The organism is Acidocella aminolytica 101 = DSM 11237, from assembly GCF_900129125.1.
In the GTDB taxonomy this organism is placed as follows: Bacteria; Pseudomonadota; Alphaproteobacteria; order Acetobacterales; family Acetobacteraceae; genus Acidocella; species Acidocella aminolytica.
Map to the genome: position 1 here is coordinate 1 of NZ_FQVJ01000014.1, position 85024 is coordinate 85024.

Here is an 85024-nt window from a genome sequence, read left to right on the forward strand (position 1 = left end):
AGTCGAGCGGCCACGCTTGGCAAGGTTTTGAAACAATCTCTCCCAAACGCCGCGCTCGGCCCAGCGCACAAACCGGTTATAAATCGTCGTCGGAGGGCCATATTCTGGCGGGCAATCGCACCAGCGGCAACCGCTTTTCAGCACATGCAGGATGCCGCTCAGTACTTTCCGGTCATCAACACGCGCTTTGCCGCGCACATCAGTTGGCAAAAGTGGCTCAATCTTCGCCCATTGCTCGTCAGACAACCAAAATAAATTCCGTCGCATGTGCCCTCCCGAATCGGGGACAGCGAATCATCAGACCAAGGAAATAGCAATAGAGTTATTGGGTTTTGACCCTAGAAATATCCAAAAACCTGCATGGTGATGACGCTCGACTGATCGATCTTTTCGCTCAGATTATTGCAGACTGTAGCTATCGCTGTGGCAAATTAATGCCGGATGTCCCATTATTTTGGCAACCGCATATTCTGTTTTCTTGCATTGCAGATTCTTCTAGTCTTGCTGAGTCGATGGACTCGCCTCAGTCCGTAGACGACTTTATCCATGTAGTAACTTCAGTGGAAGTGGATACAAAACGCCCGGGACAGTTTTGCTTGCATGTGGATGTACGCGCTGTATTCGCCGGGCTTAACGCAGCCAAAGATGGAGCTTTCGAAGTTAGATGTTTAATAGAAACAATTAAAAAATGTCAAGCCGTGTGTGGCTTAGAGTTGCCTGAAGATTTTGGACAGCGGCTGTCCCACTTCGCAGTAGAACCTGCTCGTTATCACTTAAGAATTACCCCCCAGAACGTAGATGTTCCTTTATATGTGGATCCGATTATTCCCTCTCCTACCGATTATAAGCTTGCACGCAAACAACTGGCCGCGGAAATCATGGCGCTTGGCTTAACTCCAGGGGAATATGATCTATCAGATGCTAAGGCCAGAATCGATCCAGCCAGCGCCAGCCTACGCCTTCATATAGAGAAGAGACTTGCATCTCTGAACAGGCACCAGCTTCTGCAGACATTCATAGAGCAACATGATGCACTGCTGGTTGCCGAGAGAATGAAAATCCAGCGAGTCCATCAGAGCCTTGCACACGCAGTGGAATACGACCGCTTAAATGCTGTTGAAAGTGCGCGCAAAGAGTTTGGTACTATGGCTCGCCACTATAGATACCTTCTGGAGAAAACTATCAGCTCATCAGCGACTAGTAATGGCGAAGTCACGGAGGGCATCGTGCGTGAGCTGGTGGGTTTGGTTGATTGGTACATGGTACTGACCGGAGCCAGCGACACTCTTCATAACGGCGTCGATGTGGGAGGCGTTAAGATAGACGAATCGTATATTCCAGAGATTTTCTATTCGGAAGGTTACGACAATCGGGAGGAGGCATTTTTACGGGAATATGCAAAGTCGAGGCTGGGGCTCGGTGCAAACGATGAGGATGCTGTAAAGGGTGAATCGAAAGACTTGCTGTCCTCAGAGAGACTCAAGAGCGCTTTCATGATTGATTTGGGTTTTGACCTACAGAACATGCTTACCGCTCTTGTAGTTTTGTCACAAGCTCAGCGCCACGGTTTTGGCGATGAACTTGCGCTGTCTTATGCTGCACCTCCAGGTCGTATCGCACAGGGACTAGCTGATAGCATTGAAGGACTTGACCTCGCCGAGGCTACAAAAATCACGGCATTTCTTACAATTACGGAAGCAGGCGTTCGTAGACTGTCGGGACGGGATGTGGACGAGGCTGATGTTCCTTACTGGGAGCACAACAAGCGAATCCATCGATATGCCATCAGGCCGCTGGTGCTCGATGGAACGGATTTACGGTGGGGAGCCGAGATGGCCAGTCGAGCAATGTACAACTGGATGTCAGCTGTACAAGACGGCTATCTCCCGGCGGACTTTGGATGGCCTAATGTTGAGCCGGTCATTCGTGAGGTTAAGGAGAGTATCGAAAAGAGGTTGGAGGTTCGCACTGAGGAGATATTTCGTCGGCATACTAAATTTGTCCTGCGAGGCATCGACTTCTTCAAACGGTTCCGAAGCGAGGGATTTGAAGACGTGGGTGATTTTGACGTCTTCGCGTACTGGCCAGATACCAACCTGCTCGTGACAGTTGAGTGCAAATACAACCAACCACCGTTTACGGTGAAAGATGGCCGCCGGCTCCGTGATAGGATATTTGGCAAGGCTGAGAACGATAGGGCTGGTCAGTTCAGCCGTATCCTACGCCGCAGGCAGTTTCTTGAACAGAACCGTTCAAAGTTGCTCAAACTGCTGACGTGGCCGCAATCGGAGACCGTCTCGTTCAGAAATTTCGAGCTCTACGTGAGTCGTGACGTGTACTATTGGATGGTTCATCCGCCTTACCCTGTCCCAACACAGTTTGTTCGAATCGACACCTTGGACACTTGGATCAAGACTGAACTGATCCCCCCCTGCCTCAATGACTGAGTATATCAGGAACACCACTTTAGCGGCTGCTTTCGGAAAAGTGCCCGGTCCCCTGGAGCGGCGATAATGGGCGCATACCGTCCGTCTTAGAGCCTGAACGAAAAAGATAGTTGAGCGATTTCAGTTGGCTGTGATTCTGTTGGTTTGCCACAACTGACGGAATCACGATGACTTGGACTGAAACCGCCCGTGCGCGATACTGCCGGGATGAGCTGCGCTATTCAAGCGACCTTACTGATGCCGAATGGGCGTTGATTGCCCCTTTCATGCCTGCGCCGGCGCCACGGGGACGGCCGCGCTCTGTCGCTCTGCGCGTGATTGTTGAAGCGATTCTCTATATGTTGTCGACTGGCTGCCAATGGCGGCAACTGCCCAGGGAGTTTGCGCCCTTCACAACGGTGCAGGCATATTTTTACCGTTTCAGCCGTGACGGCACGCTGTCGCGCATCAATCATGCCCTGGTCATGATGGCACGGGAACTGGCTGGACGCTCGGCATCGCCAACCGCGGGCGTGATCGATAGCCAGTCGGTGAAAACGACCGAGGCGGGCGGGCCGCGCGGGTTCGATGCGGGTAAGAAGATCAAGGGGCGTAAGCGGCATATCGTCACTGACACGCTCGGGAACCTGGTCGGGCTTGTTATCCATCCCGCCGATGTTCAAGACCGCGATGGCGCGCCCGGCGTGCTCAAATCCATCCGCAAGAAATATCCCTCGCTGCGGCATGTCTTCGCCGATGGCGGCTATGCCGGGCCTAAGCTGCAAGGACGTCTCGAAAAGATCGGGAAATGGACCATCCAAATCGTAAAGCGCTCCGACACCGCAGAAGGATTTGAACTCCTGCCACGCCGATGGGTTGTCGAGAGGACCTTTGCTTGGCTCGGCAGATGCCGCCGCCTCGCCAAAGATTTCGACGCAACAATCGCCAGTGCTACCGCATGGCTCCTACTCGCACACATCCGTAGGCTCACAAGAAAAATCACACACCAAAGTTAGAAAGGCTGGCATTCAGAGTCAGGCTCTTATATTTTTATTTTAGACGGCCAGGATGGGCGTCGTCCGCCGCTTTGGTGAAGAAAATGAGATTAGCCGCCAACTTCAGGCACAGGCCGTACCGGCAGGTGACGACCCTATCCGGCCATAGGGACGCCGCGACGAGAATCCCAATACCGGTCATTCGCTGGCGTCGGCCTGCAACGGCTCTGCCCCCATGACGGACATTTAGCCATAAATGATGTGATCTCGGAGCCGGACATTCTGTGCTACCTGCTGGTGGCGCCCTTGGCCTATCTCGGGCGCCAACCGCTGGTGACGCAGCTGGCGCCTTTCTAGCAATCTCCCGCCCTGGATGGCGGAGAGGCGCCCCGGTTGACTAGAGGGGGAAGAACAGGCGCAGTGAAACGCTCGTTCCGTCCGCGCCGGAATCCGACGCCGTGAGCGTACGGGTAAAATACCCTGTCGCCGTAAGAGGCCCGAAATCATACGCCAGCAACGCACCCATTGCGATCTCGTGTGGCGCACCGAAAGTAGGATGGCCGGGGCCATAGAAGTTGCCGGTGTTGCTGTCCGACGTGAACTGCGTGTCGTAGAACCCAACGGCTCCAGCTTCCCATTTGCCAAAATGCTTGGCCGCAGTGAGGTCAAGGAAGAGCTGGTCGCCAGACGTGTAGTCCGTAGCGTTGTTCTTGGTGTTGAAGTCGTAGAGCGCGTGCGCCGTCAGGTTATAGCCATTGCCCAAATAGCTGATCGACGTCTCGGGCTGGATGGTCCAGAAATTGTTCCCGACATTGACCAAAGACGTCTTGCTGTACTGTCCCACCGGCGGAAAAAAGCCGAACGCCGTGGTGATGAATAAATTCGGAGCCGGAGACCAGGACAGGTTGATCGGCGTGATGCCGGGATTGGCGAAAGCGGCTTTAGTGAAGGTTCCCTTAGGGTTGGGCGGCGGCAGGTTGGACACGGAGGTATTCACCATCGGGAAGACAACGAAGCCCATTTCCGTCACGCCATGGAAATTCCCCGGCAGACTCCAGATAAAACGGGGCGCCGTCACGACGGCCGTGACCTTCGCGCCATTGACAGCGCTCATGAATGGGTCGGTATTCTGTACTTCCGTGATCCCCGAAGTGTCCTCCAGCCAGAAGCCGGGGGGCGGATTAGCACCCGCCGGTATACCCAGCGAGGAGCCGGGGGCGTAGGCATATGGAGCGCCCGGCTCGCGTGCCGCGGCGGTGCCAGTTGCGGCCAGCATCGCGGCGCCGAGCAGAAGGCCAAGGCGCAGGGGGTGGGATGTGTTGGTGCTCGCGTGCATGATTTCCTCGGGCGTCTAATGTTTATTTCGAAACTTTTTGTGCTGCGCTGGGAAAGCCGGGGCTAGCGTGTCCCTGCCTTCGCGCCGACTGACGGCGCCGAAGGGGCGCGGTGCCTAAGCACCGGCGCGAAGATGTAGGGGGTTCGCGTAGACCGTCCGGCAGGCGGGGCGACGGGACCGCCCAGCCTTGATCTTTAAATCTCTGGTGCCTGCGGTTGCGGCACCGAAACACCGGCTTCGCGCGTTGTGTCCTTAAGCCGGGCCGGGGCGGTCTCGCGCAGGAAGAGGCTGTTGGAGAAGGCTGCCAGGACACCCGCAAGCGCGAGATACGGGATGTACTGGATGCCATAGTGCTGAGCCACAAAGCCGCCGATGATGGGCACGCCGCCGCCGCCGAAGATCTCGCCGATGCAGACCACGACGCCTGGCGCCGTCGCCATCAGTGCGGGCGGCACAGACTCCGCGCTGATAGGCCCGACGGTAAGCGCTACCAGCGAGTAAGTGAAGAACTGCATAACGAACATCAGCCCGAACAGCAGGTCTGGCGACGCGCCGGTCTGGATGAAGAGATAAAGCGATAGCGCCGCGCACAGGCTAGAGATCAGCATCACCGGTTTGCGGCCCAGGCGGTCGGAGAGCGGAGCCAGCACCAGCGCTCCGGCGGCGCCGCCAAAACCGATCGACGAGAGCACAAAGCCCATCGACGGCACGCTCAGGTGCAGATAGTCCACAAGATAGCTGGGCAACATCGCACCCAGGGTGATCTGGCAGGTCAGCAGGACGATCATGGCCATGATGTTGAGGATGATGTTCCTGTACTGGAACACGTCGGTCCATTTGTGGGCACTAGGGTCATGCACCACGGTGTGTTCCACATGAGCGAGTTCCGCAGGCGACTTCAGCACTCGGAACAGCATATACGCGACAGTGAAGCCGAACGGCGTGACCAGGACAAAAATCCAGCGCCAATCCATCACGTGCAGCAGGTTCGTCACCAGCAGCGGCGCCAGCGCCTGGCCGAAAAGCGGCAGCATCATCTGCTCGATGCCGATATTCTGGCCCTGGCGGCTGGGCTTGGACGCCTCCATGGTCGCGGCGATGCTCGGCGCCGTATAGGCGCCGTCGGCAAAGCCCATCACCGCCCGCAGCAGCAGCATCGTGATGAGGCTGGTGGCTAGGCCACTGATGCCAACCAGCACCGAGAAGACCGTGACCGTGATGAGCACCACCCGCCGGCGCCCGAACAGATCGGAAAGCCGACCGGCGAACAGGGCGGCGATACCCCAGGCTATCGACAAAACGCCCGCAATTTCACCGAGATTTTGGTAGGTGAAGTGGAGATCCTTCATGATTGCAGGAAACATCGGAAAGATCATGAAACGGTCGAGACCGACAAGACCAAAGGCAAGTGATAGCAAGATCACAGCCTTTACTTCGTATGCCGTGTCCCATGGCTGCGTTTTAGCGGACATTATGGTTCCCCAAGTTTTCTTTTCGCCTCTGGCGGCGTGTTTTTACCGGCCATGACGTTTTGTTTCTGGACGTTGAAGCGGATGCCTGTATTGCCAACATTTCATCTTCAAACCGGAGCCGAACACACTACCGGTCTGGCGCGCCAACCAAAACTTGGAACCGTCCACAAGGTGGACATCACCCGAGCCTTATCAATCGCTTGCTTCGGCCAGTTTCTGTTCGATGAGCGTCTTCGTCTCCCGCATCGGCTCCAGGCAGCGGGCAACGCCTTCCTCGGCGCTGACGGCGCGCGCCATCCAGATTACGCTGATGCAGCCCAGGAGCCGTCCGGCGATAAGAATGGGCAGGGAGAGCGAGCCGGTATGCGGCCAGATCTCGCCGCCTTGGCGCAGGCCGTAGCCACGCCGGCGCGTCGCCGCGATGAGACGGTTCACCTGGACCTCATTGCGGGCCAAAACGTCGTGGGGGTCCGACGATTTCGCGAGCATGGCGAGCAGCGCCTCGCGCTCCTGGGCTGGTGCGAAAGAGATGTAGGCGAGGCCAGAGGCGCAGGCGAGGAGCGGCAACTCACACCCGACCATGTTGCGGTCGATGGATAACGGAGCGACCCGGTGGGTGGTGTCATGAATCACCATCTTCATTCCCTCCAGCGTGGAGACATCGCAGGGCCAGGAAATGCGCCGGGTCAGGTCTGTCAGCGCCGGTCCGGCGATGGCTGTAATCCACTGCTCATCCTCAAACCCCTCGGCGAGTCCGCGCACCCGCAGGCGCAGGTGGAAATGCTCGTCGGCGGTGCGGCGGCCCACATAGCCCTCGTCCAGCAGGGTTTGTAGCAGCCGGTACACGGTGGCGCGTGGCACACCGGTTTCCCGCGCCAGGGTGAGGGCAGTGGCGCTGCCAAGGCGGTTGAGGGCGGCCAGCACGGCCAGGCCACGGTTAAAGGAGCGGATGGGCTTTGATTTCATCTCGTGCGTCCGCGCAGTGGACATTTTGAAAATCGACTTTGCCGTGCCTACGGCGCAGCGGCAAGGTCCCCGGCAACAACGATACGTTTTGCTGGAGAGAAAGTTCAATGACGGGCACTATGACGGGCCAGGATTATCCGCAGGAAGCCGACATTGTGATCGTGGGCTGTGGGCCGGTGGGCGCCATGCTGGCCAACCTGCTGGGTATGCAAGGCATAACCACGCTGGTCCTCGATCGCGAAGCCGCGATCTACAACCTGCCTCGCGCCATACAGTTTGACGACGAGGTGATGCGCCTTTTGCAGACAGCCGGACTCGCCGAGGAGATGGCGCCACTGGTGCGGGTGGTGCCGGGGATGCGCTTTGTCGATGACACGGGCCGCCTGCTGCTCGACTGGTCGCGCCCGGTGGAATGCGGCCGTCAGGGTTGGAGCGAGAGTTACCGCTTCCATCAGCCGGAACTGGAGCAGGTGCTGCGCGACGGGCTGTCCCGCTTCCCAGGTGTCTCGCTCCGCCTGCGCAGCTCCGTGTTCGCCATCGACCAGGAGCCTGACGCCGCCGTGGTCCGCTGCGAGGACCTTACGACCGGGCGGCTGCATCGTTGCCGGGCGCGCTACGTGGTCGGCTGCGACGGCGCGGGCTCGCTGGTGCGGCGGCTGATCGGCGAGAACATGGATGATCTCGGCTTCAACGAGCGCTGGCTCGTGGTTGACGTGCTGCTCAAGCGCCCGCGCCCGGATCTCGGCGACCACAGCGTGCAGCATTGCAGCAAGCAGCGTCCGGCGACCTATGTCCGCGGCATCGGCGAGCGCCGGCGCTGGGAGATCACCGTGCTACCGGGCGACGACGAGGCGCGCATCGTCCAGCCCGGCTTCGTGCGGGAGCTGCTCTCGCGTTGGGTGTCGCCCGAGGAGATCGACATCGAGCGTTCCGCGCTCTACACGTTCCGCTCCGCCGTCGCGACAAAGTGGCGCAGCGGACGGCTGCTGATTGCTGGCGATGCGGCGCATCTGACGCCGCCATTCCTGGGCCAGGGCATGTGCGCGGGAATGCGCGATGTCGGCAATCTTGCCTGGAAGCTGGGCCGGGTCCTGCGCGGCCTCAACGATGACAGCCTGCTCGACACCTACCAGAGCGAGCGTGCCCCGCATGTCCGTGAGTATATCGAGTTGGCGGTCCGGCTGGGCGGTCTGATCAATACCAAAGCCATGGCGGATGCCGTGCCGCGCAGCGTCCTGGACGGCGCCGAGGTCGCGCAGATGCGCTCGATCAAGCCGCGCCTCGGGCCCGGCATCGCCAATGGCTGGAACGGCCACTCCGGCGAGATCGCGCCGCAGCCGCTCCTGTATGGGGGCCAGCGCCTCGACGACGCTGTAGGGTACCGCTACGCCGCCGTGATGGAGCCGAGCTTCGCTGCACAGCTCCCCCGCGAAACCTGGGTCCGCCTGGAGGCCCGCGACGCCACCATTGTCACCGGTGACGGAGAAATCGGCGCTTGGCTGCGCGATGCGGGGGCTCCTGCGGTGCTGGTGCGTCCCGACCGCTACGTGCTGGGTGCCGCACATTCAAACCAGGAGCTGGCGGCCCTAGCGGCGCTTATCTGACACCCCCGAAAACCAAAGGAATATTCACGTGCAACTCATCTCATTCATCAAGGCCGACTGCCTCAGCTATGGTGCCGTGAAGGACGACGGCGTTGTCGATCTCGTGCGTCGTTTTGGCGATCGCTGGCCGACTTTGCGCGCTCTGCTCGCCGCGGGCGCGCTGGCCGAGGCAGAGCGTGCCGTGCACGACTCTCCTGCCGATTTTACGCTCGAGGGGCTGGAGCTGGCGCCGGTGATCCCCGACCCCGATAAAATCATCTGCGTTGGGCTTAACTACCGCGACCATGTCGCCGAGACCGGCCGCACCGTTACCCCCAACCCGGCGCTGTTCGCCCGCTTTGCTGGCAGCCAGATTGGCCACCTGCAGCCACTGATCAAGCCCACCGTCTCCGACATGCTGGACTATGAGGGCGAACTGGCCGTCGTCATCGGCAAAGAAGGCCGCCACATCCCGGCCGAGCAGGCACTTGAGTACGTGGCGGGCTATTCCTGCTACAATGACGGCAGCGTGCGCGACTGGCAACTCCACACCAGCCAGTATCTCGCTGGCAAGACATTCGCGGGCACCGGCGCCTTCGGCCCCTGGCTCGTCACCGCCGACGAGATTCCCGACCCCGCGGCGCTGACGCTGGAAACCCGGCTGAACGGCGAGGTGGTGCAGCACAGCGAGACGCGCCTGATGATCACTCCGGTGCCGCAGCTCATCGCTTACATCTCCACCGTCCTGCCGCTGCTGCCCGGCGATGTCATCGTCTCAGGCACGCCCGGTGGCGTGGGGATGAAGCGCACGCCGCCGCTTTACATGCGTGTGGGCGATGTGGTCGAGGTGGAGGTCAGCGGTATCGGCGTGCTGCGCAACACAGTCGTGGCGGAGTAGGACGATGGAACAGCACTCCGAATTTACGGCGCTCGGCTATCTGGGCATAGGCTCGGCGCGGCTCGATGACTGGAGCTCCTACGCCACGCGGCTGCTGGGGATGCAAATGGCGGATCGCGGCGGCACGATGCGCGCCTTCCGCATGGATGACCGCAAGCAGCGCCTAGTGGTGACCGGGGAGGCAAGCGAAGGGCTCGCCTTTTTGGGCTGGGAGGTGACGGACGCGGCAGCACTGGAACGGCTGGCGGCACGGCTTGACGCAAGCGGCGTGGCGGTGCGCCGCGCTCCGCACGCCCTGGCCGATGAGCGTCTTGTCGCCGATCTCATCCTGTTCGACGACCCGGCGGGGAACCGGCTGGAAGCCTTCCACGGCGCTGCCGTGGCGGACGAGCCGCTCCGTCCGGGCCGGCCCATTTCGGGCTTCCGCACCGGGCCGCTCGGTATGGGGCATGCCGTGCTCCACACCGAGAACACCGAAGCGCTGCTGCCCTTCTACCGCGACCTGCTGGGGTTTCGCGTCAGCGACTACGGCCTGACGCCCTATCCGCTCTACTTCTTCCACATCAACGGCCGCCACCACAGCTTCGCCATGGTCGGTTCGGGCCGGCGGGGCATGCACCATTTCATGGTGGAGTACTGCCAGCTCGACGATGTCGGCCAGGGCTACGACCTCGCGCAGCTTGAGGAAAACCGCCTCGCCTACACGCTGGGGCGGCACACCAACGACTACATGACCTCCTTCTACACCCACACGCCCTCGGGCTTTTTCGTGGAGACGGGCTGGGGCGGGCGTATCGTGGACCCGGCCACCTGGCAGTCGCATGAAACTTTCGATGGCCCCAGCCTGTGGGGGCATGAGCGCCTCTACTTGGAAGAGGCGCCGCGCGCCCGCCTGCGTGAGATGCGTCTGTCCGCCGCGGCGCGCGGCATACGTGCACCGGTAGTCCTGCCAGACTGCCCCTGGGCGCAGGAGATTCTCGCCGCCGGCTGAACCGAAGGCGGGAACTATAAAAAAATCAGGAGAGTGTATCCGTGACAACAATAAAAACTCTGCCGCTGGTCCAAGACGGCATTATCATCACTGCCGCTGGCGGGCCGGACGTGCTCCACGCCACCCGTTTGCCCGTGCCGGTCCCCGGCCCCGGCGAGGTTCTCGTAAGGGTCGCGGCAGCCGGCGTGAACCGGCACGACTGTAACCAGCGCCGTATGGGCCCCAGCTACGACCCCAACCCCGTCCCCGGCCTGGAGGTCTCGGGCATCATTGTGGCGCTGGGCGAGGGTGTGCCGCAAACACGGCTGGGAGAGCGCGTGGCCGCTCTCGTCCAAGGCGGCGGCTATGCGCAATACGCCCTCGGCCCGGCGGAATTGGCCCTGCCGGTGCCCGAAGGGCTGACCCTCACCGAGGCGGCGGCGCTTCCTGAAGCGCTGTTCACGGCCTGGTTCAATTTCTTCGACGTGCTGCGCCTGCGCCCGGGCGAACGTGTGCTCATCCATGGTGGCACCAGCGGGGTCGCCTCCCTGGCCATTCCCGCGCTCACCGCCTGCGGCTACGAGGTTTTCGCGACCTGCGGGAACGCGCGCAAATGCGAAGCGGCCATCGGCTTCGGTGCCCGTGCCGCCTTCGATTATCACGCCTCGGACCTCGCGGCACGGGTGAAGGGTGCCACTGGCGGGCATGGCGTGGACGTCATCCTCGACGTCTCGGCCGGGGCGCATCTTGCCAAAGACCTTGAGATGCTCGCGCCTGATGGGCGCATCGGCCATCTCTCGGCAGGCGGCGGCAAGCTGCTGGAAGTGCCGCTGCGCACGCTCATGGCCAAGTGCCTCTCCATCACCGGCTCGCTGCTGCGCCCGCTGCCGCTCACGCGCAAGCGGGTGGTCGCCGAGCAGGTGCGCCGCGAGGTCTGGCCGCTGCTGGGGACGCAGGTGCGCCCGGTGATCGCCGCGACCTTCCCGCTCCTGGACGCAGCAGCCGCCCACGCCGCGATCGAGCAAGGCGAGCACGTGGGTAAGATCTTGCTCACCGTGGACGCCGGACAATGAACAAGCTCTACTCCTCGCTCGAGGCCGCGCTGGACGGCGTGCTGTTCGACGGCATGACGATCTTGTCCGGTGGTTTCGGCCTTTCCGGCAATCCGGAAAGTCTCCGCCTATTTTCTATCAAAATGTTTGTTGATCCGTTCAATTTCAAAGATGAAATCCATCAAGGGGCTTTCAAGGCGTAAAAGCCACATCGAAAACATCAGGAACGCTGATAGGACGGCGAATAAAATCAGGATCAAGGTGATACATCTGCCCAGCCAACCATGAATATGGCCGACCTCCGCATAAATCAGCCATGTGCTGACTAAAGGCACGAACAGAAGTGTTAGGTATTTTGCTTTATGGTGGGATGGTTTCGCTTTCGGGACTTTAACCATGGCTGCCTGCTGGCCTGAGGTTTCCGCCACTCAAGTCGACGAAATCTTCTTCGTTTAATTGATGGAATTGCCGGAATGTATGCAAATACGTTTCCGCCGCTACAATTGCATCATGAGTGTTCTTGAACTCTTGCGGCTTTCCGCCTTCCTGAAGCAACCCCCAAGCATTTCCAGAAGAATTCTCATAGACAAGCGGAACTAAGACGACCCATGGCTTACCGCGTTTGGAACGACAGACTTCCGCTTCGCCGATACGAACAAAGCAGTTTGCATCGCGTTTTTGCCAAGGAAACTGGATGTTTTGCTTTGTGCTTTTTGAGGTTTTCAATTGGTATTCGTGCCTTTATGCGTGGACCGAAAAAAGTCCGCACACCACCAGCCGCACAAAAGATTGTGCGGGGCCTTGCTCTACGATGTAAGAGTGGGGGCGTGCTTCAGCTCATCCCGGCCGTTGGAACCGAGGTTTAAGGGGCAAAAATTACCCGCGGTTGTCCTGATGAAGCGATGCTATAATGGGGTTGGCGACATTTTGACCTCCGAGCGGCTCGTCGGCGGTACGCCCCCGCGACATGCTCTTCAACCCTGATCGGGGAGTTCGAAAACCGAGCTTAACCGGTCCCATGGACCTTTAGTTCGAGGAACCTGGACATACGTCCATGGCTCCCCGACCAACTGGTCAAAGGAATTCGGTACCATATCGGCTGATACCAAACCGTTAAGCTAGAGGTTTCGACGCCCCAGCTCTGCGCGTACAGAGCCGGAACCAATATAGCATGCTTAATTTAACTTAAAAGAGGCACAACGAATTCAGTCGAACGCCATCATTTCAAGAAGCCAGCTTTGAATTCGATACATTTGAAATGTCTCCATCCGCCGAGCACCGCCTTGCTGAACGCGATGTGATGGGCTGTTCTCGCGTGCGTTAAGCCGCGATGCAAACCACGAGGATAGCCACGTGTCGATGCAGCGCATGGAGATCGTGACGGGGAGCGGCATGTGTCGCCGCCGGTCGCTGTCCGCTGTCCGCTGTCCGCTGTCCGCCGGAGGATGTCGGCGGACCGTGGGGATGTGAAGAATTCCTCAAGGCAATCGCGGACCCGTCCACGAACGTTACCAGGAAACGGTGGAATGGCGGGGCGAGGAGGGCTTCGATCCGACCGCCATCGACATCGCCTCGATCGAAGCGAGGCTCAGAGAGCTCGGCCGACGCTGGGCACCAAGATCCAAGGCGAAGTCTCGACGGAAGACCGGGTAGCCACCTATTCCGGCCGCGTGAACAGTGCCCGAAACATCTCCTCCGACCGCTTCAGACCTTCGTCCGTCAGGACCAGCGACTTGGCCTTGTTCACCGGGTCGGCGATCAGCCCCTTCTCATAAAGACGATCCGTCACATTCCAATCGAAGCTCTTCCACGCGCATCGCTCGTTGTGCAGCGTCAGCCACAGCAGCGCCAGAACGGCATCGTCGATCTTGTCGGTGTCAATCTCCATGCCACCACTTTAGCACAGACAATCATGCCTGCCTCGGCGCTCGGCGGAGGCTTACTTTGAAATGTTATTTTGGTTGGATTTATCGGAGCTAGAACGGTTGTTGAGGCTTGAAGCCGACTTCTCCTGCTAAGCCAAAGTTGATGCCAGCATTCTTAAGCGCGGCCTCTATGGCCTTCAGATTACTAACATTCAACGGCGGGGTTTCGGTGGGCCCCATGGATTCCGCTTTAACAATAGTCATTCGAGATACGCCTGCTAGGTTAGCAAGTTCCTCGGCAGTAATTCCAAGATATCCCCGCGCCGCTCTGATTTGACCACTTGTAATCATAGAATCACCATTCGGCACGTATCTACTGACTAGCGACAAAAAAATCTACGCATAAAGAAAATTATACTTTTTGATAAAATAAATTATCATTTTGATTGTAATTGGTCGAGGAGCTGTGTATTGTGTTTTTGGGGATGCGCTTTTGCCCCACCTCCACTGAAAACCAACGGCTGGGGAGTGTGCGCTAACACACTGTCCCAGCCTGGCCCAACGCATAAAGGAAAGACACTATGCATCAGGTTAAGCCAATTATGCCGCAACGCTGCGGCGCCGACCAGTCGACGCCCGCTTCCTCTTGTCCCCGGACGCCTGTCCGGCCCGAGGCCAACCCAACCCAGCGATATCCTTTTGCCGACCGCCCCAACGGTGACCCAGCACGCGCAATTATGACAGGCCAAGCGGGCGTCAATCTCGTGCTATCATGCTTGCTGGGCTGGGGTGTGGCGACACACCCGGCCATGGAGGGGCTTCCCTACGACCTCATCGTCGACGTACCCGACCTCGATTTGCTGCGCATCCAGGTCAAGACAATGAGCTATCCGCGCAATGATTTGTGGTCATTTACGATGAAACGGGGCTTTTACCGGTCGAGGAAGGGCATGTTCGCCTATGGCAAAGGCGATTTCGACATCGCCGCCTTTGTATGCCTATCGCTGAAAAAGCTGTTTTTCGTGGCGGCACCTATCTCCCGTATCTCCGTGCCCACCGGGGCGGTGCTGCATAAAGATTCAGAGACCGCTACGTTCCACCGCGCCATCCAGACCATCCAGAAGCGCCGCTTGGCCGATAATCTGGCCTGGCTGGCGTCAATGACACCCGCCCCCACGCCCCCCGCGCCTGCAGCGGCCTCCATACAACCGGTTCCCGGTCGCACCCGTCTGTCCGCTCAATCATTGCTGCTCGTGCACTAATCAGGGGAAATTTCATGTCAAAACATATGCAGATGCCGCGCGCTTCGCGCGCGGCCGGGATGGATGCTGTCTTGCCGCTTGAGGACGAGCTTTTCGAGGATGCGCCAGAGTTTGCGAAGCCCGCTTTGCCGCCCGAATGTGAGGCGCTTCTGGGCTGGCAGATGACGCAATCTGCCCTGAAGCCGTTCAACTTTCGCTTGCCGCTCGGATTCTACGTCGTGCTGGTCCATGACCAGAGCTGGGTCTCGGTTGTGGCTGAGATGCTGCGCACGGTCTATGTTTACGGCCCGTATTGCCGACCTGACCAAGTCGACGCACCGCCTATCCAGAGGCCCAACATCCAGCTCCTGGGAGCGCGTACGCCCATCACGACTGTTAAAATCCCTCGCGCCGACGACGCCAATAATACCACGAGCCGGGTTTCCATTGAGGCCCGCATCGCCAAGTTTCTGGGCGAGGGAACGTCCGCGTGCTTTGTGACCAGCGACTTGTCGGAATTGCCAACTCCCCTGCAGGCCATGGCTGACCGTGTTATCGAGGTTCCCGCACCCTCCCGGCGCTTTCTGAGGGCGATGCTGCGTAAAATTGCGCCGCCTCACGGGAGGCTGGATTATCGGGGACTAGACTGCGCTGGCCTTACACCCACCATGCTTTCGCTGGCCTACCGCAACGGCACCAGCGCCCAAGGCTATCTCCAGCGCCTGCACCGCCTCTTAGCAACTGGCCAGCCGCAGCCATTGGCGCGTCAAAGCAAACCCATCACCCCTCTCTCTGCCCTGCATGGTGTCGATGACGCCAAAAGCTGGGCCAATGAACTCAAAGCCGATCTGGGTTTGTATCGCGCCGCAAAACTGACATGGGATGACGTGCCAAGCAGCGCTTTGTTCAACGGCCCGAGCGGCACCGGCAAAACCAGTTTGGCCCAGGCCATTGCCGAGGACTGCCAGCTGAATTTCATCGGGACCAGCTATTCCGATTGGCAAAGCGCCGGCAGCGGGCATTTGGGTGATGTCATTCGTACCCTGCGGGCCGCATTTGCAGAGGCCCGCGCGCGCAGGCCGTCCGTCCTGTTCATCGACGAGCTAGATAGCATCGGCACACGCAAGGCTGGAAGCGCGCAGCGCGAAGAATGGTGGCGGGTTATTATCAATGCGCTTCTCGAAGAGATGGATGGCCGCGCGGATAATGAAGGCGTTGTACTCCTGGCCGCCTCCAATCACCCGGAGGCCATCGACCCGGCCATCCTGCGCTCAGGACGGCTGGACCGGCACATCGCTGTGGCGTTGCCAACGGCCTCTGCACTTGCCGCCATTTATCATGACCAACTGGCTACCAGCCCCCATGACGGCACCCTAGATTTTGCCCAGCTGGGTGACTTTAGCGCGGGGCTAACGGGGGCTGACGTCAAGAAACATTGCGCTGACGCCCGCCGTCGTGCCCGGCTCGCAAAGCGCCCGTTGACGCAGGCCGACGTTATTCAAGTCATCACAGGCGAAGAAAGTTCAGCGAGCCCGGATGATTTATGGCGCATTGCTGTGCATGAGTGCGGGCACGCCATTGCCGCTTATAATTCACCAGCCCTTGAGGTCGGCATGCTGTCGATTTTACGGCGCGGGGATATTGCCGGCAGCGCGACGTTCAAGCTGCGCAGCTCCCATGTGACGGCGGACTCCCTGCATGCCTATCTCATTGCCATGCTGGCGGGGCGGGCTGCGGAGGAGGTTTTGCTTGGCCAGGTCAGCTCCGGTGCCGGTGGGCCGGAGGGGAGCGACCTCAGCCGGGCGACGCGTCTGGCAGCAGAGGCAGAATTTTCACTCGGGCTCGGCGAGGACCGTCTGGCATGGCTCGATCTGTCGCAGCCTGGCCGCCTGACTTCGCTTCTGACAACGCGCCCCGATGTAGAACGTCTAATCGCCACGCGCATCCGCGATGCATACGCCGCTGCCAAGGCGCTTATCGAAGCCCAACAGCAAACGATCCTCAGATTGGCACAATGCCTGCTCAAGGCCCGCGTCATGAGCAGCGCCGACATCCAGCGATTTGTTGGCGAGGTCAGGTGCAGTTCCGTTATCAAATTGCCCTTAGCAACAATGCCCCGTCAGACAATACATTAACAACCAAGCACTCGGCATCCGGGGGAAGGCTGTGACGACGGCCTTCCCTCATCTACATATCAGCCAACATATCCCCCCTACATGCTCGGCCCTGGCAGTTCATCGCTGGCTGGAGTGGCAGTGGAGCTATCAATGACCGGCGCAGGCGCATAAGCGTTCAGTTCGGCTGAAGTCTTTAACCCGCCTCGGCCCTGAGACCCTACCTCGCCGGGATAGTTTTCTTTACGTGCAAACTCTGCATAAGGCGGCACTCTGACCTGACTTTCACCTGTATTTGGGAGCTTACTTGTTTCAGGCACCAGCTTGCGCGCGAACTCACGATTAAGCTTCGGTCTAGCAATCGCTACTGCTGGTGTCAGAACATCCAGCGCATTACGCGGCCGGGTGACGCGCTCCATCGACTTGCCGACAATGGTCGCAATAGCCGTATCGCTGCGCATATCTTCAGCTTGCACCGGGTCTTCCATTGCATGTTTGCTCACATTCAGCACGCTATCCTCAAAACGTGGGACGCTACTTTTGTCGATAAAGACTTCCAGGCTTTCCCGGTGACGTGTCATTGCCACCAAGGCAGAACGCCGGTCTTCTTTCGAAGCAAACCATAACGTACGTTCCCAGGTCGCGCCCTGCGCGGCATGAGCCGTTACCGCATAGGCGTGCTGCATGACAATTGGCTTGCCTTTAACACCACTATTCATCAACGCGTCTGCGCTACAACTGACTTCGCGTCCATCTTCAAGGTAAAGCGTCAAATATCGGCTCTCATGGTCAATATTTTCAACAACAATGCGGCTGGCGTTGCGCAGCACGATTCCGCCAACATGTGCCTCCGCCCCCAAAATCAGCTTATCACCAACGGCCAATTTCAACTCCACCGGCTTTGAACCTTTTTTCCGACCTCGCGGAAATGCTTTGATGGTCAAATCCGGGCCATGCACAAGGCCAATACCACGCGCCACTTGCCGAAAGACTGCGTTCAGTGCCGTTACCTGGTCGTTTGTTGCCGCTAGCCCAACCGCGTCCCCATGTGCGCGCTTATAAGCTTCCACCATTTGGCCCAAGACAGCGTCTCTGTCGTCACCAACCCTGATGTCCCCACGTGTCGCATACTCATGCAACGCGTCGGCGATTTCGCCGTCCTGTGCCTTCATGCTGGCCTTGCGCTGCCAATCATGCCGCTGCCTTCGGATATAGCGGATTTGCTGGCTGCCTATGGCATCACTCAATAGCGCCAACGGATCTCCGCGCGACACAGAAGCTATCTGATTGGAATCACCTTGCAGCACCAGTTTTGCACCAGCAGCATTTACTCTCTGCAGCAACTCAAGCATCTGAGCTGTACTGCTCATGCCGGCTTCATCCATTAAGATGACGTCGCTGGCTTGCAACGCGAGTTTACCTTTGCGCAAATCAGATAGAAGCTTATCAAGCGCTAGACATAGGCCGTCATGGTTCAATTCACGCTTCAGAGTTTCAGCGGCAGTCCAACTTGGTGCCACCAATATCAAACACCGCTTGTCACAGGCGCATGCGGTCTGTAGCCCACTCGCCGACGTTGTCTTGCCGACCCCAGGACCGCCTTCCACAACAGCGACACCGTTCGCCGCCAATGCGTGGAGGATGGCAGTGCGCTGTTCATCGCTGAACTTATCATTCGACAAAGCTGCCGCTAGCGCCGGCTGGCTGAAGCCGACACTCAAATCGTTTTGTCTGCGCTTGGCGACGGCTATGACCTCCTGCTCTTGGTCAATAACGGCCTGCGTCGTCATGAGACCATCGTACTTGAGGTAAATGATTTCTTCACTCTGCATAACACGTTGAAGCTCGATGCTCACCTCTGTGGCCGTGCATTTTCCTACGGCAAGGGAGAGAGCCTCGGCTTCAATCTCGGTTTCCTTAAAAATGGACTGGTTCAGGAGAAGATTGGCAATTGCTTGTTGAACAACGTCAACACCGTTCGCCTTACTTTCTTGTGCCGTTCGACTGACAGGCGTCCTATCAAGTTGGCACCACAAATCGTTCTGCTGAACGCCAATCTCTAACGCTTCTTTCTGCCAAAGCTCATCCAGCAATCGAAAGCTAGGCAAATCATCCTTACTGCCACGCGTCTTCAGCGCGAGTGCATCTATTGCCTTCAAATGACCTGCTGTGTGAGGCAAGCCGGTCTTTTTTGCGGCCTTTAAAATCTGCTTACGCCGCTTTGACCATCTATCCGCCAATTCCGCCGGCTGTCCCTTGAGTATAAAATTGTGGTCCCGGTCAGACTCTACTGCCACGCCACATAGCTCTAACCGCTCCGCAAGCTTCAAACGGAACAAAGCCCCCATGGCTTTGTGCACTTCGCAAAGCTTTTCATTGTTGATAGCCCTGATTGAGCCGTCTGCACGTTGTCCTATATTCAACAGCGCCGCATGGATATGTGCCTGAGGGTCACCTTCGCGGCTGGTCCTGTGGCGATAGAGGGCTGCCACCAAGCCACTCATAGACTCGCGCTTTTTACCGCCTTTCCCTGTGCGGGCTTCAAGCAAGCCACGTCCGAGTATCTCGCCCAATGCTTCCCGAACGGACGCCATCAGCATCTTGTCTAGCCTCGCCCGTTGCGGTGCATCACTGACCGTCCATAAAGCCGTCCAGGGCTTTGGCGCGCTGAACGTCAGGTCGCATCCGGCGCGGTGTTTATCGCCTCGGCCAGTGACAATCCTCCTGCCAGTAACCGGATGTCGTCCCTGGGCCATGCGTTTCACGGCGATAGCTTCCGCCGTGCTGCCGTCCTCTAAAATCCAGCTCCCCGGACACCAGATTTGGCCGGGTGGCTCCTCGTTCGAATCAGTGTAATAGGCTAATGTCTGGCCTGCTTTCTGCGTGCTGTCTGTCAAATATTCGATGGACGAGAGCGGTGTAACCTTCAACATACTTTATAATCTCTTTTGCGCTTTAAATTGTTTGGAAATGCTTTGCGCTCAGAGAGTCGCACTCTTACCCGCCAGCCTGACGCATCACTTCCAAATGCAACGCTAAAGAATCATATTCAAAGAACACAAGAAAATTTTGACAGCCTACAATAATAATTCACCAACCAAAGCTTTTCATGTCGACCAAAAAAATGAACCCGCAGGGTGCGTTCGGTGTGCCAAAAGAATGAACTGTTTGAGGCAAGCGCACCTCAAACAGGCGGGAAGGTAGCTCTGCTCAAATGAGGAAGGTTCATCTAGCTGACGATATACGAACATCATTATGATTTAGAATGACGTTGGCGGGACTAAGATAAACCATATCCGGAGATAAATCCAAGCTATTTATTTTAATATTTTCTGTCGATTTTTCTGGCTTTGAGAATCTCACTTCAGGCTTTGTGAGGAGGTAGTCAGAGAGGACACATAACGATGAATGACGAAGATTTTGCGACTAAACTTGACGCTGCTTTTGCGAGCCTTCTGGCAAAGCCACGGGAGCCTCGAGGTCGGCGCGCTATTCTTGCCGCGCAGATTGAGAAAATCAGAGAAGCTATTGCACGCGGTTACACGGTTAGTGAGATTCTTGACGAACTGCGGGCCCATGGCGTGCATATTTCCCGCGCTCTTCTTCGTCAGGTCATGGCGGAGGCTGACAACGCAAAGCAAGGCAAGAAGCCACGAAAGCAACAGGTGGGCGTGCCCTCGTCACAAGAAATGCCAAAGCTAGTCAACGTACCTGCAGGGCAAGTTTTTCCTGGTGAGCCTGAGCATGAAGAGGTGCCCCTGAATTTCGTCCTTACCAACGGCGAAGATTAGTTCGATTGGCGAGCGAGCACGGAAGATGGCCAACAATTTTCAAACAAGTCAAAGGCAACACTTTAGCCTTGCGGAAGCCCCAGTACAAAGCGGCGAGCCGAACTTGGCCATCTTACAATGTGCAAGTCGCCACTCAACTGTAGTCGTCATTCAGGCCCGAATTAAAGCGATGGAGGGCGCAAAATGAGACGCCCTCAACCGTCTACTCAATTTGACTGTTTCATGGTGTCAAAAACCTTGAAGGGCCAGGATGAATGGCAAATATTAGACGGCTTGCCTCCCGACATCCCTGTCAGCCAATCCGAAATTGAAGTGATACAAAGGTACTGCCGTGACGCCCTTGAAACCATCTTCCGCTCAGCTCCTCATGCCAGCGATACGCGCAGCCCTATACCTGCGCGTATCGACAGGAAGGCAGGCAGAAAATGACCTCTCGATACCCGACCAGCGGCGCCAAACAGAGGCATATTGCCTTGCCAAAGGGTGGGTGGTCTCGGAAGCGTTTATCGAGCCTGGCGCATCGGCAACAGATGATAAACGACCAGAATTTCAAAGGCTCATGGAGGCTGTCTCCGCGAAGCCAAAGAGATTTGAAGTCGTGGTCGTCCACTCGTTTTCTCGGTTTTTTAGAGACCATTTTGAACTAGAGTTTAACGTCCGACGTTTGCAGAAGCTGGGCGTTCGTTTGGTCTCAATCACACAGGAATTAGATGATAGCCCTTCATCAAATATGATGCGGCAAATCTTGGCGATGTTCGACGAATATCAATCCAAAGAGAACGCCAAGCATACACTAAGGGCAATGCGGGAAAATGCCCGGCAAGGATTCTGGAACGGCTCCCGCGCGCCATTTGGTTATCGCGCAGTGGAGGCGGAGAAGAGAGGGCAAAAGGTCAAGAAGCGGCTCGATATTGACCCTGTCCAGGCTGAAGCTGTGAGGTTGATTTTTGACCTATACTTAGACGGCGACGGCCAATCAGGCGGCCTTGGCCTCAAAGCCCTCGTAAACAGATTAAATTCGCAAGGCATGCGGACCCAATCAGGGGCAAAGTTCTCCTGCAAATTCGTCCACGAAGTTTTGACCCGGCCGGCCTATACCGGGAATCACAGGTTTGACGTGACTGAAGCCAAGACTGGGCGCAAAAAACCTGACGAAGAGATGATTGCGGTAAAGATTCCAGCCATTATCACAGCCAGCCGCTTTGCGGCCGTGCAGGATAAGTTAAGGCTTAATGCTCCCCGCGTGACAGCCCCTCGGATTGTGAATAGCCCGTGCCTGCTGACCAGCATGGCTGTCTGCGCAACATGCGGCGGCGGCATGACGCTGCGGACCGGAAAAAATGGCCGATATAGATACTACACCTGCGCCTCGCAGGCTCGCAAAGGTAAGACCGCCTGCAAGGGGCGGTCAATTCGCATGGACCTGCTCGACACACTGGTAATGCAGCACTTGGCCGAGCGTCTTCTGACAAAGGAGCGCTTAGGGGAGGTTTTGGGATCGCTGCTGGCGCAGTACGCGGCCAATCAGAACAGCGATGCTGCGCGCGCTGAAAGCCTTCGTACCGCTGCACGGGAGGCTGAACAGAAGCTTCATCGCATGTACGCCGCCATCGAAGACGGCATTATCGAGCTCTCCGACCCAACCCTTAAAGCGCGCCTCGACGCACTTAAGGCGCGGCGCGATGAGACAAAACGGCTTTCTGAGATGGCAGACGCCCCGGCTGGGATTGCGCCGCACATTACGGAAGAGATGATCGACAATTTCGCGCGCGGTTTGCAGGGAAGGTTACTAGACGGGCCCGTTGCCATGAGAAAGGCATATGCCCAAGCGATTGTAGATCGCATCGAGGTAGACGACCGAGAAATCCGAATTTTTGGCCGTAAGGATAAGCTGCTCAGCCAACTGATGTCCGAAAAGCCAAAACTACGTTCAAAAGTTCTCAGTTTTGGACGGCAATGGCGTCCCCAAGGGGATTCGAACCCCTGTTACCGCCGTGAAAGAGACGTTTATAAGACTGTCTCTGTCTAATCTAGTCAATTTATACTGTTGGTTTATATAGTATTTTATTCGTCCGTGTTTGTTCTTGTATAATGAGGTGTAACAATATATATTAGACATATATTTGACATTTGAGGTGATTAGATGGCCCGCACTGTTCGCGATGCCAGACTTGAAAGCCGGAACGCCCGAAGCACCCTGAAACCATCGGGCAAGCCTTACTATCGGTCTATCGATGAGGGATTGCACCTAGGCTATCGCAAAGGCGTCCGCGGAGGAGGCAAGTGGGTTATGCGCCGCTATTTGGGCGACCAGAATTATGCTGTTGAGGTTATCGGCACATCTGACGACAACCTGGACGCGGATGGCGAAGAAGTCCTCACCTTCTCCCAGGCCCAAAATAAAGCACGGGGATTGTTTATCCAAGCGCGTCGCCGCGCTGCTGGACTGCCTGAAGACGCAGGCCCTTATACAGTCCAAAAGGCCGTTGAAGAATATCTGGTCTGGTTGGAACAAAGCCGGAAGTCGGCCAAGGATTCTCGGTCACGCGCCGAAGCGCTAATTTATCCAATCTTGGGAAGCGTGGAGTGCGCGAAGTTGACGAATGTGCAGATCCGCAACTGGCGAGATGGCGTGGCCAAGGCTCCCCCCCGCCTGCGTACCCAAAAAGGGAAAGAGCAGAAATTCAAGGAGGTTGATCTTGATGACCCTGAAGAAATCCGGCGCCGCCAAGCATCTACTAACCGCGTCCTGACAATCCTGAAGGCGGCTCTCAATCATGCGTGGAGGGAACACAAAATTGCTTCCGATGACGCTTGGCGCCGGGTTCAGCCGTTTAAAGAGGCTGACGCGGCTCGCGTGCGTTATCTGACGCTTGCCGAGGCTAAGAGACTGATAAATGCCGCACAAGGTAGCTTCCGCCCGCTGGTTCAGCTGGCGTTGCTCACAGGTTGCCGCTTTGGGGAGTTGGCTGCACTGAGGGTTGCGGACTTTAACCCTGACTCCGGAACACTGCACATTCGGACCAGCAAAAGCGGCAAAGGGCGGCACGTTGTACTGACCGAAGAAGGGGTAGCGCTGTCTAAAGCGCTAACCCTGGGCAAAGCCTCTACTGACCTGCTCCTTACCCGTGACGGCGGGGAGCCTTGGAAGAAATCAACACAGACGCGCCCGATGGATGAAGCGTGCAAGGCCGCGAAGATCGCACCGGCTATCGGCTTTCACATACTCAGGCACACCTATGCTAGCCTAAGCATCATGAACGGCGCCCCCCTATTGGTGGTGGCCCGCAACCTCGGACACGCTGACACGCGGATGGTTGAGAAGCATTATGGTCACTTGAGTGCAACCTACATGGCCGAGGCAGTGCGGGCTGCGGCGCCACGGTTTGGGATGGAGCGAGGCAATAACATCACACGAATTGAGGACGTGGCATGAGCCGGGCAAGCGGTACGATGGTAGATGATAAGATTAGTTGTGAAGAGTTTACGGCTGAAATAATCCACACGATCTTGGAATCGGGAGTAATGAAGTCAGGGAATATCCCGAAGCAAGGCGATCCGGCATGTGAAGCGCTTGCAGGACTATGCAATCACTACCGTAAGGAGGTATTGTTTACGAACGAACCTTGGCAAGCTAAGAAGCAGAAAAAAAATAAGATTACAAAATCAATACAATCACTTCTCGCATTACTGCCTGAATATCGTGAAAGTTATAAGAGCAGGGTGTCGGAGGCTGAGTTGTGGGTGCGAGAAAGTACAGACGACGCAACCCGTGAGATTCTGAAGAATCTTTTCAAGAGAGCAGATATTGAGAGGCAAGTATTTGAGAGCCTGTTGAGTTCTTTATCCCAGGCAATCGATATGGATATTCCCAGGCTGGAGGATGAACGAATAGCTAATGGAGATGGGAAGCGGACAAATTGGGACGAACCTCTATACCTCGTGTTCAAGGGCCGCGTTCCCTCCGCATCAGACCGGGATGCGTTCCGCTTCATAGCTGCTGTCAATAATAGAATTCGTGGGATTTGTGCTCCAATCGAAGAAAGCAAGATAGAATCTATACGCCAAAACCTAATGACACGGGGAACGCTTAGGCTTGAATTCCGGCCGTCCGGTGACTTTTAGGGTATGTAGATAACACAATCATCTGTTTCTACTATGTAGAAACGCCACTCAGCCAAATTTACAAATTCAATTCAGAATCTCATTCGGCAATATAACCTCCATAGACAAACGCAAACAAAGGTGATCTATGCGAGACGTTGTATTTACCGTTGATGAGTTCTGCAAAAACAACAAGATTTGCCGAGCTACTTATTATAATCTCAAAAATCGTGGCATGGGACCGGCTGAGCTTAGGCTTGGCCGCGCCGTGCGTATTACTCAAGACGCGGAAGCCGCTTGGCATCGCAAGATGCAGGCAACGGTCGAGGAAGTGCGCACTTAAAAGGAGCAGCCGCCCAGTTTCCCGAGCGGCTGCGAGTAACGGCAAAACACTACCAACACTGACAAAAGGTAGATTGCCCGCTCAATGCCGCATTTCAAGAATTTCTGAAAGAAAATTGAATGCAGCAAACGCTTCCGAAGAATACAGACCTTGTCCTAAAGTACCGCCCCTTGGCTGCCAAATTAGCTCGGAAATCCTATGTCGATTATGAAGATCTCGCTTACTTTGATCTTCTAGACCTTCAACAGGTAGCTTTGATTGGGTCATTCAAAGCTGCCAATAAATATGATCCAAAAAAAGCTAGCTTTGGAACCTATTCTCGATTTTGGATTAAGGCTGAGCTTGAACAGTTTGTAAGAGAAAATATTTCAACTGTTAAAACCCCCAAAGGGGTGAAAGGGGTTGCCGACGAAGGATTGAATCAACCATCCCTTCAAAAAGATGGGGAGAGTGCGGAAAACGCCCTGCAAGATACACTCATCTCTGATCCAGAGGATGATCCTAAGTCTGTCGTCTTGTGTGGCATGGAGCGTGCTCAGCTTTCCTTTGAACAGGATGCAATCGCCCGCTGGATGCTTCGGGAAGCTGAGAAAGCTCTCAAACCAAGAGAAGCCGAAGTTTACCGCTACCGTCGTATCAAGGGCGAGACACTGAACGCTATCTCCTCGCGGCTTGAAGTCAGCTTGGAGCGCGTCCGGCAGATTGAGGTGAAGGCACAAGAAAAAATCGATGCAGCTTTGAAGGCACTCAATCAAGCGTTGGAGGATGGCTCACTCATTATCCCTTGGGGGGAAATCAATAAGCAGTTCAACAACGCCTATCGGACATGCGGTAACGCCCGCAAAAAGCTTACTCCCCAAAATGGTTGGCGCCCAGTACTTACGGATATCCATAAGGAAATCTTGAAGACGCGCTGGCTTTTGGAACCATACAAGCCTGGACACAGCGCTGCATTGCCCGGCCAATCCCGAAAGACCCACAACCGGGAAAGCTTAGAAAGCCTTGCTCAGCGGCTTCCGTTGCCTTCCAGCCGCTTCACAGATCCGGTTGACCATGTCCGGCAGCTTGAAATTGAAGCACTGCGCTATGTCGCGGGTGGCTGGGGTGCGCCTGCATATGACCCAGCTGACAATGCCACCCGGCGCGCAGGTTGGGGTTGTGCTGGGCGTGGCTTGTCATCAACCGTTGCCGATGAAGGCGCTTTGGAGGCTCGCAGGATGGCCACCCGAGCTGCTGAGGCGAAGAAAGCCGCTGAGCGTTTGGCAGCACGGCAGCGCGCCCGCGCGGCTAGGCTGACGTGGGCAACATGATCCTTTCACTCCCTTCACTCTATCCACTCTTAAAAGGCTTGGTTGCTGAACGCTCCAAGCCTTTCGTTTTTAAGGAACACTAATGCAACTCGACCAGAACGGTCTGACTCCCTCCAAACCTGAAAACGTATCTCATCCAGACCTGATGCCAGCATTTAATATTGACTTCCTCGCCTCATCCTCTCGCTGGGTGGCGTGGCGCAACCAAGAGCGCAACGGTAAAATCACGAAAGTGCCTTATGCTGCGGTTAATCGTATGGCCAAGGCGAATGATCCGGCAACATGGCTTCTCCACGACCAGGCGGAATCTTTGGCTGCTCAGATTGTCGGTCCATTGGGTGGCGGCATTGGCATTCAGCTTGGGGAGCATGAGGGCATTGCCCTGGGTGGCATTGATCTTGATAGTTGCCGGGATGAAGGCGGCATCATTGCCGAATGGGCGCAGGACATTATCGAGCGCTTTGCCTCATACACAGAAGTCAGCCCGTCCGGCACGGGGGTGAAAATCTTTTTCCGCTATGACGGTGCGGATCTTCCGCAGATTCAGCACGTCATGGGCAGTGCATCGGGGAAGGCATGGAAGCGCCCCGGCAAAGAGCATCCGCCAGCCATCGAACTGCATCTCTGCACCCGCTACTTTGCGGTGACGGGCGATAAGCTGCCAGACGTACCGACGGAACTGGTGCATATTGAGCGTGAGGCAATCGAAAGCCTGATTCTCAACACCGGTCCCGCGTTCTGCCGCGACAAGAAGCCCTGTAAGACGGACGGCAACGCACGGCAAAAAATTATCCTTCCTGGGCATCGGGGCAGCAGCGATAAGAGCCGCAGCGCGATTGCTTTCAGCATTGGCGTCAGGATCAAACGGACCGGTGGCAGCCGCGAAGATCTTAAAGAGGCTTTGCGGACCCACAGCACGGATACGGCGAACTGGCTTTATGAAAAGGGCTTGCCGGATGGTGAGCGGGAATTGTCCCGCATCTGGGAACGCGCCGGGCTGATGCCGGATGGCCAAGAAATGCCGTCATGGTTTCCGCAGCTTCAGAAGAACGAAAAATCGGAGCCGCTGGGCAATCTTGCAAATGCCATGATTGCGTTACGCCATGATGAGCAGCTTCAAGACACGCTTGGGTATGACGAGATGCAGCGCACGGTCTTTCTGATGCGGCCTGAGCGGCGCCCGGTGACGGACGTGGATGTAAGCGGCGTACAGGAATATCTCCAACTGAAGGGGCTGCGTAGCATCTCAAAAGACACCATGCACCAAGCGATTGACGCCTATGCACATGAACTGAAGTTTCACCCGGTTCAGGATTATCTCAACAGCTTAAAGTGGGATGGCGAACCACGCTTGGCGGGATGGCTTAACGCCTATCTCGGGGTTGAGCAGAACGCCTACGCCAGCGGGATTGGCACAATGTTTATGATCTCGATGGTTGCCCGCGTGTTTCAGCCGGGCTGCAAGTGCGATTACATGCTGGTGCTGGAAGGCGCCCAGGGCGCGCGAAAATCCACGGCTTGCGCTATTCTGGGCGGCACTTGGTTCTCCGATAATCTCCCAGACGTGCGGAACGGGGGGAAAGATGTAGCGATGCATCTTAACGGCAAATGGCTAATCGAGGTGGCGGAAATGTCAGCCCTTGATAAAGCTGAAGCCGCAGCCCTCAAGGCATTCATCACGCGCCCAGTAGAACGCTACCGCCCTACCTATGGGCGCAAGGAAGTAATCGAGCAGCGCCAATGCGTGTTCATTGGTACAACCAATAAGACCGCATATCTCCGCGATGAGACGGGTGGGCGGCGCTTCTGGCCGGTTAAGGTTGGCATCATCGATACGGATGCACTCACCCGCGACCGCGACCAATTGTTTGCCGAAGCAGCGGCACGTTACCAGCGTGGTGAAAAATGGTGGCCGGATGGATCATTTGAGACTGAGCATATCAAACCGCAGCAGGAAGCGCGCTATGAAGCCGACGCCTGGGAGCATGAAATTGCCCGCTATCTGGTGACGCAAAGCAAGGTGACTGTTGGACAAGTAGCAAAAGAAGCGCTGCACATCGAAACGCCAAAACTAGGCACTTCAGAACAGCGCCGGATCGCCGCAGCTTTGGAACGCTTGGGTTGGAAACGCGGGAACAGGACAGAAGCAGGGCGCTGGTGGATTCCTGGCGAAAGTGCGTCATGAAAGTGCGTCATGCCGTTTTTAATCCTCGATAAACTGAGATGGAAAACGACAAACATAAATGCACTGATGCCCCTCAACCATGACGCACCATGACGCAAAATCCCCTATGTAGCGGTTTGGCGAATAGGGGATATTGTTCAGGAGTATATATAAGGGGATGTGTCAGATGCGTCATGTGCGTCATGATTCAGCCGAGAACTCCACGAGCGCATGTCTAGCTAAGGGTTTTGAGAGAGGCTGATGAACGCTCAAAAACCTCCGAGTTTTTAGATAATAAATACATCCAACCTTTGATATGGAGAAAATCATTTTAAAGCAGCCTGAATAGCGAAACGTGATAGCAAAGAATTTCCGCGTCAGTTACATAAATTCCAAATTTTTAGACTGGTATATTTTCACAGAGTTATGGATTTTCTGGATTGTTCGCGCACTTCAGTTTGGAAACCTTTCCCCTTATTGTTTTGAGTGGAAAAACGATGAAACCGCCCATACAAGGCGGAAACAAACAACAATAGAAGACATTAGAGTGTTGTTATTTAATGCTTCTATTGAATTTAAGTCCCGTTCTATCCAATATATGACCTATAACTACTGCTGAGATACCCCCAAAACATGCCCAAGATAGGCCCCCATTCATCTGCTGTTGCCCTGGCAAAGCTGGATGGAAGGACAAAGGAAGCACGGCGTCTGAAAGAGATACGAACGGAACTCTGCGAGCATCTCGGAGGCACCCCATCCTCTACCCAGACCATCCTGATTGACCGCGTGGCCATCCTTCTCCTTCGCCTGGAGATCATGGACGCAAAGGCCCTGGACGGCACGCCGATGACTGACCATGACCAGCGCGCCTATTTGGCCTGGGCTAACGCTCTGAGCCGGATGCTGCGGCATCTAGGACTGAAGGGCCAAGCAGGGAAGCCACCAACCCTGGCGGACGTCTTGAAGGCCACAAAAGGCACATAGGCGCGATGCCCTCTATTCACCCGGCTCGAAAGCGGCGGGTGTTCCTCGGATTAGACGGTGAGTGCCGAGGCGCCAACAAAAACCCCGTCAGCCCGCGCAGCCCGACCTTTACGGCTGGCGGCGGGCACCCCCTCCCACAACAGGAAAACGCTATGCCTGAACATGAAATAGACCCGATTGAGGTTGTCGAAGTCGTCCTTCGGAATGCCAAATTCGGCAATGATAACGTGGACAAGGTTATCAAGTTTCTGAAGGCCAACCGGCCCGAAACAGAAGCCCAGATGGCCGCAGATCGCGCGATCTTGCAAGAGCAGCAAGAGAAGTTTGTCGAGCGCTTCCCGAACAGCAAACGCCTGGGGGGCACCCTTTAATGGGCAAATCCTCCAAAAAGCTGACCCTTGAGGAGTGTGAAGAACGCGGACGGCAGATCGCACTCCGCAAAATGGCGAAGGACGCCGCACTTGAAGAGGCCGCGTCTGCCAAGCCGGAGATGGCGTTTGATGTTTGGCCGCCCCTCGTAACTCAGAAAGCCCGCAAGGCGGCTTCAACAAAGAAGGACTAACCAATTGGTTGAACAATCCCCTTTAGACCGGGCTTGCGCCATTTTGCGCGAAACCAAAATGCCGGAAAGCAACATTGCCAAGGTCCGCAACCATCTTGCGCGGCTGCTGGAGCAAGGCGCCAGTGAAGGCGAGAAAGGCGAAATGGCCCAGGATGGCGCCAACGTTTATCATAGCCGGTTCCCCGAAGCGGCGAGGTTGGGCAAGTAATGGCGCTTATCCGCAAACAGAAGCCCGAAGCCACACCAGCCCGGCAGGCATTGGCAACCGCGCTGGCTGAATACCGCGAATTGCTGGGCCAAATCGAGGCCCAGAACAACGCCGAAGCCGCCGCGCAACGGCAGATCGAGACCTACCGCAACGCCATGTATGAGGCGCAGGGTAGGCTTGACCAGGCGCAAGAGGACGCAGCCGAATATATGCTGGCCCAGGCGACAGGCCGCGCCATGGAGCGGCCTGTAACAGCCCCCCAGGCCCGTGCAGATCTGGAAGCCGCCAAGAGCAACATGGAAGCGGCAAAGGCGGCAGAAGCCGAACTGAAGCGCCAGGGTGCGCACCTTCCGCAATCCCTGCAATGGCGCAAGGAAAAGCTGACCAAGGCTGCGGCGGCAGTTGTCGCGGACCTTCCCGAACCCGTCCGGCTAGTGGAGCGCTTCCAGCAGTTGCAGCGCGAAATTCTGGAAACCGGCCACGCGATTATGTGGCTTAGCAGCGTTGGCGCCTTGGATATGGGCCGGGTTGAGGTGCAAGGCGAATATGGCAAAATGCTGGAATTTTCCGCAGCCGAGAAGGCGATTAACGCACTGACGCAGACGCCGGGGCAATGGAAAGTGGAGCAGACAGACCGGGGCGCGGACTTTGAACGGCTGGCTATCTTTTACGACGCGCTCCAACGCGACCCTGACGCTGTGTTCCAGGGCTGAGCGATGCCGGAAGCGAACATTCTTGAAGCAATGGACCATCCGCAGATCTTCGCGCCCCACTTCAAAGGGGACACGTGGGGCTTCTGGCGCATGGTCCTGGCCGCGTTGTTTGCCTTGCCGATGGATGACAAGACTCTGGCGTTGTACCGGCAGCATACAGGCCGTACAGCGCCGCCTGAGGCCCCCTTCACAGAGATGGCGCTGGTTATCGGGCGGCGTGGCGGCAAGAGCCAAATCCTGGCTCTGATTGCCGTCTATCTGGCCTGCTTCCGGGATTACGAACCTTATCTGTCACCGGGCGAGGTTGCCACCATTGCGATCATCGCAGCCGACCGCAACCAAGCACGCACGATTTTTCGTTACGTCAAAGGCTTGCTTTCGTCAGTGCCGGTTCTCGCTCCAATGGTCGAGGATGAAACCAAGGAAACGCTAACGCTCAACAACCGCGTGCAGATTGAGATTGCTACGGCCAGCTTCAGGGTGACGCGCGGCTATACCTTCGCGGCGGTGCTGGCGGATGAGACGGCTTTCTGGCGCGATGAATCTTCAGCCAACCCGGACACGGAGATCTTTCGTGCCCTGCGCCCTGGGCTGGCGACCATCCCCAATTCGCTGCTGCTGAATGCTTCCAGCCCCTATCGCCGCGCTGGAATTCTCTGGAAAGCCTACCAGCGCAACTATGGCAAAGATGGCGCGCGCGTGCTGGTGGTGAAGGCGTCCACGTCAGAAGCCAATCCCAAAATCAATCCCGCCATTATTGCCGAGGCGTACGAGGAAGATCCCGAAAGCGCCGCGTGTGAGTATGGCGGCGAATTCCGCACTGACATTGCGGACTTTATCTCTCGCAGCGTGCTGGAAGCCTGCATTGAAACCGGCTGCCATGAGCGCCCCCGCGTGGCCGCCGCAGGGCGCTATGTGGCCTTTATCGATGCGGCTGGTGGGTCTGGCACAGACAGCATGACCATGGCCATCGCGCATGAGGATAAGACACTGGGGCCTGTGCTGGACGTACTCCGCGAACGCAAGCCGCCTTTCAGCCCGGAAAGTGTGGTGATGGAGTTTGCCGCTACACTGAAATCATACGGGATCTATAAAGCAGAATCTGACAAATGGGGCGGCGATTGGGTTGGTGAAGCCTTCCGCAAGCAGGGCATCACGGTCACCCCCAGCGCTGCGCCGAAGTCGGAAATCTACCGCGAGTTGCTGCCCCTGCTGAACGCGCACAAGTGTAGCCTGCTCGATCATCCCAGGCTGGTGCAGCAGCTTTGCGGCCTGGAACGCCGGACAGCACGCGGGGGCCGCGACAGCATCGATCATGCTCCCAACGCGCACGATGACGTGGCCAACGCCGCAGCGGGCGCCTTGGTACTGGTAAGCAAAGCGCCTGCGATGATGGTTTTCACCAAAGCATTTTTGGATAGGATATGATGACATTAAAGGGTTCGTTTGAGAGGAGCCGTTCATAATGGACGGCTCCAACCATCCAGCCGCCCCGGAAAAACCCGCTGGCGTAAATGCCGCACACCGGGAAACGGCAATCTGCATCGAGATCAGGCCCCCGCTTTTACGCTCCCCTCATTCTGGTGGACCGCTAGTGGACCGGGCGCGGTGCGAGATCGACGGTGTACTCTATCAGGCCGAGAGCAAAAACGGGGCTATCTGTGAATTGTGCCGGGTGCTGGTTGCTGCTGGTGTATCGGATGCCCCGTGGCAGGCTTTCAGGGGCGGCAAGCTGGCTATGACCGGGCCGTCTATTCACCGCATGGCGCAGCGTATGGTCTCCGAGGGGGACAAACACGGCCCGCGCTGGGAGAGGTGGAGGCCCTACCCGGAGCGATGCCTTAAACCCCCGCGCGCGTGTTTACGGGGCAGACTAAGCGCAGCTTTGAGCGTTCGGAACATGTGGCTGAATGGATGCGGCTGACGGGAACCAAGGCGCAAGTTACGCCAGTGAAAAGTCGTCGAGAAGATGGGTAAGGCGAACCAGGGGGGCGATGCCATTGGCTACAGTTGTTGCTTATTCGATGGGGGTTTCGATGAATCCTTCAGGATAACCACGCCCCATGACTTCAAAAGTCGCATCACCTTGGGAATGGATATGCAAAATCGCCTCGGGCTTAAGAGGGCGCGTGACGCAGAAGTCGAAGCCACGTTCTTCCGACTTGCAGCCGATAAATCCAGCAAACGTCGACAGGATATTACTAGCCGCTGAATAGATCGAATTTGTTGCATCGAGCGGCGCACGAATTTCAATAATTCGCGCTTTTCCGATAGTTTGCAGCAGAGATTTTATTTCAGTATCTTTCTGCCAGAAGTAAATGCCTTCACCGCCCCAGTTGTTAAGCAAAAGTTCGACTAGGCAGCTTTGGGTCGAAATTGGATTCGAGGTCATCCAAAATTGACCAGATCGAATGTCACCTTGCTCGTGAAAGGGGCTGGACTCGAATATCCTTTGAGCATTTTGCGCTAGGATTATGCCCGCTGAAACTTGTGCTGAAAGTCTCTTTTTGATTCCCTCTAAGCTGGATAGAATGAGTCCCTCGCGCTGCATCGCCTGCACTTCTTCATCGGTCATGCGCGTGTAATGCCATGCCCGGATTGAGCGCTCAGCCATGAAGGGCATGAGGCTTTCCTTTAACGCTTGATATGGCTTTGAATAAGGATTCGATGGAGGATAGACTTGGTGATTTGACGCCTCTCGTTCAAGAAACAGTCTATGATCGGTTTCTAGATATTGTTGAATTAGTCCCGTAGCGGCCCATAAGAGCTCAAGCAAATCATCATCGAATGTTTCGACATTCCAAACGTCGATAAATGTCATGTACCTTTCAACCTCACCCCAGCCTCGCCTCAGTTCTCAGGAATGAACCCCATCCAGCGAATTCTAGGCACGCTTGATTAAAAGAAGGCCGATTATTCTTCCCAAACTCGAGATTGCTCATTCCCCCAACCTTCTTTTTGCGATTTACTTAGGCCGGGATTTTTTTTCAATTTGAAAAAAACACGATCAGGTACGTCAGCAGGACGCCAACCCAAGATGATTCCAGCAAACCATGATGTTTTGTCCTGGTATTCGTGGAGATGAAGTTCAGCTCCAATCGCTTTCTCTGCAATGTCTGGCGTAATATGCCAACGTCCGCTTTCAAATACTCCGCCCCCGATGTGTGTTAAATTGCCTGATTGTTGGCCAGACTTTGCTATCACATGCAGGCGGATGAGGCGGGATTTTTTCACTTGGCTTCGCGCGCCTTCTCCAGCCCCAGCTCAATCAGCCGACGGATTGCTTCTGCATCGCGTTTCACCCGGTGCTCGAACTGATAATTCTCAATCCTCTTCCAGAGGCCTGTGGGCAGCGAGACACTTTTCCTGATAATCGGATCGGGCGATTCTTCGGACATATCATCACAATAGAAGTTTTGCACCAATGGTGCAAATGGTGCTTGATCGCTTGTGCGCAGCGGCGCAATGGTGCGTTTGCACCACTCGACTGGACGTGGAAGGTGGATGCTCCCCGCCTAACCCTGAACATGGAGAGAGAGTTTCCCATGTCCAAAACTGTAGACAGCCCTACCATACCAACCCCGCGCCGCCGCAACCTGCTTGCGATGGCGCCGCTTGCCGCGATGGCCGCAACCATGCCCGACAGACCGCGCAAACGCCATTACGCCTGCCTTGTATAAAGCCCATAGCCTTTCCCGCGCCTTGGATTTTATGGCGCGCATCTGTTGAGGCGGTGAATAACGCGGCTTATGACGCCATCATTGCCGCTTTCGACAATGCCGAAGCCCTTTGTGGAGATTTAAGGAAGGCAGCAGCATGAGCGAAGCAACCAAATACCCAGAAGGATGAGGCGGAATGACCATCCCTACCTCCACCATAGAAGGTGACGGGCAGGATCACACTCGACAAAAATTTCAGTTACACCGCCCGTCTTTTCACGACCGGATTCGCAACTCCCCTCTGTTTCTGGGTGCTTGAGACGCCACCAAGCTTGCCTGACGACGAGGTCTTTTCCATATGGCTCTGGCTTATTGGGGCGCTGAATTGACAAATAGCTACCGATAGCAGGCACTTTAGGTAAATCGAATTTCAAGCTATAATTGGGCTTAAGACAACCAACTTCTCTATCAACAATGACTTGAGGCATGTCACATTCTTCCGAAATAGAAACATTATCAAGCAGTTCAGGGTCGTACCAAAAGACAATTTGATGAACCAAAAAGATTTTTTTAATGCTCTTTTCGGTGCGGCCCCTGAGGATACGCGCGAACTTATCCCAAGGAATGTCGATTTAGAGTTTTCATTATCCTTGGTCACAGAAGTTGAGCGACGCTCACCATTATCTCTAGCTGTCAAAATCATTCTTCATTCATTATGGATAGAACGAGGACACTTCATTCGCAGCTGTCTGAATGACGATGATATGCTTGCTGATTTCTTGTGGCGGTCTCTTCCCTTGTATTCTGGAGGGGGGCGAGAGTTATACCGGGGAGAAGCCGTTAAAAGGTGGATTCAAGGCCGTGTGGGGTTCTGCTGGACGGATAAACTGGAAATCGCGGAAATGTTCGCCAAAGGTTATAACGCCTTAGAACCGGATGGAGGTGTTGTCCTAAAAACTTTTTGTCCCAAAGAGGCAATAATCTCTGAGCCTAACAATCACAGCAGATGGCTGGGGGAGAATGAGTATACTGTCGATTCACGACGCTGCCATACTATCGAAGAAATATGTCGTTATCCGGCTGTTAAAGGCAACACAGTCTAAGGATAAATAAGGCGGTATATTATCCAAATATTGGACAACCAAGAAATCAAACTAATTTAAGTGCCTGATTTTATTGGCGTCCCCAAGGGGATTCGAACCCCTGTTACCGCCGTGAAAGGGCGATGTCCTAGGCCTCTAGACGATGGGGACTAAAGGTGGGCCGCTCCTTAAGCTACTGTGGCTTTGATGACAAGCGGGGGGAGGCAGGTTTTTTTGCCCGCTCGTAGCGGCCTTTCTGGCAGGCGGCGGAGCAATATTTCACATTTTCCCAGTTTTTGGCCCATTTTCGCCGCCAGGCGAAAGGGCGGCCACAGGCCGGACAAATTTTTTCCGGCCTTTTGGTGGTCATGGGCTGGCCAGCGCCACGCGGGTTTGCCCGGTGGCGGGGTTCAGCAGTAGCAGCCTGTCGCCTGTGGGGCCGCTGACCCATATCGCTACATCCCCTCCGGCTGAGGCGATGCCGGAAATATGCTCGCCCGGTGCCAGCTTGGCCGCTGCCACGCTGGCGGGCGGCAGGGCGGGGGGTACGGCACCGGGGGCAGGTGCAGCGGCTTCATGCGGGGGCGTTGGCGGCGCATTGAAACTGGCATAGAGACGGTGAATGACCGTGCCGACAACCACAGTGGTCCCGACAATGATCAATACCCCTAAGACGCCCACCAGTACCTTCAAGCCTCGTAAATTCTGTGGTTGATCCTGCATATCACTCCATCCTGGCGGCGCCCGATTCGTCCGGTCACCGGCTTGATTCCTACCTCGCGGGGCGCATCGGCACCATCTCACGCTCGCGCGTCAAGGCCCTAATCCTCGAAGGCGCATGCGAACGCGACGGTCAGGTGACCACCGACCCGTCTGAAACTGTGCAGCCCGGCGCAACCTATCGCCTGATGCAACCCCCCGCGGCCCCAGCCTTGCCCCAGGCGCAAGACCTGCCGCTCGACATTCTGTACGAGGATTCCGTCTTGCTGGTATTGAACAAGCCGGCCGGCATGGTGGTGCATCCCGCCCCCGGCAATCCGGATGGCACGCTCGTCAACGCATTAATCGCCCATTGCGGCGACAGCCTGACCGGCATTGGCGGCGAGCGTCGCCCGGGAATCGTGCACAGGCTCGATAAGGACACCTCAGGCGTCATGGTGGTGGCTAAGACTGAGCTGGCGCTCACCCGCCTCTCTGCCGCCTTCGCCGCGCGGGATCTTGAGCGTGAATATAAGGCACTGTGCTGGGGGCTGCTGAATCCTGCCGCCGGGCGGATCGACGGCGATATCGGCCGCGATCCAAGGGACCGGAAACGCATGGCGGTGGTCACCCGTAACGGCAAGCCAGCGGCCACCAATTACCGCGTGTTGCGCCAAGTCGGGTTGGCGGCGGCGCTCATCGCCTGCCGGCTGGAAACCGGGCGCACGCACCAAATCCGGGTCCACATGGCGCATATAGGCTACCCGCTTATCGGGGATCCGGTTTATCTCCGCCGCCGTCCGGCCGCCGCAAAACTGTTGCCGCAGCCTGCCCGCGACCTCGCATTGGACTTCCCGCGCCAAGCCCTACACGCTGAGACGCTGGGCTTCGCGCATCCTCTGTCCGGCGCCCCCTTGCGTTTCCAGGCCCCAACCCCGGACGATTTTAATGATCTGGTGGGCGCATTGCTCTCATGCACTTAAATCAGGACCAAGACAGTCGTTTTTGTTGACTAGTACGGACGAACGTACATAAACTCCTCTCTAAGAGCTACTTGGTGACCGGGAGTCTTCGCCGCAACCTTTCTGGCTTTTTATCCTCCCTTAAGGGCAGGATGAAAAACAGATGTTAAGGTCGATTTCGTTCTAAGGGTAGCGAACCTGTCCCTTTGTGCGGTGCTGGGTAAGCCAGGCTGCAGCTTCCGGGGCAAACAAAGAGTAAGAGGAGTATCCGTATGGCCTCCACTGTTAGCAATTCGATGTCCGACGTCAGCTTGACCCGGTACATGCAAGAAATCCGCCGGTATCCCATGTTGACCCAGGCGGAGGAAGAGAAGCTTGCCCGCGCTTGGCGCGATAATGGCGACCAGTCAGCCGCGCACAAGCTTGTCAATTCCCATCTGCGCCTCGTGGCGAAAATCGCCATGGGTTACCGCGGCTATGGTCTGCCAGTCTCGGAACTTATTTCCGAGGGCAATGTCGGCATGATGCAGGCTGTCCGCCGTTTCGATCCAGACCGTGGCTTCCGTCTTTCCACATACGCAATGTGGTGGATCCGTGCCGCGATCCAAGAATATATTCTGCATAGCTGGTCCCTTGTGAAAATGGGCACCACAGCCGCGCAGAAAAAGCTGTTCTTCAACCTCCGCCGCCTCAAAGGTCAGATGCAGGCGATTGATGATGGCGATCTACACCCCGAGCAGGTGACCAAGATCGCCAAACTGCTGGATGTGCCGGAACAGGACGTGGTGCAGATGAACCGCCGCCTCTCCTCGCCGGACAATTCCCTCAACGCCCCCATCAAGATGGACGGCGAAGGGGAGTGGCAAGACTGGCTGGTCGATGATTCTGAGAGCCAGGAAGTCGAGATGGCTGAGCGTGAGGAGCTGACAGGCCGCAAGGCCTTGTTGGCCAACGCGCTCAAGACCCTCTCCGAGCGTGAGCGTCATATCCTCACCGAGCGCCGCCTGCAGGACAACCCGACCACGCTGGAAGATCTCTCCCAGCACTACAACATCTCGCGCGAGCGTGTACGCCAGATCGAGGTGCGCGCGTTCGAGAAGCTGCAAAAATCCATGAAGACCCAGGTGGCCGAGCAGCGTCAGGCGGCCAGCGCCAACGCGGCGTCCCTGCTGCTCAACTAACCCGCCTTCCAGCGGCAACAAAAAACCGGGGCCAAAAGCCCCGGTTTTTTATGCTTAATCATCGCGGTGGACTTTTTCCATCCGCTCATGGCGCTCCTGTGCCTCGATGGAGAGTGTGGCGATCGGCCGTGCTTCCAGCCGCTTCAGCCCAATCGGCTCGCCGGTTTCCTCGCAATAGCCGTAGGTGCCGGTCTCAATCCGCTCCAGCGCTTGGTCGATCTTGCCGATCAGCTTGCGTGCCCGGTCCCGTGTGCGCAGTTCCAACGCCCGGTCGGTTTCCACGCTGGCGCGGTCGGTAATATCGGCCTCTAGGATTCCCCCTTCGCCTAAGGAGGCCAGGGTGCCATTGGCCTCTTTCACCAGATCGCCACGCCAACGCAGCAATTTCTGGCGAAAATACTCCGCCTGCATCGGATTCATAAACTCTTCGTCGTCCGATGGACGGTAATCCGGTGGCAAAGAAATCAGCATGCCGTCAGATCCTTAAATCTGTCGGGCGAGTCCTGTTACCCGCCCCCTTACTCTAGTCGTGCGGGCTTATAGCGATGCCCCGGGAACAAGCCAAGGCCGGGCGGCCGACTAGATTGGCGTATTTACACCGTTTTTTTACTTTGCTTCCGGCGGGCGTTAGGTGGAAAATGAAGTGTTGCAGCGCTGATTTGCCCATTCCTGGACCGAATCAAGCCACAGATGCGCCTTAATGCTGCGGCTGAATGAGTACCATGAACATCGAACCCCGCTTTGTTTCCGAAGCGTCCCCCATTGCCGCCTCCGCGCCGCTTATCTCGGTGGTGGTGCCGGTTCATAACGAGGCGCCAAATCTGGAGCCTCTGATCACCGCCATCAGCACGGCGCTGGCCGGGTTTGATCATGAAATCGTCTATGTTGACGATGGAAGTGCCGATAACACGCCGCAAGTCCTGGCCGGGCTGGCGCACACCCTGCCCACTCTGGTCCGGGTGCGGCACAAGCAAAGCTGCGGGCAGAGCGGTGCAGTCATCACCGGGGTCAAAACCGCGCGTGGCACCTATATCGCCACGCTGGATGGCGATGGCCAGAACGACCCGGCAGACATCCCCTCGATGCTGGAAGCCATGTATGCCGCCGAAGCCAAAGGTCTGCGCCCGGTGCTCATCGCCGGGCATCGTGTCAACCGTCAGGACACCAACGCGAAGCGCTACGGCTCCCGCATCGCCAATAAGGTCCGCGCCTGGGCGCTGAAGGATGCCACGCCGGACACGGGCTGCGGCCTCAAGCTGTTCCGGCGCGAAGCGTTTCTGGACCTGCCGCATTTCGACCATATCCACCGCTTTCTGCCCGCTTTGTTCATCCGTGCGGGCGGGCAGGTGGTCTCCGTGCCGGTGCGCCACCACGCCCGCGCCCATGGCGCCTCGCATTACAATAACTGGCAGCGCCTGAAGGTCGGCTTGGTAGACCTTGCCGGTGTCGCTTGGCTCCAGCGCCGCTGGAAGGTGCCGCATATCGAGGGACGGGAATGAACAAAGCCGCGCCGCGCGCTGTTGCCAACCCCGCCGCCAAGGCGCTGAAACCGGCGCTTATGGCGGGTGGATTGATCGCCATCGCGGCCGCCTTGCCGCTGCTGGGCCATGGCGCGGCGCAGGCGACGCTGGCCGCCGCCTTATCCGACGGCAGTTTGCGCGGGCAAAGCGTTTTTCTCCTGCTCGCCACCGTTCTCGTCGCCATCGGCCTCCCGCGGCAGATTCCGGCCTTTGTCGCGGGCTATGCGTTTGGCCCCTGGTACGGCACCGCCATCGCTCTGGTGGCGCAAATTTTGGCATGCAGCCTGGACTTCATTTGGGCCCGTGCCATCGCACAGGGGTACTGCCGCCATAAATTCGGCGCCCGGCTGGCCTGGGTGGACCGCGTTTTGGCGCGTCACCCCTTCACGTCCACGCTGATGCTGCGGCTTATGCCCATCGGCAATAATCTGCTGCTTAATCTGGCGGCGGGGCTGACATCGGTGCGGATGCTGCCCTTCCTGGGCGCGTCCGCCATTGGATTTATTCCGCAAACGCTGGTTTTTGCCCTGCTGGGCAAGGGCAGCGCGCCGGACCATCTGCATCTGTTGCTGCTCGGCGGCGCCACCTTCCTGGCGTCGGCCTTGTTGGGTTTGTTGTTGCTCCGCTGGAACCGCCCCGCCATATAGGCGGCATGCAAGGCGCCTCTCCGCATCCTGGCCTCAGTTTCCGCGCATTTGTCGCCACTGTCGCGGTGATTCAAACCATTGTTGCCCTGGCCATCGACATGATGGTGCCCGCCCTGGGCGATATTGCCGCCGCCCTGCATCTGGGCGACGGCAATGCGCGGCAATGGGTCATTGCCAGCTTTGTCATTAGCTTCGGTGTCAGCCAGTTGCTTTACGGGCTGGTGGCAGACCGGTTCGGGCGCAAGCCACTGCTTGTCCTGTGCCTGCTGCTGTACGTGCTGGGCAGCTTTTCCGCCGCCCTGGCGTCCGGCTTCCCGGCGCTGTTGACTGCCCGCGCCCTGCAAGGCTTCGGCGCCGCCGGGGCGCAGGTGCTGGTAACGGCAGTCATCCGCGACTGCTATGCCGGGCGGCTGATGGCCAAGGTGAACTCGCTCTCCTTCATGGTGTTTCTCTCCGCCCCTATCATCGCCCCCTGGTTGGGGCAGGAACTTCTGAGCATCGCGCCCTGGCAAGCCATCTTCATCGCGCTGGGGGGGTATGCCTGTCTGACCGCGCTCTGGGTCCTCTGGCGCCTGCCGGAGACCATGCACCCGCAAGACCGCCGCCCCTTGGTATGGCAAGCCTTCAGCGTTGCCGCCGGGCAAACGCTACGCAACCGCACCGCCCTGGGCTACACGCTTGCGGCCATGCTGCTGCTGGGGGCGTGGCTGGGCTTCATCAACTCCGCCCAGCAGGTCTTTGCGGAGGTGTTCGACGCGCCCAAGCTGTTTCCGCTGGTCTTTGCCATCTGCTCGGTCAGCATGGCCATTGCCGCGCTCACCAACGCTCGGCTTGTGGAACGCTTCGGTATGCGTCGCCTTTCCCATGCTGCCTTGGTCGGGTTCATTTTGGTGTCCTGCGGCCAGGCTTTCAGCACCTTTACAGGGCAAGGGACGCTGCTGCATTTCGCTGTGCTGCAAACCGCTATGATGTTCAGCTTCGGCCTTCTGGCCGGAAATTTCTCCGCTATTTCCATGGAGCCCCTGGGCCATATCGCCGGCACCGCCGCTGCCGTGCAGGGTTTCATCATCATGTTCGGCTCCGCGCTTATAGGCATTTTCATTGGCCTGCGCTTCAACGGCACGCTACACCCGCTGACGCTGGGGTTTTGCGTCAGCGGGGGACTGGGGCTCGTGGTGGTTACCCTCGCCGAGCGCGGCCGCCTGTTCCACCCCCATGGCGCCGGATATTGAACCCGCCATGCGGATGCAGCACCTTGTTGAGCACGCTGATAAACGCCAGCTGATGCCGCCCGCGGTTTTCCATCAACCGGTACGTGCCCAGCTTGGCGAAATCCATGAGCACGAACCAGACCAGATCATACAGCCAGATCAGCCCGATCTGCCCCCAACTGATGGGCGTCATCAGCCAGCCAAAGCCCACGAACATCACACCGACAATCTGTGTGGCAATAATCGCTGAGAATAGCTGCCATGACGGATAAGGCCGAGCCCAGAACGGGTGCCGCGTGCGGGTGGAAAACAGCAGCAAATGCCCGCCGACGATAAACCGCAGGAACATCATCGTCTGCCCCTCTGTCACGGAGGCATGCAGCCAGTCCCGCGCGAGCAGATACAGCCCGAAACTCTGCGCCAGCGCTAGCACCCCCAGCACAGAGGAAATCGCAAGCAACCGGTTCATTTCCCACCGCACTGGCTTGCTGGGCAGTTCCGCATTGTCCCAGGCGATGGTCATGATCGGAATATCATCCAGCAGCGCCAGCAGAATGATCATGATGGTGGTCAGCGGGTAGAGATTCCAAATCAGCATCGTCGCCACCACGAACACCATGATGCTCAGCGTCATGGCGATCCTGTAGATGGTGTAGCTCATCATCCGCTCGAAAATCCGCCGTGCTTCCTCCACCGCGCTGATAATCACGGAGAGCCCCGGGGCGGTGAGAATCAAGCTGGCGGCACTGCGCGCGGCATCCGTGGCGCCGGAGACAGCAATGCCCACCTCGGCCTGTTTCAAAGCCGGGGCGTCATTCACCCCATCCCCGGTCATGGCGACGATATGTCCTTCATCCTGCAAGGCTTTAACGATGGCGTATTTATGCTCGGGAAAAACCTCCGCGAACCCGTCGGCCTGCTCCACCAGCCCGCCCAGCTCCGCGCCATCCTTCAACACCGTTGAGGCGGGGAGGATATTAGTGCCCAGCCCCAACTGCCCGGAAATTTCCCGCGCGATGGCGGTATTGTCACCGGTCACCATCTTCACTTCGATCCCATGCGCCCGCGCGGCCTCAATGGTCTCGCGTGAATCCACGCGCGGCGGGTCAAACAGCGGTAAAATGCCTAGAAACCGCCAGTTCGCGCCCTCATCCGCGCGCGCCACGCCCAGCGTGCGGTAGCCCTTCGCGGCTTCTTCCTCAACAATCTTTGCCGCCTGCGCCTGCTGCGCGTTATCCAGCGCACACAGCGCCATAATCACCTGCGGCGCGCCCTTGGTGACACGGAACTCCTTTCCATCCCACGCCACGGTTGCCTCGGTGCGCTTATGCGTCGGGTCAAAGGGCGTGAAGGCACGTTGCTCATAACGTCCCAGCGCGTCTTTATCCCGTACGCCCTCCAGCACCGCGAGGTCGATGGCGTCATCATGGTTCTCGCGCTTGCAGGCCAGGGCCGCCGCTAGCGTCACCTCATCCGCGGGCTCATTACCCAAGGTCAGCGGCGTGCCCAGTGTCAGCTTGTTCTGCGTCAGCGTGCCGGTCTTGTCCGAGCACAGCACGGTAATGCCCGCCATTTCCTCAATTGACTCCAACCGCGAGACAATGGCCTTCATGCGGGAGAGCGCCAGCGCTCCCAGCGCCATGGTCACGGACAACACGGCCGGCAGCGCCACGGGAATAGACGCCACCACCACAATCAGCACGAAGGACAGCAAGGTCAGCACCGGCAACCCGCGCTCCAGCTCCACCCCTATCAGCAGCGCCGAAAGCCCCACCGCGCAGATAATCAGCAGGTTGCCGATGTGCAGTACCGCCTTTTGGAAATGCGACACCGCCCCGGCGCTTTGCACCAGCTTGGCGGTCCGGCCGAAAAACGTATTGCCGCCGGTGGCATAAATGGCGGCGACCATCTCGCCCTCTTTCACCACCGTGCTGGAATATGCCACCCCGCCCGGCTTGCGCGTCACCGGCAAGGACTCACCCGTGAGTGCCGATTGGTCGATCGAAAGATAACCCCCCTCCAGCAGCTTCACATCGGCGGGCACCACATCGCCTAGCCGCAGCCTTACGATGTCGCCGGGCACGAGGTCGGCGGCGTCAATCTCCGTCCAGTTGCCGCCGCGCTTCACGCGAGCCTTCAGGGCCAGCTGGCGTTTCAGCGCATCTAGCGCATCCGCCGCCGACGCCTCCTGCCAAAAGCCGATCCCGCCATTGATCAGCAGCATCGCGACAATCACCGCAAAACTCCGCCAATCCTCATTCACGGCGGAAAGCACGCCCGCCGCCTCAATCATCCACGGGATCGGTCCCCAGAAATAGCCCAGCATCCGCTGCCAGGCTGAAACATGTGTCTCAGCCAGCGCGTTCGGCCCGGTTTGCGCCAAACGTTTCGCGGCTTCCTCGGCGCTCAGCCCGTCCGCGCTCACCTGCAAGCGTGCCAGCGTCTCCTCCGGGCTCAGATTTTCAAATTCATTCTGGGGTTTGCCGGGTGGGGCCTTGCCCTTTTTCACGCCCGGCTGATCCGTCTCAGTGCCCATGCCTGTTCCCCTTTCTTCGCACTGTCATGACGCCCGCCAAGCCTGCAAGGCGCGTTGCCATGCGGCCTTAGCTGCCGCTTAGCCGCCGCTTAGACGCGCTTGCCTGAAACAAAGCCTATGGATGAGCAGCCAAGTGACAGTCATGAAGATTGCTCCCCACCCAGCGGACAGTCAGTTCCGATGAGCGCATGAAACCCTCCATGCGCGGACGAGCCCCTTAGTAGGCGGCATTGCGGCGAAGCGTCTTGATGAAGATCAAGAGCGGGGAAAATTAAAAGGTAACGGTTTGTATTTCCGGTGTTTGCTCAGGCGTGGCCAATCGCCAGAAACCGGATCAGGAACAAGCTGATCACCCCCAGCACCAGCAGCGAGATCGACACTGCCAGCGTCACACGCGGCCCGGCCGAGGCTACGGAACGCACATCCACCCCCAACCCCAGCGCAGCCATGGAAACGCTGGTCAACAACGCCGAGGTCAGCTTGATCGGCCCCAGCAAGATCAGCGGTACCAGCCCAAAGCCGCGCGCCGTCAGCAAGGCCAGAAAGCCGACAATAAACCAGGGCAGAAGTTGTTTTAGCGGCGGCAGGCCGCGCGTCTGCCCAGCGCTGCGAGCGGAGCCAACCGCTAGCGCCGCCACCACGGGCCCAAGCATCAGCACGCGCACCAGCTTCACCACCGTGCCCACTTGGTTGGCCAGCGCGCCAATGGGCAAAGTCGCGGCCATTACCTGCGGCACCGCGTAAACGGTTAGCCCGGCCAGCACGCCATATTGGGTCAGGTCCAGATGCAACACCGGCGCCAGTAGCGGCAGCAGCAGAACCACTGCAACACCCAGTACCGCCGTAAACGCGATGGACGAGGCAATGTCGTGCGCTTCCGCGCCAATCACCGGCGCCACGGCGGCAATGGCGGAGTTGCCGCAGATGGAATTGCCGCACGCCACCAGCAGCGCCAGCTTGCCATGCAGTTTCAGCACCCGGCAAATGGTGTAGCTGGCGATAATTGACAGCACCACCGCCGCCACAATTCCCACTAGCAGCCGCCCGCCCAGCGCCATCACCGTACTAGCGCTCACCGTGGCGCCCAGCAGCATCACCGCGATTTCCAGCAGCGTCTTGGCCGAAAAAGAAATACCAGCCCGCCACGCTGGGCCGGGCACCCAGAAGGTTCTGACAATCAGCCCCAGCAAAATCGCCAGCACCAGCGCCTCCAGCCAGACCGCGCCAAACGCCGCCTGCTCAACGCGCTGCAGCCCCTCCGCCAAAGCGGTCAACGCGATACACAGCCCAAACCCTGGAAAAATATTCTTTATTGAAAGCATTGCGGCCAAATAATTATCTATTTTCATTAAAAAAATCAGAAATTTCCGTTCAAACCGTTCTGGTTTTCTGTTTAATAACGCTGAACCGTGCGCTGGCCCTGATGATTGCATGACCCTTGACCAACTCCGTATCTTCATCGCCGTCGCGGCGCGCGAGCATGTGAAACAAGCGGCTTCAGTGCTGCATCTTAGCCCCTCCGCGGTCAGCGCCGCCATTCAGGCGCTGGAAGCACGCCATGGCGTACCGTTGTTTGAGCGTGTGGGCCGGGGCATCCGGCTGACCCAGGCCGGGCATTTATTTCTGGCCCAGGCCCAAACCGTGCTGGCACAGGCCGATGCCGCCGAAGCATTGCTGGAGGAACTAGCGGGTGGCACGCGCGGGCGTCTGGTTTTGGGTGCCAGCCAGACCATCGCCAGCTATTGGCTGCCCCGGCATTTGGCGTCGTTCAGGCTGGCCAACCCTGAAATTGAGCTTGAGCTGAGCATCGGCAACAGCGCTACCGTCGCGGAGGCCGTGCGCCAGGGACGCGCGGAGCTGGGGTTTATCGAAGGCGAGGTGCAAGAACCGGACCTGCTGCGCACCCAGGTCGCCCGCGATGCAATGGTGCTGTTGGTCGCCCCCGGTCATGGCTGGGGGCGCAAGGTCAACCAGGCGGAGATCACCGCGACCCCCTGGGTGCTGCGTGAACCCGGCTCCGGCACCCGCGCGGTTTTTGAAACCGCAATGGCGGCCCGTGACATCGACCCCGCCAGCCTGAACCTAGCGCTGGAACTCCCTTCTAACGAGGCCGTGCGCGGCGCGGTGGAGGCAGGGTTGGGGGCAACTATCCTCTCCAGCTCCGTGGCTGCGCCAAGTCTGGAGGCCGGGCTGCTGCGGCAAGTAGAATTTCCCCTGCCGGACCGTAGTTTCTACCTTCTGCGCGCGGCAAAAACCCGTTCCAGCCCAGCGGCCCGAGCCTTCATGGCGCGGCTGGGCGTCAGCGTGGCTCAGTAATTGAACTGGTAGCTGAGCCCAACGCTGCTGCTGTCTTGGCCGGTGCTGTCCGTGCCGGTGGAGCTTTGTAGCTTCAACCCTTTATAAAGATTGATCTCCACATTGGCTTTTGTGCCTGCACCGCTGGTGGACTGGCTGGCTCCCACATACACGCCCGGCGCCACATATCGCCCCGCTTCAACAGACGGCGCGCCCGAGCCCGAGCTTCCCAGGGAAAGTTGGTCCAGACCCAATGCGTTGCGTACCGAATCCAGTGGCGAGAACCCACCGCCCACACCCGAAATCTGCGCCAGTGCCGCCGCCAGAGAGGCCGCCTGGAACGGCGACAGGCTGGCCGCGCTCTGCGCGAACAAAAGCTGGGCAAGAATTTCATCAGACGGCAAGGGCGGTGAGCTGGTCAGGGTGATCTTGGGCTTGGAGGCCGTGCCGCCAATAATCAGCGTGGCGGTGCCGTTATCGCTGGTGTTGGTGGTGGCCTCCAGATCCAGCGCCGGAATAAACCCGCCGCCATTAAACGCGATACTGCCCGAGGTGAATTGCAGCGTTTTCCCCGCCAGGGAGAAATTGCCGCGAATCAGCTTAAATCCGCCCGAAGGCTGCGGGTTGGCCGCCGTGCCGCCAAGCTTCAGGTCACCACCTAGCTCGGCAAACAGCCCATCACCACGGATAAAGATCTGGTTCTGCGCCTGCACGTCCAGCGCCAGATGAATCGGCGGTGCAGGGGGGGCAGCGGCCTTGGGGGCCGTGGGCGCAGTGCTGGCATCATGGATCGGCAGATTGGCGACCGAGGCAGGCAGCGATTTTGGAATATTGATATTCGCCTTCAGAATATGAATCGACCCGCCCAGCGTTGAAGCGCTTTTCAGCCCGCCTCTCAGCGTCAGTGCGGCGTTCAGGGTCTCGGTCAGCAGGTCAGAGGCAATCGGCGTGGCATGGTCCGCGTTCAGGGCCAGATTCACCGGCAGGGTCGGATTGCCGAGATTGATGGTGCCATGGCCGGTAATCTTGCCTTGTCCCGCCGTGGCGGAGAGGCTTTGCAGCGTGATCAGCTTGTCAGCGGCGGCGATATTCGCGCTGATATCCGTCAGATTTAGGCCAGAGGCGATGTTCTGCACCATGCCCTTGGCCAGTTTCATAGAGCCATCGGCGCGTGGCGCCTTGGGCGTGCCGGCGACACGCATATTGGTCGTCACCACCCCCCGCACCAGATTGCCGCTAGCCGTCAGCAGAGGGTCCAGCAGCTTCAGATTCAGGTGCCCGGCCAGGGTCAGGTCCATCGGCCCTGTCATATTGAGTGGTGCGGTGCCGTTCAGGGTCAGGTTCACATTTGGCCCGGCCTTCACCGACAGATTCAGCCCGGTGCTACGCCCCTTCAGTTGCGCCGTGGCGTTGATATTGGCGGGCGGCAGAGAAGCAGCGGGGCCGCTCTCATCCTTCAGTTTTTGCGCTCTAAGCGTAATCCGCCCGGTGGGGGCCTGCGGCGTTCCGGCAAGCTGCATGTCGGTGGTGACAAGACCGCTCAGCTTCGTGTTCATCTTGGCCAGAACCGGGTTGAGTACGGGCAGATTTACCCGCCCGCTCACCGCCAGCTTCATTGGCCCGGTCATGGTCAGAGGGGCGGTGCCTCGCGCTCTAAGATCCAGATCTTGCCCAGCGAGGGCGGCGAGATTCACATCCACGCTGTTGCCGTGCAGCTTCGCGGTGCCGGAGAGGTTGGCGGCGGGCAGGCCTTCGGTGCTTTTGCTGATATAACGCAGCCCCGTGGCGTTGAGCGTCACTGTTCCGCCCGGAGCTTTTGGCGTTCCGGTCACGTCGGCGGTGAGATTCACAATTCCCGCCGCATCCAGGCTGGGCTCGAACAGCTTAGCCAGCGCCAGATCCAAATTCCTCACCGTCGCCTTGACCTTCATCTCGGGCGAGAGCGTGCCATCCAGCGCGATGCTGGCCTTATCTAGAGCTAGATCCAGATGCCGCACGGTAATGTCCGGCTTGGTGACAATGTCCGCCGGGCCGCGCAGCCGGGCGTTCAGCCCGTGCCACACAGCATCCAGCCTGGTGACATGCGCACTCCGTGCCGGAGCATCGACCACCCCGGCCAGTTTCAGGCGGGCGGGGTAGGAGATGAGCCGCGCGATCGTCGCATCCGCCTGCACCGCCAGCGCGTCCAGCTTGCCTTCGGCGCTCACCGTGCCGTTCACCGCGCCAACGGAGGGTGTGGCCACAACATCCTTCGCCCACACATCCAGCTTCAGCGCTTGGTCATCCTGGTAAGCAAAATCCGCCTTCGCCGCGCCGCGCATCCTGGTGCCGGTAAACACATCGAAATCCGCCAGCGCCCCCAGCGTCAGGCTGGCCGTGCCGGTGGGCAGCTTGGCTCCGGCGGCCAAATTCAAATCCGCCACTGCGTCCAGGGACTTCCAAGTTGCCTTGGTCAGCGTCACACTGGCCGCGCCGGTTTTGTCAAGGCTGAACGCGGCATCCAGCATCAGTGGCGCTCCGGCCAGCGTGCCGGTGCCAGTGAGCGTGCCGTGCGGCGTGGCCGGCAGATGCGTGGCGTGCAGCGTGACCTTGAACGCGCCGGAGGGTACGTCCGGCACCGTGACATTACCGGTGAGGTCAGCATCCGCCGTAAAATCCTGCGGGTTGCCAGCTACGTGGCTGTGCAGTTGCACGGCCCCGGTAAGGCGCGGCGCCAGTGTGGCAAGGCTGTCCAGCTTAGCGTCGGTAATCAGGTCAATACGTTTTTCATCCAGCGTGCCATGGCCGTTCAGGCTGAATTGCGGGCCATCCAGCGCCACTTGGCCCAGCGTTACCTTCTTGCCTTGTAGGCTGGCGAGAATAGACAAATCCGTGCGCCCGGACAGTAGCTTGTCCAGCCCGGCGGGGGCCTGGGTCAACTCCACATGGCCTTTCAGCGCCAAGGTCGCGCCGTCTTTCTTGCCGGTCTGCTTCACCACCAGATGCAGCCGGGTCTCCCCGATGAGCGATTGCTTGGCGAGGTTACCGAACGGCGCCAAAGCAGGCACCGTCAATGTTACATCCGCGAATGGATGATTAGGGTCCAGCCCCAACCTCCCGGCCATGTTCAGCTTCGCCGCGCCCAGCGCCAGCGCGGCATTCAGGTTGGCGGCGTCACGCGGGCCGCTCAGCGCCACCTTCATGGTCAGCGGCAGCCGGACATCCGGCCCCGAGAAATGGCCGATCAACCCGTCCGGCGGCTCGTTCACATATAGCTTCATCGCCACGTTTCGCGGGTCCAGCGTGGCGGAGAGCAGATAATCCGCCTTGCCATCCGGCGTGGTGGCGTCCAGCGTGATGTTCCCATGCTGGGCGTCGCGCAGATGGGTGGAACCGATGACATGCAGTGCCACCGCCTCGCCCGCGAGGGAGGGCGCAATTCGCAGCGTGCCGATCTCCAGCTTGTCGAGATTCAGCCGCCAGGCGGGCAGACTGCTCTTGCCGCTGCTCTTGCTTTTGCCCGCCGGGTAGGCCGGGCTTCGCGTCATGTCGATGCTCTGGGCGGTGAGCGCCAGCACGGACACATTGCCCCTCAGAAGCGCCAGCGGCGACCATTTCAGCTCAACCTGCCGGCCGGAGAGCCAAGCCCCCTTGGGGTCCATCACCTCAAAACGGGCCAGCTTGATATCCGCCGGAAAATGCCCGCCTAGGCCGCTAAGATGGATATAATCCGCGCCGTATTTATTAATCTCGCGCAACGCGAATTGGCGTCCGGCCTCGCTATTCAGCGCCACCACCAGCCCGGCCGCCAGCACCAGCAGCAAAACCAGCAGCGCCAGAAGCCCAAGGAGAATCCGTTTCAGCCAGCGCATGGGATCAGAACGCCTCCCCCAGCCCGATATAAAGCGCGAACGCGCTGCTGCCCGCCGTGCGCTTCATCGGAAACGCGATATCCGCGCGGATTGGGCCGATTGAGGTGTAATACCGCGCGCCAAGCCCCATACCAACCCGCACGGTGCCCTTAAACGGCGCGGAACCCGCACTCACTTGCCCGGCATCAATAAACGGCACGATGCCGATGCTCTTGGTGATATGCTGGCGGAATTCGAAATTTATGGCATCCATCGCCAGCCCGCCTTCTGGTTTGTCATCCGGGAAAAGCGGCCCGATAGTCTGGTAGGAATAACCGCGCACCGTGCCCGAGCCGCCCGCGTAAAAGCGCTGGTCCGGTGGTACGCCAAACTGGCTAGTGCCCTGAATACTGCCCACCACCCCATGCATGGCCACAACTCCCCAAGCCTTGCGTTCCACCGGCCAGTACACGGAGCCGGTGCCCAGCAGAATCACGAACGGGCTGTGAGTGTTGCCCACCACCGGGTAGGTGGGGGTGGCGGTGAAGGTGAGCGTATGGCCGCGCGTGGGCTCCAGTACGCTGTTAGAGGTGTCCCAGGTGAAATTAATGGGAAATTGCGCCAGTACATAGGTACGCGTCACGCCTTCCTGGTACACGCGCTCATTGATGAAGCTGGGGCCGTAGCTGATGCTGGTATTGGCGGTGATTGGCCGTGAGAGCGAGGCGCCCAGCAAGATCCCGGTGCGGTTATAAGCAGTGAGGGATTCCTTCAGCCCCTCGACGGAGAGGGTGAGCGTCTGCCTGCGTACATAATAATCCGGCTTGGTAAACACGCCTTTGAGGTCATAGCCCGGGGCGGTGGTGCCGGTGCCGCCCAGCCCGTTGGCGGTGGCCGAGAGCGTGAAGGTCTCCGCCCGGCCGAACACATTGCGGTCCTTCCAACTCGTCCCGATGGAAAAGCCGGTATCCGTGGCATAAGCGCCGGAGAGCGAGACGGTATGCCGCTTCATTTCCGCGACATGAAAGGTAATCGGCACCTGTCCATCGGTCGCCTTCTCCGCAGGTACCGGCGTCACGGAGGAGAAAACGCCCAGCCCCAGCAACGATGTCCGCGCATTCTGTAACGCGGTGTCGGAGTAAGGTTGCCCGGCATGCAGTCTGATATGTCGGCGCAGGAAGTCAGGCTTGGTGCGTTTCAAGCCGGAGAAGCTGACTTGGCCGATATCCACGCGCGGGCCGGGTGTCACACTATAGCTCACATTCAGCGTGTGCTGGTTTTGGTTGGCCACGGCATAAGGTGGGCTGACCTTGGCGAAGGCATAGCCCGCATTGCGAAGGTCCTTGGTCAGCCTGCCCTGGGCGGCGAGCACAGGTGCCGCATCCGCTGTCTGCCCGGCATGAATCCCCGGCCGCGCCTTGAAGCCCGTGGGCAGGCCGGTGATATCAACCTTCCCTAGCGTGAAAAGCGGCCCTTTATCGGTTTTGACCTCGATTTTCGCTTGGCCCGCATCCGGCAGCTTGTTGAGATGCGCAAGCAGCGCCGGGTCATCCAGCGTCATGCCGTCGATGGTAATGTGGGTCTGTCCGGCATCATAACCCAGCGAATGTAGCACAGTGATAAACTGCTTCTCATCCGCCCGCGCCCGGCCGATCAAAGCGAACGGGGCAGGGGGCAGCTTGGTTTGCAGCGAGACCAGCGTGGAGGTTTGCTTCAACAGCCCGTCGAGCTGCGTATTGCCGGAGGGCGCGAACATAACATTGTAGTGTACCGGGTCCGCCCCTTGCGCGGCATTACCGCCGAGGGTCAGGCACAGGCACAGAAGAGGTTTGGTCCACCGGCGCATAGTCGTGATGTGGCAGGGTTTTGCGCCGGTTTCCACCCTGTTAAGGCTTAACCGCTTGTAATGTCATGGAGAAAAACGGCTCAACGCCCGTTACGGTGCGGCTTTTCGGCCTCCGGCGCGGGGAAGCCCAGATAATTCAGCCCCGCCAGCATATGTTTCGGCAGCGGCGCTTCCACGGTAAGGCTTCCGCCTTCCGGGTGCGGAAAAATCAGGCGCCGCGCGTGTAGATGCAGCTGGTCCGCGAAATGCTCGGAGAAAATGCCGCCATACACCTCATCCCCCAATATCGGCGTACCCAGGGCCAGACAATGCGCGCGCAACTGGTGCATCCGCCCGGTATGCGGGTTCAACTCCACCAGGGAGAATTTCTTGCCCGCCTTATCCAGCACTCGATAATCCGTAATCGCCTTCTGCGCCTCCTTATCCTTGCGCGAGGCCGGTTCGGACCGTGAAGTCTGGCCGAGATCAATCCGCTTCAGTGGCAGATCAATCCGCCCCTCAAGCTGTTCCGGCAGCCCGGCCAGCAGCGCCCAGTAGGTTTTCGCCACATCCCGTCCCCGGAACGCGGCGGACAGCTTGCTCGCCACCCGGCCTGAACGCGCGATCACCAAAATCCCGGACGTATCCCGGTCCAGCCGGTGCACCAGCTTCGGGCGTTCAGGATGGTCGCCTTGCAGCGCGTCCAGCATCCCGTCCACATGCACCGCAATGCCCGAGCCGCCCTGCACCGGCAGCCCGGCGGGTTTGTTCAGTACAATCACCGACTCGTCGCTATAGAGCACCATGCGCTCCAGCTCCTTGGTGCGGGCCTCGTCCATTTTCACCACCTGGCGCTGCTTCGGCGCCTCGGCGGGCGGCGCGATCTCGGGCACGCTCAACACATCGCCTTGCGTCAAACGGGCATTGGCTTCGGCGCGGTTGCCGTTCAGGCGGATCTTGCCGGTACGCAGCAGTTTCTGCAGCACGCCCTGGGTGAGGCCGGGCACTTCGCGGCGCAGAAATCGGTCCAGCCGCATATCCGCCCCGGCTTCGGGTACTTGAATCTCAGTCATTGCCTCTCTTCGCGCAATTTTGCCCAATAAGCGAGGCGCTTGAGGATCTCGCGTTCAAAACCGCGCTCGACGGGCCGGTAAAAATCTGGCCGTCCCATGCCCTCGGGAAAATAATTGTCACCGGAGAACCCTTCCTCGGTGTCGTGATCGTACTGATAATCCTTCCCGTAGCCGAGATTTTTCATCAGCTTGGTCGGCGCGTTCAGGATATTCATGGGCGGCATCAGGCTGCCGGTTTCCTTCGCTGCCCGGTTGGCAGCGCCGATGGCCTTGTAAACCGCGTTGGATTTCGGCGCCGTGGCCAGATACACCACCGCTTGCGCGATACACACCTCTCCCTCCGGCGAGCCCAGCCGTTCATAAGCTTCCCACGCGGCCAGCGCCTGGGGCAGGGCTTGCGGGTCCGCGAGGCCGATATCCTCCGCCGCGAAGCGCGTCACCCGCCGCGCGATATAGCGCGGGTCCTCCCCGCCCGCGAACATCCGCGCCAACCAGTACAACGCCGCATCCGGGTCCGAGCCGCGCATGGATTTATGTAAGGCGGAGATCAGATTATAATGCTCCTCCCGGTCCCGGTCATACAAAGCCGCTCGGCGGGAGAGCAACTGCCCCAGCGCGGCCTCATCCAGCCTTGGCTCAGGCGGCAGGGCAAAAAGCTGCTCTGCCATGTTTAGCAAGGCCCGCCCATCGCCATCCGCCATGGCGCGCAGGCTGGCCCGCGCGCCTTCGGTCAGCGGCAGTTTCTCTCCGGTCTCGTCCTCCGCCCGGCTAAGCAACTGCTCCATCGCCGTATCGTCCAGCCGCCTCAGCACAAACACCTGGGCGCGCGAGAGTAGTGCGCCGTTCAGCGCGAAGCTGGGATTCTCAGTGGTTGCGCCAATCAGTGTGATCGTCCCCGCCTCCACCACCGGCAAAAACGCATCCTGTTGGGCGCGGTTGAAGCGGTGGATCTCATCCACGAATAAAAGCGTGGCCTTGCCCGCTCGGTGCAGGCGGGTGGCCTCGTCAAACACTTTCTTAAGGTCAGCTACGCCGGAGAACACCGCCGAAATCTGTTTGAATTGCAGCCCCGCCGCATCCGCCAACAACCTCGCGATGGTGGTTTTGCCCACCCCCGGCGGCCCCCACAAAATCAGTGAAGCCAGGGAGCCGCGCTTGAGCATCCCCGTCAGGCTGCCTTCCGGCCCCAGCAGATGGTCCTGGCCCACCACCTCGTTCAACGCTTTTGGCCGCAGCCTTTCAGCCAGTGGTTGCGGTCCAGCCGGGCGGCTGGGGGTGGGCGCGGAAGCAGCGGGGCCAAACAGATCATCATCCTGCATGGCGGATATTTAATCGCAACCATGCGTGCCCGCCATGGCGCGGCATCCGATTAAGATTGAAGCCTTGCCGCCTCTGCCCTAGATTTCCAGCATGGCAAAAGAAAACGGCCCGGTGCTCGACATGACACCCGATGGGCAATTCGTCGAGCCGTCCAAACCCTCTTTGACGCAGATATTGCTGCGTCTCGTGGCATTCGGCCTCGCGCTCTGCGTGGGCGCGGTAATGATCTGGACGGCTTTCATCATCATCCCCATCCTGCTCGTTCTGGGTTTCGCGGGGTATTTGTTCATGCGCGGCCGGGGCGCTGGCTGGCGGTCGTTCTGACATGAAAAAAGCCGGATAACTTCCGGCTTTGCTCGGGTGGCGGGGCAGGGTCAGGTCAAGACCGGCTCCAGATCCACCCCCACCGTCAGAATATGCCGCCCGCCGCCCAAAATCACACCGCGCAACGGCGAGACATCGGTAAAATCCCGACCCCAGGCTAGGGTTACGTGCTCGTCCGTCGCCATTAGATTATTGGTGGGGTCAAAATCCACCCATCCGATATCAGGTCCCGCCCAAGCGCTGACCCAGGCATGGCTCTGGTCCGCTCCGCGCCGTTTTTCTTGCCCCGGAGGCGGCAGCGTGCGCAGATAGCCGGACACATAGCGCCCCGGCAGCCCCAAAGCGCGCAGACAGGCCAGCATGAAATGCGCATAATCCTGGCAGACGCCGGTGCGTGTGTGCAGAATATGCAGCGCTGTGGTGAAATTATTGGTGACGCCCGGCCTATAGCTCATCTCGGTAAAGATGCGCTGGTTCAGCTCCAGCAACGCCTCCAATATATACCGTCCCGGCCGGAAGGTCACCGCCGCATAATCCGCAACGCCGCCCCCAGGGGCCGCCAGCTTGCTGGGCAGGCAGAACTCGACCACCTCCGGCTCCTGCTGGGCCCAGGCGGCAATGGCTTCCCAGCGAGGTGTCTGGCTGGCATGCGGCGGCAGCGGCTGATTCACCTCCACTGTGGCGCTCAGCGTCACGCTGAACTGCTTATGCGCCCCGGTGAGCGAGACGCTGGTGGTGCGGTTGCCGAAATGGTCGATCTCATCGCGCCGGTTATCTGGGCCGGGGGCGATATCAAGCTGCGCCTCCCGCACAATCTGGCCGGGCCGTTCGCGCGGGAGCAGATGCATGAAATGCGTGCCGATCACTACCGGTTCGGTGTAATCATAGGTCGTGGCGTGGTTCAGGCGATAAAGCGTCATGTTATGGTGAATGTTGGCGGATTATTGCGCCGCTTCCAAGAGCTCGTCCTCTTCCAGCGCGTGGGCTGCGGGCAGCAGGGTGAAGAAACGCCGCTGCACATGGTCTGAGAGCGTGCGAAGCCGCGCGCCGGCGTTGCTGAGCGTCGCGCGCAAGGCGATGCCGTTGCCCGCCAGATTGACGATATCCTGCAATAGTTGTTTGGCGGTCTCCGCATCGTCATCGGCTCCCAACCGCTCCAGGCAGGCGCGCAAGGCGTGGCACTGATACGCCAGGGAGCGTGGGTTGGACATATCCGCCAGCAACATCGCCAAAACCGGGCCAGGCGCCATGATGCCCGCATGGCGCAGCCCGTAACTCAGCACTGAATCCGCCAGCTCAATCCCCAGCGCCATGCCCGGCTCCAGCCGTTCCACCGGACCGTCCAGCAAAATCGCCAGCGTTTCGGCCAGCGCGTCGCCACGCTCCAGCCGCCGCCCCATTTCCAGGAACAGCCAGCCGCCATCGCGGGACATATTCTCCGCCGCGATCCCCGCAAAGGTCGCGGTGAAGCTCAGCAGGGTCGACAGCGCGGCCTCCTCGTTGGGCAGCGCCTCCGTGGCCTGCTGCAAGGCAAAGCGCACGGTGGCGAGCATGGAGGGCGAAAGCCGCTCGGCGGAAGCATCCACCAGCCGCGCGACCTCCTTCAACAGCCCGGCAATCGGCTTGCGCCGCGCCAATGTCTGCCGCAGCAGCCGCCCGGAAATCGCAGTGCCCGCAATATCCGCCGGCAACAGCCCGGCCTGGGCCAGGCAGCGGGAGATCAGTGCCCGCTCCGCCAAGTCGCGCGGCAGGGAAGTGCCGGATTCCAGGCGCGGAATCGCCAGCAGCAGCAGCCGCACGGCGGCCTCCAGTCGTTCCACGGAGCGTCCGAGCCAGAACAGATTATCCGCCAGCCGCGAGGGCAGGTGCGCCGCAGCCAGGAACTTCACTTTCTCGGGCGGTTCAGCGGGTTGGGCGCCGGAGATCATGCGCGGCTCCTCGCTATCCAGTACCCAAAGATCCTTGGTGCCTAGCCCGGCGGGCGCGCCTGCGGCGTTCAGCGGCAGGCCCAGACCGCCGGGCAGCACCTGCCAGTCCTGCCCGTCATGCCAGGCGAACAGCCGCAGAAAATGCGGAGCCTTGATGCTGGTGCCATCCGGTCCCAGAAACGGCGCTGTGGAGGCCAGTTCCAGACTATGCTCATCTGCCCGCTGCAACCACGGCGGCTCGCCCAGCAGCGGCTCGAACAGCTCCTGCAGATACGGCAGCAGCGCCTCTGACTCGACCAGCTTGCTGCCGGGCGCGTTCAGGATGGAGAGCACCCCGGCGCGAATGGCCCCGAACGAGCCGGGAATCCCCGCCCCTGGCCGTCCGCCTTGTTCTAGCGGATCAAGGTCGATGCCTGACACCCCCCGGATAATCGTGGACACATGCAAAAGCCCGCTCAGCGTTTTAATATGCAGCGCGCCGTTGCGGGCCGCGAGATCGGCATGTTCGATCATCAACACACCTAGCGCGCGGGCGAGCAGCGTGTCGTCAAAACCGTCGAACTTGTCCACCGTGCCATCGGACAGCAAGGCAACCAGCCCGCCCTCGGCCTCGCGCTGGAGGTGGTCGATCAGCATTTCCCGCGCCGGGCGGATTGAGCGCAGATCCCCCATCCTGAACAATTCCGGCAGGGTGCCGTTGGTTAGCCGCCGCAAGGTCAGCGCGTGGCCCAGCCCGGGAATCACGCCGGTATGGTCACGCATCAGCAAAAACCGCCCGTCCGGCGCGCGGATCACATCCGCCGCGTAAAGCCCCAAGCGCGGCGCGGGCAGCGGGGCAAGGGTGTGCAGCGGGCGCAGAAAATAGGGGTCGCCATAAACCAGCGCCGGCGGCAACTGGCCCCGATGCAGCAGGGTTTGTGGGCCGTACACATCCTCGAGCACCTGCGACAGCAGGTTGGCGCGCTGGCGTACAGCGTCTTCCAGCACGGCGAAATCCTCGGCGGTGAGCAGCGCGGGCAAGGGGTCGTAAAGCCGTGTAAGCTGCGACCCAAGCGGTGCCGCCAGACGCATTTGCCGGTTCAGCGCCGCCGTCCTGCGGCCCAACTCGTCATTCCCAATCTCCCGGATGGCGGACAAAATCTGGGCCCAAGGGGCCTTGGTCCGGCCCTGGCGGTCCAGCGTTTCATCAAGCGGTGCGATCGGCTGCATTTCGGCAGATTTAACAGAGAGGCAGGCAAGTGCCTACCTGCACCGGATACGGACAGATTTCTTGGTCCGCCGTTTGCATAGGTTTGTTTCGGACATGACGAATCATCAGGAGGAATATCTTGCGGAGATGGAAGTTTTGCGGTCAGACTGACCGTGCACCATGACGTATCGGCGCCAAATTCTGGGTGACGCATGCTGAAATGCTGGGCAAAAGCGGCCTGGGTGGTGTTTCTCGTGCCAGGGCATGGTCAGGCCCTGACAAATTTATTCAAGAGTTTCAAAATTTTCTGCTCCCTCTTTACTCGCGTGCGCGCGCAGGAGGCACTGGCTTGAACGAAATTTTCCATAATCTGTGGCCCGAATACGATTCCGGCCGCTTCTTTTGCGAACTGACCGCCCCCCGCCCTGATGTTGGCCCTGTGCCGCAATGGTTGGCCGAACGGCTGCAAACCATTGGGCTGGAGGCACTGCGGAGCCGCGCCTCCGCCGCGGAAACGGATTTGATCGATCTCGGCGTGACCTTTACGGTCTATTCAGACGCCACGGCGATCGACCGTATCCTGCCCTTTGATTGTATCCCGCGCATCTTAACAGCCTCTGAATGGGATCTGCTGGAGCGCGCCTGCATCCAGCGCGTGCAGACGCTGAATCTGTTTCTGGGCGATATCTACGGCAAGGGCCAAGTGGTGAAAGACGGGATTATTCCCGCCGAGCTCGTCTATGGCAATTCCAATTACCGCCCGGAAATGAAGGATTTTCCGGTGCCCCACGGAACTTATTTGCATGTTTGCGGCATCGATATCATCCGCGATGAAAAAGGTGACTTCCGGGTTCTGGAGGATAATGCCCGCACGCCCTCCGGCGTTTCCTACGTCATCGAAAACCGGCATCTGATGCTGCGGACCTTCCCGGACCTGATGGCTGGCATTAAGCTCAAGCCCGTGGATGATTACGGTCGCCGCCTGCGCGCGGCCATGGCGGAGGTTGCCCCCGGCGACCATGCAGACCCGCAGGTGGTTCTGCTCTCACCGGGCATCTACAATTCCGCTTATTTCGAGCATGTGTTCCTGGCGCGTGAGATGGGCGTGCCATTAGTGGTTGGCGCTGACTTGGTGGTGGAAAAAGACCGCGTGTTCATGCGTACCACCTCCGGGCTGAAACCGGTCCACACCATCTATCGTCGTTTGAATGATGACTTCCTGGACCCTGAGGTATTCCGGCCTGACTCCATGCTGGGCGTGCCGGGTTTGATTCGTGCCTGGAAAAAAGGCAATGTCGCTATTGCCAACGCAGTGGGCACCGGCGTAGCGGATGACAAGGCGGTCTATGCCTACATGCCCCGGATCATCAAATATTATTTGGGCGAAGAACCGCTGATCCAGAACGTGGACACCCATATCTGCCGCGAGGAAGAGGGGTTGAACTACACGCTGGCGAATCTCGACAAGCTGGTCACCAAGCCGGTGGGTGAAAGCGGCGGGTATGGTATCACTATCGGCCCGCGCGCCTCCAAGGAGGAACTAGAGACTGTCCGTGAGACCATTAAGGCCAACCCTGATAACTGGATCAGCCAGCCAATGATCGGCCTCTCCGTCGGGCCAACCTTGGCGGAAGACGGCATCGGCCCGCGCCATCTGGACCTGCGACCTTTTATTATCACGGGCCGTGATAGCTGGGTTCTGCCCGGCGGGTTATCACGAGTCGCAATGAAGAAGGGCTCGCTTATTGTGAATTCCAGCCAGGGCGGCGGGTCGAAGGACACCTGGGTACTGGCCGAACGCTATGGCCAAGGAGGCAAGTCATGAATCATATGCGTGACCCCGGCTTGCTAGCCCGCGATGCCGAAGGGCTGTTCTGGATGGCGCGCTATCTGGAACGCGTCGAGAATATAGCCAGGCTGATCGACGTGACCCAGAGCTTCGAAAGCCCCGGCTTTGAAACGGAAGCCTGGTACGGGCTGATTCGTATCAACGCGGACGAGGCGAATTTCCGTGAGCGCGGCTTCTCGGCCGATGCGGTGCATGTGAAGCGATTTTATCTTCTGGATAAAGGCAACAGCACGTCCATCCCCGCGTGCCTGGAAGGGGCACGGACCAATGCCCGCACGCTGCGCCCGTTGATGAGCACGGAGATGTGGAGACAAATCAATATGTTCCATCGCTTTGTCTCGCGCATTACGCCGGAGAATCTGGAAGGGGACGCGCTCTCGCGCCTCTGCACCAAGATAAAGGAGGGCGTGCAGGCCCATACCGGCATTACCCAGGGTACTCTGCACCGCGACCAGGGGTGGTATTTTTACGAGTTGGGCCGCTATATCGAACGTGCGGACCAGACCACCCGTATGCTGGACATTAAATACACCGCCCTGTTGCCGCGCGGCAAAGAGGAAAAGCGCGTGGCGGAGCTGACCCAATGGAATGCGATTTTGCGTGCCGCGGCGGGGTATCATGCGTTCAAGCGTCAGGCGCGGGCGCAGTTCGCACCGGAGGATGTGGTGCATTTTCTGCTTCGCGATCCGTCCAGCCCGCGTTCGGCCTTGCTGTGTATCCGCCGGATTGAGTCACATTTGGATGATCTGCGGCGCTATTACGGGCTGTCTACCGTGGCGGAAGCGCTGGAGCTTTCGGAGATGTTGCGTGAACTGATCTTGGAAAAGCCGCTTGGCCATATTCTCGCCACCGGGCTGCATGAATATCTGGATCTCATTCAAATCCACCTGCATGAGCTGGCGGGAGCGGTTGGTCGTGTCTTCTTCCGGGATTGGCGACCAGCCCCCATCTCAGCCCAGAAGCAGGTCCAGACCCAGGTTAGTGCTTGAGCTCTTCGACTTGTTCTGAACCGGATAAAGCGGTCCGCCCGGCTGGTGTTTCAGGCTGGGGCTGGCCGCTTTTTGTGTTTGTGCTGGCCTTGCTGCCCCGGCTGTTTGAGTTGGGACGTCAGCCTTTATGGCTGGATGAAGTGCTTACTCTCAACCGAGCCTCTTTGGCGCCGGGGGCGTTGGCGCTGAACTCTTTTCAGAACCACCACATGCCGGGCTTTTTTCTGTTGCTTTCGCCACTCACCGGACTGGGGGAGCCGCAATTCTGGCTGCGTGTGCCCTCAGCCATTTTTGGCGCCGTCGCGGTGATGCTGGTGTTCATGATCGCGGCGCGGCTGGCGGGCTGGCTGGCTGGCGGGCTGGCGGCGCTGGTTTTGGGGCTTTCACCCGCCGTGCTGGGCTTCGCGCAGGAAGCGCGCTCTTACACGCTGGTGATGACGCTGATTCTGGTGGCGCTGTATGGCGTGACCCGACTGGCGCAGGATTTGCGCGCGGCGGGGCAAGGGTTCCGGGCCGCCAAGGCCGGGTGGTTGTGCTTTGTGCTGGGCACGGCTGCGGCGCTGGATGTGCTGGGCGATGCCGTGCCCTGGTGGCTGGCCGCGAATCTGATTTTTTTCTTCCTGCTGCCCTTCACTCCGGCGCGGTGGCGGCTTGTGCGCAATGTGCTGCTGGCGGATCTGGCGGTACTTTTGCTGACTGCGCCGCTTTATGCGCTGCTGCTGCATTATCAGGCGGAGAGCGTGGCCCACAGCCTGGGCTGGATTCCAAAGCTGGATGCAAAGCGGGTCTGGTATAATTTTGGCGCAGTATATCTGATGCATGTACCGGACTGGGTGTCGTTCCGGTTTCTGACGCGTCATGCGGTGCCGGGGGTGGTCTGGCTGGTTGACGCACTGCTGCTGGCGGCGTTGGCGGCCGCAGTCTGGCGGTTGCGGCGGCGGGTGACGCTCCTGATAGTGCTGGGCATTGCGTTCCTGCTTTTGCCGTGCCTGTTCTTGCTGCTCTCGCTTTGGCATCCTGTGCTGCTGCCGCGCTATCTCCTATGGAGCGCGGCGCCGATGGCGGTGCTGGTGGGTATTGGCGGCGCGGCGCTGCTGGAAGCACGCCCCGTGGCCGTGCGCGGGCTGGCGGTGGTGGCGGTGGCCGGGCTGTTGCTGGTGAATCTGCTTCCTTATTATAAAGACGAGGCGAAGCCGCGCTGGGATCTGGCGGCGCAAATTCTGGCTCGGGAGTTCAGCCCCGGTGACATGATTTTATTCTCGGATGGTGGGGCGGTGCCGATTTTGAAGGTCTATCTGCCCAAGGCGGCGCGAGAGACCGTGTTGAGCCACCCTTATGGCGGCCTGCACCATGCCGAAGCGGCGCTGAACCAGGGGCGGCGCGTGTGGGTGGTGTATGGTCATGCCGGGCAGAATACCGGCACGGCACGCCAGTTTTTCGCCAAGATGCAGACGCTGGGCGTGCCCAGCAAGGTACAGGCGGCGGGGCGGCGGATTGCGATTGTGCTTTATGCACCGGGCCAGCATCTCGCCAGCTGTACGGAGCTGGCGGAGCAGGACGGGATTTGCGGCTGAACCGGCCATAAAAAACGCCGCCAGGCGGAGCTTGGCGGCGTTTGCAGCGAGAGACGGGCCTTATTTCTCGACGAAGGCTTTTTCAATTACGTACTGGCCCGGCTGGGAGTGGCTGCCTTCATCAAAGCCGCGGGCTTCCAGCATAGTCTGCAGTTCGGACAGCATTTCAGGGCTGCCGCACAGCATCACGCGATAATCCTCGGTATTGAGGGCGGGCAGGCTGAGATCAGCCTCCAGCTTGCCTTGTTCCAGCAACGCGGTGATGCGTCCGTTATGCTTGAACGGCTCGCGCGTCACCGTAGGGTAGTAGAGCAGTTTTTCCTGCGCCAACTCGCCAAAGAACTCGTCCTGCATCAGGTTTTCGACAACCTTCTCGCCGTAAGACAGTTCGTTGATGAAGCGGCAGCCATGCACGAGAATGATTTTCTCGTACCGCTCATAGGCATCCGGGTCTTTGATGACGCTCACGAACGGTGCCAGGCCGGTGCCGGTGGAGAGCATGAGCAGATATTTGCCCGGCTTGAGGCTGTCTTGCACCAGCGTGCCGGTGGGCTTGCCGCCGACGATGATTTCGTCGCCCGGCTGCAGCTTTTGCAGATGCTGAGTAAGCGGGCCGTTGGGCACCTTTATGGAGAAGAACTCCAGTTGGTCCTCATGATTGGCGCTGCACAGTGAATAAGCACGCAATAGCGGCCGGCCGTTGATAGGGAGGCCGATCATCACGAACTGCCCGTTAATAAAGCGCAGGCCAGGGTTCCGCGTGGTGGTGAAGCTGAACAGCCTGTCAGTCCAGTGCCGGACGGTTTTCACCGTCTCGGTGTACATTGTCGCCAAGGTATCTTGCTCCGCACAAAAAATCTCGGCGTCTTTATACGCTCTTGCGGGGAATGTTAACCTCTATTTCGGCAAAGCAGGCCCCTAAAACGCAAAAATCTCCTCCAAAAAGGATGATCAGAGGGCTGCGACGCCTTTTTCATCGGTACGGATGCGGATGGCTTCATCCACGGTGGAGACAAAAATCTTGCCATCGCCGATGCGCCCGGTGCGGGCCGCGTTCATGATGGCTTCCACCGCGCGGTCCACCAACGCGTCGTCGCAAATGACCTCGACTTTCATTTTTGGAAGAAAATCAACCACATACTCAGCGCCGCGATAGGTCTCGGAATGGCCCTTCTGGCGGCCGAATCCCTTGGCCTCGGTGACGGTGATGCCTTGCAGTCCCACTTCGCCCAGCGCGGTTTTCACCTCGTCGAGTTTGAAGGGTTTGATGATGGCTTCGATCTTCTTCATCTGCTGCAACGCCCGTGCGGGCGTTCTCCTGACCGGGGGGTGAAAGAGTGGGATAATGACCTTCACCATCCTGTCATGCGTTGTGGCGGCGCACAATGGCAGGGGTGCGGAAAGCCCCGCGCGCCTTGGCGCGGCGGGCAGTTTGGGGTAGGCGTTTATATGGGCAAAGCCGGAGACAACATGACCCCTGCGACGCTGCTGACGGGTGAGACCTGCTCTATATCACGGGACGGGTTGACCGAGGCACCGGAATTCGCCGTTTTCCGTGAGATTCTGCCGGATATTTCGCCGCCGCACCCGGCTTTGGCGCCGCTATGGCTGCGCCATGAAGCCGAGGCCGCGTGGCTGGTGGCGCATGGTGTAGCGCCGGATCTGGCCATGGCCGCTGCCGCGCGCGCCGCTGCGCAGTTTTTTACGGCTGAGATGGAGGATTTGCCCGAGGCCTCCCGCGCGTTGCTGCCGGACTGGCTGATGCCGATGGCGGCGGAGGTTTCACCCGGCCCGCTGCTGTTGGCAGCGTGGTTTGGGCTGGAGGCCGAGGCTGCTGAACGGCTGCATGAAAGCTGGGCCATGCTGGGTACCGCCGAGGCGCTGATGGAAACCGGCGGCGATATCCGCCTTGCACGTGACCCGAAAACGGCGCTGAACGGCTATGGGTGCAGCCACCGCCCGCGCCCCTGGGCGATTACGTTTGCATCGTCCACCGCGTCCTCGTCCTCGGAACGCGGCTATATCGCGGCGGATAAGGCCCGGCTGGCCGCGACGGCTGCTTTGCTGCGCGGCAAGGCCGCCCGCCAGGTGCAGGCTGGCTGCGTGGGGGCGGTACGGCGCGGCATTGCCAAATCCTTCGGGCTGCGGGCCGGGGAAGAGGTGGTGCTGGCGGCCTCGGGCACGGATACCGAGCTGCTGGCGCTGGCGCTGACCCATCTGGCCGGGACGGACAAGCCGGTTCTGAACATTCTCATCGCCCCGGAGGAAACCGGGCGCGGCGTACCGATGGCCGCACAGGGGCTGCATTTCGCCGTGGATACCGCGCTGGGCCATGACGTGACCTTCGAGGCGCCGATTGAAGGCTTCCGGCCGGATACGGCGCTGGCCAATATCGCATTGCGCGCGCCCTCCGGTGCGGTGCGGGCCGAGGCGGAGGTGGAAGCCGAGATTGAGGCCGCGCTGGCCGGGGCGCTGGCGGATGGCAGGCGGGTGATCCTGCATGGGCTGGATCTCTCCAAGACCGGGCTACTGGCGCCGTCTCCCGCGTTTCTGGCCCTGCTGCGCGCAGCGTATGGCGATGCGTTCGATATTGTGCTGGATGCCTGCCAAACGCGGCTTTCTCCTGGTTCCGTGCGGGCTTATCTGGACCTTGGGGCGACCGTGCTGGTCACGGGGTCGAAATTCTTTACCGGGCCGCCCTTTGCGGGGGCGGCGTTGTTGCCGGTGAAGGTGGCGGCACGGCTGCAAACGGGCAAGCTGCCCGCCGGGCTGGCGGCTTATTTCAACCAGGCGGAGTTTCCGCCGGGCGCACCCGCGGCGCTAGCACTGCCGGAAGGCGGGAATTACGGGCTGGCGTTGCGCTGGCACGCGGCCCTGGCAGAAATGAGGGCGTTGCTGCGCGTGCCACCCGCGCGCCGGGCGGTGATTTTGCGGGATTTCGCGGCGGCGGTAGTGCGCGGTATTGCCTCAACGCCGGGGCTTACTTTGCTGCCGTCCCCGGTGATCAGCCGTACGGCGGAAGATGAGTTGTGGGAGCGGCTGCCCAGCATCTTCACTTTCTCCTTGCGGGCCCCGCACGCCCCGGAACGCTGCCTGACCCCCGCCGAGGCGCGGCAGGTGTATGTCTGGCTGAATACGGACCTTTCCTCCTGGCTGCCAGAACAGGCGTCGATTGCCGCGCGGATTTGCCATATTGGCCAGCCGGTACCTTTGACGCAACCGCAAGGTGTGGGGCAGTTGGGGGCGTTGCGGGTCTCCGCCGGGGCGCGTTTAATTTCGGGCGAGCCCTCGCACCGCGCGCTGCGCCCGCCCGCGCGTCTGGCCCGTGAGTTCGCGGATGTGAGTGTGGTGTTCACAAAAATTGGGCTGATTTTGGCGAACTGGGCGGTGCTGGTGGCGGCGAATCCAAGCCCCGCTTATCGGCCGCACGGTTTGCGGGACGCCATGAAGGGCTGAGGCCGTTTGGCCTCTTGCCGCTTGCGCTTGGACATGGTGCAGTTTGACCATGGTAAAATTGGATAAAATTTACACTAGAGGCGGTGATCACGGTGAAACTTCGCTGGGGGATGGGACGCGGGTGCCTAAATCCTCGGCAAGAATCGTGGCGATGGGTGATGTTGACGAGTTGAATGCCGTCATCGGCCTCGTGCGGTTGGAGGTTGAAGGCACCATTGATACGATTCTAGAACGGGTTCAGAATGATCTATTCGATCTCGGCGCGGATCTTTGCACGCCGATCACCGAGGACGCGAAACCCGCGCTACGGATTGTGCAAGGGCAGATCAACTGGCTGGAAGCCCGGATTGATGCGGTGACGGCAGAGTTGGCGCCTCTGACCTCCTTTATTCTGCCCGCGGGCAGCCCGGCGGCGGCGCGGTTACATTTTTCCCGTACCGTGGCGCGGCGGGCGGAACGCGCGGTGGTGCATCTGCTGGAAGAACCCGAGGAAGCGGTGAACCGGCTGGTTCTGCTTTATCTCAACCGTTTGTCTGACTTGTTGTTTGTACTGGCGCGCGCGGCGAATGGCATGGGCGGGGCGGATGTGCTCTGGGTGCCCGCGGGCGGACGGGATGGCTGACCCGGCGGCGCTGGGCTGGCAAATCGACTCGGAATTCGCCGCCGATGGGGCGGAAGGCGCCGCGCGGAATTTCTATGCGCTTTACGAGGGCGAGAGTTTTGGCGCGCCCGACCGTGGGGCCTTGGCGATGATCGCCCGCGCCCATGCGGAGCAGCGCAGCGTGCAGGCCGGGTTGCGGGATGCGGTGCAGATTGCCGTCCATTCCTTCGCGGAAGGGTATTTTGGCGCGCGCCGCACATTCTCGCCACACAAGGCGGCGGTAACGGCGTTGAGTTCCCTTAACCGCTGGCTGGCGGGGCAAAGGCAGGGAGAGGCGGGGTGGCATTTGGCGCCGGTTTCGCTCTCCGCGCTGCTGCTGCGGGACCGCCAGGTTGGGCTGGTGCAGGTGGGAGCCTGCCAGATGATCCGGCTGCGCGGCGGGGGGTTGTCGCCGCTTTTATCACCGCATCTGCGTCCGTTGGAGGCCGTGCCCTTTATGCCCACCCGGGCGCTGGGGCTGGAAGCAGAATTGGCACTGGATATAAGCGCCGATGAGGCCGAGCCAGGGGATGTGTATCTGCTGATTGCCGGGCTGGCGGTGACGGAAGGCGTATATGCGGCGCTGGCACCGCTTTCGCCCCGTGCGGCGGAGCCGGGGTTGGCAGGGTTGGTGCTGGCAGCGCTGGCGTCGCTGCCCGGCCTCGGCAAGGCGGTGATGGTGCTGCGCGTGCAGGCCGTGCCCGAAACTGGGGTTGAGGAGACGATTCAGGCCGCACTGGCGGCGCTGCCGATTCGTCCGCCGCCGCGCGAGGGCGATGTGTGGGATGAGTTCCGCATTGGCGAGATATTATTCCGGGGGCGCTATACTATGCTGCGCGCGGCGCGGGATTTGCGGACCGGGCAGGATGTGGCGTTGAAAATTCCGCTGCCCTCAATGTTGCAGGACGAGGTGTTTGCCGCCGGCTTCATGCGTGAGGCGTGGATCGGCGCCTCCGTGCGCAGCCAGAGCGTCGTGCATTACATCGATATTCCCGCCGAGCGGCGCAACTCGCTTTATCTCGTGATGCCGCTTTACCATGGCGAGACGCTGGAAAAACGCTTGAACCGCGCGCCCTCCATGAGCCTGCCGGAGGGGATGGGCATTGCCCTCCGGCTGTGTGAGGCGGTGCAGGACTTGGCGGCGATTGAAATTGTGCACCGGGATTTGAAGCCGGATAATGTGATGCTGCTGGAAACCGGCGAGGTGCGGCTGTTGGATTTGGGGCTGGCTTTTTTGCCGGGTATTGATGCCGTGAGCGCGGCACGGCCGGGCGGGACCATTAGGTACATGGCGCCGGAACTGCTGAAAGGCGTGCCCGCCAGCGCTCGGACGGAGGTTTATGCGCTGGCTGTGACGATTTACCGTATGTTCTCCGGTGGTGCGTTTCCTTATGGCCAGCATGAGAAGTGCCCCTTGCAGAGGTTGCGGCCAGATTTGCCAGCCTGGCTTGGTGAGGCGTTGGGCAAGGGGCTAGCCGCCCGGCCCGAGGACCGGTTTGCCGATGCTGGCGAGCTGGCCAGGGCCTTGCAGATTGGCCTAGCCGAAGGACGGGATGCGCCGCCCATGCGCAAGAGCTTCGTCCTTAGCCGCTTGCAGATTTGGCAAGGGCTGACGCTGCTGTTTGCGGCGCTGTTTTTTCTCATGCTGCTGCGGACGATGATATGATTCGCGTGCTGTATATGAGCGATCTGCATATTGAGATGGAGCGTAAGCGGCGCGGGCTGATGGATGTGTTGTTGCGCCGCCCCGCCCCGCAAGCGCGCCCGGCCCTGAAAAATGTGCCGCCTCCGGATTTGATTGTACTAGCAGGAGATATTCATAACGGCTTGCTCAGCGTGGCTTATGCGGACAGTCTGGCCAAGCGGTTTGGCGTGCCGGTGGTACTGGTGGCTGGGAACCACGAATATTACTTCCATAATCTCTCGCAGATGCGGCCTTATCTGGCCAAGGCGGCGGCGGCCACGCAGGGGCGGGTGTGGTTTCTGGACAATGCGCACGTGGTTCTTGAAATTAAGAGGCATCGTCTGCATGTCTTGGGAAGTACGTTATGGACGGACTTCAATCTGCATCGGAATCCGAAACAGGCCAGTGCCTTTGCGGCGGAGCAGATGAATGATTACCGGCTCATCAACCACGGGACGCGGCGGCTGAGCCCAGCCTTAACCATGGAGCAGCATTTTGCCGCCCGCGCCTGGCTGCATACCAGCCTTGCTCGTCTGCTGACAGATGAGCCGGGCGTGCCCCGGCTGATTGTGACGCATCATGCGCCGGGCGCGGCGTTTTTGGGGACCCGTCAAGGCGGGGTCGGTCCGGCTTATGCGTCTGATTTGTTGCCGGAGTTTGAGCCTTATGCGCCGTCTTTTTGGATTCACGGCCATACGCATCACCGGCATGAAACATTCTCACACGGTTTTTGGGTTGTGTCCGCCCCGCGCGGCTATGGGCGTCAGCGGAGCGAGGGGGAAGAGCCGTATCAGCCAGGGATTTTAGAGATTTAAGGGCGGGTGGGAACAGAGGGTTTGACAGGAAAATAATTCTTGTGCATCACTCTGTTTAACTATCAGGAAAACTTGTTGCCCGCGATGAGATACTCTTTTCTCTCTGTCTTTACCCAGGCGCTGCGTGGTCATACGGGCTGGAAACCAGCTTGGCGCAAGGCAGAGCCGGCACCTTCCTACGATGTGGTGATTATTGGTGGCGGCGGCGGCGGGCTGGCCACTGCTTACTATCTCGCCAAAAACCACCCGGAGGTGGGGCGCATAGCCGTGGTTGAGAAAGGCTGGCTGGGGGGGGGCAATATTGGGCGCAACACCACCATCATCCGGTCTAACTACCTGCTGCCGGGCAATGAACCGTTCTACGAATTTTCCATGAAGCTGTGGGAAGGACTAGAGCGGGAGCTTAATTACAACGCGATGGTAAGCCAGCGCGGCATCTATAATCTTTATCATTCGGATGCACAGCGTGATGCGTTTGCAAGGCGCGGAAATGCCATGCTGTTGCATGGCGCGGATGCGCAGCTTTTGGACAAGGCACAGTTGCGGCGGGAAGTTCCGTACCTGAATTATGATAATGCACGCTTTCCCGTGCAGGGGGCGCTGGTGCAGCGGCGTGCGGGCACGGCGCGGCATGATGCGGTGGCCTGGGGTTATGCACGGGGCGCGGATCTGCGCGGTGTGGATCTGATCGAAAATTGCGAAGTTACCCGAATATTTCAGGAAAACGGCAAGGTAACAGGGGTAGAGACGACGCGCGGCACTATTCGTGCGGGTAAGGTGGCGATGGCGGTAGCGGGGTCGTCGTCCTTACTGGCAGCGAAAGCGGGGTTGCGTTTGCCGATTGAAAGCCACGCCTTGCAGGCTTTTGTGACTGAAGGGCTGAAACCGTTGATTGATACAGTGATTACCTTTGGGGCCGGGCATTTTTATATCTCGCAGTCAGACAAAGGCGGTCTGGTGTTTGGCGGTGATATTGACGGTTATAACTCCTATGCCCAGCGTGGCAATCTGCCGGTGGTGGAAGATGTGTGCGAAGGCGGCATGGCGCTGATGCCGATGCTCGGCCGCACACGGTTGCTACGAAGCTGGGGCGGGATCATGGATATGTCGATGGATGGATCGCCGATTATCGATAAGACGCCGGTGGACAATCTCTTTATAAATGCAGGCTGGTGTTATGGCGGGTTCAAGGCGACGCCGGCATCGGGCTTTTGTTTCGCGCATCTTGTCGCGCGTGGGGAGCCGCATCCGGTGGCGGCGGCCTACCGGTTGGGACGGTTCGCTGAAGGCAGGCTGATTGATGAAAAGGGAGTCGGCGCGCAGCCGAATCTGCATTAATGCGAATCTTTTGTCCGCATTGCGGTGAGCGGGGTCTGGAGGAATTTACCTACGCCCAGGATGCCGAACGCGCGCGTCCGACGGATGGCGGTGCCACGCCCACGAAAGAGTGGGAGGGATATGTGTATCTGCGCGATAATCTTAAAGGTCCCCGCAGGGAATATTGGTATCATGGTGGCGGCTGCCATGCCTGGCTGGTGGTGGAGCGTGATGTTTCAACGCATGAAATTCTTTCGGTTACAGTGCCATGAGCGGGTACAGGCTTAGCCAGGGTGGCGTGATTGACCGCGCCCGCACGGTGAATTTCAAATTTGATGGCAAGAGCTATGCCGGTTTCGCGGGGGATACACTGGCTTCGGCGCTGTTGGCCAGCGGGGTGAAACTCTTTGGCCGCAGCTTCAAGTATCATAGGCCGCGCGGTGTGTTTGCATCAGGCTCGGAGGAGCCGAATGCCTTGGTGGAACTGCGGACGGGAGCGTATCGGGAGCCGAACACGCGGGCCACCATGGCGGAGATTTTCGAGGGGCTGGAGGCGGCGAGTCAGAATCGCGGTGTGTCTCTGAAATATGACCCGCTGGCGGTGAACAATTGGCTTTCACCGTTTCTTGTAGCGGGGTTCTACTATAAAACTTTCATGTGGCCGTCGGGGTTTTGGGAAAAAATCTACGAGCCGATGATCCGCCGCGCGGCGGGGCTGGGGCGGAATGCCGGTATGCCGGACCCGGATTGTTATGAAAAGACCACGGAATTTTGCGATGTTCTGGTGATCGGTGGCGGGGCGGATGGGGCGGCCGCGGCGATTGCCGCCGCTGAGGCGGGGCAGCGCGTGATTCTGTGTGATGAGAACGCACCGCTTTATGCCTTGCAACTTCCAGAGAGCGTACGCCTGTTCAGCCGTACAACGGTGCTTGGCGTGTATGATGGCGGCACCTATGCGGCGCTGGAGCGGTTAACGGATCATCTGCCGTCTTCCAGTGCGCCGCGCCAACGGCTGGTCCGCATTATAGCCAAGCGGAGTGTGCTGGCCACGGGCGCGTTGGAACGGCCGATTGCATTTGGGCATAATGATTTACCAGGTGTGATGCTGAGCCGGGCGGTGGGTGATTATGTCACGCGGTACGGTGTGGCGCCGGGGCGGAATGTTTTGCTTTACCTCAATAACGATGATGCGGCTTCGCTTATTCCCACACTGCATGGGGCGGGGGTGAAGCTTGCCGGTGTGGTGGATGCGAGGCCCAGGAGCAGCGATGCGCTGTATGACGCGGCCCGTGCCGCTGGAGCGCCAGTTTATGCCGGCGCCGCCATTATCCGTGCGGTTGGCGCAATGGGGGTGAAGGGGGCGAGGATCCGTCTTGCCGCGGGTGGGGAACTAAGCTTGCCGTGCGATATTATCGCGGTCTCGGGCGGGTTTAATCCGAATTTAGCGTTGACGTCGCATTTCGATGGAAAGCCGGTATGGGATGAGCGTATCGCCGCTTTTGTGCCCGGAATATTGCCGCCGGGGATGGAGGTGGTTGGCAAGGCGGCGGGGCAGGGAATTAACGCTAATATCCTGCCGGTTTTTCATTCCGGCTATGTGCCAGGTAAATCTTTTTTGGATTTACAGAATGATGTGACGGTGAAGGATATGAAACTGGCCGAGCGTGAGGGCTTTGCCTCGGTGGAGCATATGAAGCGCTACACCACGCTGGGCATGGCAACGGACCAGGGCAAGACCGCGAATGTAAACGCCATTGGCGTGCTGGCGGAGGCGCTGGGGCGCGGTGTGGGTGAAACTGGGACCACGCGCTTTCGGCCGCCTTATGTGCCGGTGGCGATCGGTGCGCTGGCGGGGGCGCATACGGGCAGGTATTTCCGCCCCATGCGGCTTACCCCCACCCATGGCTGGGCAAAGGAGCTGGGGGCTGTGTTTGTGGAAACCGGACCATGGCTGCGTGCGCAATATTTCCCCCAACCCGGTGAGGATTGGCTGAGCGCCGCCCAGCGCGAGGTGAATACGGTGCGCCTGGCGGTGGGGATTTGCGATGTGACCACGCTGGGCAAGATTGATATTCAAGGCCCGGATGCGGCGGTGTTTCTGGAACGCGTTTATACCAATAGTTGGAAAACGCTTGCGATTGGCAAGGTGCGCTACGGGTTGATGCTACGTGAGGACGGCATGGTGATGGATGACGGCACCACCGCGCGCCTTGGTGAAACCCATTTCGTGATGACCACCACCACCGCCAATGCGGGGCGGGTGATGCAGCATTTGGAGTTTTGCGCGCAGATATTGTGGCCGGAACTGGACGTGGCGATGATCTCTGTTACCGATCAATGGGGGCAGATTGCCGTGGCGGGGCCGAAGTCCACCGCCACGCTGGCAAAACTTGTTGATGCGCCATTTGACCTTTCGGACGAGGCGTTTCCGTACATGGCGTGTGGTGCACTGACGGTGTATGGCGGCGTGCCCGCGCGGCTGTTCAGAATCTCATTTTCTGGTGAGCGGGCTTATGAGCTTGCCGTGCCCGCGCGTTTTGCGCACGCCTTGGCGGAGAAGTTGATGGAGGCGGGGGCTGAATATGGCATCGCTCCTTATGGCACCGAGGCGCTGGGGATTATGCGAATTGAGAAAGGTCATGCCGCCGGGCCGGAATTGAACGGCCAGACCACGGCGCATGATCTGGGGCTGCATAAGCTGCTGTCAAAGAAAAAGGACTTTATCGGCCGGGCCATGGCCGCGCGCCCGGCGCTCATGGACACACAGCGCCAGACCATGGTGGGGCTGAAGCCGGTGAATGAGCGGGATGTGATCCGCGCGGGCAGCCATTTGCTGCCGGTGGGGGCGCAGGCCAAGGCGGAGAACGACCTGGGGCATGTAACCTCCGCCGCGCGCAGCCCCACGCTAGGAAGCATCGCGCTGGCCTTGCTGGCGGGCGGCCCAGCGCGGATGGGTGAGACCGTCCGGGTTTACGACCCGATACGCGGCGGGGATTTTGAGGCTGTTGTCACCAGCCCGGTGCATTATGACCCGGAAGGGAAGCGCCTTCATGCTTGATGCTGTTGTTCCGGCCTTCGCGCCGCACCCTTTCATCAGCTTGGCGGCGCCACGGCGTATCCGCAGCCTGGCGGCCTACAAGAGCACATTGCCCGCGCTGGAGGCGGCTTTGGGTATCAAATTGCCCACCGGGCCGAAGCGTGTGGGGCATCAGGGGGCGGAGATTCTTTGGAACGGGCCGCGCCAATGGCTGGTGATGGGGGAGTTGGACCTGCCCGCTGAGCATGCCGCCGTGACCGAGCAGACGGACGGGCTTTGCCTGCTCACCCTCTCAGGCCCCTATGCGGTGGAGATATTGAAGAAAGTGTTGCGCATTGATATCGCCCGTTTTGCGGCGGATGAAGTGGCGATCACCACCGCCGCGCACATAAGTGTGCGTGTGTGGCGGGAGGGTGAAAATTTCATCCTGGCCTGTTTCCGTTCCTTTGGTGAAGCGCTACATCACGCTCTCATGCAGGCTTCAGAGACATTGACCGGACGAGGTTGATGGCAGCGCGGCGCGCGCCTCCTTCCGTCCATTACACATCAGGAAAATTGTAATCATGTCCAAAGCTAAATTCGTGCTGACCCTCTCTTGCGTGAATCGCCCAGGGATTGTGGCGGCTGTTACGACGTATTTGTTCGAGAAGGGCGCTGATATCCGTGAGGCGCAGCAATTCGACGATCTGGAGACGGGTAAATTCTTTGCCCGTATTTCCTTCTCACTGGTGGAAGGGGCAGAGATCGGCCCCCTGCGGGACGGATTTGCCGAGGTGGCGGAGCCGTTCGGCTTTACCTGGAAATTCTCTGACCATTCCGCCCCGCGCAAGGTGATGCTGATGGTCTCCAAATTCGATCATTGCCTGGAGGACCTGCTGTACCGCTGGCGGATCGGCGAGATGGAGATGCAGCCGGTGGGCATTATCTCCAACCATCCGCGCGAGGTTTATAACGGGCTGGATTTCGGCGCGATCCCGTTTCACCATCTGCCCATCACCAAGGAAAGCAAGATGGAGCAGGAAGGCCAGATCTGGTCCATAGTGAAGGAAAGCGGGGCGGAGATGGTGGTGCTTGCGCGCTATATGCAAATTCTCTCGGATGCGCTGGCTCAGAAACTCTCTGGGCGCTGCATCAATATCCATCATTCTTTCCTGCCGGGCTTTAAGGGAGCGAAGCCTTACCATCAGGCACACCGGCGTGGGGTGAAGCTGATTGGCGCGACTGCGCATTACGTGACCGCCGATCTCGATGAAGGCCCGATTATCGAGCAGGATGTGGAGCGCATCACCCATGCTGACACGCCGGATGATCTGGTCCGCAAGGGGCGCGATATTGAGCGTCGGGTGCTGGCCAGGGCAGTGAGGTATCATTTAGAGGACAGGGTGATTTTGAATGGGGCCAAGACGGTCGTCTTCGCGAGTTGAATGGGCTAGAAGACGCGCGTGAGCACGGAGGGGACAGAGTTGGCTGAGATTATCAACGGGAAGGCTTTTTCGGCCAATTTGCGCGCCCAGATCGCGGCGGAAGTGGCGGGATTGCCTTATCAGCCGGGGTTGGCCGTAGTGCTGGTGGGGGATGACCCGGCCTCGAAAGTCTATGTCGCCAACAAGGCGAAGCAGACGGTGGAAGTGGGCATGGCCTCCTTCGAGCACAAGTTGCCCGCCGAGACCACACAAGAGGATTTGCTGGCCCTGGTGCGGAGATTGAATGCGGACCCCAAGGTGCATGGGATTTTGGTTCAGTTGCCGCTGCCCAAGCATCTGAACGCGGATGAGGTGATTGCCGCTATCTCGCCGGATAAGGACGTGGATGGGCTGACCGTGGTGAATGCCGGGCGGCTAGCCGCGGGCTTGCCGGGGCTGGTGCCGTGTACGCCGCTTGGCTGTATTCTGCTGCTGGAGGACCGGCTGCCTGACATGACCGGGCTGAATGCCGTTGTGGTCGGGCGCTCGAACCTTGTGGGCAAGCCGATCGCGCAGCTGCTTTTGCAGAAGAACTGCACGGTAACTATGGCCCATTCCCGTACCAAGGACCTGCCGGCTTTGTGCCGCACGGCGGATATTCTGGTGGCCGCCGTGGGCCAGCCGGAGATGGTGAAAGGCGATTGGATCAAGCCCGGTGCGACCGTGATTGATGTGGGCATCAATCGCGTGCCGGGGGCGGTTGAAGGCAAGACTAAGCTGGTTGGCGATGTGGCGTATCAGGAGGCCGCCGCGGTGGCAGGGCTGATTACGCCGGTGCCGGGCGGGGTTGGGCCGATGACCATTGCCTGTCTGCTGCGCAATACGCTCACCGCCGCCAAACGGCTGGAAGGGCGCTGATCCGCGGGGGAATCTGTAAACAAGTCTGGCCTTTTTACCCCCTCCGTCATAAGACCAAGGACAGGAGGATGGGTGGAACATGCGCAGCCAGGCAAAGCCGAAGGCAAAACAGGCTCAGCTAATCAAGGCATCATTGCCGGACGCTCTGGAGCAAGCCGGGCTGCCCGCCGACATGGCGGAAGCCTATAACACCGGCAGCAATGCCGCGGCGGTTTCTGATCTGACGCTGGAGCAGGCGATTGGCGTGCAGGTGCGCCAGTTGCGCCGCCGCGTGGGCATTACCGTCTCAGAACTGGCGGCGGCGGCGGGGCTTTCCGGCGGGATGCTCTCGAAGATCGAGAACGGGCAGATTTCACCGTCGCTGGCATCTCTGCAGTCGCTGGCGCTGGCGCTGAATGTGCAGATCACCACTTTTTTTTCCACCTTTGAGGAAAAGCGCGACTGCTCCTTCGTGAAAGCGGGGACGGGCGTCGTGATCGAGCGGCGGGGGACGAAGTCCGGTCATCAATATTCGCTGCTGGGCCATGCTCTGGGCGGCAATGTGGTGGTGGAACCGTATCTGATCACGCTGAGCAAGGACGCCGCCCCCCATGCGGCGTTTCAGCATGAGGGCACGGAGTTTATCTATATGCTCACCGGCGAGGTGCTGTACCGCCACGGCGACCAATCCTACCATCTGACCCCTGGCGATGCGCTGCTATTCGACTCCGCCGCGCCACACGGGCCGGAGAAGCTGCTAGTGAAGCCGATGACTTATCTCTCCGTCATCACCTACGCGCGCGAGCAGAGCTGAGGCGATGGCTGGGTTGTTTACGCGCCTGCGGGACGGCGCGGGCGCGGATTGGGAGGCCTATGTGCGCCACCCATTTGTAGCGGCGCTGGCGGATGGGGCGCTGCCGCGTGAGTCGTTCAGGAATTTTCTGGTCCAGGATTATCTGTTTCTGATCCAATATGCGCGGGCTTATGCGCTGCTGGCCTATAAGCTGGAGGCGTTGCCGGATATCCAGGCCGCGCTAGAAACAGCGAAAGCGCTGATTGAGACCGAGATGCCGCTGCATGTGCAATATTGCGCGGGCTGGGGCATTGATGAGGCGCAGATGCTTGCTGCGCCGCCTGCTTTGGAGATGCTGGCCTATACGCGCTTTGTGCTGGCGGCGGGCCATGGCGGGGATGCGCTGGATTTATTAGCGGCCCTGGCGCCGTGCATCGCGGGTTATGCCGAGATTGGCGCCTGGGCGTCGGCCCGGGCGGGGGCGGATAACCCGTACCGGGAATGGATTGAGACCTATACCGGCCCGGCATATCTTGAGTCCGTTGACGCGTCGCTAGCGATGATCGATCGGGTGGGGGCCGCGCTGGGAGCCGAGGCAAGGCTGCCCCGGTTGCAGGCGGTCTTTACCCAGGCAACGCGGCTTGAGGCCGCGTTTTGGAATACTGGCTGGCGGGGTTAACCCCCGCCGATCAGCACGCCCGTGGCAAACACCAGCGCCCCTCCGAAAGCCACCTGCAGCGTGGCGCGCAGAGGGGAGGTGTCCATGAAACGCCAGCGTATCCAGGAAATCGCGGACAATTCCACGACCACGACGATGATGGCGACAATGAGCGCCATATGTAGGCTGGGGATAAGGAAGGGCAAAGTATGGCCAAGTCCGCCCAGCGTGGTCATCAGCCCGGTCACGACACCGCGCACATAAGGCGTGCCGCGTCCGGTGAGGGAGCCATCGTCAGAGAGCGCTTCGGCGAAGCCCATGGAAATACCCGCCCCGAGCGAGGCCGCCGCGCCAACGAGGAAGGCGGCGAATGTGTCGCCGGTTGAAAAAGCGGCGGCGAAAATGGGGGCGAGGGTGGAGACGGAGCCATCCATAAGCCCGACCAGGCTGGGCTGGATATATTGCAACATGAACTGCTCGCGGGCGTGCTTGTCCTCGGTGGAGCGCGCATCCGCGGTGAGATTGGATTCGGAGAGCGCATCCGCCCGGTGCTCATGCTCGGCCTCGGCATCGGCCAGGTCGCCCAGCAATTTGCGTATGGAGACATCCGTGGCGCGCGCAGCGGCGTTGCGGTAAAAGCGCTGGGTTTCCTGCTCCATGCTCTCCGCGATCTTGCGGACATCGTCGATATTCGGCTTGGGGAACTGCCAGATGGAGGGGCGGGTGATGAAGCCGCGCACGTCCTGACGGCGGATTAGTGGGATATGGTCGCCGAATTTTTCCCGGTAAAGCTCAAGCAGCTCACGCCGATGCTCGCTTTCCTCTGCCGCCATCTCCTTGAAGATGTTGGCAGTGGCTGGATAGTCCTCGCGTAGGCGTTCTGCCATGTCGAGATAGATGCGGCCGTCCTCCTCCTCATTGCCGATGGCGAGGGCGAGGATTTCGCGCTCTGAGAGCTGAGAAAAATCACGCATGCGGGCACTCCATTCTGGACCGTTCATCTGACGGAACAGAAGCGGCGCGTCAAGGATTTTGACGTATTTGAGAATGAATGGCTATTGCACAAATCATTGATATGTCAGAATTTTTACACTCCATTCCCGCGTTGCCGCGCAAGGTAAAGACTGTAAAATGAAGGTGTAATGGATGGGATTAGGCGGTGAGCAGTGTTCAGGTGAAAGAGGGTTCTTGCCCGTGCGGCAGCTTGTTGCGGGCAGCGCGGTGTTGCGAGGCGGACAAGGCGCAATGGCCGGGGCAGGAGGCTGCCGCGCTGCTGGATGACAAAGCTGCTGAGGCCACGAAATTATTCAACGCCAAGGATTATGACGAGGCCGAGGCGCTGGCGCTGAAAATTCTGGATGCGGTGCCCAACCAGCGCGCTGCGCTCAGAGTTTTGTTTGAGGTCCGCAAGGCGCAAAAACGCTTCAACGCGGCGGATGCGCTGGGGGCGCGGCTGGCGGGGCTGCCTGCTGAACCCGCCCAGCGCGCCCAGGCCAACGGGCAATATGCGCAACATCTGATCGCCCAGGGACGCCATGCGGATGCGCTGCCTTTTGCTGCCGCGGCCCTCAAGGCGGCGCCGCGCGCGGCCCAGGCCCATCATGTCATGGGGGTGGTGCTGACTGAAACCGGGGAGGTGGCGGCTGGTGAACGCCATTACCGCCGGGCGCAGGCGCTGCTGCCGCGCGAGGATGGCATGGTGCTGGGCAATTTGGCCTGGAACCTGAAATTGCAGGGGCGCTTGAGCGAGGCCGAGGCGCTGTATGAAAAAGCCTTGGCATTGCGGCCTGAGAATATGCGCGGCGTGGGTGGGCAGGCGCAGGTATTGTTCACCAAAGGCGAACACGACCGGGCGGACAGGATTCTGGATGATGCGCTGGCCCGTTGGCCGGAAGACCGGATTTTGCGACTGTTGAAAGTGATGGCGGATCTGGCGCTTCAACGCCCGCGGGCCGCGCTGGAACGGCTGGGGCCGCCGGAAAAACAGATGCCGCCGGAATTGCTGGCGCGGGGCCGTGCCTTTATGCAATTAGAGCAGCCTCAGGACGCGGTGAACGCCATCGCCGCAGCCCGGAATATCCAGCGTGAACGAACGGGGCTGTTTTACCAGCCTGAGGCGTTGCAGGCGCGGGTGGCGCGCGACAAGGCGTATTTTACGGCGGATCGCGTGCGGCCCTTGCCCAAGGCTGGACCGGGCGGGTTCATGCCGGTATTTCTGCTGGGATTCCGGCGTTCTGGTAGCGCCTTGCTGGAGCAGCTTCTGGCGCAGATTCCGGGCTTTGCCGTGGGCGATGAACTGGCGCCGGTGGCGGATCTAGCAAAGGCCGTCCCAGGCCTGCTGGGCGGCGGGGATTATCCTGACGTGCTGGATGAAATGCTGGTGGGAGAGGGCGCGTATGTACCGGACCGGCTGCGGGAGGTTTATGAGGCGCCGCGCCGCAGGCTGGGGCTGATGCGCGAGGGGGTGCGCTTCATCACGGACCGCGCGGCGTCTAATGTCTGGCATCTCGGGCTGATCAAGCTGCTTTACCCCGAGGCGCCGATTATCCATGTGCTTCGCCATCCTTATGATCTGGTGCTGTCCAACATCGCCCAGGACCGCAAGCTGGAGGGAAATGCCCATGCCGGGCTTCCGGGGGTGGCGCGCTACTTCGCTCTGCAGGCGGACATGATCAAACATTACCGGGGGCAGCTTACGCTGCGCTATCTGCCGGTGCGGTATGAGGATTTGGTGGCCGACCCGGATGCGGTGGTGCGGCGAGTGCTGGAATTCGTCGGCTCGGATGCCAGCCTGCCAGCGGCGCTGGCCTTGAACAATCAGACGGTGCCCGAGCCCTGGCCCGCACATTTTACCGTGCGTGAGGCGGTGCATGGCCGAGCGGCGTGGCGCTTTAAGGCGTATCAGGCGGCGTTGCCCAATTTGTTCAGCGAGGTGGCGCCGGTGCTGGATCCGTGGGTGCGGGAATTTGGCTATGAGGAGCAGGGCGCATGAGCGAGGCCGAACAAGCGGGCAAGGTGGTAATGCCGCTGGCCAAGGCGCTGGAGAAGCTGGCCAAGCTGGAGCAGGAGAACAAGCTGGAGCAGGCGGATTTGTTCGCAGCGCGGATGTTGGCGGCGATGCCGGAGCATCCGCATATTTTGCAGCTGGCGGGCATTGTGGCGTACCGCAATGGGCGGACGGCTGAGGCAATTGAGCGGATGGAAAAATCTGAGGCGCTCTCTCCACAGACGCCAGTTTATCCACGGAATATCTGCGAGGTGTATCGTGGCGCCGGGCGGCTGGACGATGCCTTGCGCGCGGGTAAGCGGGCCATTGAGCTGGCGCCGCAGGATTCGCGGTCCTATTTCAATCTGGCGCTGATCCATTATGAGCGGCTGGAGCTGGACGACGCCGTGCGGGTGGCCGAGCAGGCGCTGACCATCGACCCCGAATTCGCCGAGGCGCATTTTGAGAAAGCCGAGGCGCTGCTGTTGGCCGGGCGCCTACGGGAAGGCTGGGAGAGCTATGAATGGCGTTTCAAGCTGAAACAGGCCGAGGGCATGTTGCCCAAGACCGACAAGCCGCAATGGGACGGGCGGCCGATGGAGCCCGGCAAGCTGCTGATTATTGGCGATCAAGGGTTTGGGGATTGCGTGCAGTTTGGGCGGTTTATGCCCTGGGCGGCGTCGCAGGCGCCGCAGCCGGTGCTGGCGTGCTCTGCTGAGTTACTGCCGCTGCTCGGCCAGCTTCCCGGGCCGGGCAAGATTGTCACGCGCTGGGACGATGCAGCGGGCTATGAAGCCTTTATCCCGCTCTCGGGCTTGCCTCGCTTGGCGGGGGTCACGCTCGAGAACATTCCCCCAGCGGGTTATCTGGCGCCGAAGCCGGCGCTTGTTGCGCGCTGGGGTGAGACGCTGGAGCGACTGGTGCCCAGGGGCAAGAAGCGGATTGCGCTAGTTTGGGCCGGGCGGCCCACCCATAAGAACGACAAGAAACGCTCGCTGAAGCTGACACAGTTCAAACCGTTATTCGACCGTGATGATGTGGTGGTGATAACCGTGCAGAAGGGCGACCAGATTGCCCAGGCAGGCGGTTATTACGGGCGCGCGCCGTTGGTGAATCTGGGCCCGGAGATTGAGGATTTCCTGGATACCATGGCGATTTTGCGGCATGTGGACCAGCTGGTGAGCATTGATACCTCGGTGGCGCATTTGGCCGGGGCGAGCAATGTGCCTACCTCCGTAGTTTTGCCTTATGCGCCGGATTGGCGTTGGTTGTTGAACCGCGATGATACACCCTGGTATCCATCCTTACGGCTGTACCGCCAGACGGTGCCGTATCAGTGGGATGATGTGATAAGACGCTTGGCGGCGGATTTGTAGGAGGGGGCATGAGACACGGGGGCAAGGCGCTGCTGGTGGCCTGTTTGTCAGCCTGGCTGGCCGGGTGCGCAGTGAAACCGCCCCCGGCCCAGGTGGTCATGGCGCCTCCCGCGCCGTCGCCGCATGATTACGCTGTGGACGCGGCCCAACTGCGTGGAGCGTTGATGCAGGTGGACCCGCAAGCGATTATGCCCAGCCCGGCCAAGGAAGCCTTCTGGATTGCGCGCACGAAGGCGGAATTGGCGGCATCGCCTTATAGGATAGAGCATCCGCAACTGCTTGTGGCGGTGGACAGTAACCCGCATGTGCAGCGGATGCGGGTGATTCTGGCGGTGCCGGGCGGGCCTTGGCAAGTGATTGGCGGCGGCAAGGTGTCCACTGGGCGTAGCGGGCGAAAAGGTTATTACATTACCCCGACCGGCGTGTTCCCCCATACGGACGCCATTCTCGATTACCGGGCGCTGGGTACATATAACGAGAACCATATTCGCGGGCTGGGCCGCAAAGGTATGCGAGTGTGGGATTTCGGCTGGCAGGAAGCGCAGAAAGGCTGGCATGGCAATGGCGATAGCGGCGAGATCAGGCTGCTAATGCATGCCACGGACCCAGATTATCTGGAGCAACGGCTGGGGCGGCCGGATTCAAAAGGCTGTGTGCGGATTTCCGCTGCGATGAACATGTTTCTTGACCGCCATGCCGTGCTGGACGCGGATTATTTGCATGCCTCCAAAACCGCCCCCCGTTATGCGGCGATTTTGCCGGAAAATGGCGATCCATCCCCTTATGCTGGGACGTATCTAGTGATTTTTAACGCCCCCGCGCCGAGTTAAGAGACCGAGGAGGGGCGGGTGAGCAGTACCATGCGCACCAAATCCGGCAGGCTGCTGGCGCCCATCTTGCTCATGATGTTGGCGCGATGCACCTCCACCGTGCGGGCGCTGATCTTGAGGTCGTAGGCGATGGTTTTGTTCGGCAGGCCGTTCACCAGCCGGTCCAGCACCTGCGTTTCGCGCGGGGTGAGGCTGACGAGGCGGGTTCTGGTTATTGCTTCATCCTCGGTGCGGACGCAATCCTCGGCATCGCGGTCCAGCGCCTCCTGCACGGCGGTCAGGAATGTGTCCTCCGTGAAGGGCTTTTCGATGAAATCCATTGCGCCTTCTTTCATGGCACGCACGGCCAGGGCCACGTCGCCGTGGCCGGTCATGACGATGACGGGCAACTTGACGCGACGGCTATTGAGCTCGCGTTGAAGGTCCAGCCCGGAGAGGCCGGGCATGCGGATATCCGTGACTACGCAGCCACGCGGGAGGGCGGGCAGCTCCTGCAGAAACGCGTTCGCGGATTCAAAGCTTTTGACAGGAAAGCCGGCGCTGGTGAGGAGAAAGTTCAGGGCGTGACGCACGGCCTCGTCATCGTCGATCAGGTACACAACGGGTTTTTTCATGGCGTTTATCCTTCAGCCAGCGGGGCGCGCAACGTGAAGGAAAAGATGGTGCCGCCATCCGGCCCTGGCGAGGCCCAGAGCCTGCCGCCATGGGCCTCGATAATGGTGCGCGAGACCGAGAGCCCAACGCCCATGCCAGTCGCCTTGGTGGTGATGAAGGGCTGGAAAAGCTGGGACATGATGTTGGCGGCGATTCCATGTCCGGTATCTGCGACATCGATACGGATCATGTTGTCAGCCAGGGGGGCGGTGGAGATCAGAAGTTCCCGTGTGGGGCTGTCATGCATGGCCTCCATGGCGTTGCGGATCAGGTTAACTAGAACCTGCTGCACCTGCACTTTGTCGGCAATTACGTTGGGGCAGGCGATGTCGAAGGTGAAGCTGACGCGCAGGCCGCTCTCCCGCGCGCCGATCAGCGCCAGGGCGCTGGCTTCCTCGATCAGCTTGGGCAGTGGTTCGACCCGCCGCTCCGTCGCGCCGCGCGCCACAAACTCCCGCAGGCGGCGGATAATCTGCCCGGCCCGCATGGCTTGCTCGGTAGCGCGTTCGATGCCTTCATGCAGCATTGTAATGTCCGCGCCCGCGCCACGGTCCAGCAAGCGTTTGCAGCCATTGAGATAGGTGGCGATGGCGGTGAGCGGCTGGTTCAACTCATGGGCCAGGGTTGAGGCCATTTCACCCATGGCGGTGAAGCGGGACATATGCGCCAGCTCTGCTTGCAGCTCATGCAGCCGGGCCTGAGTTTCGTGCCGTTCTGTTAAATCGCGCACAAAGCCGGTGAAGGCGCGCCGGTTTTGTGTGACGGTTTCACCAATATACAGCTCCATCGGGAAGGTTGAACCGTCTTTGCGTTGCCCCATCACCACGCGCGAGGCCCCGATGATACGCTTTTCTCCGGTGGTGAGATAGCGTTTGAGGTAATTGTCGTGTTGCTCCCGATAAGGGGAGGGCATGAGCAGGCTTACATTCCGGCCCTTAACCTCAGCGGTGGGGTAGCCGAACAGCCGCTCTGCGGCGGTGGAAAAAGATTGAATTTGCCCGGCTTCGTCGATGACCACCATGGCGTCCGGCACGGTGTCGAGAATCGAGCGGAGATGCGCGTCAAGGTCCAACCAGGCGGCATCCGCTGGGCTGGCCTTTGTGTCCGCCGCTACTAAGACAGCGGGCTTGTTGGAGGTGTTTTTCTCCATGTCCCCACGCGGATTTGATTATGGCACCTATCCTAACCATTCGATGCAGAAATACAACCATAGAGTGCCGGGCCGGGAAGCCCGGCCGCTTAAACCGCGAGATGTGCGAGAAAACGCTTTTCCGCCCGCCGGAAGAGAAAGATCAACGTAAAGGAGATGCAAAGATACAGCAGCGCTGCGATGCCGAACGCATCAAACGGGGCATAGGTGGCGATGTAGGCGTCGTTGGTGATTTTCAGGATATCGGGCACTGTGGCGGTGAAGGCCAGTGTGGTGGCGTGCAACATTAAAATCACCTCGTTGCTGTACATTGGCAAGGCGCGGCGCAGCGCTGAGGGGATGATGATGCGGCGGTAGAGCGTGAAGCGCGACATGCCATAGGCGCGCCCGGCCTCAACTTCGCCATGCGAGGTGTCACGGATGGCGCCGTAGAAAATTTCCGTGGTGTAGGCGCCGGTATTCAGCGCGAAAGAAAGCAGGGTACAGTTGATCGCGGAGCGGAAGAAATCCGCGAGGAACGGGGTCTCCCGCACGAAAT

At 59.5% G+C, this 85024-nt stretch carries 79 protein-coding genes, 1 tRNA gene and 1 pseudogene; 51 read left to right on the plus strand and 30 right to left on the minus strand.

Annotation, left to right across the window (positions count from 1 at the left end):
- Window positions 1-267: transposase (locus BUB54_RS09170; RefSeq protein WP_139284853.1), on the minus strand; the 267-nt coding region annotated here is incomplete at its 3' end.
- A 65-nt stretch (window positions 268-332) separates the two neighbouring features.
- On the opposite strand from BUB54_RS09170, the gene BUB54_RS09175 reads away from it, so the two are divergent.
- Both BUB54_RS09175 and BUB54_RS09180 read left to right on the plus strand, forming a co-directional pair.
- Window positions 333-2447 carry a hypothetical protein gene (locus tag BUB54_RS09175; RefSeq protein WP_199444758.1) on the plus strand — a complete coding sequence of 705 codons (2115 nt, stop codon included), beginning with the start codon at window positions 333-335 and terminating at the stop codon, window positions 2445-2447.
- A 167-nt stretch (window positions 2448-2614) separates the two neighbouring features.
- Window positions 2615-3442: an IS5 family transposase gene (locus tag BUB54_RS09180; RefSeq protein ID WP_048880383.1), complete on the plus strand. Its 828-nt coding sequence runs from the start codon at window positions 2615-2617 to the stop codon at window positions 3440-3442.
- Window positions 3443-3476: 34 nt separating this feature from the next.
- Here the strand turns inward: BUB54_RS09180 and BUB54_RS20745 are convergent, their stop codons facing one another.
- The 4 genes from BUB54_RS20745 to BUB54_RS09195 all read right to left on the minus strand — a co-directional run bounded on the left by BUB54_RS20745 (window position 3477) and on the right by BUB54_RS09195 (window position 7195).
- A complete protein-coding gene (locus tag BUB54_RS20745) occupies window positions 3477-3623 on the minus strand; it encodes a hypothetical protein (RefSeq protein WP_175556492.1) in 147 nt (48 codons plus the stop codon).
- A gap of 195 nt (window positions 3624-3818) precedes the next feature.
- On the minus strand, window positions 3819-4757 hold the full coding sequence (locus tag BUB54_RS09185; protein ID WP_048879833.1) for a SphA family protein: 939 nt from the start codon (window positions 4755-4757) through the stop codon (window positions 3819-3821).
- A 194-nt stretch (window positions 4758-4951) separates the two neighbouring features.
- Window positions 4952-6229 carry an MFS transporter gene (locus tag BUB54_RS09190; RefSeq protein ID WP_048879834.1) on the minus strand — a complete coding sequence of 426 codons (1278 nt, stop codon included), beginning with the start codon at window positions 6227-6229 and terminating at the stop codon, window positions 4952-4954.
- 192 nt (window positions 6230-6421) lie between these two features.
- On the minus strand, window positions 6422-7195 hold the full coding sequence (locus BUB54_RS09195; RefSeq protein ID WP_158320135.1) for a helix-turn-helix domain-containing protein: 774 nt from the start codon (window positions 7193-7195) through the stop codon (window positions 6422-6424).
- A gap of 119 nt (window positions 7196-7314) precedes the next feature.
- On the opposite strand from BUB54_RS09195, the gene mhpA reads away from it, so the two are divergent.
- Genes mhpA through BUB54_RS22045 form a run of 5 tightly spaced genes read left to right on the plus strand, consistent with a single transcriptional unit; the run spans window position 7315 to window position 11901 of the window.
- A complete protein-coding gene (gene mhpA / locus BUB54_RS09200) occupies window positions 7315-8799 on the plus strand; it encodes a bifunctional 3-(3-hydroxy-phenyl)propionate/3-hydroxycinnamic acid hydroxylase MhpA (protein ID WP_139284854.1) in 1485 nt (494 codons plus the stop codon).
- 28 nt (window positions 8800-8827) lie between these two features.
- A complete protein-coding gene (locus BUB54_RS09205; protein ID WP_048879837.1) occupies window positions 8828-9676 on the plus strand; it encodes a fumarylacetoacetate hydrolase family protein in 849 nt (282 codons plus the stop codon).
- Window positions 9677-9680: 4 nt separating this feature from the next.
- The gene (locus BUB54_RS09210; RefSeq protein WP_048879838.1) at window positions 9681-10667 is read left to right on the plus strand and encodes a VOC family protein; all 987 of its coding nucleotides are present in this window, start codon (window positions 9681-9683) and stop codon (window positions 10665-10667) included.
- A gap of 41 nt (window positions 10668-10708) precedes the next feature.
- On the plus strand, window positions 10709-11719 hold the full coding sequence (locus tag BUB54_RS09215; protein WP_241869436.1) for an NAD(P)H-quinone oxidoreductase: 1011 nt from the start codon (window positions 10709-10711) through the stop codon (window positions 11717-11719).
- Window positions 11716-11901 (plus strand): hypothetical protein, encoded by a 186-nt coding sequence (locus BUB54_RS22045; RefSeq protein WP_048879839.1) that lies wholly within the window; start codon window positions 11716-11718, stop codon window positions 11899-11901. Before BUB54_RS09215 ends, BUB54_RS22045 begins: the two co-directional genes overlap by 4 nt.
- 187 nt (window positions 11902-12088) lie before the next feature.
- Here BUB54_RS22045 and BUB54_RS09225 read toward each other — a convergent pair whose 3' ends face one another.
- The gene (locus BUB54_RS09225) at window positions 12089-12424 is read right to left on the minus strand and encodes a hypothetical protein (protein ID WP_048879840.1); all 336 of its coding nucleotides are present in this window, start codon (window positions 12422-12424) and stop codon (window positions 12089-12091) included.
- A 691-nt stretch (window positions 12425-13115) separates the two neighbouring features.
- Here BUB54_RS09225 and BUB54_RS22050 point away from each other — a divergent pair.
- Window positions 13116-13190, plus strand: a pseudogene (locus BUB54_RS22050) (hypothetical protein); the annotation flags it as partial.
- Between the two features lie 165 nt (window positions 13191-13355).
- Here the strand turns inward: BUB54_RS22050 and BUB54_RS09235 are convergent.
- Complete coding sequence (locus tag BUB54_RS09235) at window positions 13356-13586, minus strand: DUF6429 family protein (RefSeq protein ID WP_048879841.1); 231 nt, start codon at window positions 13584-13586, stop codon at window positions 13356-13358.
- Between the two features lie 88 nt (window positions 13587-13674).
- On the minus strand, window positions 13675-13932 hold the full coding sequence (locus BUB54_RS09240; protein ID WP_244890762.1) for a helix-turn-helix domain-containing protein: 258 nt from the start codon (window positions 13930-13932) through the stop codon (window positions 13675-13677).
- Window positions 13933-14300: 368 nt separating this feature from the next.
- Here BUB54_RS09240 and BUB54_RS09245 point away from each other — a divergent pair, with 368 nt between their 5' ends.
- Together BUB54_RS09245 and BUB54_RS09250 are read left to right on the plus strand one after the other, a co-directional pair.
- Window positions 14301-14825: a group I intron-associated PD-(D/E)XK endonuclease gene (locus BUB54_RS09245; protein ID WP_139284855.1), complete on the plus strand. Its 525-nt coding sequence runs from the start codon at window positions 14301-14303 to the stop codon at window positions 14823-14825.
- A gap of 14 nt (window positions 14826-14839) precedes the next feature.
- Complete coding sequence (locus BUB54_RS09250; RefSeq protein WP_048879843.1) at window positions 14840-16939, plus strand: AAA family ATPase; 2100 nt, start codon at window positions 14840-14842, stop codon at window positions 16937-16939.
- A 77-nt stretch (window positions 16940-17016) separates the two neighbouring features.
- On the opposite strand, the gene mobF is transcribed toward BUB54_RS09250, so the two are convergent.
- Window positions 17017-19851 carry a MobF family relaxase gene (mobF, locus tag BUB54_RS09255; RefSeq protein WP_073211495.1) on the minus strand — a complete coding sequence of 945 codons (2835 nt, stop codon included), beginning with the start codon at window positions 19849-19851 and terminating at the stop codon, window positions 17017-17019.
- A gap of 471 nt (window positions 19852-20322) precedes the next feature.
- Between mobF and BUB54_RS09260 the strand changes: the two genes are divergently transcribed.
- The 14 genes from BUB54_RS09260 (at window position 20323) to BUB54_RS20235 (ending at window position 33021) form a co-directional block, all read left to right on the plus strand.
- Window positions 20323-20709: a helix-turn-helix domain-containing protein gene (locus BUB54_RS09260; RefSeq protein WP_048879845.1), complete on the plus strand. Its 387-nt coding sequence runs from the start codon at window positions 20323-20325 to the stop codon at window positions 20707-20709.
- A 331-nt stretch (window positions 20710-21040) separates the two neighbouring features.
- Window positions 21041-22738 carry a recombinase family protein gene (locus BUB54_RS09265; RefSeq protein WP_241869437.1) on the plus strand — a complete coding sequence of 566 codons (1698 nt, stop codon included), beginning with the start codon at window positions 21041-21043 and terminating at the stop codon, window positions 22736-22738.
- A gap of 114 nt (window positions 22739-22852) precedes the next feature.
- The gene (locus BUB54_RS09270) at window positions 22853-24145 is read left to right on the plus strand and encodes a tyrosine-type recombinase/integrase (RefSeq protein WP_073211498.1); all 1293 of its coding nucleotides are present in this window, start codon (window positions 22853-22855) and stop codon (window positions 24143-24145) included.
- Complete coding sequence (locus BUB54_RS09275; RefSeq protein ID WP_048879848.1) at window positions 24142-24834, plus strand: hypothetical protein; 693 nt, start codon at window positions 24142-24144, stop codon at window positions 24832-24834. Before BUB54_RS09270 ends, BUB54_RS09275 begins: the two co-directional genes overlap by 4 nt.
- Before the next feature lie 127 nt (window positions 24835-24961).
- Window positions 24962-25156, plus strand: a complete 195-nt coding sequence (locus BUB54_RS09280; protein WP_048879849.1) for a hypothetical protein — start codon at window positions 24962-24964, stop codon at window positions 25154-25156.
- 119 nt (window positions 25157-25275) lie between these two features.
- Complete coding sequence (locus tag BUB54_RS09285) at window positions 25276-26466, plus strand: sigma-70 family RNA polymerase sigma factor (protein WP_048879850.1); 1191 nt, start codon at window positions 25276-25278, stop codon at window positions 26464-26466.
- A gap of 82 nt (window positions 26467-26548) precedes the next feature.
- Window positions 26549-28651, plus strand: coding sequence for a VapE domain-containing protein (locus BUB54_RS21130; RefSeq protein WP_199444729.1), 2103 nt, complete (start codon window positions 26549-26551; stop codon window positions 28649-28651).
- Window positions 28652-29263: 612 nt separating this feature from the next.
- Window positions 29264-29614, plus strand: coding sequence for a hypothetical protein (locus BUB54_RS09295; RefSeq protein ID WP_052948422.1), 351 nt, complete (start codon window positions 29264-29266; stop codon window positions 29612-29614).
- Window positions 29615-29766: 152 nt separating this feature from the next.
- Window positions 29767-29985 carry a hypothetical protein gene (locus BUB54_RS09300; RefSeq protein WP_048879851.1) on the plus strand — a complete coding sequence of 73 codons (219 nt, stop codon included), beginning with the start codon at window positions 29767-29769 and terminating at the stop codon, window positions 29983-29985.
- Complete coding sequence (locus BUB54_RS09305) at window positions 29985-30176, plus strand: hypothetical protein (protein ID WP_048879852.1); 192 nt, start codon at window positions 29985-29987, stop codon at window positions 30174-30176. The genes BUB54_RS09300 and BUB54_RS09305 overlap by 1 nt, the downstream gene beginning before the upstream one ends.
- Window positions 30177-30234: 58 nt before the next feature.
- Complete coding sequence (locus BUB54_RS20750) at window positions 30235-30384, plus strand: hypothetical protein (protein ID WP_175556493.1); 150 nt, start codon at window positions 30235-30237, stop codon at window positions 30382-30384.
- Window positions 30384-31097: a hypothetical protein gene (locus BUB54_RS09315; RefSeq protein ID WP_048879854.1), complete on the plus strand. Its 714-nt coding sequence runs from the start codon at window positions 30384-30386 to the stop codon at window positions 31095-31097. The genes BUB54_RS20750 and BUB54_RS09315 overlap by 1 nt, the downstream gene beginning before the upstream one ends.
- Window positions 31098-31100: 3 nt before the next feature.
- Window positions 31101-32525 carry a hypothetical protein gene (locus BUB54_RS09320; RefSeq protein WP_048879855.1) on the plus strand — a complete coding sequence of 475 codons (1425 nt, stop codon included), beginning with the start codon at window positions 31101-31103 and terminating at the stop codon, window positions 32523-32525.
- Between the two features lie 37 nt (window positions 32526-32562).
- Complete coding sequence (locus tag BUB54_RS20235) at window positions 32563-33021, plus strand: hypothetical protein (RefSeq protein ID WP_139284856.1); 459 nt, start codon at window positions 32563-32565, stop codon at window positions 33019-33021.
- Window positions 33022-33114: 93 nt separating this feature from the next.
- Here BUB54_RS20235 and BUB54_RS09325 read toward each other — a convergent pair whose 3' ends face one another.
- From BUB54_RS09325 to BUB54_RS20755, 3 genes are all read right to left on the minus strand, one after another.
- Window positions 33115-33918 carry a hypothetical protein gene (locus BUB54_RS09325; protein WP_048879856.1) on the minus strand — a complete coding sequence of 268 codons (804 nt, stop codon included), beginning with the start codon at window positions 33916-33918 and terminating at the stop codon, window positions 33115-33117.
- A gap of 92 nt (window positions 33919-34010) precedes the next feature.
- On the minus strand, window positions 34011-34331 hold the full coding sequence (locus BUB54_RS20240; RefSeq protein WP_139284857.1) for a hypothetical protein: 321 nt from the start codon (window positions 34329-34331) through the stop codon (window positions 34011-34013).
- Complete coding sequence (locus tag BUB54_RS20755) at window positions 34328-34495, minus strand: hypothetical protein (protein WP_158320136.1); 168 nt, start codon at window positions 34493-34495, stop codon at window positions 34328-34330. The genes BUB54_RS20240 and BUB54_RS20755 overlap by 4 nt, the downstream gene beginning before the upstream one ends.
- A gap of 147 nt (window positions 34496-34642) precedes the next feature.
- On the opposite strand from BUB54_RS20755, the gene BUB54_RS21795 reads away from it, so the two are divergent.
- Both BUB54_RS21795 and BUB54_RS20245 read left to right on the plus strand, forming a co-directional pair.
- Window positions 34643-34777, plus strand: coding sequence for a hypothetical protein (locus BUB54_RS21795; RefSeq protein WP_264797799.1), 135 nt, complete (start codon window positions 34643-34645; stop codon window positions 34775-34777).
- Between the two features lie 530 nt (window positions 34778-35307).
- Window positions 35308-35859 carry a hypothetical protein gene (locus BUB54_RS20245; protein ID WP_139284858.1) on the plus strand — a complete coding sequence of 184 codons (552 nt, stop codon included), beginning with the start codon at window positions 35308-35310 and terminating at the stop codon, window positions 35857-35859.
- A 74-nt stretch (window positions 35860-35933) separates the two neighbouring features.
- Here the strand turns inward: BUB54_RS20245 and BUB54_RS09330 are convergent.
- The 3 genes from BUB54_RS09330 to BUB54_RS09340 all read right to left on the minus strand — a co-directional run bounded on the left by BUB54_RS09330 (window position 35934) and on the right by BUB54_RS09340 (window position 36561).
- Window positions 35934-36009 (minus strand) — tRNA-Glu (locus BUB54_RS09330).
- Between the two features lie 22 nt (window positions 36010-36031).
- The gene (locus BUB54_RS09335; protein ID WP_307189096.1) at window positions 36032-36289 is read right to left on the minus strand and encodes a DUF2256 domain-containing protein; all 258 of its coding nucleotides are present in this window, start codon (window positions 36287-36289) and stop codon (window positions 36032-36034) included.
- The gene (locus BUB54_RS09340; RefSeq protein WP_073211510.1) at window positions 36205-36561 is read right to left on the minus strand and encodes a DUF6476 family protein; all 357 of its coding nucleotides are present in this window, start codon (window positions 36559-36561) and stop codon (window positions 36205-36207) included. The genes BUB54_RS09335 and BUB54_RS09340 overlap by 85 nt, the downstream gene beginning before the upstream one ends.
- Between BUB54_RS09340 and BUB54_RS09345 the strand changes: the two genes are divergently transcribed.
- On the plus strand, window positions 36546-37520 hold the full coding sequence (locus tag BUB54_RS09345) for an RluA family pseudouridine synthase (protein WP_048880669.1): 975 nt from the start codon (window positions 36546-36548) through the stop codon (window positions 37518-37520). The two genes, BUB54_RS09340 and BUB54_RS09345, sit on opposite strands and share 16 nt — an antisense overlap.
- Before the next feature lie 251 nt (window positions 37521-37771).
- Entirely contained in the window at window positions 37772-38680 is a 909-nt protein-coding gene (rpoH, locus tag BUB54_RS09350) for an RNA polymerase sigma factor RpoH (protein WP_048880670.1), read from the plus strand.
- Between the two features lie 54 nt (window positions 38681-38734).
- Here the strand turns inward: rpoH and dksA are convergent, their stop codons facing one another.
- Window positions 38735-39151, minus strand: coding sequence for an RNA polymerase-binding protein DksA (gene dksA / locus BUB54_RS09355; RefSeq protein ID WP_048880671.1), 417 nt, complete (start codon window positions 39149-39151; stop codon window positions 38735-38737).
- A gap of 251 nt (window positions 39152-39402) precedes the next feature.
- On the opposite strand from dksA, the gene BUB54_RS09360 reads away from it, so the two are divergent.
- The 3 genes from BUB54_RS09360 to BUB54_RS09370 are packed head-to-tail and all read left to right on the plus strand — an operon-like array spanning window position 39403 to window position 42079.
- The gene (locus BUB54_RS09360; RefSeq protein ID WP_048880672.1) at window positions 39403-40179 is read left to right on the plus strand and encodes a glycosyltransferase family 2 protein; all 777 of its coding nucleotides are present in this window, start codon (window positions 39403-39405) and stop codon (window positions 40177-40179) included.
- Window positions 40176-40847, plus strand: a complete 672-nt coding sequence (locus BUB54_RS09365) for a TVP38/TMEM64 family protein (protein ID WP_073211504.1) — start codon at window positions 40176-40178, stop codon at window positions 40845-40847. The genes BUB54_RS09360 and BUB54_RS09365 overlap by 4 nt, the downstream gene beginning before the upstream one ends.
- A gap of 5 nt (window positions 40848-40852) precedes the next feature.
- Window positions 40853-42079 (plus strand): multidrug effflux MFS transporter, encoded by a 1227-nt coding sequence (locus BUB54_RS09370; protein ID WP_048879889.1) that lies wholly within the window; start codon window positions 40853-40855, stop codon window positions 42077-42079.
- Here the strand turns inward: BUB54_RS09370 and BUB54_RS09375 are convergent.
- Window positions 42027-44594 carry a plasma-membrane proton-efflux P-type ATPase gene (locus BUB54_RS09375; protein ID WP_082075742.1) on the minus strand — a complete coding sequence of 856 codons (2568 nt, stop codon included), beginning with the start codon at window positions 44592-44594 and terminating at the stop codon, window positions 42027-42029. The two genes, BUB54_RS09370 and BUB54_RS09375, sit on opposite strands and share 53 nt — an antisense overlap.
- 305 nt (window positions 44595-44899) lie before the next feature.
- Window positions 44900-45916 carry a YeiH family protein gene (locus BUB54_RS09380; RefSeq protein WP_082075743.1) on the minus strand — a complete coding sequence of 339 codons (1017 nt, stop codon included), beginning with the start codon at window positions 45914-45916 and terminating at the stop codon, window positions 44900-44902.
- A 109-nt stretch (window positions 45917-46025) separates the two neighbouring features.
- Here BUB54_RS09380 and BUB54_RS09385 point away from each other — a divergent pair, with 109 nt between their 5' ends.
- Complete coding sequence (locus BUB54_RS09385) at window positions 46026-46910, plus strand: LysR substrate-binding domain-containing protein (RefSeq protein WP_048879887.1); 885 nt, start codon at window positions 46026-46028, stop codon at window positions 46908-46910.
- Here BUB54_RS09385 and BUB54_RS09390 read toward each other — a convergent pair.
- From BUB54_RS09390 to BUB54_RS09405, 4 genes are all read right to left on the minus strand, one after another.
- Window positions 46904-50740: a translocation/assembly module TamB domain-containing protein gene (locus BUB54_RS09390; RefSeq protein ID WP_048879886.1), complete on the minus strand. Its 3837-nt coding sequence runs from the start codon at window positions 50738-50740 to the stop codon at window positions 46904-46906. The two genes, BUB54_RS09385 and BUB54_RS09390, sit on opposite strands and share 7 nt — an antisense overlap.
- 4 nt (window positions 50741-50744) lie before the next feature.
- Window positions 50745-52565 carry an autotransporter assembly complex protein TamA gene (locus tag BUB54_RS09395; protein WP_048879885.1) on the minus strand — a complete coding sequence of 607 codons (1821 nt, stop codon included), beginning with the start codon at window positions 52563-52565 and terminating at the stop codon, window positions 50745-50747.
- Between the two features lie 80 nt (window positions 52566-52645).
- A complete protein-coding gene (locus BUB54_RS09400) occupies window positions 52646-53617 on the minus strand; it encodes an RluA family pseudouridine synthase (protein ID WP_048879884.1) in 972 nt (323 codons plus the stop codon).
- Window positions 53614-54936: a replication-associated recombination protein A gene (locus BUB54_RS09405; protein WP_048879883.1), complete on the minus strand. Its 1323-nt coding sequence runs from the start codon at window positions 54934-54936 to the stop codon at window positions 53614-53616. The genes BUB54_RS09400 and BUB54_RS09405 overlap by 4 nt, the downstream gene beginning before the upstream one ends.
- Window positions 54937-55027: 91 nt before the next feature.
- Here BUB54_RS09405 and BUB54_RS09410 point away from each other — a divergent pair, with 91 nt between their 5' ends.
- Entirely contained in the window at window positions 55028-55261 is a 234-nt protein-coding gene (locus BUB54_RS09410; protein WP_048879882.1) for a hypothetical protein, read from the plus strand.
- 50 nt (window positions 55262-55311) lie between these two features.
- On the opposite strand, the gene BUB54_RS09415 is transcribed toward BUB54_RS09410, so the two are convergent.
- Both BUB54_RS09415 and BUB54_RS09420 read right to left on the minus strand, forming a co-directional pair.
- Entirely contained in the window at window positions 55312-56181 is an 870-nt protein-coding gene (locus BUB54_RS09415) for a transglutaminase family protein (protein ID WP_048879881.1), read from the minus strand.
- Between the two features lie 21 nt (window positions 56182-56202).
- Window positions 56203-58398, minus strand: coding sequence for a circularly permuted type 2 ATP-grasp protein (locus tag BUB54_RS09420; RefSeq protein WP_241869438.1), 2196 nt, complete (start codon window positions 58396-58398; stop codon window positions 56203-56205).
- Between the two features lie 329 nt (window positions 58399-58727).
- On the opposite strand from BUB54_RS09420, the gene BUB54_RS09425 reads away from it, so the two are divergent.
- Genes BUB54_RS09425 through BUB54_RS09435 form a run of 3 tightly spaced genes read left to right on the plus strand, consistent with a single transcriptional unit; the run spans window position 58728 to window position 62790 of the window.
- Window positions 58728-60203, plus strand: a complete 1476-nt coding sequence (locus tag BUB54_RS09425) for a circularly permuted type 2 ATP-grasp protein (protein WP_048879880.1) — start codon at window positions 58728-58730, stop codon at window positions 60201-60203.
- Window positions 60200-61216 carry an alpha-E domain-containing protein gene (locus BUB54_RS09430; protein ID WP_048879879.1) on the plus strand — a complete coding sequence of 339 codons (1017 nt, stop codon included), beginning with the start codon at window positions 60200-60202 and terminating at the stop codon, window positions 61214-61216. Before BUB54_RS09425 ends, BUB54_RS09430 begins: the two co-directional genes overlap by 4 nt.
- A complete protein-coding gene (locus BUB54_RS09435) occupies window positions 61213-62790 on the plus strand; it encodes a hypothetical protein (protein WP_048879878.1) in 1578 nt (525 codons plus the stop codon). The genes BUB54_RS09430 and BUB54_RS09435 overlap by 4 nt, the downstream gene beginning before the upstream one ends.
- A gap of 60 nt (window positions 62791-62850) precedes the next feature.
- Here the strand turns inward: BUB54_RS09435 and BUB54_RS09440 are convergent, their stop codons facing one another.
- Both BUB54_RS09440 and BUB54_RS09445 read right to left on the minus strand, forming a co-directional pair.
- On the minus strand, window positions 62851-63615 hold the full coding sequence (locus tag BUB54_RS09440; protein WP_175556495.1) for a ferredoxin--NADP reductase: 765 nt from the start codon (window positions 63613-63615) through the stop codon (window positions 62851-62853).
- Between the two features lie 126 nt (window positions 63616-63741).
- Entirely contained in the window at window positions 63742-64080 is a 339-nt protein-coding gene (locus tag BUB54_RS09445) for a P-II family nitrogen regulator (protein ID WP_048879876.1), read from the minus strand.
- A gap of 180 nt (window positions 64081-64260) precedes the next feature.
- Here BUB54_RS09445 and BUB54_RS09450 point away from each other — a divergent pair, with 180 nt between their 5' ends.
- The 12 genes from BUB54_RS09450 (at window position 64261) to BUB54_RS09505 (ending at window position 77511) form a co-directional block, all read left to right on the plus strand.
- The gene (locus tag BUB54_RS09450) at window positions 64261-66246 is read left to right on the plus strand and encodes a hypothetical protein (protein ID WP_073211513.1); all 1986 of its coding nucleotides are present in this window, start codon (window positions 64261-64263) and stop codon (window positions 66244-66246) included.
- Window positions 66247-66295: 49 nt separating this feature from the next.
- Window positions 66296-66868 carry a cob(I)yrinic acid a,c-diamide adenosyltransferase gene (locus tag BUB54_RS09455; RefSeq protein ID WP_048879875.1) on the plus strand — a complete coding sequence of 191 codons (573 nt, stop codon included), beginning with the start codon at window positions 66296-66298 and terminating at the stop codon, window positions 66866-66868.
- Complete coding sequence (locus tag BUB54_RS09460; RefSeq protein ID WP_048879874.1) at window positions 66861-68552, plus strand: bifunctional protein-serine/threonine kinase/phosphatase; 1692 nt, start codon at window positions 66861-66863, stop codon at window positions 68550-68552. The genes BUB54_RS09455 and BUB54_RS09460 overlap by 8 nt, the downstream gene beginning before the upstream one ends.
- On the plus strand, window positions 68549-69385 hold the full coding sequence (locus BUB54_RS09465; protein ID WP_048879873.1) for a metallophosphoesterase: 837 nt from the start codon (window positions 68549-68551) through the stop codon (window positions 69383-69385). The genes BUB54_RS09460 and BUB54_RS09465 overlap by 4 nt, the downstream gene beginning before the upstream one ends.
- 84 nt (window positions 69386-69469) lie before the next feature.
- Window positions 69470-70723, plus strand: coding sequence for a sarcosine oxidase subunit beta family protein (locus tag BUB54_RS09470; protein WP_048879891.1), 1254 nt, complete (start codon window positions 69470-69472; stop codon window positions 70721-70723).
- Window positions 70723-70974, plus strand: a complete 252-nt coding sequence (locus BUB54_RS09475; RefSeq protein WP_048879872.1) for a sarcosine oxidase subunit delta — start codon at window positions 70723-70725, stop codon at window positions 70972-70974. The genes BUB54_RS09470 and BUB54_RS09475 overlap by 1 nt, the downstream gene beginning before the upstream one ends.
- Entirely contained in the window at window positions 70971-73760 is a 2790-nt protein-coding gene (locus tag BUB54_RS09480; RefSeq protein ID WP_048879871.1) for a 2Fe-2S iron-sulfur cluster-binding protein, read from the plus strand. The genes BUB54_RS09475 and BUB54_RS09480 overlap by 4 nt, the downstream gene beginning before the upstream one ends.
- The gene (locus BUB54_RS09485) at window positions 73753-74247 is read left to right on the plus strand and encodes a sarcosine oxidase subunit gamma (RefSeq protein ID WP_048879870.1); all 495 of its coding nucleotides are present in this window, start codon (window positions 73753-73755) and stop codon (window positions 74245-74247) included. The genes BUB54_RS09480 and BUB54_RS09485 overlap by 8 nt, the downstream gene beginning before the upstream one ends.
- A 55-nt stretch (window positions 74248-74302) precedes the next feature.
- Window positions 74303-75163, plus strand: coding sequence for a formyltetrahydrofolate deformylase (purU, locus tag BUB54_RS09490; RefSeq protein WP_048879869.1), 861 nt, complete (start codon window positions 74303-74305; stop codon window positions 75161-75163).
- Window positions 75164-75181: 18 nt separating this feature from the next.
- Window positions 75182-76060 carry a bifunctional methylenetetrahydrofolate dehydrogenase/methenyltetrahydrofolate cyclohydrolase FolD gene (gene folD / locus BUB54_RS09495; protein ID WP_244890763.1) on the plus strand — a complete coding sequence of 293 codons (879 nt, stop codon included), beginning with the start codon at window positions 75182-75184 and terminating at the stop codon, window positions 76058-76060.
- A gap of 79 nt (window positions 76061-76139) precedes the next feature.
- A complete protein-coding gene (locus BUB54_RS09500) occupies window positions 76140-76853 on the plus strand; it encodes a helix-turn-helix domain-containing protein (RefSeq protein ID WP_139284860.1) in 714 nt (237 codons plus the stop codon).
- 4 nt (window positions 76854-76857) lie between these two features.
- The gene (locus BUB54_RS09505; protein ID WP_048879867.1) at window positions 76858-77511 is read left to right on the plus strand and encodes a TenA family protein; all 654 of its coding nucleotides are present in this window, start codon (window positions 76858-76860) and stop codon (window positions 77509-77511) included.
- On the opposite strand, the gene mbfA is transcribed toward BUB54_RS09505, so the two are convergent.
- Entirely contained in the window at window positions 77508-78464 is a 957-nt protein-coding gene (mbfA, locus tag BUB54_RS09510; RefSeq protein ID WP_048879866.1) for an iron exporter MbfA, read from the minus strand. The two genes, BUB54_RS09505 and mbfA, sit on opposite strands and share 4 nt — an antisense overlap.
- 200 nt (window positions 78465-78664) lie before the next feature.
- Here mbfA and BUB54_RS09515 point away from each other — a divergent pair, with 200 nt between their 5' ends.
- From BUB54_RS09515 to BUB54_RS09525, 3 genes are read left to right on the plus strand one after another with little or no spacing between them, the layout of a single operon-like run.
- Window positions 78665-80482 (plus strand): tetratricopeptide repeat-containing sulfotransferase family protein, encoded by a 1818-nt coding sequence (locus tag BUB54_RS09515; protein ID WP_175556494.1) that lies wholly within the window; start codon window positions 78665-78667, stop codon window positions 80480-80482.
- A complete protein-coding gene (locus tag BUB54_RS09520) occupies window positions 80479-81852 on the plus strand; it encodes a tetratricopeptide repeat protein (RefSeq protein WP_048879864.1) in 1374 nt (457 codons plus the stop codon). The genes BUB54_RS09515 and BUB54_RS09520 overlap by 4 nt, the downstream gene beginning before the upstream one ends.
- 8 nt (window positions 81853-81860) lie before the next feature.
- Complete coding sequence (locus BUB54_RS09525) at window positions 81861-82682, plus strand: L,D-transpeptidase family protein (protein ID WP_048879863.1); 822 nt, start codon at window positions 81861-81863, stop codon at window positions 82680-82682.
- Here the strand turns inward: BUB54_RS09525 and fixJ are convergent.
- From fixJ to BUB54_RS09540, 3 genes are all read right to left on the minus strand, one after another.
- A complete protein-coding gene (gene fixJ, locus BUB54_RS09530) occupies window positions 82679-83296 on the minus strand; it encodes a response regulator FixJ (RefSeq protein WP_048879862.1) in 618 nt (205 codons plus the stop codon). The two genes, BUB54_RS09525 and fixJ, sit on opposite strands and share 4 nt — an antisense overlap.
- A gap of 5 nt (window positions 83297-83301) precedes the next feature.
- Window positions 83302-84486 carry a PAS domain-containing sensor histidine kinase gene (locus BUB54_RS09535; protein ID WP_048879861.1) on the minus strand — a complete coding sequence of 395 codons (1185 nt, stop codon included), beginning with the start codon at window positions 84484-84486 and terminating at the stop codon, window positions 83302-83304.
- A gap of 89 nt (window positions 84487-84575) precedes the next feature.
- Window positions 84576-85024 (minus strand): ABC transporter permease subunit (locus tag BUB54_RS09540; protein WP_139284861.1); only part of this gene is annotated, 449 nt, incomplete at its 5' end.

Excerpts from the sequence above, each read along its gene's own strand:
- BUB54_RS09520 (WP_048879864.1), top strand. The coding sequence starts at position 80,479 with ATGAGCGAGGCCGAACAAGCGGGCAAGGTGGTAATGCCGCTGGCCAAG.
- BUB54_RS09235 (WP_048879841.1), bottom strand. The coding sequence starts at position 13,586 with ATGGAGATTGACACCGACAAGATCGACGATGCCGTTCTGGCGCTGCTG.
- BUB54_RS09270 (WP_073211498.1), top strand. The coding sequence starts at position 22,853 with ATGGCCCGCACTGTTCGCGATGCCAGACTTGAAAGCCGGAACGCCCGA.
- BUB54_RS09285 (WP_048879850.1), top strand. The coding sequence starts at position 25,276 with ATGCAGCAAACGCTTCCGAAGAATACAGACCTTGTCCTAAAGTACCGC.
- BUB54_RS09410 (WP_048879882.1), top strand. The coding sequence starts at position 55,028 with ATGGCAAAAGAAAACGGCCCGGTGCTCGACATGACACCCGATGGGCAA.
- BUB54_RS21130 (WP_199444729.1), top strand. The coding sequence starts at position 26,549 with ATGCAACTCGACCAGAACGGTCTGACTCCCTCCAAACCTGAAAACGTA.
- BUB54_RS09295 (WP_052948422.1), top strand. The coding sequence starts at position 29,264 with ATGCCCAAGATAGGCCCCCATTCATCTGCTGTTGCCCTGGCAAAGCTG.
- BUB54_RS09430 (WP_048879879.1), top strand. The coding sequence starts at position 60,200 with ATGAATCATATGCGTGACCCCGGCTTGCTAGCCCGCGATGCCGAAGGG.
- BUB54_RS09480 (WP_048879871.1), top strand. The coding sequence starts at position 70,971 with ATGAGCGGGTACAGGCTTAGCCAGGGTGGCGTGATTGACCGCGCCCGC.
- BUB54_RS09420 (WP_241869438.1), bottom strand. The coding sequence starts at position 58,398 with ATGCAGCCGATCGCACCGCTTGATGAAACGCTGGACCGCCAGGGCCGG.
- purU (WP_048879869.1), top strand. The coding sequence starts at position 74,303 with ATGTCCAAAGCTAAATTCGTGCTGACCCTCTCTTGCGTGAATCGCCCA.
- BUB54_RS09250 (WP_048879843.1), top strand. The coding sequence starts at position 14,840 with ATGTCAAAACATATGCAGATGCCGCGCGCTTCGCGCGCGGCCGGGATG.
- fixJ (WP_048879862.1), bottom strand. The coding sequence starts at position 83,296 with ATGAAAAAACCCGTTGTGTACCTGATCGACGATGACGAGGCCGTGCGT.
- mobF (WP_073211495.1), bottom strand. The coding sequence starts at position 19,851 with ATGTTGAAGGTTACACCGCTCTCGTCCATCGAATATTTGACAGACAGC.
- BUB54_RS09360 (WP_048880672.1), top strand. The coding sequence starts at position 39,403 with ATGAACATCGAACCCCGCTTTGTTTCCGAAGCGTCCCCCATTGCCGCC.
- BUB54_RS09465 (WP_048879873.1), top strand. The coding sequence starts at position 68,549 with ATGATTCGCGTGCTGTATATGAGCGATCTGCATATTGAGATGGAGCGT.
- BUB54_RS22045 (WP_048879839.1), top strand. The coding sequence starts at position 11,716 with ATGAACAAGCTCTACTCCTCGCTCGAGGCCGCGCTGGACGGCGTGCTG.
- BUB54_RS09385 (WP_048879887.1), top strand. The coding sequence starts at position 46,026 with ATGACCCTTGACCAACTCCGTATCTTCATCGCCGTCGCGGCGCGCGAG.
- BUB54_RS09280 (WP_048879849.1), top strand. The coding sequence starts at position 24,962 with ATGCGAGACGTTGTATTTACCGTTGATGAGTTCTGCAAAAACAACAAG.
- BUB54_RS09325 (WP_048879856.1), bottom strand. The coding sequence starts at position 33,918 with ATGACATTTATCGACGTTTGGAATGTCGAAACATTCGATGATGATTTG.
- BUB54_RS09245 (WP_139284855.1), top strand. The coding sequence starts at position 14,301 with ATGACAGGCCAAGCGGGCGTCAATCTCGTGCTATCATGCTTGCTGGGC.
- BUB54_RS09475 (WP_048879872.1), top strand. The coding sequence starts at position 70,723 with ATGCGAATCTTTTGTCCGCATTGCGGTGAGCGGGGTCTGGAGGAATTT.
- BUB54_RS09365 (WP_073211504.1), top strand. The coding sequence starts at position 40,176 with ATGAACAAAGCCGCGCCGCGCGCTGTTGCCAACCCCGCCGCCAAGGCG.
- BUB54_RS09335 (WP_307189096.1), bottom strand. The coding sequence starts at position 36,289 with ATGGGTCAGCGGCCCCACAGGCGACAGGCTGCTACTGCTGAACCCCGC.
- BUB54_RS09525 (WP_048879863.1), top strand. The coding sequence starts at position 81,861 with ATGAGACACGGGGGCAAGGCGCTGCTGGTGGCCTGTTTGTCAGCCTGG.
- mhpA (WP_139284854.1), top strand. The coding sequence starts at position 7,315 with ATGACGGGCCAGGATTATCCGCAGGAAGCCGACATTGTGATCGTGGGC.
- BUB54_RS09470 (WP_048879891.1), top strand. The coding sequence starts at position 69,470 with ATGAGATACTCTTTTCTCTCTGTCTTTACCCAGGCGCTGCGTGGTCAT.
- BUB54_RS09400 (WP_048879884.1), bottom strand. The coding sequence starts at position 53,617 with ATGACTGAGATTCAAGTACCCGAAGCCGGGGCGGATATGCGGCTGGAC.
- BUB54_RS09340 (WP_073211510.1), bottom strand. The coding sequence starts at position 36,561 with ATGCAGGATCAACCACAGAATTTACGAGGCTTGAAGGTACTGGTGGGC.
- rpoH (WP_048880670.1), top strand. The coding sequence starts at position 37,772 with ATGGCCTCCACTGTTAGCAATTCGATGTCCGACGTCAGCTTGACCCGG.
- BUB54_RS09445 (WP_048879876.1), bottom strand. The coding sequence starts at position 64,080 with ATGAAGAAGATCGAAGCCATCATCAAACCCTTCAAACTCGACGAGGTG.
- BUB54_RS21795 (WP_264797799.1), top strand. The coding sequence starts at position 34,643 with ATGTCCAAAACTGTAGACAGCCCTACCATACCAACCCCGCGCCGCCGC.
- BUB54_RS09300 (WP_048879851.1), top strand. The coding sequence starts at position 29,767 with ATGCCTGAACATGAAATAGACCCGATTGAGGTTGTCGAAGTCGTCCTT.
- BUB54_RS09440 (WP_175556495.1), bottom strand. The coding sequence starts at position 63,615 with ATGTACACCGAGACGGTGAAAACCGTCCGGCACTGGACTGACAGGCTG.
- BUB54_RS09395 (WP_048879885.1), bottom strand. The coding sequence starts at position 52,565 with ATGCGCCGGTGGACCAAACCTCTTCTGTGCCTGTGCCTGACCCTCGGC.
- BUB54_RS09380 (WP_082075743.1), bottom strand. The coding sequence starts at position 45,916 with ATGCTTTCAATAAAGAATATTTTTCCAGGGTTTGGGCTGTGTATCGCG.
- BUB54_RS09320 (WP_048879855.1), top strand. The coding sequence starts at position 31,101 with ATGCCGGAAGCGAACATTCTTGAAGCAATGGACCATCCGCAGATCTTC.
- BUB54_RS09500 (WP_139284860.1), top strand. The coding sequence starts at position 76,140 with ATGCGCAGCCAGGCAAAGCCGAAGGCAAAACAGGCTCAGCTAATCAAG.
- BUB54_RS09275 (WP_048879848.1), top strand. The coding sequence starts at position 24,142 with ATGAGCCGGGCAAGCGGTACGATGGTAGATGATAAGATTAGTTGTGAA.
- BUB54_RS09185 (WP_048879833.1), bottom strand. The coding sequence starts at position 4,757 with ATGCACGCGAGCACCAACACATCCCACCCCCTGCGCCTTGGCCTTCTG.
- mbfA (WP_048879866.1), bottom strand. The coding sequence starts at position 78,464 with ATGCGTGATTTTTCTCAGCTCTCAGAGCGCGAAATCCTCGCCCTCGCC.
- BUB54_RS09405 (WP_048879883.1), bottom strand. The coding sequence starts at position 54,936 with ATGCAGGATGATGATCTGTTTGGCCCCGCTGCTTCCGCGCCCACCCCC.
- dksA (WP_048880671.1), bottom strand. The coding sequence starts at position 39,151 with ATGCTGATTTCTTTGCCACCGGATTACCGTCCATCGGACGACGAAGAG.
- BUB54_RS09190 (WP_048879834.1), bottom strand. The coding sequence starts at position 6,229 with ATGTCCGCTAAAACGCAGCCATGGGACACGGCATACGAAGTAAAGGCT.
- BUB54_RS09390 (WP_048879886.1), bottom strand. The coding sequence starts at position 50,740 with ATGCGCTGGCTGAAACGGATTCTCCTTGGGCTTCTGGCGCTGCTGGTT.
- BUB54_RS09180 (WP_048880383.1), top strand. The coding sequence starts at position 2,615 with ATGACTTGGACTGAAACCGCCCGTGCGCGATACTGCCGGGATGAGCTG.
- BUB54_RS09260 (WP_048879845.1), top strand. The coding sequence starts at position 20,323 with ATGAATGACGAAGATTTTGCGACTAAACTTGACGCTGCTTTTGCGAGC.
- BUB54_RS09455 (WP_048879875.1), top strand. The coding sequence starts at position 66,296 with ATGGTAAAATTGGATAAAATTTACACTAGAGGCGGTGATCACGGTGAA.
- BUB54_RS09305 (WP_048879852.1), top strand. The coding sequence starts at position 29,985 with ATGGGCAAATCCTCCAAAAAGCTGACCCTTGAGGAGTGTGAAGAACGC.
- BUB54_RS09370 (WP_048879889.1), top strand. The coding sequence starts at position 40,853 with ATGCAAGGCGCCTCTCCGCATCCTGGCCTCAGTTTCCGCGCATTTGTC.
- BUB54_RS09535 (WP_048879861.1), bottom strand. The coding sequence starts at position 84,486 with ATGGAGAAAAACACCTCCAACAAGCCCGCTGTCTTAGTAGCGGCGGAC.
- BUB54_RS09485 (WP_048879870.1), top strand. The coding sequence starts at position 73,753 with ATGCTTGATGCTGTTGTTCCGGCCTTCGCGCCGCACCCTTTCATCAGC.
- BUB54_RS09375 (WP_082075742.1), bottom strand. The coding sequence starts at position 44,594 with ATGGGCACTGAGACGGATCAGCCGGGCGTGAAAAAGGGCAAGGCCCCA.
- BUB54_RS09460 (WP_048879874.1), top strand. The coding sequence starts at position 66,861 with ATGGCTGACCCGGCGGCGCTGGGCTGGCAAATCGACTCGGAATTCGCC.
- BUB54_RS09195 (WP_158320135.1), bottom strand. The coding sequence starts at position 7,195 with ATGAAATCAAAGCCCATCCGCTCCTTTAACCGTGGCCTGGCCGTGCTG.
- BUB54_RS09210 (WP_048879838.1), top strand. The coding sequence starts at position 9,681 with ATGGAACAGCACTCCGAATTTACGGCGCTCGGCTATCTGGGCATAGGC.
- BUB54_RS20745 (WP_175556492.1), bottom strand. The coding sequence starts at position 3,623 with ATGACCGGTATTGGGATTCTCGTCGCGGCGTCCCTATGGCCGGATAGG.
- BUB54_RS09315 (WP_048879854.1), top strand. The coding sequence starts at position 30,384 with ATGGCGCTTATCCGCAAACAGAAGCCCGAAGCCACACCAGCCCGGCAG.
- BUB54_RS09450 (WP_073211513.1), top strand. The coding sequence starts at position 64,261 with ATGACCCCTGCGACGCTGCTGACGGGTGAGACCTGCTCTATATCACGG.
- BUB54_RS20245 (WP_139284858.1), top strand. The coding sequence starts at position 35,308 with ATGAACCAAAAAGATTTTTTTAATGCTCTTTTCGGTGCGGCCCCTGAG.
- BUB54_RS20755 (WP_158320136.1), bottom strand. The coding sequence starts at position 34,495 with ATGTCCGAAGAATCGCCCGATCCGATTATCAGGAAAAGTGTCTCGCTG.
- BUB54_RS09415 (WP_048879881.1), bottom strand. The coding sequence starts at position 56,181 with ATGACGCTTTATCGCCTGAACCACGCCACGACCTATGATTACACCGAA.
- BUB54_RS20750 (WP_175556493.1), top strand. The coding sequence starts at position 30,235 with ATGCCGGAAAGCAACATTGCCAAGGTCCGCAACCATCTTGCGCGGCTG.
- BUB54_RS20235 (WP_139284856.1), top strand. The coding sequence starts at position 32,563 with ATGGACGGCTCCAACCATCCAGCCGCCCCGGAAAAACCCGCTGGCGTA.
- BUB54_RS09505 (WP_048879867.1), top strand. The coding sequence starts at position 76,858 with ATGGCTGGGTTGTTTACGCGCCTGCGGGACGGCGCGGGCGCGGATTGG.